This window comes from Rothia sp. BD8 (assembly GCF_044878465.1).
GTDB classification, from domain to species: Bacteria; Actinomycetota; Actinomycetes; order Actinomycetales; family Micrococcaceae; genus Rothia; species Rothia kristinae.
On sequence record NZ_JANJES010000004.1, the window covers coordinates 172758 to 264879 of the forward strand.

73 protein-coding genes, 3 tRNA genes and 1 pseudogene (1 of these 77 running past the window's edge) are annotated in these 92122 nt (G+C 71.6%); 32 read left to right on the forward strand and 45 right to left on the reverse strand.

What is annotated here, in order from left to right; all coding sequences use genetic code 11:
- Positions 1 to 382 carry the 5' portion of an amino acid permease gene (locus NQ707_RS04970; RefSeq protein WP_404434988.1) on the reverse strand. Its footprint begins 1223 nt before the window's first position, so 382 of the gene's 1605 nt are visible here — the first part of the coding sequence; it begins with the start codon at positions 380 to 382; its stop codon lies off the left edge, out of view.
- Between the two features lie 147 nt (positions 383 to 529).
- Here NQ707_RS04970 and NQ707_RS04975 point away from each other — a divergent pair, with 147 nt between their 5' ends.
- From NQ707_RS04975 to NQ707_RS04990, 4 genes are all read left to right on the forward strand, one after another.
- Positions 530 to 1729 carry a cobalamin-independent methionine synthase II family protein gene (locus tag NQ707_RS04975; protein WP_404434989.1) on the forward strand — a complete coding sequence of 400 codons (1200 nt, stop codon included), beginning with the start codon at positions 530 to 532 and terminating at the stop codon, positions 1727 to 1729.
- Positions 1730 to 1967: 238 nt separating this feature from the next.
- Positions 1968 to 4064, forward strand: a complete 2097-nt coding sequence (locus NQ707_RS04980) for a glucose PTS transporter subunit IIA (RefSeq protein WP_058731010.1) — start codon at positions 1968 to 1970, stop codon at positions 4062 to 4064.
- Positions 4065 to 4193: 129 nt separating this feature from the next.
- A complete protein-coding gene (locus tag NQ707_RS04985) occupies positions 4194 to 5915 on the forward strand; it encodes a cation:proton antiporter (protein WP_404434990.1) in 1722 nt (573 codons plus the stop codon).
- A 191-nt stretch (positions 5916 to 6106) separates the two neighbouring features.
- Positions 6107 to 6919 carry a hypothetical protein gene (locus tag NQ707_RS04990; protein ID WP_404434991.1) on the forward strand — a complete coding sequence of 271 codons (813 nt, stop codon included), beginning with the start codon at positions 6107 to 6109 and terminating at the stop codon, positions 6917 to 6919.
- A 7-nt stretch (positions 6920 to 6926) separates the two neighbouring features.
- Here the strand turns inward: NQ707_RS04990 and NQ707_RS04995 are convergent, their stop codons facing one another.
- Complete coding sequence (locus NQ707_RS04995; RefSeq protein ID WP_404434992.1) at positions 6927 to 8114, reverse strand: acetyl-CoA C-acetyltransferase; 1188 nt, start codon at positions 8112 to 8114, stop codon at positions 6927 to 6929.
- Positions 8115 to 8286: 172 nt separating this feature from the next.
- Here NQ707_RS04995 and NQ707_RS05000 point away from each other — a divergent pair, with 172 nt between their 5' ends.
- Positions 8287 to 9411, forward strand: a complete 1125-nt coding sequence (locus NQ707_RS05000) for a glycerate kinase (protein WP_404434993.1) — start codon at positions 8287 to 8289, stop codon at positions 9409 to 9411.
- A gap of 93 nt (positions 9412 to 9504) precedes the next feature.
- On the opposite strand, the gene NQ707_RS05005 is transcribed toward NQ707_RS05000, so the two are convergent.
- Positions 9505 to 10533: an iron-siderophore ABC transporter substrate-binding protein gene (locus NQ707_RS05005; protein ID WP_100463784.1), complete on the reverse strand. Its 1029-nt coding sequence runs from the start codon at positions 10531 to 10533 to the stop codon at positions 9505 to 9507.
- Positions 10534 to 10558: 25 nt separating this feature from the next.
- Here NQ707_RS05005 and NQ707_RS05010 point away from each other — a divergent pair, with 25 nt between their 5' ends.
- Together NQ707_RS05010 and NQ707_RS05015 are read left to right on the forward strand one after the other, a co-directional pair.
- Positions 10559 to 11662: a FecCD family ABC transporter permease gene (locus NQ707_RS05010; protein ID WP_404434994.1), complete on the forward strand. Its 1104-nt coding sequence runs from the start codon at positions 10559 to 10561 to the stop codon at positions 11660 to 11662.
- Positions 11659 to 12678 (forward strand): iron chelate uptake ABC transporter family permease subunit, encoded by a 1020-nt coding sequence (locus tag NQ707_RS05015; protein WP_133566306.1) that lies wholly within the window; start codon positions 11659 to 11661, stop codon positions 12676 to 12678. Before NQ707_RS05010 ends, NQ707_RS05015 begins: the two co-directional genes overlap by 4 nt.
- Before the next feature lie 29 nt (positions 12679 to 12707).
- Here the strand turns inward: NQ707_RS05015 and NQ707_RS05020 are convergent, their stop codons facing one another.
- Positions 12708 to 13691, reverse strand: a complete 984-nt coding sequence (locus tag NQ707_RS05020) for a magnesium and cobalt transport protein CorA (protein ID WP_058731004.1) — start codon at positions 13689 to 13691, stop codon at positions 12708 to 12710.
- 8 nt (positions 13692 to 13699) lie between these two features.
- Positions 13700 to 14989 carry an adenylosuccinate synthase gene (locus tag NQ707_RS05025; RefSeq protein ID WP_133566304.1) on the reverse strand — a complete coding sequence of 430 codons (1290 nt, stop codon included), beginning with the start codon at positions 14987 to 14989 and terminating at the stop codon, positions 13700 to 13702.
- Between the two features lie 135 nt (positions 14990 to 15124).
- Between NQ707_RS05025 and NQ707_RS05030 the strand changes: the two genes are divergently transcribed.
- Complete coding sequence (locus tag NQ707_RS05030) at positions 15125 to 16228, forward strand: polysaccharide pyruvyl transferase family protein (protein ID WP_404434995.1); 1104 nt, start codon at positions 15125 to 15127, stop codon at positions 16226 to 16228.
- A gap of 162 nt (positions 16229 to 16390) precedes the next feature.
- On the opposite strand, the gene NQ707_RS05035 is transcribed toward NQ707_RS05030, so the two are convergent.
- The gene (locus NQ707_RS05035) at positions 16391 to 20257 is read right to left on the reverse strand and encodes a S8 family serine peptidase (protein WP_404434996.1); all 3867 of its coding nucleotides are present in this window, start codon (positions 20255 to 20257) and stop codon (positions 16391 to 16393) included.
- A gap of 220 nt (positions 20258 to 20477) precedes the next feature.
- Between NQ707_RS05035 and NQ707_RS05040 the strand changes: the two genes are divergently transcribed.
- Complete coding sequence (locus tag NQ707_RS05040) at positions 20478 to 20894, forward strand: DUF4870 domain-containing protein (RefSeq protein ID WP_061225582.1); 417 nt, start codon at positions 20478 to 20480, stop codon at positions 20892 to 20894.
- Between the two features lie 62 nt (positions 20895 to 20956).
- Here the strand turns inward: NQ707_RS05040 and ald are convergent, their stop codons facing one another.
- From ald to NQ707_RS05080, 8 genes are all read right to left on the reverse strand, one after another.
- Positions 20957 to 22048: an alanine dehydrogenase gene (gene ald / locus NQ707_RS05045; protein ID WP_404434997.1), complete on the reverse strand. Its 1092-nt coding sequence runs from the start codon at positions 22046 to 22048 to the stop codon at positions 20957 to 20959.
- Positions 22049 to 22198: 150 nt separating this feature from the next.
- Positions 22199 to 22618 carry a DUF3151 domain-containing protein gene (locus tag NQ707_RS05050; protein ID WP_058730998.1) on the reverse strand — a complete coding sequence of 140 codons (420 nt, stop codon included), beginning with the start codon at positions 22616 to 22618 and terminating at the stop codon, positions 22199 to 22201.
- A 126-nt stretch (positions 22619 to 22744) separates the two neighbouring features.
- Complete coding sequence (fbaA, locus tag NQ707_RS05055; RefSeq protein WP_058730997.1) at positions 22745 to 23770, reverse strand: class II fructose-bisphosphate aldolase; 1026 nt, start codon at positions 23768 to 23770, stop codon at positions 22745 to 22747.
- Positions 23771 to 24043: 273 nt separating this feature from the next.
- On the reverse strand, positions 24044 to 24742 hold the full coding sequence (locus NQ707_RS05060; RefSeq protein WP_061225580.1) for a hypothetical protein: 699 nt from the start codon (positions 24740 to 24742) through the stop codon (positions 24044 to 24046).
- Positions 24743 to 24769: 27 nt separating this feature from the next.
- Positions 24770 to 25036 carry a hypothetical protein gene (locus tag NQ707_RS05065; RefSeq protein ID WP_404434998.1) on the reverse strand — a complete coding sequence of 89 codons (267 nt, stop codon included), beginning with the start codon at positions 25034 to 25036 and terminating at the stop codon, positions 24770 to 24772.
- A gap of 314 nt (positions 25037 to 25350) precedes the next feature.
- Entirely contained in the window at positions 25351 to 25992 is a 642-nt protein-coding gene (locus tag NQ707_RS05070; RefSeq protein ID WP_224799814.1) for a TrmH family RNA methyltransferase, read from the reverse strand.
- 115 nt (positions 25993 to 26107) lie between these two features.
- On the reverse strand, positions 26108 to 26704 hold the full coding sequence (pyrE, locus tag NQ707_RS05075; protein ID WP_375542987.1) for an orotate phosphoribosyltransferase: 597 nt from the start codon (positions 26702 to 26704) through the stop codon (positions 26108 to 26110).
- A gap of 1 nt (position 26705) precedes the next feature.
- Complete coding sequence (locus NQ707_RS05080; RefSeq protein ID WP_260009698.1) at positions 26706 to 27971, reverse strand: chloride channel protein; 1266 nt, start codon at positions 27969 to 27971, stop codon at positions 26706 to 26708.
- Positions 27972 to 28170: 199 nt separating this feature from the next.
- Between NQ707_RS05080 and NQ707_RS05085 the strand changes: the two genes are divergently transcribed.
- Entirely contained in the window at positions 28171 to 29190 is a 1020-nt protein-coding gene (locus NQ707_RS05085; protein WP_404434999.1) for a hypothetical protein, read from the forward strand.
- A 63-nt stretch (positions 29191 to 29253) separates the two neighbouring features.
- Here the strand turns inward: NQ707_RS05085 and NQ707_RS05090 are convergent, their stop codons facing one another.
- On the reverse strand, positions 29254 to 30921 hold the full coding sequence (locus tag NQ707_RS05090; protein WP_100463771.1) for a DASS family sodium-coupled anion symporter: 1668 nt from the start codon (positions 30919 to 30921) through the stop codon (positions 29254 to 29256).
- Between the two features lie 148 nt (positions 30922 to 31069).
- Positions 31070 to 32476 (reverse strand): anthranilate synthase component I family protein, encoded by a 1407-nt coding sequence (locus NQ707_RS05095; RefSeq protein ID WP_260008665.1) that lies wholly within the window; start codon positions 32474 to 32476, stop codon positions 31070 to 31072.
- A gap of 221 nt (positions 32477 to 32697) precedes the next feature.
- On the opposite strand from NQ707_RS05095, the gene NQ707_RS05100 reads away from it, so the two are divergent.
- Positions 32698 to 34254, forward strand: a complete 1557-nt coding sequence (locus tag NQ707_RS05100; RefSeq protein WP_058730612.1) for an FMN-binding glutamate synthase family protein — start codon at positions 32698 to 32700, stop codon at positions 34252 to 34254.
- 42 nt (positions 34255 to 34296) lie between these two features.
- Here the strand turns inward: NQ707_RS05100 and NQ707_RS05105 are convergent, their stop codons facing one another.
- Positions 34297 to 35493, reverse strand: coding sequence for an acyl-CoA dehydrogenase family protein (locus tag NQ707_RS05105; protein ID WP_058730613.1), 1197 nt, complete (start codon positions 35491 to 35493; stop codon positions 34297 to 34299).
- A 322-nt stretch (positions 35494 to 35815) separates the two neighbouring features.
- Here NQ707_RS05105 and nadE point away from each other — a divergent pair, with 322 nt between their 5' ends.
- Genes nadE through NQ707_RS05125 form a run of 4 tightly spaced genes read left to right on the forward strand, consistent with a single transcriptional unit; the run spans position 35816 to position 40179 of the window.
- On the forward strand, positions 35816 to 36646 hold the full coding sequence (nadE, locus tag NQ707_RS05110) for an ammonia-dependent NAD(+) synthetase (protein WP_058730614.1): 831 nt from the start codon (positions 35816 to 35818) through the stop codon (positions 36644 to 36646).
- Between the two features lie 43 nt (positions 36647 to 36689).
- Positions 36690 to 37319, forward strand: coding sequence for an HdeD family acid-resistance protein (locus tag NQ707_RS05115; protein WP_058730615.1), 630 nt, complete (start codon positions 36690 to 36692; stop codon positions 37317 to 37319).
- Positions 37316 to 39103, forward strand: a complete 1788-nt coding sequence (locus tag NQ707_RS05120; RefSeq protein WP_100463768.1) for an AMP-binding protein — start codon at positions 37316 to 37318, stop codon at positions 39101 to 39103. The genes NQ707_RS05115 and NQ707_RS05120 overlap by 4 nt, the downstream gene beginning before the upstream one ends.
- Positions 39100 to 40179, forward strand: coding sequence for a Gfo/Idh/MocA family protein (locus tag NQ707_RS05125; protein WP_100463767.1), 1080 nt, complete (start codon positions 39100 to 39102; stop codon positions 40177 to 40179). Before NQ707_RS05120 ends, NQ707_RS05125 begins: the two co-directional genes overlap by 4 nt.
- Positions 40180 to 40206: 27 nt before the next feature.
- Here NQ707_RS05125 and NQ707_RS05130 read toward each other — a convergent pair whose 3' ends face one another.
- The 9 genes from NQ707_RS05130 to NQ707_RS05170 all read right to left on the reverse strand — a co-directional run bounded on the left by NQ707_RS05130 (position 40207) and on the right by NQ707_RS05170 (position 50979).
- Positions 40207 to 41955: an FAD-dependent oxidoreductase gene (locus NQ707_RS05130; RefSeq protein WP_100463765.1), complete on the reverse strand. Its 1749-nt coding sequence runs from the start codon at positions 41953 to 41955 to the stop codon at positions 40207 to 40209.
- 231 nt (positions 41956 to 42186) lie between these two features.
- Positions 42187 to 42582 carry an SIP domain-containing protein gene (locus NQ707_RS05135; protein ID WP_404435000.1) on the reverse strand — a complete coding sequence of 132 codons (396 nt, stop codon included), beginning with the start codon at positions 42580 to 42582 and terminating at the stop codon, positions 42187 to 42189.
- Between the two features lie 390 nt (positions 42583 to 42972).
- A complete protein-coding gene (locus NQ707_RS05140) occupies positions 42973 to 43209 on the reverse strand; it encodes a hypothetical protein (protein WP_058731071.1) in 237 nt (78 codons plus the stop codon).
- Between the two features lie 338 nt (positions 43210 to 43547).
- Positions 43548 to 44360 (reverse strand): enoyl-CoA hydratase, encoded by an 813-nt coding sequence (locus NQ707_RS05145; RefSeq protein ID WP_404435001.1) that lies wholly within the window; start codon positions 44358 to 44360, stop codon positions 43548 to 43550.
- A gap of 81 nt (positions 44361 to 44441) precedes the next feature.
- The gene (locus NQ707_RS05150; RefSeq protein ID WP_404435002.1) at positions 44442 to 45566 is read right to left on the reverse strand and encodes a 3-hydroxyisobutyryl-CoA hydrolase; all 1125 of its coding nucleotides are present in this window, start codon (positions 45564 to 45566) and stop codon (positions 44442 to 44444) included.
- Between the two features lie 60 nt (positions 45567 to 45626).
- On the reverse strand, positions 45627 to 46586 hold the full coding sequence (locus NQ707_RS05155) for an SDR family oxidoreductase (RefSeq protein WP_061225569.1): 960 nt from the start codon (positions 46584 to 46586) through the stop codon (positions 45627 to 45629).
- 88 nt (positions 46587 to 46674) lie between these two features.
- Positions 46675 to 47772: a putative glycoside hydrolase gene (locus NQ707_RS05160; protein ID WP_061225592.1), complete on the reverse strand. Its 1098-nt coding sequence runs from the start codon at positions 47770 to 47772 to the stop codon at positions 46675 to 46677.
- Between the two features lie 92 nt (positions 47773 to 47864).
- A complete protein-coding gene (gene pelF / locus NQ707_RS05165; protein WP_224799766.1) occupies positions 47865 to 49526 on the reverse strand; it encodes a GT4 family glycosyltransferase PelF in 1662 nt (553 codons plus the stop codon).
- A 178-nt stretch (positions 49527 to 49704) separates the two neighbouring features.
- Positions 49705 to 50979, reverse strand: a complete 1275-nt coding sequence (locus NQ707_RS05170) for a hypothetical protein (protein WP_404435003.1) — start codon at positions 50977 to 50979, stop codon at positions 49705 to 49707.
- 278 nt (positions 50980 to 51257) lie between these two features.
- Here NQ707_RS05170 and NQ707_RS05175 point away from each other — a divergent pair, with 278 nt between their 5' ends.
- Positions 51258 to 52067 (forward strand): exodeoxyribonuclease III, encoded by an 810-nt coding sequence (locus tag NQ707_RS05175; protein WP_404435004.1) that lies wholly within the window; start codon positions 51258 to 51260, stop codon positions 52065 to 52067.
- A 152-nt stretch (positions 52068 to 52219) separates the two neighbouring features.
- Here NQ707_RS05175 and NQ707_RS05180 read toward each other — a convergent pair whose 3' ends face one another.
- From NQ707_RS05180 to NQ707_RS05205, 6 genes are all read right to left on the reverse strand, one after another.
- A complete protein-coding gene (locus tag NQ707_RS05180; RefSeq protein WP_404435005.1) occupies positions 52220 to 53062 on the reverse strand; it encodes a gamma-glutamyl-gamma-aminobutyrate hydrolase family protein in 843 nt (280 codons plus the stop codon).
- A gap of 75 nt (positions 53063 to 53137) precedes the next feature.
- Positions 53138 to 53210 (reverse strand) — tRNA-Phe (locus tag NQ707_RS05185).
- A gap of 75 nt (positions 53211 to 53285) precedes the next feature.
- Positions 53286 to 53359, reverse strand: a tRNA-Asp gene (locus NQ707_RS05190).
- A 77-nt stretch (positions 53360 to 53436) separates the two neighbouring features.
- A tRNA-Glu gene (locus NQ707_RS05195) sits at positions 53437 to 53509 on the reverse strand.
- Positions 53510 to 53606: 97 nt separating this feature from the next.
- Positions 53607 to 54635, reverse strand: coding sequence for a universal stress protein (locus tag NQ707_RS05200; protein ID WP_081275400.1), 1029 nt, complete (start codon positions 54633 to 54635; stop codon positions 53607 to 53609).
- Between the two features lie 98 nt (positions 54636 to 54733).
- Positions 54734 to 56155, reverse strand: a complete 1422-nt coding sequence (locus NQ707_RS05205) for an FAD-dependent oxidoreductase (RefSeq protein WP_064725009.1) — start codon at positions 56153 to 56155, stop codon at positions 54734 to 54736.
- Positions 56156 to 56386: 231 nt separating this feature from the next.
- Between NQ707_RS05205 and NQ707_RS05210 the strand changes: the two genes are divergently transcribed.
- Positions 56387 to 58372 (forward strand): M13 family metallopeptidase, encoded by a 1986-nt coding sequence (locus NQ707_RS05210; RefSeq protein WP_404435006.1) that lies wholly within the window; start codon positions 56387 to 56389, stop codon positions 58370 to 58372.
- Entirely contained in the window at positions 58369 to 59166 is a 798-nt protein-coding gene (locus NQ707_RS05215; RefSeq protein ID WP_100463757.1) for a 5-oxoprolinase subunit PxpA, read from the forward strand. Before NQ707_RS05210 ends, NQ707_RS05215 begins: the two co-directional genes overlap by 4 nt.
- Positions 59167 to 59244: 78 nt before the next feature.
- Here the strand turns inward: NQ707_RS05215 and NQ707_RS05220 are convergent, their stop codons facing one another.
- From NQ707_RS05220 to NQ707_RS05235, 4 genes are all read right to left on the reverse strand, one after another.
- Entirely contained in the window at positions 59245 to 60186 is a 942-nt protein-coding gene (locus NQ707_RS05220) for a hypothetical protein (RefSeq protein ID WP_404435007.1), read from the reverse strand.
- Between the two features lie 153 nt (positions 60187 to 60339).
- Positions 60340 to 61674: a glycosyltransferase 87 family protein gene (locus NQ707_RS05225; RefSeq protein ID WP_100463756.1), complete on the reverse strand. Its 1335-nt coding sequence runs from the start codon at positions 61672 to 61674 to the stop codon at positions 60340 to 60342.
- Positions 61671 to 62990: a glycosyltransferase 87 family protein gene (locus tag NQ707_RS05230; protein ID WP_404435008.1), complete on the reverse strand. Its 1320-nt coding sequence runs from the start codon at positions 62988 to 62990 to the stop codon at positions 61671 to 61673. The genes NQ707_RS05225 and NQ707_RS05230 overlap by 4 nt, the downstream gene beginning before the upstream one ends.
- 17 nt (positions 62991 to 63007) lie before the next feature.
- Entirely contained in the window at positions 63008 to 63550 is a 543-nt protein-coding gene (locus NQ707_RS05235; protein WP_058730446.1) for a hypothetical protein, read from the reverse strand.
- A 116-nt stretch (positions 63551 to 63666) separates the two neighbouring features.
- Here NQ707_RS05235 and NQ707_RS05240 point away from each other — a divergent pair, with 116 nt between their 5' ends.
- Positions 63667 to 66585, forward strand: coding sequence for a multicopper oxidase domain-containing protein (locus tag NQ707_RS05240; RefSeq protein WP_404435009.1), 2919 nt, complete (start codon positions 63667 to 63669; stop codon positions 66583 to 66585).
- A gap of 148 nt (positions 66586 to 66733) precedes the next feature.
- On the opposite strand, the gene NQ707_RS05245 is transcribed toward NQ707_RS05240, so the two are convergent.
- Positions 66734 to 67753, reverse strand: a complete 1020-nt coding sequence (locus NQ707_RS05245) for a sulfurtransferase (protein ID WP_404435010.1) — start codon at positions 67751 to 67753, stop codon at positions 66734 to 66736.
- 90 nt (positions 67754 to 67843) lie between these two features.
- Here NQ707_RS05245 and NQ707_RS05250 point away from each other — a divergent pair, with 90 nt between their 5' ends.
- Positions 67844 to 68473, forward strand: coding sequence for a hypothetical protein (locus NQ707_RS05250; RefSeq protein ID WP_404435011.1), 630 nt, complete (start codon positions 67844 to 67846; stop codon positions 68471 to 68473).
- A complete protein-coding gene (locus tag NQ707_RS05255; protein ID WP_404435012.1) occupies positions 68368 to 69039 on the forward strand; it encodes a cytochrome P450 in 672 nt (223 codons plus the stop codon). The genes NQ707_RS05250 and NQ707_RS05255 overlap by 106 nt, the downstream gene beginning before the upstream one ends.
- A 45-nt stretch (positions 69040 to 69084) precedes the next feature.
- On the opposite strand, the gene NQ707_RS05260 is transcribed toward NQ707_RS05255, so the two are convergent.
- A complete protein-coding gene (locus NQ707_RS05260) occupies positions 69085 to 69693 on the reverse strand; it encodes a lytic transglycosylase domain-containing protein (protein WP_081046026.1) in 609 nt (202 codons plus the stop codon).
- 227 nt (positions 69694 to 69920) lie between these two features.
- Between NQ707_RS05260 and NQ707_RS05265 the strand changes: the two genes are divergently transcribed.
- The gene (locus tag NQ707_RS05265; protein WP_058730450.1) at positions 69921 to 71174 is read left to right on the forward strand and encodes a threonine/serine exporter family protein; all 1254 of its coding nucleotides are present in this window, start codon (positions 69921 to 69923) and stop codon (positions 71172 to 71174) included.
- A gap of 128 nt (positions 71175 to 71302) precedes the next feature.
- Here NQ707_RS05265 and NQ707_RS05270 read toward each other — a convergent pair whose 3' ends face one another.
- The 3 genes from NQ707_RS05270 to NQ707_RS05280 form a co-directional block, all read right to left on the reverse strand.
- Positions 71303 to 72604 (reverse strand): PLP-dependent aminotransferase family protein, encoded by a 1302-nt coding sequence (locus NQ707_RS05270; protein WP_224799757.1) that lies wholly within the window; start codon positions 72602 to 72604, stop codon positions 71303 to 71305.
- A gap of 1 nt (position 72605) precedes the next feature.
- Positions 72606 to 73808: an agmatinase gene (gene speB, locus NQ707_RS05275; protein ID WP_081046027.1), complete on the reverse strand. Its 1203-nt coding sequence runs from the start codon at positions 73806 to 73808 to the stop codon at positions 72606 to 72608.
- A gap of 342 nt (positions 73809 to 74150) precedes the next feature.
- Positions 74151 to 74903: a fructosamine kinase family protein gene (locus NQ707_RS05280; RefSeq protein WP_129357976.1), complete on the reverse strand. Its 753-nt coding sequence runs from the start codon at positions 74901 to 74903 to the stop codon at positions 74151 to 74153.
- A gap of 99 nt (positions 74904 to 75002) precedes the next feature.
- On the opposite strand from NQ707_RS05280, the gene NQ707_RS05285 reads away from it, so the two are divergent.
- The gene (locus NQ707_RS05285) at positions 75003 to 75779 is read left to right on the forward strand and encodes a glycerophosphodiester phosphodiesterase family protein (RefSeq protein WP_058730452.1); all 777 of its coding nucleotides are present in this window, start codon (positions 75003 to 75005) and stop codon (positions 75777 to 75779) included.
- Positions 75780 to 75898: 119 nt separating this feature from the next.
- On the opposite strand, the gene NQ707_RS05290 is transcribed toward NQ707_RS05285, so the two are convergent.
- The gene (locus tag NQ707_RS05290) at positions 75899 to 76879 is read right to left on the reverse strand and encodes a hypothetical protein (RefSeq protein ID WP_260008698.1); all 981 of its coding nucleotides are present in this window, start codon (positions 76877 to 76879) and stop codon (positions 75899 to 75901) included.
- A 221-nt stretch (positions 76880 to 77100) separates the two neighbouring features.
- Here NQ707_RS05290 and NQ707_RS05295 point away from each other — a divergent pair, with 221 nt between their 5' ends.
- Both NQ707_RS05295 and NQ707_RS05300 read left to right on the forward strand, forming a co-directional pair.
- Positions 77101 to 77667, forward strand: coding sequence for an XRE family transcriptional regulator (locus NQ707_RS05295; protein WP_058730454.1), 567 nt, complete (start codon positions 77101 to 77103; stop codon positions 77665 to 77667).
- A gap of 195 nt (positions 77668 to 77862) precedes the next feature.
- Positions 77863 to 79299 (forward strand): sodium:solute symporter, encoded by a 1437-nt coding sequence (locus NQ707_RS05300; protein ID WP_224799812.1) that lies wholly within the window; start codon positions 77863 to 77865, stop codon positions 79297 to 79299.
- A 142-nt stretch (positions 79300 to 79441) separates the two neighbouring features.
- On the opposite strand, the gene NQ707_RS05305 is transcribed toward NQ707_RS05300, so the two are convergent.
- On the reverse strand, positions 79442 to 81103 hold the full coding sequence (locus NQ707_RS05305) for an NAD-dependent malic enzyme (protein ID WP_064725015.1): 1662 nt from the start codon (positions 81101 to 81103) through the stop codon (positions 79442 to 79444).
- A 318-nt stretch (positions 81104 to 81421) separates the two neighbouring features.
- On the opposite strand from NQ707_RS05305, the gene NQ707_RS05310 reads away from it, so the two are divergent.
- On the forward strand, positions 81422 to 83038 hold the full coding sequence (locus NQ707_RS05310; protein ID WP_404435018.1) for a thiamine pyrophosphate-binding protein: 1617 nt from the start codon (positions 81422 to 81424) through the stop codon (positions 83036 to 83038).
- Positions 83039 to 83309: 271 nt separating this feature from the next.
- Here NQ707_RS05310 and NQ707_RS05315 read toward each other — a convergent pair whose 3' ends face one another.
- Positions 83310 to 84701: an IS1380 family transposase gene (locus NQ707_RS05315; RefSeq protein WP_109562242.1), complete on the reverse strand. Its 1392-nt coding sequence runs from the start codon at positions 84699 to 84701 to the stop codon at positions 83310 to 83312.
- Between the two features lie 150 nt (positions 84702 to 84851).
- On the opposite strand from NQ707_RS05315, the gene NQ707_RS05320 reads away from it, so the two are divergent.
- The 6 genes from NQ707_RS05320 to NQ707_RS05345 all read left to right on the forward strand — a co-directional run bounded on the left by NQ707_RS05320 (position 84852) and on the right by NQ707_RS05345 (position 91756).
- Positions 84852 to 85490: a DUF6803 family protein gene (locus NQ707_RS05320; protein WP_404435013.1), complete on the forward strand. Its 639-nt coding sequence runs from the start codon at positions 84852 to 84854 to the stop codon at positions 85488 to 85490.
- A gap of 31 nt (positions 85491 to 85521) precedes the next feature.
- On the forward strand, positions 85522 to 86217 hold the full coding sequence (locus NQ707_RS05325) for a response regulator transcription factor (protein ID WP_058730458.1): 696 nt from the start codon (positions 85522 to 85524) through the stop codon (positions 86215 to 86217).
- A 50-nt stretch (positions 86218 to 86267) separates the two neighbouring features.
- Positions 86268 to 87356 carry a sensor histidine kinase gene (locus NQ707_RS05330; protein WP_404435014.1) on the forward strand — a complete coding sequence of 363 codons (1089 nt, stop codon included), beginning with the start codon at positions 86268 to 86270 and terminating at the stop codon, positions 87354 to 87356.
- Between the two features lie 35 nt (positions 87357 to 87391).
- Complete coding sequence (locus tag NQ707_RS05335) at positions 87392 to 88870, forward strand: multicopper oxidase family protein (protein ID WP_028703847.1); 1479 nt, start codon at positions 87392 to 87394, stop codon at positions 88868 to 88870.
- Between the two features lie 175 nt (positions 88871 to 89045).
- The gene (locus NQ707_RS05340; protein ID WP_404435015.1) at positions 89046 to 89351 is read left to right on the forward strand and encodes a hypothetical protein; all 306 of its coding nucleotides are present in this window, start codon (positions 89046 to 89048) and stop codon (positions 89349 to 89351) included.
- A gap of 131 nt (positions 89352 to 89482) precedes the next feature.
- Positions 89483 to 91756 (forward strand): copper-translocating P-type ATPase, encoded by a 2274-nt coding sequence (locus NQ707_RS05345; RefSeq protein WP_369126204.1) that lies wholly within the window; start codon positions 89483 to 89485, stop codon positions 91754 to 91756.
- 112 nt (positions 91757 to 91868) lie between these two features.
- Here NQ707_RS05345 and NQ707_RS05350 read toward each other — a convergent pair.
- Positions 91869 to 91994 (reverse strand): annotated as a pseudogene (locus NQ707_RS05350) (transposase); the annotation flags it as partial.
- Positions 91995 to 92122: the final 128 nt, after the last annotated feature.

A 92122-nucleotide genomic window follows, 5' to 3' on the forward strand; every position in this document is an offset into this window, starting at 1 on the left:
AGGAGACGAAGGAGCCGGAGGAGGGCCGGTGCACCACGAGCTCGCCGATGGCCCGCAGGATCAGATAGGCGATGAAGCCGCAGACGAGGTAGTCCAGGGCCAACCCGGGGCCGGCGGAGGCCAGGCGCCCGCCGGCGCCGAGGAACAGGCCGGTGCCGATGGCCCCGCCGATCGCGATCATCTGCAGCTGGCGCGGTCCGAGGTGCTGCTGGAAGCCGGCCTGCTCGTGGCCGAAGGCGTCCTCGGGATCCGCGGTGGACGGGACGGCGGGGCCGGAGCCGGCCGATGAGACCGGAGGCTGGTGGGTCACGGGGACCTCCTGGAAGAAGAGGACGGGCCCCGCCTGCCGCCGACGGCGGACCGAGTCCCGCCACAGGAACATATCGCCTCAGCATAGATCTCCCCGGTGTTGGGCGTGTAACACAGGCGCGCGCACGTCACATCGGGTCCACCGGCGTCGAAATCTGGTGGCCGGTGAGCCGACCCGGCACGCTGGAGGGGACCGCCGCACCCGTCGAAAGGACCCGCCATGCTGCGCAGCACGGACCGCATCCGCACCACCCACGTCGGCTCCCTCCCCCGCAACGAGGAGCTGCACCGCGCCAACGCCGAGCGCCGCGCCGGCTCCCTGAGCGAGGAGGACTTCGCCCCGATCCTCACCCGGGCGGTGGATGAGGTGGTGGCCCGGCAGCGGGAGGTCGGCATCGACACCGTCAACGACGGCGAGTACGGCCACGCCAGCAACGGCGCGGTGGACTACGGCTCCTGGTGGCACTACTCCTTCGCCCGCACCGCGGGGCTGTCCGTGGATGTGCAGGACCCCGAGCAGGTCCCGCAGCGCTCCGAACCCGGGAACCTGCGGTACACGACCTTCGAGGACCGCCGGGACTGGACCCGCTTCCGGGACTTCTACGCCACCGAGATCGACACCGGCAACGACCCGGACACCCAGTTCCCGGTGGCCGTGGACGAGCTGCGCTACATCGGCCAGGACGCGGTGGCCGCCGACATCGCCAACGTCCAGTCCGCAGCCCAGCGCCACGGGGCCGACGAGGCGTACATCGCGGCGCTGTCCCCCGGCTCCGCGGCGCGGGTGGGCAACGTCTTCTACTCCACGGACGAGGGCCACATCCGCGCGTGGGCCGAGGTGCTGCACGAGGAGTACAAGGCCATCACCGACGCCGGGCTGATCGTGCAGATCGACGACCCCGGGCTGGCCGAGGGGTGGGACCAGATCAACCCGGAGCCCTCCGTGCAGGACTACCTGACGTTCCAGCAGATCCGGGTGGACGCGCTGAACAGCGCCCTGGAGGGCATCCCCGCCGAGCAGGTCCGCTTCCACCTGTGCTGGGGCTCCTGGCACGGCCCGCACACCACGGACCTGGAGTTCAAGGACATCGTCGGGCTGATGCTGGAGATCCAGGCCGGGGCGTACACCTTCGAGGCCGCCAACGCCCGCCACGCCCACGAGTGGACGGTGTGGGAGGACGTGGAGCTGCCGACGGGCAAGCTGATCATCCCGGGCTGCGTCTCCCACTCCACCAACGTGGTGGAGCACCCGGAGCTGGTGGCGCAGCGGATCGAGCGCTTCGCCGGACTCGTCGGGAAGGAGAACGTCATCGCCTCCACCGACTGCGGGCTGGGCGGGCGGATCCACCCGGACATCGCCTGGGCCAAGCTGGCCGCCCTGACCGAGGGCGCCCGGATCGCCTCGCAGCGCCTGTACTGAGCGCCGCGGCGCCGCACCGACGTCGAGCCGTCATCCGCGTGAGCTCTGAGGGCCGCAGAGCCCACGCGGATGACGGCTCGGCCTCATCGTGCCCGTTCGCGCCCGCGCTGTCCGGACAAGTCAGACATGAGACGGGTCGAATGCTCCGGGGGATGACGCCCCGCTACACTGGGCGCACGCAGTGCGGCGCGGAAATCCCGCGCCGCAATCCCTCCCCTCAACGAAGAGGACCATCGTCATGGCATCTGAGACAGACTCGCCGCGCGAGGAGCTGCTGGCTCCCGTCGGCGGCACGATCATCGGCATCGCGGACGTCCCCGACCCCGTCTTCTCCGGGAAGATGGTCGGCGACGGCTTCGGCGTGTCCGAACCGTCCACGGGTGATGTGCTCGCCCCGGTCAGCGGCACGGTGACCATGGCCGCGGACACCGGGCACGCCCTGGGCTTCAAGACCGACTCCGGCTTGGAGGTGCTCGTGCACCTCGGGGTGGACACCGTGGAGCTGGAGGGCCGGCCCTTCGCCATGGAGGTCTCCAAAGGCGATGCCGTCCAGGCCGGTCAGCGGATCGGCCGCATGGACGTGGAGGCCATCACCGAGGCCGGCAAGGACCCGACGGCGATCGTCGTCATGCCCAACACCGCCAAGAAGGTCGAGTCCGTGCAGGTGCGCGCAGGCCACACCGAGGCTGGTCAGCCCGCCGCCGACGTCGCGCTGAAGGAGCCGGGGACCGAGACGGGCGCGGTGCCCGCCGGTGACCCCGAGCCGGGGCACGCCCGCCAGCCGCAGGTTGAGAACACCGCGGCGCCGGCCGACGCGACCGAGGCCGAATCCGAGGAGCGCCCCGGGGATCTGACCGGCTACGACGCGCTGGCCTGGGACATCCTCGACAACATCGGCGGCAAGGCCAACGTCCGCTCCGTGACCCACTGCATCACCCGCGTCCGGTTCTACCTGAAGGACCAGGGCAAGGCCGACGACGAGGTGGTCGCGGACCTGGACGGCGTGATCGACGTCGTGCGGGCCGGCGGGCAGTACCAGGTGGTCATCGGCCCGGCCGTGGAGGACGTCTACGACGCCGTCGTCAAGCAGCTGGGCACGGACAAGGCCGCCGCCAGCGAGCAGGACGCCGCGGAGGAGGCCGAGCGCCCGGACACCGCGTGGGGCTGGGTCAAGTACGGCTTCAGCTCCCTGATCGGGGTGATCACCGGGTCCATGATCCCGGTGATCGGGCTGCTGGCGGCGGCCGGCATCCTCAAGGGGATCCTCTCCCTGCTCACCCAGTTCGATGTGGTGGATGAGTCCTCCCAGACCTTCACCATCATCTCCGCGATGGGAGACGCGGTCTTCTACTTCCTGCCGATCTTCGTGGGCTTCACCGCCGCGCGACGGCTGGGCTCGGACCCGATCATCGTCTCCATCGTCGGCGGGGTGCTGGCGTATCCGACCCTGGTGGAGATGGCCGCGGGTGAAGGGCAGCGCTCGCTGCTGGGGATGTCGCTGAACGCCGAGTTCTTCGGCCTGCCCTTCCACATGGCCTCCTACAGCTACTCGATCTTCCCGATGATCGTGGCCGCCTGGTTCGCCTCGATCGTGGAACCGTGGCTGAAGAAGATCATCCCCACCGTGCTGCGCATGATCTTCGTGCCGCTGTTCGAGGTGGTGATCGTGTCCCTGGCCGTCATGGTGGTCCTTGGCCCCGCCGTCATGTTCGTCTCGGAGGGCATCGCCAGCGCCCTGATGTGGGTCTACGACATGTCCCCGACCATCTCCGGTCTGATCATCGGCGGGTTCTACCAGTGCTTGGTGATCTTCGGCCTGCACTGGGCGGTCATCCCGATCGTCACGGACCAGGTGTCGGGACCGGATGGCCAGTCCCCGATCAACGCGATCATCTCCGCGACCATGGTGGCTCAGGGCGGTGCCGTGCTGGCGGTGTTCGTCAAGTCCAAGCTGCCCAAGATCAAGGAGCTGGCCGGCCCGGCCGCGATCTCCGCGTTCTGCGGCATCACGGAGCCGGCCATGTACGGCGTGAACCTGAAGTACACCCGGGTGTTCGTCATGGCCTCGATCGGCGGTGCAGCGGGTGGTCTGCTGACCGGCATGTTCGGGGTGACCATGTACGCCTTCACCGGCTCCCTGGTCGGCTTCCCGTCCTTCATCACCCCCGGGGTCGGAGCGGACGGCAACTTGGTGGGCTACCTCATCGCGTCGGCGACGGCTCTGGTCGTCGCGTTCATCCTGACCTACTTCTTCGGGTTCCGGGATGCGGACGCGGACAAGGCGCGCGAGGTCAAGAAGGTCCGCCTGGGACGGCGGGACCCCGTCCAGAAGTGACCGACCGGGTCCCGTGCCCGGACCGATAGCCGACCCGGCAGCCGGGCCCGGTGCGCGGACCCGTTCCCGACGGCGGCACGCCGGTGCTTAGCATGCTCCCTGAGCCACTTTCCCTCCCGAAGGAGTCCCATGGAGCTGCTGCTGATCACCGGCGTGCTGCTGTTCGTCATCATCGCGGCCGCGGACGTGCTGGGCCCGCGGCTGGGGCTGGCGGCCCCGCTGCTGCTGGTGCTGGTCGGCGTCGGGCTGAGCCTGATCCCGGCGACCCACGGGGTGGAGGTGGACCCGGAGATCATCCTGCAGGGCATCCTGCCGCTACTGCTGTACGCCGCGGCGGTGTCCATGCCCACCATGAGCTTCCGCCGGGACTTCGGGGCGATCTCCGGGCTGTCCGTGGTCCTGGTGATCATCACCTCCCTGCTGCTGGGGCTGCTGTTCCAGTGGCTGATCCCGGACCTCGGGTTCGCGTGGGGCGTGGCCCTGGGCGCGATCGTGAGCCCCACCGACGCCGTGGCGACCTCGATCATCAAGGGCGGCCCGGTGCCCCGCCGCGTCGTCGTGCTGCTGGAGGGCGAGGGTCTGCTCAACGACGCCACGGCCCTGGTGATGCTGCGCACCGCGATCGTCGCCAGCGCCGCCGGGTTCTCCTTCTGGGGTGTGGTCGGCTCCCTCGCGTACTCGGTGACTCTGGCCGCGGTGGTCGGCTCCGTGGTGGGGGTGGCCAACCTTGCGGTGCGACGCCGGGTGGAGGATCCCACGGTCAACACGATCCTGTCCTTCACGGTGCCGTTCCTCGCCTCGATCCCCACGGAGGCGGCGGGTGCCTCCGGGCTGGTGGCCGCCGTCGTCGCCGGCCTGGTCACGGGGGTGCGCGCCCCGCGCCAGCTCAGCCCGCGCCACCGGCTCTCGGACCGGCAGAACTGGGAGAGCATCAACCTGATCGGGGAGGGTGCGGTGTTCCTGGCCATGGGCTTCCAGCTGGGCCCGATCCTGGAGGAGGTCTCCGAGGAGTCCGTGGGTCTGGGGGTGCTGGTGGGGATCGCCGCGGCCGCCCTGGCCGCTACCCTGCTGATCCGCGCGGCCTTCGTGGCGCCGCTGCTGTGGCAGCTGCGGCGCAAGGCCCTGCGTCGGGAGGCCATGCGCCCGCGGGCCGAGGCGATCCAGGGGCGGCTGGCGGATCCGCAGGCTCGGGAGGAGGCGGTGCGCCGCTTCCGAGAGCAGCAGGCCCAGGGAGGGGTGGCCCGGGCGCGGGCTCGGCACTACCGGAAGCGGTGGCTGGGCACCCGGCGAGGGGCACCGGATCTGGAGCGGTTCTCCGCCCGGCTGCGCCGGTTCATCGCGGACACGGACTACCTGACCAAGCGCCCCCTGAGTGCGGCCGACGGCGGGATCGTCGTGTGGGCGGGGATGCGCGGGGCCGTGACGGTCGCGGCCGCCCAGACCCTGCCGGAGGACACCCCGATGCGCTCGGTGCTGCTCTTCATCGCCTTCGCCGTGGCCGCCCTGTCCCTGGCGGTCCAGGGCGGCACCATCAAACCGCTGGCGGATCGCCTGTCCCGTCGCGGAGCGGACCCGGAGTCCGCGCAGGAGGACCGGGAGGAGCAGCGCCAGGAGCACCGGGCGGTGATGGCCCTGCTGCACGAGGCCGCCCGTGCCCCGGAGGGCGAGGCCGAGCCTTCCTCCCCGGCGGAGGCCAAGCGGGTGCGGCTGGCCTCGATCCGCCGGCAGCGCGCCGCTCTGCTGGACGCCCGCGACGAGGGCACCTATGACGCCGATGTGCTCGATGGTGCCCTGCAGGTCCTGGACGCGGATGAGATCTCGCTCCAGCTGCGCGGGGGCGCGGCCTTCTGACGGCCCCACCCCGATGACGGTGCGGCGAGCGCCGGGGGACGGTCACGGGATCGGCGGCGTGCCCGGCTTCGGCGGCGGAGGCGGGACCCCGGCCCGGGCGTTCTCAGCCGGGGCTCAGACCCGGCCGGTAGGGTCGGGGGGCCGCCCCCGTCGCCCGTTCAGGGCGCGATCCCCTCAGGAGGTTGACCCGCATGGCCCGCGTTCCCAGCAGCCGGTGGAGCGAGCTCGCCCGCGCCCTGCCGGAGGGGCCGCTGACCTACCATCCGCCGCGCGAGCACCACGGGCACTGGTCCGTCACGGATGCCGCCGGTCGGGAGGTGCTGTGCCCGCACACCCCGCCGACCCCGGAGGTGGTGGCCCTGCTGACCCGGGGCCTGGAGCTGATCCGCGAGGAGGCGGGAAGCACCCCGGAGCCTGCGGCACCCACTCCCCTGGATCTGGCCGGGAGCGGGCGCCCCGCGCTGGCGGCAGCGGAAGCCGGGGAGCGGGCCGGGAACCCGGTGTGGAATCTGCGCCCGCTGCGCAAGGTCACCAAGTTCCTGCGGCGTCAGGGCATGGCCTTCGGTGAGATCGTGGCGATCGTCGCGGACCCGGAGGGCACCGAGCCTGGCCGGGATGGTGCCACGATCTATGTGGCGCGCGGTCTGCGCGTGGTGGTGGGCTCGGACGGGGAGACGGTGCTGGCCGTGTACCCGGTGGGTGAGCCGGAGCGCACCGAGCCGCCGGTGAGCACGGGCCCGCCGATGCCGCGGGTGCCCGGGACCAAGGCGGACCGGCGGGTTCCGGTGCCCACGGATCGCACGGATTTCGTGGCGCTGCTGCGCTCCCGGGGCTTCGACGTCGTGGACGGCGGCAAGCACCAGCGGATCACGCACGAGGACCACCCGGGACTGGCGGTGACCCTCCCCTCCACGCCCTCGGATCACCGGTGGGCGCAGAACACGATCGCGGAGGTCAGGGCCGTGTTCGGCATCGACCTGCGCCAGCCGGCGCCCGGCCGCTAGAGACCGCTCACCGCTGCAGCAGCAGGGCCTCCCCCTGCCCACCCCCACCGCACAGGGAGACGGCGGTCTTCCCGGTGCCGCGCCGGGCCAGCTCCAGCGCCGCCGTGAGCACCAGGCGCGCCCCCGAGGCGCCGATGGGGTGGCCCAGGGCGATCGCCCCGCCGTGGATGTTCACCCGCTCCAGCTCCACCCCGAGGTCCCGCGCGGACTGCAGGGCGACGGAGGCGAAGGCCTCGTTGACCTCCCAGAAATCCAGGTCCGCCGCGTCCCATCCGGCGCGGGCCAGGGCGGCCGCCGTCGCCTGGGAGGGCTGGGAGTGCAGGGAGGCGTCCGGCCCCGCGGTCTGCCCCGCCGCCCCCACCATGCACAGCCACTCCAGCCCGTGCTCCTCGGCCCAGGCCCGAGAGGCCAGCACGACGGCGCCCGCCCCGTCGGACAGCGGCGAGGCGTTGCCCGCGGTGATCGTGCCGCCCTCCGCGAAAGCCGGGCGCAGCCGCCCCAGGGTCTGCGGGGTGGAATCCGGGCGGATGCCCTCATCCTCGGTCACCGTCACCGGCTCCCCGCGCCGCTGCGGCACCGGGATCGGCGCGATCTCCTCACCGAGGATCCCGTCCGCCTGCGCCCGCCCGGCCCGCTGGTGGGAGGCCGCGGCCACCTCGTCCTGCTCCTCACGCCCGATGCCGCGCTGGGCGTTGCCCTCCTCGGTGGACTCGCCCATGGGTCGCCCGTCCTCGGCGTCGGTGAGCCCGTCCCGGGCGACGGCGTCCTGCAGGCGCAGGTCCCCGTAGGTCCTCCCGGCGCGCACCCCGGCGGCCAGGTGCGGGGCGCCGGTCATGGACTCCTGCCCGCCGGCCACCACCACGTCGGCCTCGCCCAGTCGGATCAGCCGGGCGGCGTCCACGACGGCGGCCAGCCCGGACAGGCACACCTTGTTCAGGGTCATGGCGGGCACGGACCGGGAGATGCCCGCGGCCATCGCGGCCTGCTTGGCGGGGTTCTGCCCGGCCCCGGCCTGGATCACCTGCCCCATGAGCACCTGGTCCACCTGTGCAGGCTCGACGCCGGCCCGCTCCAGGGCGGCGCGGATCGCGTGCGCCCCCAGCCGCACCGCGCTCAGCGGGGCCAGCTGCCCCATGATCCGGCCCTGCGGGGTGCGGGCGCCGTGGAGGATGACGACGTCGGTTGGTGCGCTCACGGAGGGGACTCCTTCGTCTCGATGCTGCGGGGCGGTGGGTCGGGGGCGCGCACGGCGCATCCGGTCCGGACTCCGCTCCCCTGGAATTGCTCTGCGTCACACCCTACCGTCGGTACGCTCGGACAGTGAGGGGCGCGCACCGCCCGAGACCCGCCGACGACAAGGACTCCTCATGACCCGCATCCTGCTCGCCGTGGACAAGTTCAAGGGCACCGCGACCGCCGCCGAGGTGGCCGGGGCGCTGGCCCGCGGGCTGGCGGAACACCCGGGGGTGCAGACCGTCCAGGTCCCGGTGGCTGACGGCGGGGACGGCACCCTCGAGGTGTGCGAGGCCCTGGGCTGGCGCCTGCGCAGCGCGCGGGTCACCGGTCCGGACGGTGCCGCACTGCGGGCCCGTTTCGCGTGGGACGAGCCGCGGCGTCGGGCCGTGATCGAGGTGGCCGAGGCCTGCGGGATGCGGCTGCTGACCCGCGATGGCGAGCTGCCGGAGGACGCGGATGCGGAGGACGCGACGAGCCGGGGCGCGGGGCAGCTGGTGCTGGCGGCCCTGGATGCCGGGGCCGAGGAGGTGGTGCTGGGTCTGGGCGGCAGCGCCACCACGGACGCCGGGTTCGGGATGGCCCAGGCCCTGGGGGTCCGCTTCCTGGATGGGACCGGAGAACCGGTGGCGGATCCGCGGCGCCTGGCCGAGGTGGCCCGGGCGGATCTGAGCGGGCTGGATGCGCGGGTGCGGTCGGTGCGGTTCGTCGCGGCCTCGGACGTCACGAATCCGCTACTGGGACCCGACGGCGCGGCGGCCGTGTTCGGCCCGCAGAAGGGACTGGCCGCGGAGCGGATCGAGCCGCGGGACGCGGCCCTGGGGCGCGTCGCGGCCGCCGTGGAGGAAGCCGCGGGGACGGCCGACGTCGCGGACCGGCCCGGAGCCGGGGCCGCCGGGGGTCTGGGCTTCATGACCCTGGCGCTGCTGGGCGCCCGCTACGCCTCCGGGATGCAGACGTTCCTGGACCTGGCCGGCGTCGACGACCTGCTGGAGGGCACCGACCTGGTGGTCACCGGGGAGGGGAAGCTGGATGAGCAGACCCTGCGCGGCAAAGCTCCGGCGGGGGTGGCCGAGCGCGCCGCGGAGCGCGGCATCCCGGTGGTCGCGGTGTGCGGGCAGAACACCTTGCCCCCGAGCACCCGGCACCCGTTCCAGCGGATCCTCGCGATGACCGACGTCGAGCCGGACGTGCGGTCCTGCCTGCGGAATCCCCTGCCGGTGCTGGAGCGCCTGGCCCGCGAGCGTCTGCTGGCCTGATCCGCCGCGCAGACGGCGCGATCCCCGGGCGGCGCGGTGAGCGTGCCCGGGGATCGCGAGGCGGCGGTGTGCGGCCCTGAGGGGCTCGGTCGCCTACTTGGCGTGCTCCTCGACCTCGTCCAGCACCCCGTTGGCCGCGGTGATGCCGGCGTTGAGGTAGAACTCGTCGTCATCGACCTGGAAGGCGTGGTCGCTCTTCACCGCTTCCAGACCGGACCACAGCGTCTCCTTCGTCAGGTCCGAGGCGTCCCCTCCCTGCACCCCGTAGAAGAGGTAGTCTCCGTCGGCCTGGTCCAGCTGCTCGGCGCTGATCTCCTGGCTGGTCTTGTCGAAGCGCTGGGTCTCCGGGCGGCTCAGGCCGGCGTCCTCGGCGATGGAGCCGACGAAGCTGGACACGCCCCAGATGCGGATGCGGTCCGGCTGGTAGCGCAGGAAGGAGATGGTCTTGTCCGAGCCCACCTGCTCGCCGACCTTCTTGGCCCGCTCGGCGTACTCCGCCAGCTTCTGCTCCCCCTCCTGCTGCTTGCCCAGGGCGGAGGCCACCAGCAGGTAGTCCTGCTTCCAGTTCACCCCGGTGCCCTCGGTGACGACGGTGGGCGCGATCCCGGACAGGGACTCGTATGCGGAGTCATCCTTGAGGGTGTTGTTCACCAGGATGAGATCCGGCTTGAGGTTGGCGATCTTCTCGATGTTCGAGGAGGTGCGCGAGCCCACGGATTCGATCTTCCCCAGCGCTTCGGCATCATCGGCGTAGGCCTCGGTCAGGTACTCGGGCACGGCATCGGCGTTCTTGGCGGAGGTGGTGCCCACGGGCACGACGCCGAGGTCCAGCACGTCATCCATCTGGCCGGTGGAGATGACCACCACCTTCTTCGGCGCGGCGTCGATGGTCACGTCACCGCGGAAACCCTTGACGGTGCGCGGGAACTCGCCGTCCTTCGCGGTGCTGCCCATCCCGCTGGGCAGGGCGCTGGGGGCGGGGGCGACCGAGGCGGAGGCGCTCGAGGACTCGGAGGCCGAGGAGTCGGCGGAGGATCCGTCGCCGGAGCAGCCGGCCAGTGCCAGGGCGCCGGCGGCCAGGAGGGCCAGGGGTGCGAGCAGGGGGCGTTTCTGAGACGTCATGCCCCTGAGGTTACCCTTAGTCACGATGAAGTCACCCCATCTCACCTCGGCGGACACTGCGATCCGCGCCACGAGAGGGGCACCGGACCCCTCCTCCGGGCGCCGTCGGGGCGGGTCCGGGCGCCTGCTCCTGGTGGTCCTGGCGTCGGCGGCGGCCCTGTTCGCGCTGTTCGTCCTGAGCCTCGCCCTCGGCTCCCGCACCATCCCCTTCTCCCACACGCTCGCCGCCCTCCTCCACCCGGATGGCGGCGCGGAAGCGCTGGTGATCTGGCACCTGCGGATGCCCCGGGCCCTGGCCGCCGTCGTGGTCGGGGTGGGGCTGAGCGCGGCGGGGCTGGTGATGCAGGCCCTGACGCGCAACCCCCTGGCCGAACCGGGGATCCTGGGGGTCAACGCCGGGGCATCGGCGGCCATGGTCCTCGGGGTCGTGCTGGCCGGCGCGCACGACGCCGCGGGGTACGCCTGGTGGGCGCTGGCCGGTGCCGCCGCGGCCGCCGCGGTGGTGTTCCTGCTGGGCCGCGGCGGGACCGGCCCGGCCTCTTCATCCGGGACCGCCACCGGGGGCTCCTCGCGCCTGCGCATCGTCCTGGCCGGCACGGCCCTGGGCGCCTCGCTCGGCTCCGTCACCGGCATCATCACGATGGTCGATTCCGCGGCCTTCGACGCCCACCGCTTCTGGGTGGTCGGGTCTCTGGCCGGACGGGATATGGCGACGGTCGAGGCCACCGCACCCTTCGTCCTGGTGGGAGCGGTGATGACGCTGATCCTGTGCGGTCCGCTGAACGTGCTGCTGCTCGGCGAGGACTCCGCCGCCGCGCTCGGGGTTCGGGTGGGTCCGGTGCGCGTGCTGGCTCTGGCGGCCATCACCCTGCTGGCCGGGGGCTCCACCGCCCTGGCCGGTCCGGTGGCCTTCGTCGGACTGGTCGTCCCGCATGTGCTGCGCCTCCTCCTGGGACCGGATCTGCGTCGCCTGATGCCTCTGGCCCTGGTGGCCGGCCCCTGCCTGGTGCTCGCCTCGGACATCATCGGGCGGGTCGTGGCCGCGCCCGCAGAGATCGCCGTCGGGGTGGTCACCGCGTTCCTGGGGGCGCCGACCCTCCTGTGGCTCGTCGTGAGGGGACGCTCATGAGCCGCGGCATGTGGCAGCGTGCGGCCACCGCGGTCGCCGTGATCGGCATCCTGCTCACGGCCGCCGCCACGCTGGTGTTCGGCACCTACGACATCACCCTCGATCGGGTCTGGCAGACCCTGACCGGCGGCGGCTCCCCCATGGACCGCCAGATCATCCTGGAGCAGCGCCTGCCCCGCCTGTTGGCCGCCCTCGTGGTCGGCGCCGGATTGGGGGCCGCGGGAGCGGTGTTCCAGACCCTCTCCAGGAATCCCCTGGGCAGCCCGGACATCCTGGGGTTCACCACCGGTTCGGCGACGGGCGCCCTCATCGTGTCCCTGGTGCTCCCGGGGATGCGCTCCGGGGAGGCAGGCGCCGAGGCCGGCGGTCTCGGCATCGGCGTCGGCGCCGTGCTCGGCGGATTCCTCACCGCCGCCGTCGTCCTGCTGCTGGCCCGCCGCGAAGCCTCCGTGGGCTCCCGGCTGATCCTGGCCGGTATCGCCATCGCCGCTCTGCTGTCCTCCGTCAACGACTACCTGCTGACCAGCGCGGATCTGGAGGAGGCGGAGAGCGCCAAGACCTGGCTGTACGGCTCCCTGAACGCGCTGCGCTGGCCGGACCTGACCGGGTCGGGACCGGCGATCCTGCTCCTGCTATTCGCGCTGCTGCTGGGACGGCGGCAGCTGCGGATGCTGGAGCTCGGGGAGGACATGGCCGGGGGTCTGGGCGTCCCGGTGCGCCGCACCTCCCGGGTGCTGATGATGCTGGCCGTGGGGATCACCGCGGCGGCCATCGCCGTGGCCGGTCCCATCGGCTTCCTGGCGCTGGCGGCGCCGCAGCTGGCGCACCGCTGGTGGCGCACCGCCGGCCTGACGGTGGGCACCTCCGCCCTGCTCGGCGCGGGGATCCTCGCGGTGGCGGACTTCCTCGCCGCCCGGCTGCTCTCCCCCTTCGAGATCCCCGTGGGGCTGGTGACCGGGGCCCTGGGCGGGGTGTACCTGCTCTGGCTGCTGCACCGCGAACGCGAGCGCCTCTGAGCCCCACGGGGCGGCAGGTCAGCCGGCTGCTACAGCCAGTCCTTCTTCTTGAACACGCCCCACAGCACGGTGCACACGGCCACCATGAGCCCGAGCGCCCCGTAGTAGCCCCAGCTCAGGTCCAGCTCCGGCATGTGCTGGAAGTTCATCCCGTAGATCCCGGCGATGATGGTCGGGGCGATGAGGATCGCGGCCCACGCGGACATCTTCTTCATCGCGTCGTTCTGGTCCTGCGCCACCAGGGTGGCCTCCACGGTCAGGGCGTTCTGCAGGGCGGCGCGCAGCCCGTCCAGGTGGTCGGTGGCGCGGATCGCGTGGTCCTTCACGTCCCGGAAACGGGGAAGGAGGGTCTCGGGGGTGCCGTACTTCTGCGCCCCGCGCATCAGCAGCTCCATCATGTAGTTCAGCGGTCGGGTGGCCCGCTGGAACTTGACCACCTCGTTGAACAGCTCGTAGATGCGCTGCGAGGACTTCTCGTCACCGGAGAACAGGTTCTCCTCGATCTCGTCGAGGTCCTCGTCCAGCTCCACCAGGATCGGCTCGTATTCGTCCACGACGGCGTCGAGCAGCTGGTAGAGGAAGCACTGCGGATTCGCGGCCTCCTCCCCGGAGCGGCGCAGGGCGCGGCGCACCTGGTGCACGGCCCGGTGCCGGTCCCGCTTGCCGCGGGTGATGGCCAGGAAGTGGTCCGAGCCCACGAACAGGTGGGTCTCGCTGACCTCCAGCTTCTCCGCCCGGTCCCGGTAGGCCACCGGGTGCAGCACGAGGAACAGGGTCTCCCCGTAGCGCTCCAGCTTGGGCCGCTGGTGGCCCTCCATCGTGTCCTCCACCGCGAGTTCGTGGAGGTTGAGCACGCGGGCGGCCTCGTAGATCTCCTGTTCGTCCGGGTGGTCCAGGACCATCGTCAGGCACCCGCCGTCCTGCTCACCCCAGACGCGGAAGGCCTCGTCGGAGTCCTCGACCTCCCGGACCCGGCCCTCCCGCCCGACGACGGCGGCGTACGCGAGCGTCATCGGCCGCCTCAGTCCTCGATCAGGTCGCGCACGACGATGGTGTTCTCCCGGTCCGGGCCCACCCCGATCGCGGAGATGCGGCAGCCGGACAGCTCCTCCAGGGCCTCCACGTAGCAACGGGCGTTGGCGGGCAGATCCTCCAGGGTCTTGGCCCCGGAGATGTCCTCGGTCCAGCCGTCGAAGTGCTCGTAGATGGGGGTGGCGTGGTGGAAGTCGGTCTGGGTCATCGGCATCTCGTCGTGGCGCACGCCGTCCACGTCGTAGGCCACGCACACGGGGATCTGCTCGATGCCGGTGAGCACGTCCAGCTTGGTCAGGAACAGGTCCGTGAACCCGTTGATGCGGGCGGCCTGCCGGGCCAGCACGGCGTCGTACCAGCCGCAGCGGCGGGGGCGCCCGGTGTTCACGCCGTACTCCCCGCCGGTCTTCTGCAGGTAGGTGCCCCACTGGTCGAACAGCTCGGTGGGGAAGGGTCCGGCGCCCACGCGGGTGGTGTAGGCCTTCTGGATGCCGATGACCCGGTCGATGCGGGTGGGCCCCACTCCGGAGCCCACGCAGGCGCCGCCGGCGGTGGGGTTGGAGGAGGTCACGAAGGGGTAGGTGCCGTGGTCCACGTCCAGGAAGGTGGCCTGCCCGCCCTCCATCAGCAGGGTCCTGCCCTCGTCCAGGGCCTGGTTGAGCAGGAGGGTGGAGTCCACGATCATCGGCTTGAGCCGCTCGGCGTAGGAGAGGAAGTGCTGCACGATCTCCTCGGCCTCCACGTGGCGGCGGTTGTAGACCTTCACCAGCAGCTGGTTCTTCTGCCGCAGGGAGCCCTCCACCTTCTGGCGCAGGATGGACTCGTCCATGATGTCCTGCACGCGGATGCCCAGCCGACCCACCTTGTCCATGTAGGCCGGGCCGATGCCGCGCCCGGTGGTGCCGATGGCGCGCTTGCCGAGGAAGCGCTCGGTGACCTTGTCCATGGTCTGGTGGAAGGGGGCGACCAGGTGGGCGTTGGCGGAGATCCGCAGCCGGGAGGTGTCCGCACCGCGGGCTTCCAGCCCGTCGATCTCCGCGAACAGGGCCTCCGGGTTGACCACGACGCCGTTGCCGATCACGGGGGTGGCGTTGGGGCTGAGGATCCCGGCCGGCAGCAGCTTCAGCTCGAACTTCTCGCCGCCGACCACCACGGTGTGTCCGGCGTTGTTGCCGCCGTTGGGCTTGACGACGTAGTCCACGCGCCCGCCGAGCAGGTCCGTGGCCTTGCCTTTGCCTTCGTCGCCCCACTGGGCGCCCACGATGATGATTGCTGGCATGTCGAGAGAAGCTCTTCCTGGTCGGGGTGAGGCGCCCGGGCCTGCGCGGGCGCCGTCGTCGGGACGACGGCGAGCGGGCGCCGCCTCCCAGGATACCCGGTGCGCCCAGCGTGGGCGCCGGTTAGCCTGGTGTGCATGAGCTTCCTCGATGCCGAGCCGCGGGCCGCCGAGTCCATCCACCTCGTCTCCTGGGCCGGGTGGCCCAACTTCGGGGACGAGCTGATCGCCGCCCGGTGGCTGCGCTTCCTGGCCGAACACCGCCCGGAGGCGGAGGTGTGGCTGGACGTGCGCCACCCCGGCACGGTCTCCTCCCTGCTGCGCGGCCTGCACCCGCGGCTGCACGTCACGGACACCCTGTTCCGCGCCCTGGACGTCGCCGAGCACACCGCGGACCGCACCGTCGCGGACCTGGTGACGCACCTGGGCTCCCCGCACTTCGACTCCGGCCTGCTGGACCTGCGCGAAGCCGGCACCCTGCATCTGCTGGGCGGCGGCTACGTCAACGGGTACTGGCCCCGCAACGACGGGCTCGTGGAGGGGATGCGCGCCGCCGCCGAGATCTCCGGAGCGAAGCTGGTGGCCACCGGCCAGGGCATGATGCCGCTCGGAGCGGAGCTGTTCGAGGGCTTCGACCACGTGGGGGTGCGCGACCGGCCCAGCGCCCGCGCCCTGGGCATCGAGCGGGGCTACGACGACGCCTACCTTCTCGAGGATCCCCCGGCCCCCGCGCTGGACGGGGCTGAGCCGCGGGAGCTGTGGGTGTGCGTGCAGAGCGACGCCCTGGATCCCGACGCCTTCGAGCGGCTCATCGCCTGGACCCGCGAGCAGATCCGGGCCCTGGGCTTCCCCCGGGAGCGGGTGCGCTACGTCGAGGCCATCCCCGGGGACGACTACGCCGGCTACGAGCGGCTGAAGGATCTCATCGCCGAGGACGGCTTCCTGCCGTTCACCGCCTTCTGGCGGGACGGCTTCGACTTCGGTCCGCACCAGGTGTGGCTGAGCACCCGCTTCCACCACCACCTGGTGGGGGCCCTGCACGGGGCGCGCGGGATCGCCCTGAACGGGCACGGCGGCTACTACGACGTCAAGCACGAGTCCCTCCGGGACCTGGGCACCCGCTGGCTGCTCAGCGACGGCGACCCGTCCCGCCTGCACCGCATGGAGGAGCTGCGCCGCCCGGCGGACTTCTCCGCGATCTGCGCGGCCAAGGTCCAGGAGGCCCGCTCGATCTACCGCTGAGCCTGCGCGCACCCGAACGCCCGAACGCCCGCGGCAGCGGCCCGGAGCCGGCGGCGGCTTCAGCCCTCTCGAGCCTTCCGGGAATGCGACGAGACCGGCCCGCCCGCCCGAACCCCCTGATCGGGGGCCGGACGGACGGGCCGGTCTCGCGCGGTGCGGGCCTCAGCGGTTGCCCAGCACCTCGTGGTCGTAGCGGTAGAGGAAGGCCGCCATCTGACCGCGCTCCACGGAGGCGGAGGGACGGAACGTGCCGTCGTTCCAGCCCTTGGCGATCTTCTGGTCATTCATCCACGCCACCTGCCGGTAGAACACGTAGTTGGTGCTCACGTCCTTGAACGGGGACTTGGCCGGCGGGGTGTAGGCCGGGGATCCGGCCATCCGGTACATGAACGCCGCCATCTGACCCCGCTCCACCGAGGCGGAGGGACGGAACGTGCCGTCGGGCCACCCCGTGGTGATGCCCTGCGAGGCCAGCCAGCCGATCTCCTTGTAGAAGACGTAGTTGGTGCTCACGTCCTTGAACGGGGACTTGCTCGGCGGGGTGTAGGCCGGGGACCCGGCCATCCGGTACAGGAAGGCCGCCATCTGTCCGCGCTCCACCGGGGCGGAGGGACGGTAGGTGCCGTCCGGCCATCCGGTGGTGATCTTCTTGGTCGCCAGCCAGGCGATCTCGTTGTAGAAGGGGTAGGAGGTCGGCACATCCTTGAAGCGCGGGTTCTCCACGACCTCGGTCTTCCCGCTCTTCACGGTCAGCACCTGGGCGCGTCCGCCATCCTCGCCCTGCTTGATCCCGGAGAGATCCCCGGTGCCGTTGTGCAGGTGCAGGAACAGGGCCTGGGCGTCCTCCGCGGAGCCGCGGGTGACGCTCAGGGTGCCCGGCTCATCGCTGAGCAGCACGGAGTTGATCCTCTTCGAGGAGTCGAAGGCGACCTTCGGCTGGTTGGGCTTGAAGGTGATCGCGTCCGTGGAGTCGATCGCGTCGCTCTGAGCGTAGGAGAAGGTGGACACGGCGTAGCTGATCGACAGATCCTTCTGCGCCGGGTCCAGCCCCATCTTCGTCAGGTCCACCGGCAGCACGATGGCGTTGGTGTCCATGGTGTTGGTGTCCGTGTCACCCCAGGAGCCGTTCAGCGGCTGCTGATCCGTGTACACGATGTTGCCCGCGCCGTCGCGCTGCAGGCTGTTGCCGACCACGCGGACCAGCCCGACCAGCGGGTAGTCCAGGCCGGTGGCCCGGGTGGTCACGACCACCCAGTCCGGGCGGCCGTTGCCGTCGGTGTCCAGCAGCACCTGGAACTCGCTGCTCGGCATCACCGAGACGAGGTTGCCCCAGGTGGAGATGCCGATGGCGAGCTTGCCGTCCTTCACCGCCGTGCCCACGTACTGCAGGTCCAGGGCCTGAGTGGACGGGGCCGGCAGGGAGGTGGACTGCAGCCGCGGGGAGCTCGCGCCGAGCTCGAAGGCGCCCAGGGCGGAGCGGTAGCCGCCCTGGTTCAGGGCCGTCCCGGCCAGGCTGACCTGGGTCTGGGCGGTCTTGGCGTCCTTGAACTCGATGGCGTTGGCGTCCACCTTCATGTCCGAGACCGGCTTCGGGGCGATCTGCAGCGGCAGCCGCAGGTCCTGGCCGTTCTCGGAGAGCACCAGCCGGCCGGAGAGGCTGCCGATGTACTGGCGGGCCTTGCCCAGCTGGATCTTGGCCTGGGCCGGGTCCTGGGTCTTGACCAGGGCCTTCGGGTCCACGGTGGCCGTCACGGTGATGGTGGCCTTCCCGCCGGAGCCCACCGAGACGGTGGGATCGTAGGAGAAGGAGACCCCGGGCATCTGTGTGGTCCCGGCGAAGGAGACCACGTAGGTGTGGGCCCGGTTGCCGATGTTGTCCACGGTGATCTTCCGGGTGAACCTCTGCACGTCGCCGTTGGTCTTGGCCTCGGTGACGCCGAAGCTCTGGCTGACGATGTCCGGGCGATCCGCGTTGTAGACGATGACGTCTTGGTTCACGGCCCGCACCGCATCCACCCGGCCGGACCCGACCCGCTCCACGGACTCCGTGGCGCCGTTGGCGTTCTTGACGTCGTGGGTCGCGGTGTTCATGATCGCGGCCTTGACGTTCTGCGGGGTGTAGTTCCGGTGCTTCTGCCAGACCAGAGCCGCCACCCCGGAGGTGTGCGGGGTGGCCATGGAGGTTCCGGTCATCACCTCGATGCCGTTGCCCGAGCCCACGCCCGCGGAGGCGATCGAGGTGCCGGGGGCGGCGACGTCGGGCTTGGTGTACCCGGCCGAGCCGTGCTCGCCGCGGGAGGTGGAGGCGTTGGAGTAGTCCTGGGAACCGCTGTCCACCCGGCCGGCGCCGATCATGCCCGGGCCGACCTTGATGCGCAGGGTCCCGGCCTTCGCCGCGGCGTCCACCTTGTCCGCGGAGGCCTTGTCCAGGCGGATGCCCGGGATCCCGGAGTTGCCGGCGATCCCGGCGTCCTCGACCGTGACGTCGCTGGTCAGCACCACGCCCTTGGCCCCGGCGTTCTGGGCGTTGTCGAAGCGGACCTTGGAGCCGCAGGGGTACTGCCCCGTGGCGTCATCGGCCCAGTCCAGGTACACCCACTTGCCGGCGAAGTCCTGCCCGGTGAAGGGCTGGCAGCCGTACTTGTTGGCCTCGGGCACGGTGGTCACGGTGCCCTCCAGCTGCTCCGGCTTGGCGGCCGTGTAGTCGAAGGACTGGCTGTAGGAGCCGGTCACATCGCCCTTCACATCCTCCGGGGCCAGGACCTCGGCCTGGTCCACGGCCACGGTGGAGCCGATGGAGTTGGCCACGGTCAGGGCGGAGGTGGCGCTGCCCGGGCTGCCGGCGACGTCGTAGGAGTCCCCGGCGTTGCCCGCGGCGATCACGGAGAGGACCCCGGCCCGGTTCAGGGCGTTGACGATGTCGTTCTCCGGGTCATCGGCGATGCCGAAGTCCGAGCCGATGGAGATGCTCGCGATCTGCGCGGCATCCGAGTAGTCCCCGTCCCCGTTGGGATCCAGGGTGCGGTCCAGGGCGGCGCCGACCAGATTGGTGGAGCCCTCGCAGCCGAAGACCCGCAGCGAGGTCAGCTTGGCCTCGGGGGCGGTGCCCGGTCCGATCTTCATGGCCTTGACCTCATCCGCGGTGAGCTTGGAGTAATCCCCCGTGAAGGTCTTGCCGTCCTTCGTCACCCCGTAGCCGCCGGCGGTGCCCGCGACGTGGGTGCCGTGCCCGGCGGCCTTGCAGTCCAGCGGGTTGGCATCCGGCTGCGGGACGGAGGTGGCCAGGCGGGCGTCGTAGGCGTCACCGGCCAGGTCGTAGCCGGAGATGACCTTGTTCGGGTCGATCAGCCCGGAATCCTTCGTGGGGAAGGTCTTCAGGTCCTTGGCCTTGGCGTAGGCCTCCTGGGTGCCCGGTCCGCCGAAGTCCGCGTGGGTGTAGTCCAGGCCGGTGTCGATGACGGCGATGGTCACGTCCTTGCCGGTGACGCCGGGGTTCTCCCAGGCGCTCGCGGCGCCGGTGTCCACATCCGCTCCGGCGTTGACCCGCTCCTTCGGGATGATCTTGGAGATGCGCTGGACGTCGTCGCGCTCGGTGAGCTTCTTGATCTGGTCCGCATCCCCCTGCATGGCCACCCCGCGCAGGGCGTTGTGGGTGGTGTAGAGGACCTGGGAGCCGGAATCCCCGGCCATCTGCTGGCCGGTGGCCTGGACCTGGCCGGCGATGGCCTGGACCTGGCTGGCGCGGTTCTGCAGCTCTCCGCCGACGCGACCGCCGGCCTGGGTGGCCTCGAAGGCGCTGACGCCCTTGAGCTGGACGTACACGGCGATGTTCCCGTGGGCCTCGGCGACGTCGTCGGCGAGGACCGGGGAGGAGGAGCCTGCGGACAGCGAGGTGTCATCCGGGGCGCTGCCCTGGATGGTCTCGGCGAAGGCTGGCAGGCCCGAGGACAGGGCCAGCGTGAGCCCGAGTGCTGCCGCCGCGCAGGCTTTCGCGCTGCGGCGGGACCCGGGGAGGAATCGTGGAGACATCGACGTTCCTTCGGTGCGAGGGATGGGGAGACCCCGCCCTGACGAGCGGAGATTTCTCTAACATGTCCTACGGATCACGTGAGGTCAAGCACTTCCCGTGAAGTTCCTGTAAATCTTCCTATGTGTCTCCCGGTCGCCGCCGGATCTGGGGCAGGATGGACGCTCCCCCGGCGACGCCGTCGACCAGAACATCCACCAGAACCGACCCGTGAGGATCTCCGTGACCCAGCAGCCGCAGCACCAGCCCTACGCCCAGCAGCCCGTCCCCGAGGCGCCGAACGTGCGCGTCCTGGCGGTGCTCTCCCACCTCTCCTCGCTGCTGGGCCTGGTGATCTCGGTGGGCACACTGAGCTTCCTGGGGCCGCTGATCTTCTGGTTCGTCTACCGGGACCGACCGGAGTACGCCTTCGTGCGGGCCTGCTCCGCAGGGGCGTTCAACTTCAACCTGATGCTGTGGCTGGTGAACATCGCCGCGGGCATCCTGGCCCTGGTGACCCTGGGCATCGGCCTGATCGCGGCCGTGCCGATCTGGGGCGTCACCTCCCTGGCCGCGATCATCTTCCACATCATCGGGGCCGTGCAGGCCCACCGCGGCGAGGTCTTCCGCTACCCCCTGCAGATCCGCGTGCTGCGCTGAGGCGGGAACGGGGCGCGGGCCGCGATGGGCCCGCGCCCCGCACCTTCGGCTGAGTTCGCGCCTCAGTCCGCGGCGGCCAGATCCGGGTAGGCCTCGGCCACCCCGGCGCAGGTGATCCGCCCGTCCCGGGTGTTCAGTCCCGCGGCCAGCCCGGCGTCCTGCGCCAGAGCCTCCTCCACGCCCTCGGCCAGGCGCAGCGCGTACGGCAGGCTGGCGTTGTTCAGGGAGGCCGTGGCCGTGCGCGGCACCGCGCCCGGCATGTTGGCCACGCAGTAGTGTCGGATGCCCTCCACCTCGAAGATCGGGTCCTGGTAGGTGGTGGGGTGGGAGGTCTCGAAGCAGCCGCCCTGGTCGATCGCGACGTCGATCAGCAGCGTCCCCGGCTTCATGATGCCCAGGTGCTCCCGGCGCACCAGCTTCGGGGCGGCCGCGCCCGGCACCAGCACGGAGCCGATGACGACGTCGGCCTCGCGCAGCTCCCGCTCGATGGTCGCCGGGTTCGAGGCGAGCACCCGCGCGGTGGCGCCGAACAGCTCGGTCAGCTGCCGCACCCGGGGCAGGTAGGCGTCCAGGATGGTCACCTCCGCCCGCAGCCCCACGGCCAGCTGCGCCGCCTGGGTGCCCACGACACCGCCGCCGAGCACCAGGACCCGCGCCGGACGCACTCCGGGGGTTCCGCCGAGCAGGATGCCGGGCCCGCCCTCGGTGCTCAGGGTGTGCTGGGCGGCGGCCTGGGCCGCCAGGCGCCCGGCGATCTCGGACATCGGCGCCAGCAGCGGCAGGGCCCGGCCCTCGCGCACGGTCTCGTAGGCGATCGCTGTGGTCCCCGCGCTCAGCAGGGCCTCGGTCAGCGGCCGATCCGCGGCCAGGTGCAGATAGGTGAACAGGGTCAGGTCCTCACGCAGGAACCCGAATTCGGAGGCAATGGGCTCCTTGACCTTGACCAGCAGCTCGGCCTCGCCCCAGGCCTCCTCCTGGGTGGTCAGCCGCGCCCCGGCCCGCTCGTACTGCTCGTCGGTGAAACCGGAGCCCTCTCCCGCGCCTCGCTGGATGAGGACCTCGTGTCCGCGGTCGGCCAGGGCGTGCACGCTGTCCGGCGTGAGCCCGACCCTCCGCTCGCTGGGCTTGATCTCGGTGGGAACACCGATGCGCATGGGAGCATCCTCCGGTTGGTCGTGGGTCTCGGATGGGGATGGCCCACCACGTCGTGGTCCGCACCACCATCATGACACGAGGTGCCGATCACACCGAACAGGAGCGCGCTCCGTGTCGGGCATCCGGAGCCGCCCACCCGGTCCCCGGCCTCAGCCGGCGAGGTGCTCCCTCGCGGTCGGGTCGGCGTCGTGCAGGAAGGCCTCGATGCGGTGGGCCTCATCCTCCTCGCCGATGGCGGCGGCGGCCTGCCCCAGCAGGTGCAGGCAGGTCAGGAAGCCGCGGTTGGGCTCGTGGGAGTACGGTACCGGCCCGTGGCCCTTCCAGCCGTGGGCCCGCAGGGCATCGAGACCGCGGTGGTAGCCCACCCGGGCGTAGGCGTAACCCTCCACGAGGTACCCCTGCTCCAGGGCGTCGCCGGCGATGACGGACCAGGCGAGGGAGGACTTCGGGAAGGCCTTCACCAGGTCCTCGCCTTCGTCGCCGGCCTCGATGCGGACCCGCACCTGCGGCTCCTCCTCCAGCAGGGTGGGCTCGGGGGCGTCCAGCAGATTCTTTCCGGCCAGGGACATGGCGGCTCCTCACGTGCTCGCTTGCGGGGTTGACGGCCAGCCTATCCCGCCCGACGCGACGACGCCGCCCCCGGGTCCCTTCCGCGGGGGAAGGGCCGGGGGCGGCGTGGACTGCGCGGGATCCGCTTACTTCATGCGGGTGCCGGCGGAGCCGAGGTTCTGGCAGGCCTCGACCACGCGGTCGGCCATGCCCTCCTCGGCCTTGGCGCCCCACACGCGCGGGTCGTACATCTTCTTGTTGCCGACCTCGCCGTCGATCTTCAGCACGCCGTCGTAGTTGGCCAGCATGTGCCCGGCCACCGGACGGGTGAACGCGTACTGGGTGTCGGTGTCCACGTTCATCTTGATGACGCCGTAGGAGACAGCGTCGGCGATCTCCTGGGCGGTGGAGCCGGAGCCGCCGTGGAAGACGAGGTCGAAGGGCTTGTCCTTGCCCAGCTTCTGCCCGACCTCGGACTGGATCTGCTGCAGCAGCTCGGGGCGCAGCTTCACGTTGCCCGGCTTGTACACGCCGTGGACGTTGCCGAAGGTCAGGGCGGTCATGTAGCGGCCCTTCTCCCCGTTCTCACCCAGCGCGTCGATGGTCTTCAGGGCGTCCTCGGTGGTGGTGTAGAGGGAGTCGTTGATCTCCCCGACCACGCCGTCCTCCTCGCCGCCGACGGCGCCGATCTCCACCTCGAGCACGATGTGGGCCTTGCCGGTGCGCTCGATCAGCTCGGAGCCGATCTTGAGGTTCTCATCCAGCGCGATCGCGGAGCCGTCCCACATGTGGGAGTTGAAGATCGGGTCCTCGCCGCGGGCCACGGCCTCCTCGGACTTCTTCAGCAGGGGCAGCACGAAGCCGTCCAGCTTGTCCTTGGGGCAGTGATCGGTGTGCAGGGCGATGTTGACGTCGTACTGCTGGGCGACCTCGCGGGCGAAGGCGGCGAAGGCCAGGGAGCCGACGACCATGTCCTTCTTGGAGGCGCCGGACCAGTAGGCCGCACCGCCGGTGGAGACCTGGATGATGCCGTCGGACTCCGCCTCGGCGAAGCCGCGGATCGCGGCGTTGAGGGTCTGGGAGGAGGTCACGTTGATCGCCGGGTAGGCGAAGCCCTTCTCCTTGGCGCGGTCGAGCATCTGCGAGTAGACGTCTGGGGTGGCAATGGGCATGGCAGGCTCCTTCTTCGACGACGTGCGCGCCAGCCGGTCTGGCGGTGCGCCTTCCGAGCGATCCGGTGCTCGTCCCCCGTCAGCGGTGGGTGCGCCGTCGCTCGCTCGGTCCCCAGTCTACCAACGGATTGCGTGTGATCCAGAGGGTTTGGCCCGGTGTTTCGGAACCGAACCCACAGAAACCCACATCCGCGGCGTCGCCCCCCCCGGACACGGGGGCGCCCGCCCCGGCCCGTGATGGGCCGGAGCGGGTACCCCTTCCGGGTTCCCGGATCAGTAGGGCAGCGAGTACAGCTGCTGATCCGCGGCCCGGGGATCGCGGTCATCGTCCCCCAGGAGCAGGAACATCCGGTGCTGCTCCCCAGCAGAGTCCCGATAGGACAGGGTGTACCGGCCAGAGGGCAGCTGCGGGAGCACCCCACCCTCCAGGACCGCCGCGGTGGGTCCATCCTGCTTCCAGGTGGTCCCGGCATCCACGGTCACCGCATTGCCGGTCACGGAGTCCCGATAGGTGATGTCCACCTGCGGGTTCTGCTCGACCACCTCGGCCGCGGTCCGCGGATCCACGGCCCCCACCGTCAGGGACTCGAGCCCGATCTGGCGGACGGGCACCCCGAGGACCCGGGTCTGGTGCGCGTTCTCCTCCGTCATGACCGGCTCCAGGTCCGCGCCGTTGGAGTAGACGGTGCCCATCTCCAGCTGCGGGGCGGAGCTGGGCTTACCGTCGGGGTCCAGGTAGATGGGCCCGCCCGCGGCGCCCTCGGCGAACTCAGGGGTCACCGGGCCGCGGATCTGCACCATCTGATGGCCCAGGTCCTGGGCGATCAGGGGGTGCTCGGAGAGGTCCAGGACCCCGTCCTTCACGGGGAAGACCTGGGTCTGGCCGCAGGTGCCGTCCCCGATCTTCACGTCGTACTGCCCATCCGGGGCGTTCACGAGGGTCGAGTCCCCGGCCCCGGCGGGCACCTTCACCTCGAACTTCGGGGAGGAGACGCCGTTCTACTCGAACGCGCCGAACTGACCGGCCGGGTGCGGCAGCGTGAAGGCCGCCGGGGCCGTGCCGTGGCCCTCCAGCCACTGACCCTCGTTGGGCTCAGCCCCCGGGGAGCCGGCGTCGGTGGGCGCCTGGCACAGCCCCGTGCCGCCGGCGGGGGCGGCCTGGGCCGGGACCGCGGAGGCCCCGAGGACGCCGATGCCGAGCATCGCGGCCGCCGCCGCGGAGGCGATGGTTCGTCGAGCGGACTTCTGGGTGTCACCGGTATCCATGGATCTCAGCTCCTTATGTTAGGGATTCGCTTTGATTCGCCCCATGGATCGAGGTTGCGATTTCACGCTATCGACCCCGCCGGGGTCGACAAGAGCTCGCCTCGAAATCCCCGGAATTTTTTCGCTGCACCTCGGAAACAGGCTCCTGACCTGCGGATATAGCGACGCTCAGCGAATCCATATGCTGAGATGCGCGCTTTCTTCCGGCGGGTTCGGAGAATGTTCGCCTTTTCGTGACCATCGCGCGCAGAGGTCACGGATCCATCACTTTTCCTTGCGCGATCACGCATCGCGGCGCGCCGTCACGGGCCATCTCAGGCGGAAGGGGCCGGACCTTCCGGATGCTGGCCGAAGGCGTGCCTGCGGATCCAAGCGTGCATGGCCACGGCCGCCGCGGCCGAGGCGTTGATGGAGCGGGTGGAGCCGAACTGCGCGATGGACAGCGTGGCCTGCGCGGCCTGCTTCATCGGCTCCGACAGGCCCGGACCCTCCTGCCCGAAGACCAGGACGCACTCGCGCGGCAGATCGAAGGTCTCCAGGGGTACGGAGTCCGGGAAGTTGTCGATGCCGATCACCGGCAGCCCGGCCTCCTCGGCCCAGGCCCGGAACTCCTCCACCGTGGCGTGGTGGCGCACGTGCTGGTACCGGTCGGTGACCATGGCCCCGCGCCGGTTCCACCGGCGTCGCCCCACGATGTGCACCTCACGGGCCAGGAAGGCGTTGGCGGTGCGCACCACGGAGCCGATGTTCAGGTCGTGCTGCCAGTTCTCGATCGCCACGTGGAAGCCGTGCCGACGGGTGTCCAGCTCCGCGACGATCGCCTCGGTGCGCCAGTACCGGTACTGATCCGCGACGTTGCGCCGATCCCCCTCGGTCAGCAGCTGCGGGTCCCACTGCGGGCCCTGCGGCCACGGCCCCTCCCACGGACCCACGCCGACGACGTGCCCGGGCGGGATGGTCGCGGAGTCCTCCGGGGCCGCGGGACCGGAGTCGGAGGCAGCGGTCTCGGGGGAAGCGGCGTCGGCCGATGCGGCGTCGTCGGGCGCGCTCGGATCCCGGTCGGTCACCGGGTCAGTCGTCCAGGCCGAGCTCGGACTTGGAGTAGGCGTACAGGCAGGGCACGCCCGCGGCCTCCTCGATCCGCTCCTTCGCTCCCGTGGCGCGATCCACGATCACGGCCACGGCCACCACGTTGGCTCCGGCCGCGCGCAGCGCCTCCACCGCGGTCAGCGCGGAGCCGCCGGTGGTGGAGGTGTCCTCCACGACCACGACGTCGCGGCCCTCCACCGAGGGGCCCTCCACCTGGCGCCCCATCCCGTAGGACTTCTGCGCCTTGCGCACCACGAAGGCGTCCACCGGGCGGTCCTGATCCCCGGCCGCGCGCATGATCGCGGTGCCCACCGGGTCCGCGCCCATCGTCAGCCCGCCGGCCGCGGCGAACTCGATGCCGTGGCGGTCCAGCAGGTCCAGCATGACCTGGCCCACCAGGCGGGAGGCCTCGTGGTGCAGGGTGATGCGGCGCAGGTCCACGTAGTAGTCGGCCTCCAGCCCGGAGGCCAGGGTGACCTTGCCGCGCACCACAGCGAGCTCCACGATGAGGTCGCGCAGCCGCTCACGGGCCGCGTCGATGGACGGGGTCTGGGACAGGGAGGAAGTCATGGCGCCCATTCTACGGGCGGGGGCCCGTCTCCGTCCCGGTCTCGGCCCGGGTCGTCACCAGGCGGGCGCAGGCGTAGGCGACCGCCACGGCCAGGACGATGGGCAGGAACGCGGAGGCCGGCTGATCGGTGAAGCCGATGGTCAGCAGGATCGCGGTCAGCGGGGCGTTCATGGACACCGCGAGGAAGGCGGCGGCCCCCAGCAGCGCCCACGGGGTCGGATCCGTTCCGGGCAGGGCCAGCGCCGCCAGATCCCCCAGCAGCGCACCGGCCACCGCGCCCAGAGAGAACCCGGGGGTCAGGGTGCCGCCCACCGCCCCCGCTCCCAGGGTGGCCAGGATCAGCAAGGCCTTGACCCCCAGCAGCACGGCTGCCGTACCGGGGGCGCCGCCGTCGTAGGCCCACTGGGCCGCGGCCAGGCCGTTGCCCAGGGCCTGCGGCAGGGCCAGGGAGACCGCCCCGGTGAGCAGAAAGGCCAGCGGCAGACCGAGCAGCTGGCGCCAGCCGGTCAGGCGGCGGGACTGCACGCGCGCGACGACGCGGCGGAAGCCCAGCGCGGGCAGGGCCAGCACCAGCCCCACCGCCACGGCCGCCAGCAGCACCGGCCAGCTCCCCTCCAGGGCCTCGACCCGGTAGAAGGGCAGCGGGGAGACGGTCAGTCGGGCGACGATCGTCGCCAGGGCGCAGGTGCCCAGGGCCAGCACCGCGCAGTCCAGGGCGAAGGAGGCCAGCAGGATCTCCAGGGCGAAGCCCGCCCCGGCCAGGGGCACGTGGTACACCGCGGCCAGGCCCGCCGCCGCCCCGCAGGCCACCATGGTCCGCCGCTGCGCCGGGTCCAGCCCGAGGGCGTCCCCGATCCGCCCGGCGAACAGCGCGCCGATCTCCCGGGGAGCCACCTCCCGGCCGATCGAGGCCCCGCCGCCCACGGCGATCACCTGCGCGAAGGAGTTGACGATCCCGCGCAGCATCGGGGGTCGACGCCGCACCGGGGTGTCCCCGGCGACCATGCCCTTCACGGACTGCACCGGCGGCTGCGGGCGGCGCAGCAGCCACCACAGCAGGGAGACCACGGCCCCGACGATCAGCAGAGCCAAGACGCGCCGAGGGCCGTCCACCTCGGAGTACGGGTCCGTGTAGGGGCTCGCGGCGGTGCCGAAGCACAGGTGCTGCACCGCGTGCAGGGTCCAGGACATCGCCGCCCCACCGAGGCCGGAGGCGACGCCGATCAGCACCATGGCGAGCAGGAGGCGGGGGCGGAACACGGGGGCGGCGGACACGAGCGTCATCCTATCCGCCCCGACCCGCCCCACTCCTTCGCCGCGCGCCGACCGGCGGACCGCACGCACCGACGTCGACCCCGGACCACCCCCATGGTCTTCTGTGGCCTTGCTCACTATGCTCGGAGTCATACCGCCTCCCGGTGAGGCGGGGCCCCCGGCGCCGGGCCGAGCGGCCGAGCGGACATCGGATGAGGAGATGACCACGATGACCCAGCGGCACCAGCCCACCACACACCGACTGCCCACCGGCCGCCGACGCGCCGTCGCGATGACCGCGCTCGGCGTCGCCGCCCTGACCCTGAGCGGGTGCGGCTCGAGCGGGACCGACGCCGATTCCTCCCCGGCTCCCACCACCGCCGCCGCCAACGCCGCGACCGGAGGGACGGCGTCGGGGACGACCTCCCCCGCGCCGAGCGGCGAGCCCACCGGGGCCACCGCGACGAGCAGCGCCCCGGCGGATGCGGCCCTGTCCTTCGACGGCACCGCACCCCTGCCGGTGACCGCGGACCAGCTCGGCGCCGCCGGCAGCCGCGGCTCCATGTCCCCCAACGGGCTGGGCAGCCCGGAGCAGACCCTGCGCACCGCCGACGGCGGCACCGCCCCGGACGGGACCTACCAGGTCTCCGCCGGGGATGGGCGCGAGGGCGCGACCGCCGAGGTGCAGGTCCGCGGCGGGGTGTTCTCCCTGGAGCAGGACGCCTTCTCCACCCTGCTCGCGGACAAGATGAACTACATGGTGCAGGTCCAGGGTCCGCTGGACGCGCAGGGCGGGGTCCCCGCCGAGCCGGAGATCCTCCTCGGCGCGGTGCAGTACCAGATGGGCAGCGACCTGCCCGGTCCCACCGGCAACGCCCGGAACATCACCGGGGTCCCGACGGTCCAGCAGGGCTTCTCCGAGCTGCCGATGGGGCAGGTCGAGGGCGGTGCCGCGACCGGCCAGATGGACACCTCCGGGCTGAGCGTGCCGCGGGCCGGGTACGTGGACGCGGCCACCGGCCGGTGGATCTCCGGCACCATCCGGGGGCTGCGCTGGTCCACCACCGCCGACGGCGCCCCGGCCCTGACCGGGGAGGGGCTGAAGCAGCTGCGCTCCGGGCGGTACACGTTCACCTACAGCGACGCCCCAGGGGCCCAGCACCACTTCTTCCTCTTCGTCACGGGGCAGGAGGCCGGGTCCCTGCAGAGCCCGCTGTACTCCCTTCCCTACGCCGGGTAGGGGTAGCCGAGGCCGGGTCGGCGGCCCGGGCGCCGCGGGACCAGGCTTCAGAGGAACCAGGGTTCAGAGGGAGAAGACCCAGACCGCCAGGGTCATGGTGGTCGCGGTGACCAGCACCAGGAAGATCAGGTTCAGCCAGAATCCGCCCTTGACCATCTGCCCGATGGTCACGTAGCCGGAGCCGTAGGCGATGGCGTTCGGCGGGGTGGCCACCGGGAGCATGAAGGCGCAGGTCGCGGCCAGGGCCACGGGGATCGCCAGCAGCATCGGCTCCAGGCCCATGCCCATCGCCACCCCGCCGGCAACGGGCAGGAAGGTGGCCGCCGTCGCGGTGTTGGAGGTCAGCTCGGTGAGGAACAGGACCAGGCAGGCCACCAGCGCCACGATCAGCACCACGGGGATCCCCTCCAGCCCGGCCGCCTTCTGCCCGATCCACTCGGTCAGCCCGGAGGAGGTGAACTGCCCAGACAGGGCCAGACCGCCGCCGAACAGCAGCAACACGCCCCACGGCAGCTTGACCGCGGTGTCCCAGTCCAACAGGCGCACGCCCTTCTTCGCCCCGGCGGGCATCAGGAACAGCAGCACCCCCACCGCGATGGCGATGCCGGCGTCGGAGATCGGCGCCTCCTTGCCCCAGATCAGCGGCACCCCGATCCACGCGGCGGCCGCGAGCACGAAGATCACCAGGACCCGCATCTCGCCGCGGCTCATGCGCCCCAGCTTCTGCATCTCGTGGCGGATCAGCTCCCGGCCCCCGGGGATCTCCTTGATCTCCGGACGGAACAGCACCTGGGTGAGCATGAACCAGCAGATCACCAGCCCGACGACGGCCAGCGGGACCCCGACCAGCATCCAGTGCCCGAAGCCGATCTCGATGCCGTGGGTGTCGGCCATGTAGCCGCGCAGCAGCGTGTTGGGCGGGGTGCCGATCAGGGTGGCCAGGGAGCCGATGGAGGCGGCGTAGGCGATGCCCAGCATCAGGGCGGTGCCGAAGTTGGACTTGATGATCTCCCGCTGCGCCTCGTCCTGGGGTTCGCCCGGCTCCCCGCCGAAGCCGGGCTCCTCCGCGGCCTGCCCCGAGTCCGCCTGCCCCTCGGCGTCGGCCGTCGAGGCCGAGGCCGTCTGCTCCTTGCCGATGTTCAGCACCAGGGTCAGCACGGAGACGCCGATGGGCAGCATCATCACGGCGGTGGCGGTGTTGGAGACCCACATGGACAGGAATCCGGTGGCGATCATGAAGCCGGCGACCATCGCGGAGGGCCTGGTGCCCATGACCTTCAGGGTCAGCAGCGCGATGCGCCGGTGCAGGTTCCACCGCTGCATGGCCAGGGCGAGGAGGAATCCGCCCATGAACAGGAAGATCACGTTGTTGCCGTAGGAGGCGCCGACGTCGTCGAACTTCACCCCGTCCTCGAAGATGGGGAACACGATGAGCGGGATCAGGGCGGTGGCGGGGATCGGCAGGGCCTCGGTCATCCACCACACGCCCATCAGCACGGCGACGGCGCCGGTCAGCCGCGCGGAGTCCGGCATCTGATCGGCGGGCAGCAGGAACCAGACCAGCACGGCAAGCACGGGCCCGCCGATCAGGCCGAGCAGGCGCTTGGTCCGCTCGCCGCGCTCCACGGCGGGGCTGCGCTGACCCTGGGAGAGCTGCACCTGGCCGATGGCCTGGGTGGGGTTCGGTTCGTAGCTGCGCAGGTGATCCCCGGTGACGTGCGGATGCTCCATGGCGGCGGACCTGGCCTTCCTCTCGGCGCTGAGTGATCGGTGCCACCGACCCTAGCCGTCCGGTCCCTGTGTGACCCACTCGTGACGACGCCGCGCCGCGCCTCACCCGGCCGCGAGCGCTGCGCGGCGGAAGGTGCGGGGATGGGGGTCAGCCGATCCGCCAGCCCGGGGGCAGGGGCGCACGCAGCTTGGCGAGCATCTCCTCGTACTCGTCCGCCGGGTCCGAGTCCGCGACGATCGCTCCGCCGGCGCCGAGGCGCGCCGTCGTCGTGCCCGGCTCCTCGCCGCGGGTCAGCACGAGGGTGCGGATCACGACGGCGAGGTCCGCCGTCCCGTCCGCGCCGATCCACCCGAGGGTCCCGGAGTAGATCCCGCGGGCCCGGCCCTCCAGCCGGTCGATGATCTCCAGGGTCCGCGGTTTGGGCGCCCCGGTCATGGACCCGGGCGGGAAGCACGCGGCCAGCAGGTCCGCCGCGGTGCGCCCGGGGCGCAGCCTCCCGCGCACGGTGGAGACCAGCTGGTGGACGCTGGCGTAGGTCTCCACCCCGAACAGCACCGGCACCCGGATGCTGCCCGGGCGGCAGACCCGGGAGAGGTCGTTGCGCATCAGGTCCGCGATCATGAGGTTCTCGGCCCGGGTTTTGGGGTCGGCGGCCAGGGCGCGGGCGCAATCCGCGTCGACCTGCGAGTCCGCGCTGCGGGCCGCGGTGCCCTTGATGGGCTTCGCCTCGCACCACCCGTCGGCCGCGACCCGCAGGAACCGCTCGGGTGAGGAGCACAGCACCGCGAAATCCCCGCCCCACAGGAAGGCCGCGTGCGGGGCCGGATTCGCCCGGCGCTGGGCGAGGTAGAGGCCCAGGGCCGTCGGCAGGCTCAGCGGTCCCGCCAGCGGTGCGTGCGTCTCGGCGGTGCGGCAGACCTCGTAGGAGTTCCCCTCGCGGATCTCGGCCAGCGCGGCGCGCACGGCGGTCTCGTACCCGGTGCGGTCCGGGGCGGGCAGGACGACGTCGGCCCAGCGGCCCAGGGCCGACGGTAAGGCCGCCTGCGGCTCTGCTCCATCGACGGCGTCGCGCACCGCATCGGCGATCCTCCGGACCCAGGCGGGGTCTCCGACGGCCCAAGCGCGCCCCGTGCGGTGGTCGACCAGGACGTGGCGGCGCACCCGCACCCACCAGGAGTCCGGGGTGGGCGCCGCGCGCGGGGGCCGGGAGTCTGCGCGGAAGTCCTCCAGATCCGCCGCGGCCTCGTACCCGAGGAAGCCGACCGCTCCGCCGTGCAGGGCCGGAGCGTCCTCCGGCAGCCCCGGAACGGGAGCGGGAGGCTCCTGCGGGGCGGGTACGGCGAAGCCCGCTCCGGTGCGCAGATCCTCGGATGCCGCAGCACCCAGGGCGCTCCACCCCGATCCCGTGGCGGAGGTGTCCAGCCACCAGGCCACCCGCTCGACGTCGGCCGGGGAACCGGCGGATGAGGGCCCACGGTCCAGGAGGATGATGGGCGCCAGCTCCTGCGCGCTCAGGCCCGTGGGCAGCTCATGCGCCCGGACGGCGTCGCTCACCGCCCGCAACCCGCCGCGATGGCGCGACCCTGCGGGGTCGGTTCCCCGCGGAGGACTGCGAAGACCTCCGGCGGGAAGGGGCGCGGTGCCATGGTTCCTCGCTTCCTGGGGGGGCGGGTCGGGAGTCCCTGCGATCCTACCGACGGCTCGGCCGGGCCCGCGGGCATAGGCTGAAGCGCAGCACACATACTGCCGCTATCCACCACTTCAGGAGGAGCCCCATGGCCTCGCTCTCCCGTCGCATCGTCCGCTCCGCAGCCGCCGCCGGCGCGGCCGGACTCGCAGGCCTGGCCGTGCGGGACGCCCTGCAGCCGCGCCACTCGATCCTGCGCACCTTCCCCCTCCTGGGCCATGCCCGCTTCGCGATGGAGCGGATCCGCCCGGAGATCCAGCAGTACTTCATCGAGAGCAGCTACGACGGTCGACCCTTCGACCGCGACACCCGCTCGATGATCTACCAGTACGCCAAGGGCCTGGGCGGGGAGCAGGCCTTCGGCACGGAGCGGAAGGTCCTCCAGCCGGGACAGGACTACCTGCGCCACACCATGTCCCCCGTGCCCGTGATGGAGGAGGAGCCGCGCCAGCGCCTGGGCGGACCGGACTGCACCCGACCGTACGAGATCTCCCTGTTCAACATCTCCTCGATGAGCTTCGGCGCCCTGTCCGCCAACGCCGTGCTGGCCATGAACAAGGGCGCCGCCCTGGGCGGGTTCTCCCAGGAGACCGGGGAGGGCGGGCTCAGCGAGTACCACCTGGAGCACGGGGCGGACATCATCTGGGAGTTCGGCTCCGGGTACTTCGGGTGCCGCACCGAGGAGGGACGCTTCGACGACGAGGTCTTCGCCCGCAAGGCCGCCCTGCCGCAGGTCAAGGGCGTGCTCATCAAGATCAGCCAGGGCGCCAAGCCCGGGATCGGCGGAGTGCTGCCGGCGTCGAAGGTGACGCGGAAGATCGCGGAGACCCGCGAGGTCCCGATGGGCCAGGACGTGATCTCCCCCGCCGCGCACCCCGAGTTCTCCACGCCGCGCGAGCTGCTGGAGTTCGTGGACCGGGTGCGACGCGGGGCCGACGGCAAGCCGGTGGGCATCAAATTCTGTGTGGGCTCGCGCATCGAGGTGCTCTCCCTGTGCAAGGCCATGCTGGACACCGGGATCACCCCGGACTGGATCACCGTGGACGGCTCCGAGGGCGGCACCGGCGCGGCACCGGTGGAGTACGAGGACTCCGTGGGGGTGCCGCTGACGGACGGGATCATCATCGTGCACAACGCCCTGGTGGGTGCCGGGCTGCGGGACCGAGTCGCGATCGGGGCGGCCGGGAAGGTGGTCGGCGGGGCCGACGTCGTGCGCCGGATCGCGCTGGGCGCGGACTTCACCAACTCCGCGCGCGGGATGATGATGGCCACCGGGTGCATCCAGGCGCAGCGGTGCAACACCAACCGCTGCCCCTCCGGGGTGGCCACGCAGGATCCGTGGCTCTCCCGCGGGGTGGACGTGGAGGACAAGGCCCAGCGGGTGCGGGCCTATCACGCGGGCGTGATGCGCTCGGCCCGGCGCATCCTCGCCTCGATGGGGCTGTCCGATTTCAAGGATCTGGGCCCGGAGCACGTGATGCACCGGATCGACTCCACCCACACGCAGTCCTACGAGGAGCTCTACGACTGGCTCGAGCCCCGTTCCCTGGTGGAGGGCACGGCCCCCGAGTTCTGGATGCGCCGCTGGGAGCGGGCGGATGCGGACAGCTTCGCGGTGCCCCGCCGCCACCACTCCCGCAGCTGAGCCCCCGGGATCCGGGCCTGCGGGGCGCCGTCGTGCCCAGGCTCAGGCGAAGGCCGACTGGCCGGTGATGTCCCGCCCGACGATCAGCCGCTGGATGGACTCGGTGCCCTCGTAGGTGTGGATGCCCTCGATGTCCGCGACATGGCGCATCACGTGGTTCTCCAGCAGGATCCCGTTGCCGCCGAGCATGTCCCGGGCGGTGGCCGCGACCCGGCGGGCCCGGACCGTGTTGTGCACCTTGAACAGGCTGGCCTGCTGGTCCCGCAGGATCCCCTCGGTCTGCAGGCGGGCGATCTGCGCGCTCATCAGCTGCATGTCCGTGATGTCGGAGAGCATCTCCACCAGCCGCTCCTGGACCATCTGGAACTTCGCCAGCGGCTTGCCGAACTGCACGCGCTGGCGCGAATAGGCCAGGGCCGCCTCGAACACGGCGACGGCGTGGCCCAGCGCGGACCACCCCACCCCGACGCGGGTCTCCACGAGCACCGCGGAGACCTCCTTGAAGCGGGCGACCCCGGGCAGCAGGTTCGACGCCGGCACGCGCACCCCGTTCAGGGAGATGCGGGCCTGGTCGATCGCGCGCAGCGCGCCCTTGCCGGTGATCACCTCGGCCTCGTAGCCGGGAGTGTCCTGCGGGACGATGAAGCCGCGCACGTTCCCGTCCTCGTCTCGGGCCCAGACCACGGTGATGCCGCCCGCCGCGCCGTTGCCGATCCACTTCTTCTCCCCGGTGATGACGTACTCGTCGCCGTCGCGCACAGCACTGGTCTCCAGGGAGACGGAATCCGAGCCGTGCTCCGGCTCGGTCAGGGCGAAGGCGCCGCAGACCCGCCCGGTGACCAGGTCCTCCACGTAGCGCTGCTTCTGCTCCTCGGAGCCGAACAGGGCGATGGAGCGCAGGGCCAGCCCGCCCTGCACGGCCAGGGCGGTGGCCATGGAGCCGTCCCAGCGGGAGATCTCCATGTTCACGAGTCCGGCGCCCAGCGGGGAGAGCTTCCGGTGCCCGGGGATGTCCAGGCCGTCGGTGAGCAGGTCCGCCTCGCCCATCTTGGCGACCAGATCGAGGGGGTATTCGGCCTTCTGCCAGGCCTCATTCATCCGCGGCAGGATCTCCCGGCCGTAGGTGCGGGCAGCGCCCCAGGCCTCCCGGTCGGCGTCGGTGGCTCCGGCGAAGGCGCCGAGGTAGTCCAGGTCCTCGGGGGTCTCCAGGTCGTAGCGGGGTTCGGGGTTCACGGGCACGGGGCTCTCCTTCGAGGTGCTCGGCGGTGCAGGGTAGGCCGCATCACAGTCTAGTACCCGGTACCGACCGTTCCGTGTACCGGTCCGGCACGGAAGAGGTCCGCGACCGGCCCGCCCGCTGGTGAATATTCAGCGCGGGAGCGGCACCGTCGTCGTGCGTCGGAACTGAATATTCAGCGGGGTGGGTGGCACCGTCGTCGTGCGCCGCAGCTGAATATTCAGGCAGCGCCACGGGAGCTGAATATTCAGCGACTGCAGATTCCGTCCTCTACCCCAGGGGTTGACTATTCAAGTGGCGACACCCCGGACGTAGCATGGCCCCATGCGCGAACTCCAGCAGCAGATCATCGACGAGATGGGCGTGCGCCCGCAGATCGACCCCGCCGAGGAGATCGACCGGCGCGTCGGCTTCCTGTGCGAGTACCTGAGGCTCACCGGGGCCAAGGGCTTCGTCCTCGGCATCAGCGGCGGCATCGACTCCTCGCTGGCCGGCAGGCTCGCCCAGCTCGCCGTCGAGCGACTGGCCGCCGAGGGCACCGAGGCCGAGTTCGTCGCGGTGCGCCTGCCCTACCGCACCCAGGCCGACGAGGCCGACGCCCAGCGCGCCCTGGAGTTCATCCGCCCGCAGACCTCCCTGGTCTTCGACGTCGAACCGGCCACCACCGGCATCGAGCGGGTCTACCGCGCGGCTACCGGTGCGGACCTCACGGACTTCACCAAGGGCAACGTCAAGGCCCGCCAGCGCATGATCGCCCAGTACGCCATCGCCGGGGACCGGAGCCTGCTGGTGATCGGCACGGACCACGCCGCGGAGTCCGTCACCGGATTCTTCACCAAGTACGGCGACGGCGGGGCGGACATCCTCCCGCTGTTCGGGCTGGACAAGCGCCAGAACCAGGCCCTGCTGCGCGAGCTCGGCGCCCCCGAGGCCGTGTGGACCAAGAAGCCCACCGCGGATCTGCTGGATGCGACCCCCGGCCGGGAGGACGAGGATGAGCTGGGCATCACCTACGACGTCATCGACGACTACCTGGAGGGCCGCGAGGTGACCGCGGAGCAGGCCGAGGCCATCGAGCGCCGCTACCTCATCACCCGACACAAGCGCACCACCCCGGTCTCCCTGGTGGACCCGTGGTGGAAGAATGACCGGTAGGGAGCGGACCCGCTCCCCCTGACCCGAGTCGAGGAGCATCACCGTGATCCCCCGTTCGTCCACCACCATCCTGGTCACCGGAGTCCTGGCCGTGATCTTCGGCCTGGTCGCCCTGTTCTGGCCCGTGCACACCGCCATGGCCGTGGTCATGATCGTCGGGGCCTTCCTCGTGGTCGCCGGCATCGCCGAGGCCGTGTTCGCGGCCCGCTCCGGCCGGGGCGTGCGCGCCTGGGGCCTGTGGTCCGGGATCCTCACCGCGCTCGTCGGCATCGTCGCCCTGTTCGCCCCGGCCGCCGGGGTCACCGCCGTCGTGTGGATCGTGGGCGTGTGGCTCATCGTGCGCGGTGTGCTCAGCCTGATGGCGGCCACCTCCACCCCGGGGCCCGGACGCGGCCTGGGCGTGCTCGTCGGGATCCTGTGGATCCTGCTCGCCCTGATCCTGCTGTTCAACCCCGTCGCCGGCGCCGGGGCCCTGAGCATCCTGCTCGGGGTGCTGGCCCTGTTCTCCGGGTTCGCGATGATCGCCGCCGGCCTCGTCTTCCGCCGCGTGGGCAACGGCCTGCGCCGGGCCGAGGCGCAGTTCCGCCAGCAGTACGGCACCGTAGACGGCACCACCCGGCGCACCCGCTCCCCGCTGGACACCGGCGACGTCATCGAGGGCGAGACCAAGTGAGCACCGCTCCCGCTCATCCCGGCGCCGTCGAGTTCCGCGCCGCCCGGGACCTCCTGCTCGAGCTGCGCGAGGATCTCGACGCCGCCCGGGAGGCCTTCCGCTGGCCGCGCCCGACGCACTTCAACTTCGCCCTGGACTGGTTCGACGCCGTCGCCGCGACCCCGGAGCGGGCCGAGCAGGAGGCCCTGGTGATCGTGGAGGAGGACGGGACCTCCCAGCGGATCACCTACCGGCAGATGTCCGAGCGCTCCTCCCGGGTGGCCGTGTGGCTGCGGCAGCTGGGTGTCGCCCGCGGGGACCGCATCCTGGTGATGCTGGACAACCAGGTGGAGCTGTGGGAGACGATGCTCGCCGGGACCAAGCTCGGGGCGGTCCTGCTGCCCACCACCACGATGCTCGGCCCCCGGGACCTGCAGGACCGGGTGGAGCGCGGGCAGGTGTCCTGGGTCGTGGTCGGCCCGGGCAGCGTCGGCAAGTTCGCCGAGGTCGACGGCGAGTTCACCGTCATCGAGACCGGCCCGGAGGCCGCCTCCCGCGTCACCTCCCCCGCCGGGGCCCACCCGCACGCCGCCTACGAGGACTCCCGGGTAGAGTCGGCGTGCCTGGAGATCCTGGAGCCGACGCGGGCCGAGGACCCGCTGCTGCTGTACTTCACCTCGGGGACCACCAGCAGGGCCAAGCTCGTGGAGCACTCCCACGCCTCGTACCCCATCGGGCACCTGTCCACGATGTACTGGATCGGGCTGCGCCCCGGGGACGTGCACCTGAACGTGGCCTCCCCCGGGTGGGGCAAGCACGCCTGGTCCAACTTCTTCGCCCCGTGGATCGCGGAGGCCACGGTGCTGGTGCACCACTACTCCCGCTTCGACGCCGCCGCGCTGATGGCCGTGATGGAGCGGGAGTCCGTGACGAGCTTCTGCGCCCCGCCGACGGTGTGGCGGATGCTGATCCGCGCGGACCTGACCCGGCTGCGCACCCCGCCCCGGGAGGCCGTCTCCGCCGGGGAGCCGCTGGATGCCCGGGTGATCACCCGGGTGCAGGAGGCCTGGGGCGTGGAGATCCGGGACGGCTTCGGGCAGACCGAGACCACCGTGCAGATCGCCAGCACCCCGGGGATGCCGCTGAAGGCCGGGGCGCTGGGCCGTCCCGCTCCGGGCTTCGACGTCGAGCTGCTGGACGCGTCCACCGGTCAGCTGATCACCGGGCCCGGGCAGGGGGAGGCCTGCCTGCGCACGGACCCGCGCCCGGTGGGCCTGATGACTGGCTACGTCGGGGACCCGGAGCGCACCGAGCGGACCCTGCGGGACGGGCTGTACCGCACCGGGGACGTGATGCGCCGGGACGAGGACGGGCTGTACACGTACGTGGGCCGGGACGATGACGTGTTCAAGGCCAGCGACTACAAGCTCTCCCCCTTCGAGCTGGAGGCCGTGGTGCTGGAGCACCCCGAGGTCGCGGAGGCCGCCGTCGCGCCCTCCCCGGACCCGGTGCGTCTGGCCGTGCCCAAGGTGTACGTGCTGCCGGGGAATGACGCCGAGGCGGGAGCGCGGCTGGCCGAATCCGTGCTGGCGCACTGCCGCGAGCGCCTGGCCCCCTACGCCCGGATCCGCCGGCTGGAGTTCGCCGAGACCCTGCCGCGCACCGTGTCCGGGAAGATCCGGCGCGTGGAGCTGCGCGAACGCGAGCAGCGCCTGCACGGGCCCGACGGCGAGCGCACCCCGGCCCCGGGGGAGGCCACCGAGTACGCGGAGACCGACTTCCCCGGACTGAGGAGACGCCGATGAGCACCGAGACCGCACGAGCCGCCGCCGAGCGGGGCGCACCCGATCCGCGCACCATCGACCCCCGCGCCGCGACCGGGCGCACCCTCGGGTGGGGCATCGTCTCCACGGGGGCGATCGCCCGGAAGGTGACCCCGGACATCGCCCTGCTGGCCGACGCCCGCCTGGTGGGGGTCTCCTCCCGCACCGAGGAGTCCGCGCGCGCCTTCGCCGAGGAGTTCGGGGTGGGCCGGGCCTACGGCGGGCCGGACGGGATGGCGCGGATGCTGGCGGACCCGGAGGTGGAGATCGTCTACATCGCGACCCCGCACGGGCAGCACCACGAGCACATCACGGCGGCCCTCGAGGCCGGCAAGCACGTGGTGTGCGAGAAGGCCCTGACCATCACCGCGGCGCAGGCCCGCGACGTCGTCGAGCTGGCGGATCAACGGGGGCTGTTCCTCATGGAGGGGCTGTGGACCCGGTTCCTGCCGATCCGCGCGCGCATCGCCGAGGTGCTGGCCGGCGGGGAGATCGGCGCGCCGCGGTGGGCGCAGGCGGACCTGGGCTTCCGCGGTCCGGAGGACACCGGGCACCGGCTGTTGCGGGAGGACGCCGGCGGCGGGGCCCTGCTGGACATGGGCTGCTACGGGCTGCACTGGCCGTGGCTGGCCTTCGGGGAGCCCACCGGATTCACCGCGAGCGCGATCAGGCGTGGGTCCGTGGACGCGCTGACCAGCATCACCGCGGCCTTCGACGACGCCCCGGGCGGGGCCGCCACCGCGCAGATCACCCTGTCCCTGGCCTCCCAGGGGCCGCGCCGGGCCGTGATCTCCGGGCAGGAGGGGGTGCTGGAGGTGGGCTCGCCGATGAACCGGCCGGTCTCCTTCACCGTCACGGACGCCTCCGGTGCCGTGCGCGAGGAGCGCGTGGAGACGGTGGGCCGCGGGTACGTCTACGAGATGCGCGAGGCCACCCGCTGCATCCAGCAGGGGCTCACCGAGTCCCCGGTGATGCCGTGGGCGGATTCGGTGCGGCAGATGGCCTGGCTGGATGCGATCCGCGAGCAGATCGGGGTGCGCTACCCCGGGCTGGAGTAGCGCACCCGCACGCGACGTCGGGCCCGGCTACTCCACGAGCTTGCCCTCCTGGGAGACCTCCCCGCCCATCAGCGCCCGGATCTCCTCCGGGACCGGCGGGATCTGCTCGCGGGTCACGGTCCCGTCCGCGGACCAGATCATGTTGACCCGCAGGGCCGGGTCCTGCTGCGGGTAGTCCGATCGGTTGTGGCAGCCGCGGGTCTCCCGCCGCTCCAGGGCGCACTGCAGGGTCGCCCGGGCGGCGAGGATCGAGGACTTCAGGTCGAAGGCGTGGGACAGCTCGGAGTACCCGGCCAGGTCCGGGTGCACCCCGATGTCCGCGGCCCGGCACTCGACGTCGTCCAGCTCGGCCAGGCCCTGCCTGAGGCCCTGCTCGTCCCGGACCACCCCGCAGTGCTCGGTCATGATGTTGCGGATGTCCCGCTGCAGGGCGCGCACGTTCTGCTCGCCGTCGGCGGCCAGCAGCTCCCGCACCTCCCGGCGGGCCGCCTCGACGGCCTCGGGGCTGCGCCGCTGGACCCGCAGCCGCTCGGAGTAGCGGGCGGCGGCCTGCCCGGTGATCCTCCCGAAGACCAGCAGCTCGATCAGCGGGTTCCCGCCCAGCCGATTGGCCCCGTGCAGCCCGGAGGAGGCCTCCCCGATCGCGTACAGCCCCGGAACCCCGGTGCCGTGGTCCTCCGGGGCCACCCACACCCCGCCCATCGAGTAGTGCGCGGTGGGCGCGATCTCGATGGGCTCCTTGGTCACGTCCTTCATCTGCAGCTCCATGAGGGTCTGGTACACCCGCGGCAGCCGCTCCATGATGACCTCGCGCGGCAGGTGGGAGATGTCCAGCCACACCCCGCCGTTGGCGGTGCCGCGGCCCTCCTTGATCTCGGTGTACCCGGCCAGGGCCACCCGGTCCCGGGTGGACAGCTCCATCCGCTCGGCGTCGTAGCGGGCCATGTACCGCGCCCCCAGGCCGTTGCGCAGGATCCCACCCTCCCCGCGGGCCGCCTCGGAGACGAGGGTGCCGGCGTCGGCCTCCGGCTCCAGGATCCCGGAGGGTTGGAACTGCACCAGCTCGGCGTCGCGGATCTTCGCCCCGGCCTCCGCGGCCAGGCGGAAGGAGTCCCCGGTGTTCTCGTTGCGTCGGGAGGAGGTGCGCCGCCAGATGCGGTTGTGCCCGCCGGCGGCGAGGATCACGGCGTCGGCCTGGATGACGTAGCGCAGCCCGGTCTCCTGGTCGAAGCCGTAGGCGCCGAAGACCGCGCCGTCCTCGTTGACCAGCAGCCGGGTGATGTACACGGTGTCCAGGATGGGGATCTCCAGCTGCTCGGCCCGGTGGATCAGGGTCCGCTGGATCTCCAGGCCCGTGTAGTCCCCGGCGAAGGAGGTGCGCCGCCAGGTGTGCGCACCGAAGAACCGCTGGGAGATCCGGCCGTCCTCCTCCCGGGCGAAGTTCATGCCGTAGCGCTCCAGGTCCCGGATGCCCTGCTCCGCGCCCTGGGTGACGATCTGCACGATGTCCGGGTGGGCCAGCTCGTAGCTCTCCCGGATGGTGTCCGCGGCGTGCTGCTGCCAGGAGTCCTCCGGGTCCATCGTGGCCAGGGCCGCGTTGATGCCCCCGGCGGCCAGGGAGGTGTGGGCGTCGGCCTTGGGTCTCTTACCCACGGCCAGCACGTCCCGGCCCAGCTCGGACAGCTCGATGGCGGCGCGCAGCCCCGCGCCTCCCGTGCCGATGACGAGCACCTCGGTGCTGACGTGACGTTCCTGCGCAGCCTGGTCCAGGCTCATGGCGAACTCCTTCGTTCGGGGGTGGTGGGTTGGGGGTGGTTTCGGGCGTGGGCCGCAGCGTCGGCGGCGACGGCGCGCGGGCCCGGGGTGCCGTCGGGGCTGGTGGTGGGGATCTGGAGGCGGGGTGGGGGCGGGTTCCTGGTCCCGGGGCCCGGGTTCCGGGTCCTGGTTCCTGATTCCGGGGTCCGGGTTCCGGGTGGAAGGGGCCTGCGGATCACCTGGGGCTGCCGGTCAGAACACGTCGGCGTGGTGCAGGTGCAGCCGGGTGTGGCGGTGGATCAGGTCCTGGCACAGGCCGGTGACCTCGGGCCAGTCGCTGCCGCCCACCCAGATCAGCTCGGGGCCGGGGTCGTCGGATCCCTCGGCGGGGACCCATTCGGCGACCCAGGCGGTCACGGCGTCGATGAGTCTGGCGCCGGGCTGCGGCGTCGGGCTCCGGGCGCTTTCCCGCACGAGCCAGTGCACGGCGAGTCCGGCGGGGACCTCGAGCTCCTCGATGTGGGAGGGTTCCCGGACCTCCACGAGCACCTGCCTGTGCACCCACGGCGGCAGCTGGCGGATCAGCTCCGCCATGAGGTCGATGTCGGAGCGGTTGCCGGCCAGCAGGACCGGTGCCTCATGCTGCATGGGGTTCCTCATCGACGGGGACATCACACCGCAACGGTAGTGCGAACCTCATGCTTAGGCAAGCCTTGCCTAACTTACTGACGAAGTGTCGGAGCTGAGGGGAGGGTGCCGCGCCCCGTGCGACCCTTCCCCTGCCTCTGACACCTCCGGCCTCCCGCCTCCCGCGAGACGGCGCATCCGTTCCCGCCCCTTCCCGCGAGACGGCGCTCTCGTTCCCAAAAACATGGAATCCGGGAACGAATGCGCCGGGTCGGCGAGGGAGGTGCCGCGGGAGAGAACGTCCGCGCCGAGTCATCACTTTCGTCGAGGCAGGCTCCGCGAGTCATCACTTTCGACCGGAAATCCGCGGTTTTTCGGTCGAAAGTGATGACTCGACGCTCGGGGGCGGGATCAGCGGAGGATGAGCACCAGTACGACGACGACCGCGAGCACCAGCACCGCGATCGTGCCGAACAGCGCCCCGCGGCCTTCGGACTCCCGACGCTGCACGTTGGGCCCGGTCATGAACTCGCTGCCGCTGGACCCGTCCAGGAAGTCGTAGGCGTTGTGCCCGGCGTTCTCGCGCGGGGTCTCCTGCGGTGGCCGGTGGCCTTCGTCGCTGTGGTGACGGCGGGATTCTGCGGACATCTTGGCTGTCCTCGATTCATCGGGGGGCTAGGCTCCCACACTAGCAACCGGTGTGTTCCGGATGACGTTCACCTATGCGGCACCCCGCGCCACCCGTCGAAACCGCACGGTCACCCCGATGCCCCCCCGTACCGACGCCGCCGCCCTCCGCGACCCGGCGCATCCGTTCCCAGCCCCTTCCGCGAGGCGGCGCATCCGTTCCCGGAAACACGAAATCTGGGAACGGATGCGCCGAGTCAGCGAAGTGGTGGCCGCAAGAGGGAACGAATGCGCCGGGTCGGCGTCGGCGGACGGGCGGCCCGGACCGGCCCGTCCTATCCGGACCACCCCCGCCCCGGTCACCGGTCCTCGAAGCGGGGCTTGCGCTTCTCGGCGAAGGCGGCCATGCCCTCCTTCTGGTCCCGGGTGGAGAACAGCGCGTGGAAGGCCCGGCGCTCGAAGAGCAGACCCTGTTCCAGGGGCATCTCGAAGGCCGCGGCCACCGCCTCCTTGGCGATCATCGTCGCAGGGCGGGACTGGGCAGCGATCGAGCGAGCCACCTCCAGGGCGGTGTCCAGCACGGCATCGTCGGACACCAGGCGGGAGACCAGACCGGCCCGCTCCGCCTCCGCCGCGTCCATCATCCGGCCGGTCAGCACCATGTCCATGGCCTTGGCCTTGCCCACCGCGCGGGTCAGCCGCTGGGAGCCGCCCATCCCCGGGATCACGCCCAGGGTGATCTCCGGCTGCCCGAACCGCGCGCCTTCCCCGGCCACCAGGATGTCGCACATCATCGCCAGCTCGCACCCGCCGCCCAGGGCGTAGCCGTTCACCGCGGCCACCACCGGCAGACGCACCCCGGCGAAGCGCCGCCACCGGGAGAACCAGTCCGCGGCCAGCATCTCCGGGTAGCTCCTGCCCGCCATCTCCTTGATGTCCGCCCCGGCGGCGAAGGCCTTCTCCGACCCGGTCAGCACGATCACCCGCACCTGCGGGTCCGCCTCCCACGCCTCGGCGGCCTCCACCACCGCGTCCATCACCTCGGCGTTCAGCGCGTTCAGCGCCTTCGGCCGGTTCAGCCGCAGCAGCCCGACGCCGTCGCGCACCTCGGTCAGCACCACCGGCTCCGCCTGCTGTTCCCGTTCCCCGCTCATCTCCCGCTCCTCGCTCATCTCGGGTTCCTCCTCCGTCGCGGCGCCGCCGTGGCCCGGCGGCTCACCGGGCCCGCCTCACCGAGCCCGCCTCACCGACCCTCAGGCTCCCTCGGCCGGCTCCTCCGGGGCCTCCTCCAGCCCCAGATCCGCCTGGCCCGGCACCGGGGCGAAGAACCCCAGCACCGCCTCCCGGGTGACCTCCTCCAGGGTGGCCGGCTCCCACCGGGGGTTCCTGTCCTTGTCCACCACCTGGGCGCGGATGCCCTCGGCCATGTCGTGGCCCAGGATCGCGTGCCCGCTGGTGCGGAAATCCTGGTCCAGGGTCGCCGCGATGCTCATCTCCCGGGCCCGGCGCAGCGCCTCCAGGGCCGTCTTCATCCCGGTGGGGCTGTTGCGGCGGATCGCCGCGAGCGCCTGGGCCGCCAGCTCATCCTCCGGCACCTGCTCCACCCGGCGGATCAGCCCGTCCCGGATCTGCTCCACGGTCTCCCCGGCGAAGACCTCGTCCACCCACACCCGGGCCTCCTCCAGCCCGGAGACCGGCGGCTCGACGGCGAAGCCCTCGACGACGTCGGCCACCCGCTCCGGATCCGCCACCGACTCCAGCGCGCGGGCCAGCTCCGCCAGCCTCTCCTCCGGCACGTACGCATCGGCCAGCCCGAGGTACAGGGCGTCCGCGGCGTCCCCGTGCCGCCCGGTCAGGGCGAACAGCTCCCCCGTGCGCCCCGGCGCCTGGCCCAGATGCCAGCTGCCGGCCACGTCCGGGGAGAAGCCGATTCCGGTCTCCGGCATCCCGATCCGCGTGGTCTCGGTGACCACCCGCACCTGCGCGGGCGCGGACACCCCGACGCCGCCGCCGAGCACCAGCCCGCTCATGAACGCCACCACCGACTGCGGGTGCTCGGCGATGCGCAGGTCCAGGGCGTACTCGGCGCGGAAGAACGCGAAGCCCTGCTCCGGGTCCTCGGTGCACGCCCGGTGCAGGGCCCGGATGTCCCCGCCCGCGCACAATCCGCGCTCCCCCGCCCCGCGCAGCAGCACCGCGCGCACCGCATCATCCCGGGCGAAGGCGTCCAGGGCGGCGTCGGTGCGGCGCACCATCTCCGTGTCCATCGCGTTGACGGCGCGCGGCCGGTTCAGGGTGATGATCCCCAGATGCCCCCGGGTCTCGACGAGGACGGTGGGCTCGGTCTCCGGTGCGCTCTGCGGTGCGGTGGTGCTCATCGACTGCGGTTTCCCTTCCCGATGCTCTGTGCGGTGGTGGATGGTTCGAGGCGCGGCCGCTCAGCCCTCGCGCTGGCATCTGGACGCGGCGGCCGCGGCCTTGCCCTGCGCGGCGATCTCCGCCCAGTCGGCCTCGGACAGGGCCGTCAGCGGGGAGAAGGTGGAGGGCCCGGCGAGCATCTGCGCCCCGTCCATGACGATGTTCTGCCCCGTCAGGTACTCGCAGGCGTCGGACAGCAGGAAGATCACCAGATTCGCCAACTCCGCCACGGTGCCCGCGCGCCCGGCCGGCACGGCGTCCAGATCCGTCATGTCCCCGCGCACCCGCCGCCCCGAGCCCAGCACCACGGAGGTGTACTCGGTGGGGATGGCCCCCGGGGAGACGGCGTTCAGGCGGATCCCGTGCCGGGCCCACTCCACCGCCAGGGACCTGGTCATCGCGAGCACCGCGGACTTCGCCATCGCGCTGGGAACCACGAAGGCCGAGCCGGTGTGCACCCAGGAGACCAGGGTGGACAGGACGGTCCCGGGCAGCCCCTGCTCGATCCACCGGCGCCCGACGGCGTGGGTCACATGGTAGGAGCCCTTCATCACGGTGTCCGTGATCGCCGCGAAGCCGCGGGGGGAGAGCTTCTCCGTGGGGGAGATGAAGTTCCCGGCGGCGTTGTTGATCGCCCCGGTCAGCGGGCCGTGCTCCTCCCAGATCCGCTGCACCGCGGCCTCCACGGCCTCGGCATCCCGCACATCCACAGATCGGAAGGTCACGACGCCGGGGTGCGGCCGGTCCGCGATCCCCCGGGTGATCTGCTCCGCGGCGTCGGCCAGCACGGACTCCCGGCGGCCCCAGATCTGCACGTGCGCGCCGTGTGCGGCCAGCTGCTCGGCCACACCGCGGCCCAGGCCGGTGCCGCCGCCGGTGAGCAGGATGCGCTGCCCGGCCAGCAGGTCCGCCCGGTAGGGCGAGGGCGGGCCAAGCGCGTCAGCAGCGCGGGCTGAGGGTGCGGCGGCGGATTCGGTCACGGTGGGGCTCCTTCCAGCGGCTCGCCCCGACGGCGCTGCCGGGGCGGCAGGCGAGCCCGCCCACGGCGTGCCGCCCATCACAGCCACCCTACCGGGGACGGCGGAAGATCGCCCCCTCCTGCGGGTGCAGGGTCACGCGCCGCGGGGCCGGCTCCCCCGCGGCATCCACCAGCCCGGCGGGGACCCGGACCCTGGCCCGCCGGGCCCCCGCCCGGAAGTTCACGGCGGCCCAGCCCTGTTCGAAGCGGCGGGACCACACGGCATCGCGCCGATGCCCGCGCCCCACCGCGGCCCCCAGCTCCCAGTGCTGCTCCGGCAGGAACGGCGCACCGGAGTAGTCGTCATGGGCGGTCGCGGTCACGGCCGTGCGCCCGCCCCCGCCGAAGACCCACAGTGCGGCGACGGCGTAGCGCAGCCGCGCGGCATCCTCCCGCCCGGCGGCCGGCACCCGGGCGATGCACAGCCGGTCCCCGCGCAGCGGCGGGATCTGCGCCTGCACCGTGGGCGGGTCGAAGAAGTCCTCCGGGGACCACCCCAGCCACACCTCCTCGAAGCCCCCGCCGTAGGCGCTGTGCCGCTCCCACCGCCCCTCCTCCCGCCGCGACTCGGCGATGTTGGGCACCAGCAGCCGTCCGATCCCGTTGAGCGCGACCCCCGCCTCCTCCACCAGGGTCTGCACCCCGGCCCGGATCTGCGCCATCGTCTCCACATCGCGCAGGGGCAGGCCCAGACCGTAGTAGTCATCGAACACGTCGTTGTCCGCCATGACGCCGTGGAAGGGGGAGCCGCGCATCTCCTCGACCACGTTGCGCACCCACCGGCGGCGATAGGACGGGTCCCAGACCCGCATCTGCCAGTGCCCGCCGTAGCCGTTCCACTGGATGCGCGAGCCATCCCGCCGACGGGCGAACCACGCGCCCTCCCGCTCGGCTTCGGCCTCCCGGCGGGAGACCCCGGAGCTGAAGACCGGGCCCGGTTCGTAATCGCGAACCGAGGACAGGCATTTGTAGCTCAGCAGCAGGGTCCCCGGGCTGCGCTCCCGCAGGTACGCGGCGGCCCCCGTCTCCCAGGGCTGCAGGATCGCCACCGCGTAGCGTCCGACGGCGGCCTCCAGCTGCTCCCGGGGGATCGGGCCGCCGTAGCGGACCCACGCCGCTCGGGAGCCGGGCCCAGGCCCGGGATCCACCGCGTCGGGGCGGAACCGCCCCGGAGGGAAGGCCGGAGGGAACTGCCCCGGGTGGCCGGCGGGCGCGCCCCTCGCCTCCCCCCTCCCCGGGTTCACCGGATCTCCAGGGCCCGGCGGGCCCGCTGGCCGCTGAGCTCACCGGAGAGGACCCGCTGCTCCACGGACGGGAACCCGCCCAGCTCCCGATAGAGGTCGTTGTACCGGGCCATGACGTCCGACAGCTGGAAGAATCCCTCCACGCGTCCCCGGGCGCTGGCCGCGAGACGGGCGTACCGCGCCGGATCCGAGATCACCCCGGCCACCGCATCGGCCAGCATCGGCGCGTCCCCGGGCCGGGTGAGCACCCCGCACCCCTGCCAGGTGCGACCGTCCGGGTGGGTCAGCTCGTCGTCGATCAGCTGGGACATCCCGCCGACGTCGGAGCCGATCACGGGGATGCCCGCGCTCATCGCCTCCAGCGCCACCACAGGCTGGCCTTCGTTGTAGGAGGGCATCAGCAGCAGGTCGTAACGGCCCAGCTGCGCCCGCACGTCCACGGTGCCGCGGAAGCTCACCCACCGCTCCAGGTGCAGCTCCTCGATCTTCTGCCGGCACAGCTCGTAGTACTCCGGCACGTGATCCGTGGGCCCCAGCACATCCAGGGTGAAGTCCTCCACCCCGCGGGAGATCAGCAGGTGCAGGGCATCCAGCAGGTCCGCGAGCCCCTTGATGGGCACCACGCGGGCGATGAACACCAGCTTCCAGGTGCGTCGGGCGGCCCCCTCCGGGGTCAGGGCAGCGATCCGCTGCGTCTCCTCCAGGCGCAGGGCGTACTGCTCGTTGAACTCGGAGAGCACCGTCCCGTTGGGCAGGATGCTCACCCGCCCGGGGTCATCCACCGGAGCATCCAGTCCCCGCGCCTCCTCCAGCGCCTTGGGGTACAGGTAGGTGATGCGATCCGTGCTCGGATAGCAGAACCGGCCCATCTCGATCCACCAGGCCATCCACGCCCGCTGCACGGGCGTGACCGCCTCGAAGTCCCGGTAGTCCCCGGTGCGCACCGGCAGGGCCATGTTCCGGCCCAGGAGGGTGTTGACGGTGTCGCGCACGTAGAGGTTGTGCTCGGTGAGCAGGAACGCGGCGTCGTGGTCCCGGGCCGCGGCCGCCGCGACCAGCGACGCGTACCCGGTGGTGTGCGCGTGGTATACCCGAGCCCGCGGCATCGTCTCGGCCAGCAGCGCATAGAGGATGGACATGAAGTCCCGCACCAGCCAGAACGTCTCGGACAGGGACAGACCCAGCCCGGACAGCCGCTCGCGCACCGCCGTCATGAACTCCTGCGTGCCCAGCACCCGCCAGGCCTCCATGGTGCGGGTGCGCGGGTTGAATCCGGCGTCGTAGAGCCGCCACAGCGGCTCCGGGTCCCCCGTGCGCGCCAGCGTCCGGATCCCGTCGAAGAACCAGCCGGAGACCCGCCGACGCTGCCCCCGGTCCATCCCGACGGCGCGCGCTCCCGCGGCTTTGAAGTCCTGCGCATGCTCCTCCATGGACAGGTGGATCAGCCGCACCCACCGCACGTTCTCCGGCATCCCGTACAGGTCCTCGCTCGGGGCGGCGGAGTCCCAGGCGATGTGGATGATCCCGTAGGAGATGTCCGGATTCATGGTGACGATGTCATGCACCACCGCCGAGACCCCGCCCTTCAGGAAGGGGTAGGTCGATTCCATGATGATGGCGACGTCCACATCCTCGCAGTCCTCGCTCGACGTGTGCACGCGCGGCTGCCTCGGTGTTCCAGTCTGCATATCCGTCCCCCAGACGATGATTGATGTGCGGCCCCCAGCGGGCCGCCGGTGGCGCCGCGTCCCGGCGCCGTGGATCGCGCGTTCCTCGGAAACGCCGGCAGGTGACCCCCGCCGCGCTCCGGCTCCCCTCCCGGTGCGCGGGGCGGGCTCACCAGGCGAGGGCCTGGCGCCAGAACAGCGTGTACTCCGGCACGGACCATACCCGCCGGTAGCCGACGTAGGCGGCCACCGCCAGGACGGCGTCCACCCCGATCAGCACCGGATACGCCCTGGCCGGTCCCAGCAGCGCCAGGGCCAGGCAGCAGGCCGCCAGATGCACCGCGCAGAGCACCTGGGCGCCGACGCGCCGCCCGATGTAATCCAGCTGGTAGGTCAGCAGCGTCACGGTCATGAACAGCCAGGACGCCGCCAGCACGCTCAGTCCCCACGGGAAGGACCCGGGCAGCGCCGCCCCCAGCACGAGCGCCGTCGGGATGGCCCCCACCGCCCCGATCGCCAGGGTGCGGCGCACCGCGGACTCCACGGCTCCGGACAGCTGGGCGGAGCGACGGGTCATCGCGGCATACGGCTCCCCGTGGATGGCCGTGCGCAGGCGTCCGACGGCGCGGTCCACCCCCGGGGCGTAGAGCTGGAAGTAGCAGTTGTACGCGAGGATCGCCGGCAGCAGGGCGAGGAACACCGCGACCACGTCCATCCGGGGGCCGACCACCAGGAACAGGATCAGCTTGTCCGCCCACAGGACCGAGCCCAGCAGCGCGCCGCGGACCATATCCCGCAGCGCCGGAAGCGCCCCCGGGGAGCGCAGCGCCCGCACCTGCGGCAGGGCGGCGCGCAGGAAGACCAGCTGCGTCACGGTGCCCAGCACCGGGGGCAGCCACCACACGGTGGGCATCGCCAGCAGGGCCAGAGCGTAGGCCAGCCACGCCGCGGCCCACACGCCCTTGCGCTGCAGCACATTGCCCGGGACGAGGGACTGGACGAAGACCAGATGCAGGCAGATCAGCGCCGCGTAGGCCAGCAGCGCCGTCGGGCTCCACCGCAGCAGCAGCCCCGCCAGCGCGGTGAAGATCGCGACCACGGGCAGACTCAGCGCGAAGGTGCGCGCCCAGTGCTGGGCGAAGCGCCCGGTGACGGCCGCGCGGTCCTTCGCCTCGATGAGGTCACCCAGGCTCCGGTAGATCGGCAGGCAGCCGATCTGGCTCAGCCAGGGGACGGTGAGGCTGCTGGCCAGCACCACAGTGCTCAGCTGCTGCCCGCCCAGCTGCGCCGCGGCCAGACGCGGCGAGACGAGCGGGAAGATGGTGCTCAGCAGGATGACCGGCGAGAGGTAGAGCAGCAGCTGCAGCCCGGTGCGGGCCCGCGAGGCGGGCGCCGGCTCGGTGGACCGGGAGGGCGGATCTCCCTGCTGATGACGAGATGGCACAGTGATGCCCGATGACACAAGCTACCCCCATAGCTCTTCCGCGGTCTCACCCGCGGGTCGCGGCGCCGGAGAGCGGCGGACGCCGACTCCGACGATGAGAAGCGGCCCCCCGGCCGCTTGTCCGTCACCCTACACCGGGGGCGGGGACCCGGCACCGGTTCATGCCGGAGCTCACCTTCGAGCCGCGGGCCGCCCGACCGCCCGCGAGCGAGCTCCGCGGCGGCGCCGGGGCCGTCGTCGGGCGGCCGGGCGGAGCTGTTGTGGGTACGGTGGTGCGCATGAGAATCGCCACCTGGAATGTGAACTCGATCCGCGCCCGCACCGACCGCGTGGAGGCCTGGCTGGACCGCTCCGATGCGGATGTGCTGGCGATCCAGGAGACCAAGGCCAAGGACGAGTCCTTCCCCTTCGCGGTCTTCGAGCGGCTGGGCTACGACGTCGCGCACGTCGGGCTGAGCCAGTGGAACGGGGTGGCCATCGCCTCCCGGGTGGGTCTTGAGGACGTGCAGCGCACCTTTCCCGGGCAGCCGGCCTTCGGCAAGCCCGGGCAGGAGCCGGTGCAGGAGGCCCGTGCGATCGGCGCGACCTGCGGCGGCGTGCGGATCTGGAGCCTGTACGTGCCCAACGGGCGCGGTCTGGATGACCCGCACATGGCGTACAAGCTGGAGTGGCTGAAGGTGCTGCGCGAGGACGTGCGCGGGTGGCTGACGGAGGACCCGCGGCTGCCGCTGGCGCTGGTGGGGGACTGGAACGTGGCCCCGGAGGACGGGGATGTGTGGGACATCGACTTCTTCCGCCGCAACGGGATGACCCACGTCAGCGCCCCGGAGCGGGAGGCCTTCGCCGCGTTCCTGGACGAGGCCGGCCTGAGCGACGTCGCCCGCCCCTACACCCAGGGCGAGAAGGACTACACGTACTGGGACTACACCCAGCTGCGCTTCCCGAAGAACGAGGGCATGCGCATCGACTTCCAGCTGTGCTCCCCCGCCCTGGCCGAGCGCGTCACCGGCGCCTTCTACGACCGCGAGGAGCGCAAGGGCAAGGGCGCCAGCGACCACCTGCCCGTCGTCGTGGACTACCGGGACTGACGGCGCCGCCCCAGCCTCGCCTCCCTCTCCCTCCCTCCCCCCCCCGGAGGAACCGTTGGGGAGGGGTTTCGGTGTTCGGGAGCGTCCTCGGGGCTCCCGCACACCGAAACCCCTCCCAAACCCTCGGATCGGAGCCGGGAGGCGGGGCGGGGTCAGCTGGGGGTGGTGCGGCGGATGAAACGGGTGAACAGGGCCTGGGCCAGCGCGTCCTCGCGGGACATCATCTCCGGGTGCCACTCCACCGCGGTCAGATCCATCCGATCCCCGGGGCAGTCCAGCGCCTCGATCACCCCGTCCCGGGCGCGGGCGCACACCCGCAGACCCTCCCCGAGCCGGTCGATGACCTGGTGGTGGTACGAGTTGACCAGGGCCGACGCCGGGTGCTCGCCGTCGTCTCCAGCCTCACCGTCGGTGCCCGTCCCAGGCTGCCCCACGCGGCGCATTCCGGCGGCTCCCGGATCCTGGGTGCGCGCCTCGGCCAGGGCCTCGGCCAGGAACGTGTCCGGCTCGACGTCGATCGCGTGCACCCCCAGGGCGGGGTTGCCGGTGGAGCTGTGCTGCACGGTGGTGCCCGCGTAGCGCAGATCCTGGAAGAGGGTTCCGCCGAAGAACACGTTGGCCAGCTGCATGCCGCGGCAGATCGCGAACACCGGCAGCCCGGAGTCTCCCGCCAAGCGCAGGGCCTCCAGCTCGTAGGCGTCGCGCACCGGGTCCACCGGGCCGCAGCCGATCAGCGGGTCCTGGCCGTAGCGCTGCGGGTCGACGTCGACCCCTCCGGCCAGGATCAGCCCGTCCAGGGCCCCCAGCTGGGCGGGGAGCAGGGAGAGGTCCGGGGAGGGCGCCATGAGGAAGGGCACCCCGCCGGCCGCCGCGACGGAGCGGGGGTAGTCCTCGTTGATGGTGATCCGCGGGTAGCCCGGGAACTGGTAGTGGGCGACGGCCTCCAGGTTGGTGATGATCCCGATGACGGGCCGGCGCCCGGTCCCCTCGCTCACGCCGCGCCCCTCCTCGAGCTGCCCTCAGACAATGAGAAGACCGCCCCGCATAGAAGCCTACGGGGCGGTCTTCGGTGGCTCCGACCGGCGTCGATCCGGTGACCTTACGATTTTCAGTCGTACGCTCTACCAACTGAGCTACAGAGCCTCGGCACATCCTGTACCGGATATGCCGCGACGGCGCCTCACCCCCGGTGTGACCGGGAGGAATACGCCGCCTGAGCGACCCTGACGGGACTTGAACCCGCGACCTCCGCCGTGACAGGGCGGCGCGCTAACCAACTGCGCTACAGGGCCTCGTTGTTTTTTCCAACGAGAGAAGAGCCTACCGGAACCCCTCTCGCCGGGCAAATCCACTCTCGTGTGATCTGCAGTACCCCCAACGGGATTCGAACCCGTGCCGCCGCCGTGAAAGGGCGGTGTCCTAGGCCGCTAGACGATGGGGGCCCGGACCGGCGCGGTCCACCCGCGCCGAAGCACACACCAGCATACGGGGGCGGGGCGCACCGCGCCAATCACGCACCGCCCCCGCCGGGTGCTGAGCTCAGCCCCAGACCACGGAGGCCTCCGGGGCCTGCTCCAGCCGCGGGTCCTCCCGATCCGGGACGATCATCACGGGCCGATCCGAGCTGTGCAGCACCCCCTGGGACACCGAGCCGAGGATGATCCCGCGCAGCCCGCCGCGACCCCGGGTGCCCACCACGGTCAGATCCGCCTTCTGCCCGGCCTCCAGCAGCACCTCCACCGGAGAGCCGTCGATCAGCTCGGCATCCACCGTCAGATCCGGGTAGTACTCGTGGATCCACGCCTTGGCCTTCTCCTGCAGATCCGCGACCTCGCGGTAGATCGCCTCGAAGTCCACGGCCGCCGGCACCCAGCTCAGCGCCCCCGTGTACGGGGCCAGCGCGTTGACCAGGGTCAGCCCGACGCCATAGCGCTGAGCCTGCTCCGCGGCCTCGAGGATCGCGATGCGCGCCTGATCCGATCCGTCCGAGCCGACCACCACGCGCTGGCTCGGGGCCAGCACCTGCGGATCCTTGCCGGCCTGCTGAGCCCACGGCAGCGGCACGACGACGACGGGGCAGTGCGCCCGGGCCGGCAGGGAGGTGGACACCGTGCCCAGCAGCCGGCCCATGAAGCCGCGGGCCGTGCGGGAGCCGACCACCACCAGCTCGGCATGCTCGGAGAAGTCCACGAGGATCGTCGAGGCGTCCCCGGTCTCCACCGTGGCCCGCAACTCGACCTGCGCATCGGAGACCCGGGAGCGGGCCTCGTCGAGGATCTGGGCGACCCCGTCCTCCAGGGCCTTCTCATCCACCACGGAGTACCCGGCGTCGAACCCGGAGCCGGTGAACACCGGGAGGGAGTAGGCGGTGACCAGGCGCACCGCGGCCCCGCGCCGCTCGGCTTCCGCGACCGCCCAGGTCAGCGCGCCGAAGCTCTGCTCGGAGCCGTCGATGCCGACGACGATCTCCCCGCGCAGCTCCTCGGCCGAGGGGGAGCTGGCGCGCTGAGCCACCGCCTCCCGCCCGAAGCTGCCGCCATCCTGCCGAACGCCGTTGTTCTCGGTCATCTCCATCTCTCCTTGCGACTGCGAAGACGAGGGTTCTCGATGCCTCCAGTCTAAGCCGGCAGGGGCCCTGCCAGCCCGAGATGACGCGGCGGGAGGGCTCAGTCCCGGGCGTCCGCCGAGGCCCCGGAGCGGGAGATGTCCACCATCTGCTCCCGCTCCACGACTTTCACCCGCTGGCGCGGGTTCCCGGCGGCATCCTGAGCGGCCGCGCCCAGCGCCTTCTCGTGCGCGTCCAGGGCGTGCCAGCCCTCCCACGTGGTGAACTCGACGCCGCCCCGGTCCAGCAGGGCGGGCACGGCCTCCGGCTCCGGGTGCGCGGCGGTGAAGGCGCGGTCCTCGAGCAGGTGCGTGATGGTCTCCAGGGCATCGGACTTGGTGGAGCCGATCAGCCCCACGGGCCCGCGCTTGATCCAGCCCGTCGCGTACAGCCCCGGCACCGGCGTCTCGGTCTCGTCCACCACACGGCCCTCCACGTTGGTGATGACCCCGCGGGTGCGGTCGAAGCCGATCTCCGGCAGCTCGGAGCCGAAGTAGCCGATGGCCCGGTACACGGCCTGCACCGGGTACTCCAGGATCTCGCCGGTGGGCCGGATGCCGCCAGCGCCGTCCAGCTCGTTGCGCTCCATGCGGATCGCGGCGACCTTCCCGTCCGCATCCCCCACGATCTCCGCCGGGGACTGCAGGAAGTGCAGGTGCAGGCGCCGGGAGGCGTGCTCGGTGCGCTCGGCCTGCTCGGCCTTCCACTTGTCGATGGTCTTGATCAGGGCCTTGATCTGGTTGTTGGACTCGATCGCGGCGCGGGAGGCGTCGTCGTACTGCAGGTCCTCCTCGTGCAGCACGATGTCCACGTCCCGGGACTTGGCCAGCTCCCGCAGCTCCAGCGGGGTGAACTTCATCTGGGCCGGGCCGCGGCGGCCGAAGACGTGCACGTCGGTGACCGGGGAGGCCTTCAGCCCGGCGTAGACGTTCTCCGGGATCTCGGTGGTCAGCAGGTCCTCGGCGTGCTTGGACAGCACCCGCGCCACATCCAGGGCGACGTTGCCGTTGCCCAGCACCGCGATCTCCTTCGCCCGCAGCGGCCACTGACGCGGCACGTCCGGGTGCCCGTCGTACCAGGCGACGAAGTCCGCGGCCCCGTAGGAGCCGTCCAGCTCGATGCCGGGGATGTGCAGGGAGGCGTCGTAGAAGGCGCCGGTGGCGAAGATGACGGCGTCGTAGTGCTCGCGCAGCTGCGCCAGGCTCAGGTCCGCGCCGTACTCGACGTTGCCGAAGAACCGGATGTCCGGATTCTCCATGATCTTGTGCAGCGAGTTCACGATGCCCTTGATCCGCGGGTGATCCGGGGCGACGCCGTAGCGGATCAGGCCGAAGGGGGCGGGGTAGCGGTCGAAGATGTCGATGCTGACGCGCACCTGACCCTCGGCGACGGCCTCGGAGCGGGACAGCAGGTCCGCGGCGTAGATCCCGGCGGGGCCGGCCCCGATGACGGCCACGCGCAGGGGGCGCTGGTCTTGAGACAAAGCGTTGTTTCCTTTCGGTCGACCGCGAGGGGCGCGGACTCCCGGCTGGAGCGCGGCCCCGTGGGCATCGCCTCGCCAGTCTAGTCAGGCTCGCCTCACCCGAACAGACCCGCTCAACCCGGCGTCAGGCGGCGTCACATGCGCGATCGGGGCGACACCGTCGCCGGGGTGCGCCACGCGGTGGGTGAACCCGGGTGCGAGGGTGCGAGCGCACACATTACCTTGGTGCGTATGACGCAGAGCACCGACACCACAGCCCCCGAGCTGACCTTCGACCCCTCGATCCGCCCGGGCCATGACTTCTACCGCCACGTCAACGGCCCCTGGATCGCCGCCCATGAGATCCCCGCCGACCGCGGCATCGACGGCGCCTTCCACCACCTGCGCGACCTCGCCGAGGAGCAGGTCCGGGACATCATCACCGAGATCGGCCGGCGCGACCCGGATTCGCGCATCGGGCGGCTGTACAACTCCTTCATGGACGAGCAGAGCATCGAAGCCGCCGGCACAGACCCGCTGGAACCGGACCTGGCGCTGCTGGAACAGGCCGAGGACCGGGACGGGCTGGTGCTGGCCCTGGCCGCGCTGGAGGCCTCCGGCGTCGGCGGGCCCGTGGGCCTGTACGTGGCCAACGACGCCAAGGACGCCACCCGCTACGTCCCGAACCTCACCCAGTCCGGGATCGGCCTGCCGGACCGGGACTACTTCTTCGAGGACAAGCACGCCCAGATCCGGGAGGCCTACCGGGCGCACCTGGAGCGGATGTTCGCGCTGACCGGGACCGCCGAGCGCTTCGGCACCACCCCGGCCGACGCCGCCGCCCGGGTGTACGCCCTCGAGGAGAAGATCGCCTCCCACCACTGGGACCAGGTGACCCTGCGCGACGCCAACAAGCGCTACAACCCGCACTCCTTCGACCAGCTGGATCAGGCCTTCCCCGGCTTCCCCTGGACCCGGTGGATCGAGGGCATCGGGGGCACCCCCGAAGGCTTCGCGAAGGTCATCGTGGGCCAGCCCTCCGCCCTCGAGGGCCTGGCCCGGCTGTGGGTCTCGGAGGACCTGGAGGACTGGCGGCTGTGGGCCGTGTGGCGCCTGATCCACGCCCGCGCCCCCTTCCTCGGGACGCAGATCGTGCAGGAGAACTTCGAGTTCTACTCCAAGACCCTCACCGGCACCGAGCAGATCCGGGACCGCTGGAAGCGCGGCGTCGGCCTGGTGGAGGCCCTGCTGGGCGAGGAGGTGGGGCAGGAGTACGTGGCCCGGCACTTCCCGCCGGAGCACAAGCAGCGGATGCTCCAGCTGGTCCAGCACCTGATCGAGGCCTACCGCGAGTCCATCTCCTCGCTGGACTGGATGACCGAGGCCACCCGCGAGCGCGCCCTGGACAAGCTGGACAAGTTCACCCCCAAGATCGGCTACCCGGATTCCTGGCGGGACTACTCCGGGCTGAGCATGGATGATGATCTGCTGGAGAACGTGCGGCGCGGCTCGCGCTTCGAGCACGAGTACGAGCTGGGCAAGCTGGGTCAGCCGATCAACCGCGACGAGTGGGCGATGACCCCGCAGACGGTCAACGCCTACTACCACCCGCTGATGAACGAGATCGCGTTCCCCGCCGCGATCCTGCGTCCCCCGTTCTTCGACATGGACGCCGACGACGCCGTGAACTTCGGGGCGATCGGTGCGGTGATCGGCCACGAGATCGGGCACGGCTTCGACGATCAGGGCTCCAAGTACGACGGCGACGGCAACCTCAACGACTGGTGGACCGCGCAGGACCGGGCGGAGTTCGACAAGCGCACCGGCGAGCTGGTGCGCCAGTACAGCGGGTACGTCCCGGAGGGGCTGGACCCGGAGCGGGACGCCGTCAACGGGGAGCTGACCCTCGGGGAGAACATCGGCGACCTGGGCGGTCTGGGCATCGCACTGAAGGCCTACCGCCGGGCCCTGGCCGAGCAGGGGCTGGACTTCGACTCCGCGCCGGTGGTGGACGGGCAGACCGCGCTGCAGCGGCTGTTCGTCGCCTACGCGCGGGTGTGGCGCTCCAAGGCCCGCCCGCAGACCCTGCGGATGTACCTCTCGATGGACCCGCACTCCCCCGCGGAGTTCCGGTGCAACGGGATCGTGCGCAACATCGACGCCTTCTACGACGCCTTCGAGGTGGGGCCGGAGGATGAGCTGTGGCTGGATCCGCAGGAGCGGGTGAGCATCTGGTGACCGGCGTCGGACACCGGGGGACGGGGGCCGCGCCGCGGATCGATCTGAACTCGGATTCCGGGGAGTCCTTCGGCTCCTGGACCATGGGCGACGACGCGGCGATGGCCGGGCTGGCCTCCTCGCTGAACGTGGCCTGCGGCTTCCACGCCGGGGACCCGTCGGTGGCGCGGGCGACCTGCCGGGCCGCCGTCGAGCACGGAACCGCGATCGGGGCGCACGTGGCCTACCCGGATCTGCAGGGCTTCGGCCGACGCCGCCTGGAGATGGCCCATCACGAGCTGGTGGATGCGGTGATCTGGCAGATCGGGGCGCTGCAGGCGATCGCCCGGGCGGAGGGCGCGCAGGTCTCCTATGTGAAGCCGCACGGGGCGCTGTACAACGTCATCGCCCGGGAGCGGGGGCAGGCCGCCGCGGTGGCCGAGGGGGTGGCGACGGCCCTGCCGGGCGCGGCGATCCTGGTGCTGCCGGGATCGGTGATCGAGGAGGAGGCTCAAGCCGCGGGGCTGCGCCCGGTGCGCGAGGCCTTCGCGGATCGGGGCTACCTGCCGGACGGCTCCCTGGTGCCGCGCCGGGAGGCGGGCGCGGTGCTGCACGACCCGGAGCAGATCGCTGCCCGCGTGCTCCGGATGGTGTCCGAGGGCGTGGTCCAGGCCGTGGACGGCACCCCCGTGCGGCTGGGTGCGGAATCCGTGTGCGTGCACGGGGACACCCCCGACGCCGTCGGGATCGCCCGGGCGGTGCGGGGCACCCTCCGGGAGGCCGGGGTGGAGATCGCCCCCTTCACGGCTCAATAACCCGTTTGTGAAGTGGTTGGCGGGTTGTGGAGTGATGTAGCCGCTCCATAACCCGCCAACCACTTCGCAGATCACCGATCACCTGCTCGGAGCGGTCCACGGCGGCAGGCCGCGCTCCAGCTGGCGGACCAGGATAGCCTCCCCGAGGATCCGTCGGAACTGCGGCCAGCCGCTGTGCAGCTGAGGCCACCCGGCCCGCAGGATGAACCATCCGAGGTTCTGGATGGCCTTCTCCCTGGATCTCTCCTTCACGATGACCTCCGGAGCCGGGCCGTAGTCGGTGTACTTGAGGGAACCGTCGATCTCCAGGGCGAGCATCAGCTCCGGCCAGGCCATGTCCAGGAAGAACCTCCCGCTGGCGGTGTTCACCCTGACCTGCAGCTGCGGCAGCGGCATGCCCGCCTCCGCGATGCGGAACCGAGCGATGGTCTCCGCCACGGACCCGGCCAGCCCGTCGGCCCGTCCCAGGACAGCCAGTCCACGGCGGTTCCCATGCCTCCCCGGGGAGTGGGTGAGTTCCCGCTCGATGGCGGCCCTCTGCACCCCGCGGGCCAGGATCTGATCCAAGATCACCAGGGCGGGAAGCGCGTCCAGACTGCGCGCGCACTCCACGGCCGTGGTCTGCAGAGAGGTCACCGGCAGCCCCAGATCGGTGATCTGCCGATCCTCGGAGAGCCCGCGCAGCAGATGCCCCTTGACCAGCGGCGACGACGGGTTCGGGCGGGGATCGCCGCAGATGTGGATCTCCTCGGGCACAGGAGACAGGTGCAGCCCCCAGGCCAGGGCCGCTGAGGTCCTGGAGAAGGTGATCGGCCCGGTGCTCACGCTGGCGTAGGCGAGATGCCTGGCCAGGGCCCGGCGCTCCGGGGTGAGCCGTACCCAGTGCTCGCGGTCCAGATAGCAGCCGCGCCAGACCTTCACCCAGTCCCCGCGGCGCAGCGGGTGTTCGGATTCTCCCTCGCGGCGCATCCGGGAGACGAGGTGCAGGTCATCGGCGGTGATGAGGCGCTTCCTGCCCATGGGACCACTGTCCCCCCGGGAACAGGACGCGGGGAGCCGACGTCGGAAATCTGTGGATAACCCCCGGCCAACTCCCGTCTGTGGAGTGGTTGGCAACTTAGGGAGTGGCTACACCGCTCCACAACCCGCCAACCGCTCCACAGATCCCGGAGATCATTTCCCGGCGGGCAGGGGGTCGTGGCGGTGGCGCCAGATCTGGGTGATCCACAGCAGGACCAGCAGGTAGTGGGCGAGCATCGGCAGGCCCGCCGCGATCTGGGCAGGACGGGAGACGTAGTCCAGGTTCTCGGTGGTTCCGGCCACCGTGGCCGCCAGCCACAGCGGCGAGTAGTACAGGCCGACGAAGGCCGCCCACGCCAGCACCTGCGCGGCGGTGCGGCGCCAGTCCCGCTCGCGGAAGGCCCACGGCAGCGCGTCCACCAGGAAGGCCGCCACGATCAGCGGCAGCCACGTGTTGTGGTGGGACCAGGAGATCGGGGACATCTCCAGCATCAGGAACGCCGTCAGGCCGATCACCGACAGCCGCATCCCCCGCCGATCCAGCACCGGGATCACCGCGGCCGTGCCCACCAGCAGCACCGCGATCAGCAGCCAGTGCAGCCCCGACAGCAGCGCCGTCGGCATCTGCGCGTGGTACCCCTCCAGGGTCAGGTGCATCAGCCAGCCCTGCACCGAGATGTTGTCCGGGTAGTTGATGTTGCCCACCCGGGTGGGATCCGAGACCGCCGAGGTCCAGAACTGCACCGCCTGGTGCGGCAGCAGGAGGAAGCCCAGGGCGATCGTGCCCAGGAAGGACGCCCCGAGGGTCAGCACGCCCTTCACGTCCTTGCGCATCAGCGGAATGAGCCCGAAGACCAGCGGGGTGAGCTTGATGCCCCCGGCGATCCCGATGAAGAACCCGCGCGGCAGGCGGGTGGCCGGTCGCAGCAGATCCCCCAGCACCAGCAGCATGATCAGCGGATTGATCTGCACCAGCCCGATGCCGCGCCGCCACGGCCCCGAGAGCAGGATGACCGCGGTGAGCACGGCGATCGTCGTCGTGCGGCCCAGCTTGTCCTGGAAGGGGATCCGCCGGCCGCGGTGGTTGACGTAGTCGTACACGATGGCCGCGAACCACCACGCCACCGCCACCGAGAACGCCAGCATGATCGCCTGACCCAGCCACATCGGGATGAAGGCGAAGGGCAGCAGGATCAGCGCCGCGAACGGCGGATAGGTGAACGGCAGGAAGCCCCCACCCAGGGGCACCAGATCCCGGTCGTACAGGTCCGCGCGCACGCCGTCGCTGCCGAAGATCGTCGCAGCGCCCGTGCGGTACACGGAGAAGTCCAGCCCGCCCACCAGCATCGAGTACGTCAGCTGCGCACCCACCACCGCGACGACGACGACCCACGCCCCGATCTGCCAGGCGCGCGAGGGCCCGGGAACCGCGGCATCGCGGTCTCGGCGGGAAGGCTGGGGACTCGACGAGGCGGCGGGGGAACTCACCCTGCCAGGGTACCGTGCCGCTCGCCGCGCACCGCATGCACCGCGGTGACCACCACCAGCGCGTACAGGACCGCGGCGGGCAGGGTGCTCGCCGCTCCCCCGGTGCCCCAGCCGAACATCCCGGCGACCCACGGCCCCAGCAGCAGCGGACCGATGAAGAAGCCGACGCCGGCCACCCACGCGGCCGCGTCCAGCCAGATCCGCGCGCCCCGGGAGACCCCGCCCCACAGGCTGGGGCGCACCTCCCACGCCCACGCGAACACGGCCACCGGCAGCCACACGAAGTGGTGGATCCAGGAGATCGGGGAGATCTGCAGCATCAGGAACGCCGTCACGGAGACCTCGGAGAGCACCAGACCCCTCCGGTGCAGCAGCGGCAGCAGGGCCGACGTCGCCACCAGCAGCACCAGCACCAGCAGGACGCGCAGCAGGCTCAGCGCCGGCCCCGCGAGGTGCAGGTGCGTGAGCCACCCCTCCACGGAGATGTTGCGCAGATCGCCGAGCCCGCCGACCCGGGAGGAGTCCCACAGGGCCCCGGCCCAGAACTGCGCGGACTCCTCGGGCAGCAGCAGGAATCCCACGGCGACGGTCCCGGCGAAGCTCGCCGCGAGGGTCGCCAGGCCCCTGAGATCCCGACGCATCAGCAGGATCAGGCCGAAGGCCAGCGGGGTGAGCTTCAGCCCGCCGGCGATCCCCACGAGCACTCCCCGCGGCACCCGGGTGCCCGGACGCAGGAAGTCCGCGAGCACCAGCGCCAGCAGCAGCGGGTTGATCTGGCCGAAGCCGAAGTTGTCCTGCCACGGGGAGCTCGCGCAGATCAGGGCGAACACGAGCCCGACGATCGCGGCCGTCCCCAGGCTCGCCTGCCCGGGCAGGAGGACGCCGCGGCGGTTGACCGACGCCACCAGGACCCACGCCAGGCACGCCGCGACCGCGAAGGTCAGCAGCGCCACGAGCACGGAGCCCGAGAACCAGCTGATCCACGCCAGCGGCGCCATGACCAGGGCCGCGAACGGCGGGTAGGTGAAGGGGAGGGAGGAATCTCCGGTCGTGGAGATGGGCCCGCCGTACAGGGAGGGCGCGGCCCCCGGGTCCCCGACGACGATGCGCGCGGCCTCCCGGTAGACCTTCAGATCCCCGGACCCTCCGAACACCGCCGAGGAGAACTGGCTCCACAGCATCCACGCGACGAAGGCCCACACCGCGGCGCGCAGCAGGACGAGGGCTCCCCCGCGGGCGGGTGGGCGAGCCGGCCGGTCCCGGTGACCCGCGGAGTCCGCGTCGGCCGGGGTGGATCCCGGACGGGCCCGGTTCATCCCCGGGCGGTCATCGCTCACCGGGCGAGACGGGAGGACCGGCCGGCTCCTCCGGAAGCGGCGTCGTCCTCATCGGCGGGGGCGATGGCGTCGGCGTCGTCCTCGAGGTCCTCCCGGGGGCGGTCCTTGGGGCGGGCGACCAGGTTGGTCGGGCCCTGACCGGCGGGACGGCGACGGCGACGGGTGCGCCGCGGGGCGGCCTGCGGGTCACGGGCCTTCTTGGGCATCCCGAGGATGCGGAAGAACAGCTCCGCGACCAGCACCGCGAAGGCCGCGTAGTACAGGTAGGGGGACGGGTACAGGGAGTAGACCCGCATGATGTTCCCGACCGCGGTGAGCACCAGGGCGGCGAAGCCCAGCAGCATCAGCACCGCGTGCACGACGCCGAAGCGCGGGGCGTCCTTGGTCCGCCACGCCAAGTACACCGCCATCAGCCCGAACAGCAGCGGGAAGAAGACCTGCCCGGACAGGGCGATGGTGTCCCCGGTGTACTGGTACATGCCCATCGCCTGCAGGATGGCGGCGGCGACGAGGGTGACGACGGCGGGTAAGGATCTCACGGGCGCCCAGTCTAGCCGCTGGCCCCGGGTTCCCGGCCGGGGTTCCCTGCCCGGCGTCTGCGCTCCCGGCCTCCACCGCGCGGGCCGGTAAACTCGCATGGGAGAAGCATGATTCGATGACGGCCCCGGGAGGCGCGACGACGGTGACGGTCCGGACGCGAGGCGAGCAGCAGGCACGACGCCCGGGCGGCGGCAGGTCCAGCTGGCACCGCCGAGCCTCCCGCCCGGTCACGGTGTGGATGCTCGTGCTGCTGTTCGCCGTGTTCTTCCACCGGTGGCTGCCCGAGGCCCGATGGACCCTGGTGCACCTCGTGGCCCTGGGGCTGATCGCCAACTCCATCCTGATCTGGTCCCAGCACTTCGCCGAGGCCCTGCTCAAGCACCGTCTCCCGGACTCCGCCCGCCCCGCCCAGCTGCGGCGGATCCGGACGCTGAACCTCGGCGTCGTCGTCCTGATCGCGGGGATGATGCTCACCCCGTACCCCGCCGTGCACGTTCCGGCGGTGCTCGGCGGGGCGGTGCTGGTGGGCGGGGCCGTCGCCTGGCATGCCGCCTCCCTGGGGCGCCAGCTGCGCGCGGCCCTGCCGGCTCGCTTCGCGGTCACGGTCCGGTGGTACATCACCGCGGCGTGGCTGCTGCCGGTGGGCGCGGTGCTGGGGGCGGTGCTCGGCGTCGCCGATCTCAGCGCGGCCGGGCACGCCCGGGTCCAGCTGGCTCACGAGGCGGTGAACGTGCTGGGCTTCGTCGGGCTCACGGTCACCGGGACCCTGCTGACCCTGTGGCCCACGATCCTGCGCACCCGGATGCCGCAGAGCTCCCTGCCGCGCCTGCGTCTCGCGCTGGGGCTGCTGCTGGCCGGCGTCCTGGGCGCCGCGACCTCGGCCCCGGTCGGCTGGCGCTCGACGGCGGCCGCGGGCCTGGGCGCCTACGCCCTGGGTGTTGTGGTGCTGCTGGGGTGGCTGGTGAGCGTGGCCCGCACCCGTGCCCCGCGGGACTACGCCGGGCTGTCCGTGCTGGCCGGGATCTGCTGGCTGCTGGCGGGTGCCGTGTGGACCGGGATCCTCGTGCTGCGCGCCGACTGGGCGGGTCTGGATCTGACCCCGGTGACGCCGGTGTTCGTCGCGGGCTTCCTGGTGCAGGTGCTGCTGGGGGCGATGACCTACCTGCTGCCGGCCACCATGGGCGGAGGGCCCGCCGCGGTGCGCGCCGGGAACCGGGAGCTGACCCGGCTGTCCTGGCTGCGGGTGACCGTGGTGCAGCTGTGCCTGATCCTGTTCGTCCTGCCGCCCGCGCTCACCGGGTCCTGGGTGCGGGCCATCGCCTCGATCCTCGGAGTCCTCGCCCTGGCGGCCTTCCTGCCCCTGATGATCCGCGCCGTGCGCGCCCAGGTGGCCGCCCGCCGGGCGATGATCGCCGCCCGGGCGGCCACAGCCGATCGGGGGCGTCCGGGCGATTCCGAGCCTGGAGCGGAGCCCGGGTCCGCGGCGGGGTCGGCCCCGTGGGCGCGGCCGGGCTCCGGGCCTGCCGCCCGGACGGACCCGGCCTCCGAGGCGTCCGGCCACGCCGCGGGGTCCCCGCCGAGCCCCCGGCGGGATCACGGCGTCGCGCCCGCGCACCCGCGGCGGGAGATCCTCGCCGGGGCGGGCCTGACCGCGCTGGGCGTGGCCGCGGGCCTGGCCCTGGACCCCTCGGGTCTGCAGCGGGCGCTGCACGGGCTGGGTCGGGAGCCGGCCGGCACGGGGCACACCACCCGGGTGGCGGTGAAGGCCACCGCCGCGATGCGCTTCGAGCCGGCCGAGATCACCGTGCCCGCCGGGGACCGGCTCATCCTGGAGGTCACCAACGCGGATGAGACCACGGTGCACGACCTCGTCCTGGACGGCGGAGCCACCTCCGGGCGGCTGGACCCGGGGGCCTCCGCGTCGGTGGACGCCGGGGTGATCACCCAGGATGTGGACGGATGGTGCTCGATCGTGGGGCACCGGCAGATGGGCATGACCCTGCGCATCCGCGCCGACGGCGCCTCCTCCCCCGGCGAGGAGTCCTCGGGGCGCGGGGACTCGTCCGCTGACGGGCAGGGCGCGGGCACCGAACCGGCCCTGGACCTGCAGGCCGCCCCGGGGAAGGATCACCGCACCCGCTCCGCGGTGCTGGACCCGGCCGCCGTCGACGGGCTGGAGCCGAACGGGACGGGCGGGGTGATCCACCGGGTGACCCTGACCGTCACCGAGCAGACCCTGGAGGTGGCCCCCGGGGTGGCGCTGCGCGCGTGGACGTACAACGGGGATTTCATGGGACCGACCCTGCGCGGGCGGGTCGGGGACACCTTCGAGGTGACCCTGGTCAACCGCGCCTCGATGGGCCACTCGGTGGACTTCCATGCCGGGGACATCGCCCCGGATCAGCCGATGCGCACCATCGCCCCGGGGGACTCCCTGGAGTACCGCTTCACCGCGCACGGGGCCGGGATCTGGCTGTACCACTGCTCCACCGCGCCCATGTCCAGTCACATCGCCGCGGGCATGTTCGGGGCGGTCGTCGTCGACCCGCCCGAGCTGCCGACGGTGGATCGGGAGTTCCTGCTGGTGCACAGCGAGACCTACCTGAAGACCACCGGCCGGAAGGACGACGCCGGTCGGCAGCTCACCGAGGTGGACCCGGCCCGAGTGCCCACCGGGGTGCCGACCTTCGCGATGTTCAACGGCCACGCGACCCAGTACGCCGCCGAGCCCTTGGAGGCGCGCACCGGGCAGCGGGTGCGGATCTGGACCCTGCCGGCCGGGCCGAGCCTGGGGATGAGCTTCCACGTGGTCGGCGGGCAGTTCACCACCGTGTACAAGGAGGGGGCGTACCGACTGCTGGAGGAGCGCGACGCCTTCGGGCGCACCGGCGGTCGGGCCCAGGCCCTGGACCTGGCCAGCGCGCAGGGGGGCTTCGTGGAGCTGACCTTCACGGAACCCGGCACCTACACCTTCGTCAACCACTCCTTCGCGCAGATGGAGCGCGGCGCCCGCGGCCTGATCCGGGTGGAGTGAGGCTCCGGCGGCGCACCCCTCCACCGAGCCGGCGCATCCGTTCCCAGAAACGCGAAAACCGGGAACCGATGCGCCGCCTCGCGGAAGACCGAGCGGGACATGGGTACGGATGCGCCGGGTCGCGAGAGGCCGGGCTCGGGCGGAAGGGTCAGTCGGTGGCGGCGGGGCGGTCCGTGGCCGAATACTGGGACCAGGAGCCGGGGTACAGTCGCGCCCGCACCCCCGCGCTGGCCAGGGCCACGATCTCGTGGGTGGCGGTCACCCCGGAGCCGCAGTACACGATCGGCGTCTCCTGTGCTTCGGGGTCCACCCCGGCCTCGGTGAGCCGCGCGCGGATCTGCTCCGGGGTGCGGAACAGCCCGTGCTCGTCGATCAGGTCCCGGTGGAACAGGTTGCGCGCCCCCGGGATGTGCCCGGCGCGGGGATCCACGGGCTCCTCCTCCCCGCGGTAGCGCTGCGGGGCGCGGGCATCGAGCACGACGCCGCCCGAGGACGCCGTCTCCTGGGTCTCGTCGATGTCGGCCAGCCAGGAGTCCTCGAAGGGTGCGGCGGCGAAGGCCCCGGACTCCTCCGGCTCCGTCTCATCCGGCCCGACTTCCAGGGCGTCCTGACCGTGCGCGGCCACCCAGGCGGGCAGCCCGCCGTCGAGCACCGCGGCCTGGTGGCCGGTGGCCCGCAGCAGCCAGACCAGCCGGGAGGCGGAGGCGCCGGAGGCGTCGTCGTAGGCGATGACCAGGGTGTCCTCGGCGATGCCGCTGATCTCCATCGCGGCGGCGAAGCGCTCCTCCATCGGCAGCGGGTGCCGTCCCTCCTCGGGGGAGGCGGGGGCGGCGAGCATGAAGTCGAGGTCCACGAACACGGCCCCGGGGATGTGCCCGGCCTCGTAGGCCTCCTCACCGGAGCGCCCGTCCAGGTACCAGCGCACGTCCGCCACGCGTACGGGACGCCCCTCGATGGGCGCGGTGCGCAGGCGCTCGTCCTCGGCGGCCAGCTTGGCCTCCAGCTCCTGCAGCCGCTCGGCGGTCAGCTGCTCGGGGTTCTCCAGGGCGCGGGCCGCCTCGCGGGCGGCGGCCCGGTGCCGGGCGTTCTCGGCGGCGGCGTTCTCGGCCGCGCGCTGCAGGGAGGCGAGGTCGGCGACGGAGACGATCCAGGGCAGCTCGTGGGTCATGGGCCTCATCCTACGCGGGGGACCAGTGACGGCCGATAATGCGCATTGTTCGTACTAGATTGGAGGGGCAGCCGTGATCAGGGAGGATCCATGACAGTCCGCAGACCGGAAGACACCACCGTTCCCGCCGACTGGGACCCCCGTTCCCCCGAGGTGCAACAGGATCAGATCGCCGCCTACGACGCGCTGCGAGCCCACTGCCCTGTGGCCCACGACGACTACCTGGGGTACACCCTGCTCAGTCATGCCGACGTCGCCGCTGCGGCCCTGGACCCGCAGACCTTCAGCAACCGCGTCTCCGATCGGCACGTCGCGGTGCCCAACGGGTTGGACGGACCCGAGCACACGGCCTTCCGCCGCATCAACGACGCCTACTTCACTCCCGAGCGCATGGCCGCCGCCGAACCCGTGCTGCGCACCGTGATCCGCGAGCTCATCGCCGAGCTGCCCGCCGGACACCGCGTGGACGCGGCCGGGGAGTTCGCCCGCCAGTACGCCCTGCGCATCACCGCCGCCTTCATGGGGTGGGAGGAGGAGTATCGGGAGCCGCTGAGCGCGTGGGTTCAGCGCACCGGGAGGCCACGCTGCGCCGGGACCGCGCGGAGATCGGTCGGGTGGCCCTGGAGTTCGACGGCACGATCCGCCGGATGCTCGCCGACCGGACGGGCTCCGCCGGGCTCGATGCCGAGGGCCGCCCGCGCGACGTCACCGCCCAGCTGATGCGCGACGTCGTCGAGCTGCCGGACGGTGCCCGCCCGATGACCGAACCCGAGCTGATCAGCCTCATCCGCAACTGGACCGTGGGCGAGCTGTCCACCATCGCGGCCTGCGCCGGGGTGCTGGTGCAGTTCCTCGCCTCCCACCCCCGCGAGCAGGAGCGGCTGCGCAGCGATCCTACGCAGATCCCCGCGGCCGTGGAGGAGATCATGCGGCTGCGGGACCCGCTGGTGAGCAATCGGCGCGTGACCACCCGCCCCGTGGAGGTGGGTGGCCGGCGCCTGCCCGCCGGGGCACGGGTCACCCTGAACTGGACCTCCGCCAACAGGGACGAAGCCGCCTTCCCCGACGCCGCGCAGTACCGACCGGACCGCGATCAGTCCGCGAACCTGGTGTACGGAACCGGAATCCACGCCTGCCCCGGCGCACCCCTGGCCCGGCTGGAGCTGCGGCTGCTCGTGGAGGAGCTGCTCGCAGCCACGACCGCGATCGAAGAGGCCGGGCCCACCGCCAACGAGGTCTATCCCGTGGCCGGGTTCTCCTCGGTGCCCGTCATCGTCCGCCGCTGATCGCCGACCGCGCCGGGCGAGGGCGCGCCGCGCGTCGGCATCGCCTCAGCCGTCGCAGGTGCGAGCGTACTTCTCCTGCTGCAGCCGCATGATCTTGTCCACGTAGCTGCGGGTCTCCGGGTAGTTCGGCACGCCCTTCGCGTCCTTCACGGCGTTGGGTCCGGCGTTGTACCCGGCCAGGGCGTAGCGGATGAGGGCGTCCTCGTCGTCTCCGGCCAGGTCCGCCAGCTCGGTGCGCAGGTACTTCATGTACCGGCCCTGCGCGGCGATCGCGTCGTGCTCGTCCATCGGGTCCCCGTCCCCGCCCCAGATGTCCCAGGTGTCCTGGGTGAACTGGGCGATACCCATGGCCCCGGCGTGGGAGTGGGCGTCCGGATTCCAGCCGGACTCGGCGTCCAGCTGCGCGGCCAGCACTCGCACGGGGAAGCCGGATTCGCGGGAGGCGCCCTCCAGGTCCGTCACGAGGTCCTGCGGGATGGGGCGGGAGTCCGCGGCGGTGCAGGTCTCATCCGCGGGCACGTAGTCGGTGACGGCCAGACCCACCGCGCCGACGACGAGCAGCCCGAGAGCCGCGAGCACCTGCCAGTGCTGAACGGCGGCACGCAGGGCACCCCGTCCCCGCCCGCCGCGGGCCCTCTCCTGTGATTCGCTCATCGCGCCCCAGCATACGGGACGCCCCGTCGTCGTCCGGGTGGCGACGCCGGGGCCGCCGCTCCTGCGGGGGCGCACCCCACCCCGGGCGGCGACGCCGGGGGCGCCGTCGCCGCTGGGAGGCTCGGCCCGCGCGCGTCCCGCTTTGTCGGCCTCCGGTGCGAAGCGCAGGATGGAATCAGCGACCTCCGGCGCAGACCGGGACCCCGGCCGCGGAAGGAGGAGCGAGGATGAACGCGGATCCCGAACAGGAAAGCCGGGAGGAGCGTCTGGGGGTGGTCGGGCAGGCCGCGCAGCTGATGCTCACCCACGGCAGCACCACCTCGGGGACGGTGCAGGCCGTCGAGGATCTCTCCCGCCGCCTGGAGGTGCCGGTGCGCCTGCTGCCCGAATGGGACGGCTCCGTGCTCGCCTCCCCGGACGGCCGGCTCCACCGGCGCCTGATCGGCTCCCCGACCGGGGTGCACATGGGCGTGGTCGTGAACGCCATGGCGCAGCTGCGCGCGCAGCCGAAGCCCTCGGCCCGCGAGCTGTCCCGGCGCCTCGAGGACGCCGCGTCGACGCCTGCCTACCCGCTGCCGATCTTCGCGCTGGCCTGCATCACCGGCGCCTGCTCCCTCGCGGCGATCTTCGGTGCCCGGCTGCCCGTGTCCTATGTGCTGGTGGCGGTGGCCGCCGGGCTGGGCGCGGTGATCCGGCGGTGGCTGGGTGGGCGCGGCGTCGGGCCGATCGGCCAGGCCTTCGCCGCCGCGCTGCTCGCGGGACTGGCCGGGGCGCTGACCGTGCACCTGGGCACCGCCAGCGACGCCCGCCTGGTCGCGGTCTGCCCGGCGATGGTCCTGGTCCCCGGCCCGCACCTGCTCAACGGGATGCTGGATCTGGCGGCTCGGCGCATCACCCTGGGCTGGGCCCGGCTGGTCTTCGGCACCCTGATCGTGGTCGGCATCAGCATCGGGCTGCTGCTGGGCCTGGCCCTCGGCGGGGCCCAGCTGCCGGTCCACGCGGCCGGTCGCTCGGTCGCCTGGTGGATCGACGTGCCGGCGGCCGCGGCGGCCGCCGCGTCCTATCCGGTCTACTTCTCCCTCCAGGCCCGCTACATCCCGCACGCGGTGCTCGCCGGGGCCGCGGCCCACGCGGTGCGGTGGGTGCTGCTGGGGCCGGTGGGCGCCGGCGTCGTGGTGGGTGACTTCATCGCCTGCCTGGTGGCCGGGCTGGTGGTGGCCCCCGTGGTGCTGACCCGGCACGTGCCCTTCGCGGGGATCGGCTTCGCGGCGGTCGTGGCCCTCGTTCCCGGCGTGTTCGTGTTCCGCACCGTGGCGGGGCTGATGGACCTGGTGACCGGGCCGAGCCAGGATCTGCTGCTCAGCGTGACGACGGACGCGGCCACGGCCGCCCTGAGCCTGGCGGCCATGACCCTCGGTCTGCTCACCGCCCACGGCCTCGCGGTGCGGCTGCGCCCCCGGCGGCTGCGCGCACGGTCATAGACCGGTTCCGGGGACTCCCGGGGCCCGGACCGCGGGCCGGATGCCGCGAGGCGGCGCATCCGTTCCCGGAATGGAGTTTTCGGGAACGGATGCGCCGCCTCGGCGCTGAAGCATCGGCTCGCTCGGGCTCAGAGCACCTCGGCCAGGCGCCGCACCCCCTCGGTCAGGCGGTCCGGGGCCACCGAGGAGAAGGCCAGGCGCAGGTTCCGGGCGCCCGGGCGGGTGCCGGCGTCGTCCACCGCGCCCCCGGCCGGATCCGTCCCGGGCGTGCGACCCATCGTCGGGTCATCGTGGAAGGCCGTGCCGGGGACGAACACGACGCCGTTGTCGATCGCCGGGGCCAGGGCCTGCGCGGCGTCGTCGTACCGGCCGCCCTCCGGCAGGGTCAGCCAGGTGAAGAAACCGCCGGTCGGCGTCGTCCACCGGGTGCCGGCCGGCATGTGCTCGCGGCACGCGGTGAGCACGGCGTCGCAGCGCTCCCGGTACAGCGCGGCGGTGCGGCGGGTGTGCGACTCCCACAGCCCCTGCCCCATGAACCCCAGGACCAGGCGCTGGGAGAGCACCGACGGGCAGATCGTCACCGCCTCCCCCGCGATCTGCAGGAACTTGCGCACCCGCGGCGGCGCGACCATCCAGCCCACGCGCACCCCCGGGGAGAACACCTTGGAGAAGGACCCCAGGTAGATCACGGCCTCCGGGTCGTAGGAGTGCAGGGACGGCAGGCGCTCACCGGAGAAGGACAGCTGACCGTACGGGTTGTCCTCCACCACCAGCACGTCCTGCTCCCGGCAGACCCGCACCAGCTCGGCCCGGCGATCCTGCGCCAGCGTCACCCCGGTGGGGTTCTGGAAGTTCGGGATCGTGTAGAGCAGCTTGACGCGCTTGCCCTGCTCCTTCAGCTCCCGGATGCGGGTCTCGACGGCGGCCGGATCCAGGCCGTCCTCGTCCAGGGGCACCTGGCGCACATCCACCTGGTAGCCCTCGAACACCCCCAGCGCCCCCGTGTACGTGGGGCCCTCCGCGAGGATGACGTCGCCCGGATCGCAGAACAGCTTGGTCACCAGGTCCAGACCCATCTGGGAGCCCGCGGTCATCTGGATCTCCTCGACCCGCGGGTACGAGCCCTCCGAGCGCATGAACTCGGTGACCAGCTCGATCAGCGGCTCATACCCCGCCCCCGAGCCGTACTGCAGGACCTCCAGACCCTCCTCCGCGATGATCCGCGAAGCCATCTCCCCCAGCTCCTGCAGCGGCAGCAGCTCCAGGTCCGGGTTGCCCCCGGCCAGGGAGACGATGCCGGGGCGCATCGCGACCTCGAAGACGTCGCGCACCGCCGAGGGACGGAAGCCCCCGGCGCGCTCGGCGAAGCCGCGCATCAGCCGCGCGTCGGCGCCGGTGGCGCCCTCCATCAGCTCCTGGATGCTCGGCACCTCAGGCCTCCTTCCGGCCGGTGGTGTCGGGGGTTCCGGCGACGTCGGCCACGGGCACCACCCGAACCTCGTCGCGCCGGGCCCGTCCGGGGCGAGCGCCGTAGACGGCGTCGGCCTCCCCGTAAACCGGGGAGCCGGCGTCGGCCCCCGCGCCGAGCGAGAGCAGGGTGATGAACTCGTAGACGATGTGGGCGGCGGCGATGCCGGTGATCTCGGCGTGGTCGTAGGCCGGGGCGACCTCCACGACCTCCGCACCTACCAGGTTCAGCCCGCGCAGGCCCCGCAGGATCTCCAGGATCTCCCGGGAGGTGGCCCCGCCGGCCTCGGGGGTGCCGGTGCCCGGGGCGTGGGCGGGGTCCAGCACGTCGATGTCCAGCGAGACGTACAGCGGACGGTCCCCGATCCGCTCGCGCAGGATCTGCACGACCCGGTCCACCCCGAGCCGGTAGATGTCCGCCGAGGAGACGATGCCGAAGCCGAAGCGGGCGTCGTCATCCAGGTCCTCGGTGCCGTACAGCGGGCCGCGGGTGCCCACGTGGCACAGGGCGTCCGTGTCCAGCAGGTCCTCCTCGAAGGCCCGGCGGAACGGGGTGCCGTGGGTGTACTCGGCGCCGAAGTAGGTGTCCCAGGTGTCCAGGTGCGCGTCGAAGTGCAGCAGGGCGATCTTCCCGTGGCGCTCGGCCAGGTTGCGCAGGTTGGGCAGCGCGATGGTGTGGTCCCCGCCGATCGTGACCAGGCGGGTCCCACCCTCGGTCAGCTCCCGGGCCCCGGCCTGCATCGCGGCCAGCGCCTCCTCGATGTCGAAGGGGTTGCCGATGATGTCCCCGGCGTCGGCCACCTGCACCCCAGCGAAGGGCGAGTGGGACTGCGCCGGGTTGAAGGGCCGCAGCAGCCGCGAGGACTCCCGCACGTGGTTGGCGCCGAAGCGGGCGCCGGGCCGGTAGGAGACGCCGGTGTCCCACGGCATCCCGGCGACGACGACGTCGGCGTGCTCCACCTCGTCCAGGCGAGGCAGCCGGGCGAAGGTCCCGCTCCCGGCCCAGCGAGGCACCTGCGCGGCGTCCACCGGGCCGAGGATCTGCCGCCCGTCCGAGGCCGTGGTGGTGACCCGCCGGGGACGCGCGGAGAAGCTCGCGGCGGGGGTGGGGGTTCCGATGGATCCGGTGGTTTCGGTGGGGTCTTCAGCGGGGTGCTGGTCCGTCATGGGATGCTGCTGCCTTTCGACGACGAGGATGTGATCTGCGTCGTTTCCCATTGTGCAACAGAAGTTGCCCCAGCGCTTCCCCTTCTTCGAGGACCCGCACTCCCGACGCCCTCCTCCTGCATCGACCCGGCGCTCCCGTACCCACCCCTTCCGCTCGAGACACCCTCACCCCCATCGACCCGGCGCCCTCGTACCCACCCCCTCACCGACCCGGCGCTCTCGTTCCCGAAAACGCGAAAACCGGGAACGGATGCGCCATCTCGCCGGAAGAACCCGTACGAACGGGAACGGATGCGCCGGGTCGCGGGAGGGACGCGCCCGGACGGGAACGGGTGCCCCCGCTCAGGCGTAGCGGCGGGCGATCTCCAGGGCGCGGGTCACGTAGCCGCCGCCGAAGAGCACGGCGTGCAGGAGCATCAGGTGGATCTGGTGCAGGGCCACCCGGTCCTCCCAGCCCTCCTGCAGCGGATGGACCTGCTGGTACCCCGCGATGATCTCGCGCAGATGCGGCGCGCCGAACAGGGACAGCGCCGCGAGGTCGGATTCGCGGTGCCCGCCGAAGGCGGTCGGGTCGATGAGCACCACCTCGTCCTCGGTCCACAGCACGTTCCCGGACCACAGGTCCCCGTGGCAGCGGGCCGGGGCGTCGTCGTCATCGAAGTCCCCGGCACGCAGGCGATCGCACAGCTTCCCGAACAGCGCCCGCTCATCCGCCCCGAACCTCCCCGCGCGCACCAGCGGCGCCACCCGGGCGGCGGCGCAGAACTCGCCCCAGGACTCCCATGATCCCAGGCGCAGGTCCAGCTGCTGACCGGCGGGCCCCTGGTAGCCGTCACCCTCCCAGCCGTCGGGACCGGCGCCGAAGGCCGGGGCTCCGGCATCGTGGGTCACCGCGAGCGCCTGGCCGAAGGCCCCGGCCGCGGACTTCGACGGCGCGGCCTCCCGGATCCGCTCCAGCTCGAGCCCGCCGTCGGGCCGACCCAGGACCCGGCAGATGCGCACCCCGCCGTCCGGCTCGGCGCGGGCCAGCCAGTCCAGCCCCGCGGCCTCCCAGTCGGCGGCGCGTCCCGTGGTGTTCTTCACGAAAGTGTCCATCCCTCCGGTTTATCACGGCGGATGCGCATAGGGTGGGGGTTCCCGAGCGGTTCCCCCGCCGTTCACCCTGCCGTCGATGCGACCTGTTGGGATGGAGCCGTGAGCTTCCTGATCGCCCACCGCGGGCACAGTGCCAGAGCACCCGAGAACACGATGGCGGCCTTCCGCGCCGCCGCGGACGCCGGCTTCGGCTGGATCGAGACGGACGTCGACCTGCTGGGCGATGGCACCGCCGTGCTCATCCACGACGCGACGCTGGAGCGCACCACCGACGCCGTCGGGCCGGTGGCCGAGCTGATCCGCACGGATCTGGCCGGGATCGACGCCGGCTCCTGGTTCTCCTCCGCGCACGCGGGGCAGCGGGTGCCTCAGCTGGGCGAGCTGATCGAGCTGGCCGAGGTCCGCGGGCTGAATCTGAATCTGGAGCTGAAGCTGTCCGATCCGACGCCGCGGCGCACCACCCGGTTCCTGGAGACCGTGACCGAGCACCTGGATCGGCTGGCGCCGGAGCGGGAGGTGATCGTCTCCAGCTTCAACCATGAGCTGCTGGCCGCGTTCCACCGGGCAGCCCCCGGCTACGCCACGGCCTGCCTGTTCGAGCCGCTGCAGATGGCCCCGTGGAGCCGACGCTCCGAGTGGCGCGAGGCGGTGCGCAGCACCGGGGCGACGTGGGTGCACCCGCACCACCGGGACCTGAGCCGGGCCACCGTGCGGTTGCTGCACGCGGAGGGCCTGGGCGTGAACACCTGGACGGTGAACGATCGGGGCCGCTCCCGCAAGCTCGCCGCGTGGGGCGTGCGCGGGATGTGCACGGACGGCCCGGAGCGGGTCATCCGCCAGTTCGCCCGGATCCCCGCCGGGCGGCACAGCGCCTGAGCCGCGCCGTGCCCGGGGCCGCCGCCTGAGCCGCGGCCGACGCCGCCCCCGCACCCTGGGAGCACCACGCCTGCCCCGCGCCGCCCGAGACCGACGTCATCCCCCGGGCACCCGGCGGGTCACTGGTAGGTGACCACCCAGGGCTTGGGCTGCAGCTCGTAGGTCTGCTGCGGGGTGAACATCGGGGTGTCCTCGTCGTAGAAGTTCTTCCAGGACATCCAGATGCCCTTCGGCAGTCCCTCCTGCAGGGCGTTCCAGGTCTCCTTCTTCAGCTCCGGGGTGCCGTGCCCGTCCGCGTGCAGGGTCAGGGCCAGCTCCTGGTGGGAGGTGTCGATCTGCTCGCGGTTGGTGATCATTGTCCCGGCGAACTGGTGGATGACCACGGCTTTCTGCGGCAGCTCGTGCTCGCGGGTGATCGCGGCGATGTCGTCCAGGGTCCGGTTGATCTCGGAGGCGTCCACGGTGCCGATCTGCTGCAGCGGCAGCTCGTCCGGGGCCAGGCGCCACTCCGGGTCCAGGCCGACGCCGACGTTCGGCTCGGCCAGCAGCTCCTTGTACTGCTCCACCTGGCTGGGGAAGTCGGAGCGGCCCGGCTGGAAGTCCAGGACCACGTAGATCCCCTCCTTCTTGGCCACGTCCATGAGCGGCTTGAGCTGCTCCACGGGGATCTCATCCGAGTAGTCCCCGTCCGCACCGGGGGCGCTGGAGGCGGTGGTGGTGATGATCTCGAAGGCCGGGATTACCTTCTCCTTGCTGTACTGCTGGTAGTCCTCGGCCATCTTCTTGACCCGCTGCGCGGATTCCTCCGGGGACCGCTCGCCCAGCGCGCCCAGGGAGGGCCCGTTGGGGGAGCCGTACAGGGCGACCATGCGCCGGTCCGGGAACATGGTGCGTCCGCCGCCGACCAGCTGCGCGTCCTTGCCGCTGGTGGTGGGGCTGGCCGACGCCGACGCCGAGGCCTGGGCCCCTCCGGCGGACCCGGACGCGGAGGCGGCGTCGTCGGAGTCGGCGGAGGAGCCGCACCCGGACAGGGCGAGGGCCGCGGAGGCGAGCAGGGCGATGGCGGCCGCGGGGCGGCGAGCTGAGACGAGGTGGTTCATGTCGCTTTCGGGTGGGTCGGTGCGATGACGTTCTGCCCAGCCAGCGTAACGAGAACCGCCCTGACCTGCCCATCCGTGTCACTCGCCCCCCGGTGCTGCCGCGCCGAACCGTCATCGGCGTGGGTTCCGACGGGCCGATCAGCCACGCGGGTGACGGTTCGGCGCAGATGGCAGGATCGTTGGGGAGATCACGAAGCCGCCCACCCCACCAGGAGCGACCCATGAAGGCCCTGCCGGTCCAGCAGTCCGAGCGCGACCCCGAGCTCGGCGCCCGCCTGCGCAACCACCGGCTGCGCGCGCACATGACGATCGAGCAGCTGGCGGGGGCGGCCGGGCTGACCAAGGGCTTCCTCTCCCGGGTGGAGCGGGACCAGACCTCCCCGTCCGTGGCTTCCCTGGTGAAGATCTGCCGGGCGCTGCGAGTCCCGGTGGGTCAGCTGTTCGAGGAGCCGCCGACGACGGTGGTGCGCCTGGCGGAGGCCCCGCACGTGGATCTGGGCGGCACCGGGATCGCCGAGCGGCTGGTCTCGGCCCCGGAGCTGGAGGGCGCGCAGGTGATCCGCGCGAGCGTCGCCCCGGGCGGGGAGGGCGAGGAGGCCCTGTACACGGTGGAGTGCGAGACCGAGCTGCTGCACGTGATCTCCGGGCGCTTCCTGCTGCGCACCGCCGCCGGGGAACACGCCCTGGGCCCCGGGGACACGGTGACCTTCAGCGGGCGCGAGCCGCACTCCTGGCGCACCCTGGGCGAGGAGCCGGCCGAGGTCCTGTGGATCCTGCTGGCCCCCTGACCGGCCGGGCCTCAGGGTTCCGCCGAACCGTCACCCACGTGGCTCAACAGCGCCCCGGAAGCCACGCCGATGACGGTTCGGCGCAGGCAGCGCAACACGGTGGTGATCCGCACCCAGTATCGTGAGGCCACGCACTTCATCCAGACTCGGGAGACCCACGTGAACGTCGCCGTCACCATCCTGTATCTGCTGCTCATGCTGTTCCTCGGCTGGGTGGGCAAACGCCGGGCCCGCAGCACCGAGGACTACCGGGTGGCCGGGCGGCGCCTGGGCCCGGTCTTCTACACGGGCACCATGTCCGCAGTGGTGCTCGGCGGGGCGGCGACCATCGGCGGCGTCGGGCTGGGCTGGACCTACGGGCTGTCCGGGGTGTGGCTGGTGACGGCGATCGCCGTGGGAGTCATCGTGCTGTCCCTGCTGTTCGCGGGCCGGCTGCAGCGGCTGCGGGTGTACACCGTCTCCCAGATGCTGGGGCTGCGCTTCGGCGGGCGGGCGGTGCGGGCCTCCTCGATCGTGATACTCGGGTACACCCTGATGCTCGCGGTGACCTCCACCTCGGCCTACGCCAGCGTGTTCGGGGTGCTGTTCGGCATCGACCGCGCCTGGGGGATCGCCCTCGGGGCGGTCGTGGTCATCGGGTACTCGATCCTGGGCGGGATGTGGTCCATCACCCTGACGGACCTGCTGCAGTTCGCGATCATGACGGTCGGGATGTTCCTCCTGCTGCTGCCCTTCTCCCTGCACGCCGCGGGCGGCTGGTCCGGGCTGGAGCAGCGCCTGGACGCCGCGCACTTCGATCTCGGGGCGCGCGGGCCCGGGTACATCGTGACGATGTTCGTGGTCTACACCCTGGGCATCCTGGTGGGCCAGGACATCTGGCAGCGGGTGTTCACCGCCCGCTCCCCGCAGGTGGCCCGCTGGGGCGGGACCGCCTCGGGCGTGTACGTGCTGCTGTACGGGGTGGCCGGGGCCGTGATCGGGATGGCCGGGGCCGTGGTGCTGCCGGACCTGGCCTCCGGGGATGAGGCCTTCGCGGCCCTGGCCGAGGGCTACCTGCCGGTGGGCCTGGGCGGGCTGGTGCTGGCCGCCGGGGTGGCCGCGATGATGTCCACCGCCTCCGGGGCGCTGATCGCCTCGGCCACGGTGGCGCGGGTGGACGTGGTGCCGCTGCTGCGCTCCCTGGCCGGCGGCGGGTCCGCGGCGGAGGACGCGACGTCGCACCCGGACACCGAGCAGCTGTCCCTGGAGGTCACCGGGGAGTCCGAGGCCGCGATGGCCCTGGACCGGTGGTACGTGCTGGGGCTGGGCGTGGTCGTCACGATCATCGCGATGCTCGTGCCCAGCGTGGTCACGGCGCTGACCATCGCGTACGGGATCCTGGTGGGCGGGCTGCTCGTGCCGATCCTGGGGGCGCTGGTGTGGCAGCGGGCCACCGGGGCCGCCGCCGGGTGGTCCATGGTCGTGGGCACCGTGGGCGTGCTGGTGTCCATGGCGGTGTTCGGGGTGGAGGCCAACGCCCCGATCTACGTGGGTCTGGCGGCCTCCCTGGTGGTGTTCGTCGGGGTCTCCCTGGCCACCCCGCCGACGCCGCGGCGCGTGCTGGGCGCCTGGCGGGAGCGCCTGGCGCGCTAACCCCGCCCGGGCGCGCGCCCGCGCCCCGCCCCGGCGTCGGCCTCATGCGCCGAACCGTCGCCGGCGTGGGTTCTGAACGGGTCAGAGCCCACGCCGGCGACGGTTCGGCGGATGGTCGGGAGCGCGCGGGGTCAGCGCGGGGTCAGTGCGCCGTCGTCGGCAGCTCCTCCGGGTAGGCCGGCCACCACATGCGCTCCTGGACCGCGGCGATCACGTTCTCCGGGGCGTTCTCGGCGACGCCGGCGCGCACGGCCTCCTCGACCACGGCCACCGCGACCTTCGCGGAGGAGGCCCGCAGGTTCTCTACCGGCGGCAGGATCGGGGCGCCGGGCTGGGAGGCATCCACCTGGTCGGCCACCGCGGAGGCCGCGGCCAGCAGCATCCCGTCGGTCACGTGCTTCGCTCCGGCGACGATCGTGCCCAGGCCCAGGCCCGGGTAGAGCAGGGCGTTGTTGCCCTGGCCGAAGCGGTAGGTGGTGCCCTTGTAGTCCAGGTCATCCACGGGGATGCCGGCGGCCACCAGTGCGCGGCCGTCGGACCAGCGGATCACGTCCTGCGGCATGGCCTCGATGCGGGAGGTCGGGTTGGACAGCGGCAGGATGATCGGGCGATCGCACCCGTCGGCCATCGCGGAGACGACCTCCTCGGTGAAGGCCCCGTGGTCGGTGGAGGTGCCGATGAGGATGGTCGGCTTGACCTTGCGCACCACCTCGGCCAGCCCGATCTTCCCGTCCTGGCGCTTCCAGCTCTTCACCTCGTCGGCGGGGCGGGCGTAGGCCTGCTGGTAGTCCGGCAGGTCGTCCATGTCGTCGGTGACCAGGCCGTTGATGTCGATCAGCCAGATCCGGGCGGTGGCCTCCTTCTCGCTCAGCCCGTCCCGGATCATGCCGGCGCGCAGCTGGTCGGCCATCCCGGTGCCGGCGGTGCCGGCGCCGTAGACCACGACCTTCTGGTCGGAGAAGTCGGTGCCGCTCACCCGCATCCCGGACATCACGGCGGCGGTGACGATCGCGCCGGTGCCCTGCATGTCGTCGTTGAAGATGCGGTAGTCCTCAGCGTTGTCCTGCAGGATCCGCCGGGCGTTGGAGGGGCCGAAGTCCTCGAAGTGCAGCAGGGCGTGCGGGAACAGCTCGGAGGCGACCTTCAGGTACTCCGCGATGAGGCGGTCGTATTCCTTCCCGCGCACCCGGGCGTGGCGGTTGCCGAGGTACGTGGGGGAGTTCAGCAGGTCCTCGTTGTCGGTGCCGGCGTCCAGGTTCACGGCGATCACGCGGGAGGGGTCGATGCCGGCGGCGGCCGTGTAGATGGCGAGCTTGCCGATGGCGATGTCGGTGCCGTTCACGCCCCAGTCGCCGATGCCGAGGATCTGCTCGGCGTCGGAGCAGACGATGAGGTCGACGTCGTCCGGGCCCAGGCCGAGGGTCTGGAAGCTCTCCCGGATGTCCTCGATGCGGTCCACGGAGAGGTAGACGGCGCGGGACTGGCGGTAGTCCTGGGACCAGTTCTCGATGGCCTCGCCGATCGTGGGGTCGTAGACGATGGGCAGCAGCTCCTTGAGGTGGTCCACGAGGAGCTTGAAGTACACGGTCTCGTTCCGGTCGTGCAGCTGGTCCAGGTAGATGTACTTCTGCAGGTTCGTCTGGAACTGGCCGAGCTGGGCCCAGCAACGGGCGGCCTGGGCGTCCAGGGTCTCCACTCCGGAGGGCAGGCGTCCGGTCAGGCCGAGCTGCCTGCGCTGCTCGTGGGTGTACGCGGTGCCGCGGTTGATGATGGGGTCCGTCATCGCTTCGGGACGCAGGGCCATGGGAAATCACGCTCCTGAGGTGGTTCGGGCGGAACCCGGCGGCTCCGCCTCGGTGCTTCCATTCTCGATCGTAGGCCCGCGTTCCTGGGAGCATCCAGGGAATTCCTCGCGCGATATCCGGCGTCGTCTGCGTCACGCCGCGGGTTTCCTCCCGGTAGACTCCAGTTCATCCACAGGCAACAGCCGGCTCCCGCGTCGGCGCCCCCGAGCATCTCGATCCGCAGCACCCGCAGGAGGCCTGACGTGACCCAGCACCCCGAGACCGCGCCCGACGTCGCGACCCCCAGCGCCGTGGCCGCCCCGGACGACGGCGCCGAGGTGCGCACCGAGCCCCGCCGCAACGCCGGCTACGCGATCCTGAAGACCCTGCGCGGCTACGGCATCGACACGGTCTTCGGGATCCCGGGCACCCACAACCTGGAGTTCTACCGGCACCTGGAGGGCCTGGGGATCACCCCGATCACCACCCGGCACGAGCAGGGCGCGGCCTACGGCGCGGACGGCTGGTCCCTGACCCGGGGGCTGCCCGGCGTCGTGATCACCACCTCCGGGCCGGGCCTGCTGAACTCCCTGTCCGGGGCGGCCACCGCCTACGCCGAGTCCCGGCCGATGATCCTGCTCTCCCCCGGGCGCCCGCGCGGGCACGAGTTCCGGGACATCGGGGCGCTGCACGAGACCAAGAACCCCACCGGCGCGGTCGGGGCGATCGTGGGGGTGTCCCGCCGGGTCAATTCGGCCCTGGAGGCGGTGGAGATGATCCACAACGCCTTCGTGTCCTTCGCTCACTCCCGGCCGCGGCCGGTGCACATCGAGGTGCCGATGGATGTGCTCGCGGAGGAGGGCGGCTTCGAGGAGGCGGACCTGGCCCCGCGCCCGCTGGGGTCTCCACAGCCGGCCCCGGCCCACGACGTCGCGCGGGCGGCGAAGCTGCTGGCGGCCTCCGAGCGTCCGGTGATCGTGGCCGGCGGCGGCTCCCTGGCGGCGGGTCCGGCGCTGCTGGAGCTGGCGGAGCTGCTGGAGGCCCCGGTGGTGACGTCGGTGAACGGGAAGGGCGCGATCCCGGAGAAGCACCGGCTGTCCCTGGGGGCGGATCTGCGGCTGTCCGCGATGCACGAGTTCTGCCGGTCTGCGGACGCCCTGCTGATCGTGGGCTCGAAGATCGGGGAGGCCGAGCTGTGGGAGGGGGATATCCGCCCGGCGGGCCCGGTGATCCGCCAGGACATCGAGCGCTCCCAGATGCTCACCAACATCACCCCGGACCTGGAGCTGCCGGGCAACTCCGCGGCCGTCGTGCCGCAGCTGGTGGAGGCGCTGCGCGCCGAGCTGGCGGGGAGGCCGGCGCGGCCGGAGCGGGATCTGCGGGAGGTGTTCGACGCCCTGGATGAGGAGGGTCGGGCGATCGCCCCGGAGCTGGCACAGCTGAATGAGCTGATCATGGAGGTGCTGCCGGAGGACACGATCATCGCCGGGGACTCCTCCCAGGTGACGTACATGGGCACCACCACGTTCTACCGGGCGCAGAGGCCGAACTCGCTGCTGTTCATGGCCACCTACTCCACGCTGGGCTACGGCCTGCCGGCGGCGGTGGGGGCCAAGGTGGCCGCCCCGGAGCGTCCGGTGGTGTGCCTGCTGGGCGATGGCGCCCTGATGTTCGCGATCCAGGAGCTGATGACGGCGGTGGAGCAGGAGCTGGACCTGCCGATCATCTGCGTGGACAACGGCGGCTACGGGGAGATCCGCGCCAATGAGCGGGCCGCCGGGATCGCCCCGGTGGCGGTGGATCTGCGCCAGCCGGACTGGGTGAAGCTCGCGGAGGGCTTCGGCGCCGTGGGCGTGGAGGCCACCATGGACACCCTGGCCGACGCCGTGCGCACCGCCCTGCGCACGCGCGGCCCGTCCCTGATCCACCTGAGGATCGGCCGGACCCTGAAGTAGCCTCGGTGCGCGGCGGCCCGCCAGGACCTCGGTTCCCGGCGGGCCGCTTCCCTGCCGACCCAAGACGCAGGGACGGAGGCACCCCTGGATACGTACGCCCTAACCCGGATGTTTCATCGGGCAGCGGCGCCGGTGTGACGGGCGCCGCTGCCGTTGAGATCGGCTGATTCTTGCAGGTGGGTACGACAAGGGCCGGGATGTCGCTTCCGGTGGGCGTCGTCTTCCACGGAACGAGGACGGTGCTGGCTCGAAGGGACGGGGGTGGCGCTGGTCAGGGTGGGGCCATGGTCGCGAGTTTGTCCCATGCGGTGGTGAACAGGACTGCCCAGGACGCGGTGTCCTTGATGTGGAGAAGACGTTGACGGGCGGATCGCGCGAGTGTTGCGGCGATGGTGAACAGACGGTGCCGCAGTGTTTTGGGTTCCCACCGGCGGGCGGCGTGTCCGTTCAGGGCGAGCATTCTCATCCAGGCGAGCAGATCGTTCGCGAGTTGCACGATGAGCAGCCAGATCCGGTTCTGGGCGAAGCCCTGCAACGGGAGGTTGTGCAGGCCGGTGTCCTTGCCGATCCGGATGCGGTCCTCACACCTGGCCCGCCGACGGTGGCGTAACTCCAGCTCAGCGAGCTGTCCACGCTGCGTATTGGTGACGAACGCGGTCAACCGGTAACCGTCGATGTCCTCGAACCGCAGCTGAGCTCCGGGGTGGGGACGTTCGCGACGGACGATGACGCGCATGCCCGGCGGGTAGCCCTTCAGCGTGAGCAGGTCGGTGAGCTCAGCCACGTGCGCGCCCTCACGCACGGCCCCGTCGGCGTCGTACGCCGGCTGCCACACGCGCTCGGGCACGAGCCGGTACAGCTGCGGCATCGCGGCCGGCAGGGTCCATCCGATCGAATACGACACCCCGCGCCGGTGGCAAAACCACAACAGGTCACGGGTGCCACCAGCGCCATCGGTGCGGATCAGGACCTTCTTACCCGGCCTCCTCGGGTTGATCCCTGGTGTGGCGGCCAGCGCTTGCTTGATGACTGTCTCGTGGTCCGCGGCCGTGTTCGATCCGGCGTTGCCCGGGCACAGGAGCATCGCCAACGGTTCCCCGGTGCCGTCGCCGCCGTGGTCCACGAAGGCGCGCAGCGGGTGGAACCCGTAGCCGCGTTTGAACGTCGGCGCAGCCTGTTCCTTGTCCGAGTGCGCCGTCACCAGAGTCGCGTCAAGGTCAATGACCAGCGGATTCGCCGCTGACGCGTCGTGGCTCGGGGCGCGGTCACCGGCCAGACGCCACGCGTGTTCGCGCGCTGTGGCACGGGCTCCAGCGATGGCCTTCTCGGCCTTGTCGACCTCAGCGGCCAAGGCCGCGATAGTCCGGCTGATCGTGGCGTCCGAAGCGACCGGCCCGTACACGCCGGGTTCGGCCCGCAACAACGCCGCGTCTCGGCACGCGTCCCCACCCAACGCCAACGAAACCGCCAGATCCGTCACGACCTTCGCCGGATCGTGCCTGGCCAGCGGCTTCCGCCATGGTCGCAGCGCCTCCCTCAACGCCACATCCAAGCCCGAGACCCGCACCGTGCGCGTCAACAGCACCCCGCCCGCATGCGCCACCGCGGGAACGTCCGCAGCATCAACCCGGACATGCGGGTACAGCCCGCTACGCTTACTCACCTGAGAAGTGCCCCTCTGATCCTGCAAGTATCGACTTCAGCAATCGACATCCTTGCAGGTCAAGGGCACTTCTCGCGTTCAGGGGTCACCTACCCCCATGAAATCTCCGGGCTGGCTCGTGGGTCCCTCGCATTCCTGGGAATTGCCAGCGTGGCCGCGGTCGGGCTGGCCCTGGCCGACCTGACTGCTGGCTCGGGCATGGCTGGCATGGCGATGACCCACTACATGGAACTTCTCGCGCTGCGGCAACCGTGGAACCTGCTGTTGTTCATGGCCCTCCCGGTCATCCTGGCCGAGACCTTGGCGATCACGGAACTGGTCATGCTGCTGGGGCGCCGCAATGACCGGCCCGCAGCCCCGTGGGTGGCGAGGCTCAGTCGGGCTGCTGGCCTGCTCGCCGGTCCCGTGTGGGTCTTCATCGGGACGCACCTGATGGTCCACGCGGTGGTGCCCTTGACCATGAATGGGGGATGGCGCGGCCCGGCTGATGTCATCGCGGTCCTCAGCTACCTGGTCGGTGGCCTGCCCATGCTCGTGATCAGTCTCCTCGAGGCGGGGGTCCTGGGCCGCAGTAGTGAGAACCGTCTGCGGATGCACGTGGCGATGGTGGCGGCCTTCCTCGTTGTGACCCACGTGGCGATGATCTTCGGGATGGTCGATCCGGCAGTCCTGGGAGGTGACACGTCGTCGAGCGTCATGACCCATGACATGGGTGGCATGTCCGGCATGAACCACGACATGGGCAGCATGAACCACAACATGTCCCCGTCCTCGCAACCGACGAGGTGACGCCTGCTGGGTTTCGTGGTGAGATGGAGCCATGAGTGATGTGGCGCGCACTTCGGTGCTGGTGGTCGACGACGAACCGGTGCTGGCCGGCACGGTGAAGAACTACCTGGAACGGGCCGGCATGGCCGCAGACACGTGTGCAGACGGGAACGAGGCGGTGTCGCGGATCCGGGAGGAGCAGCCGGATGTCGTCATCCTCGACCTCGGCCTTCCGGGCCTCGACGGAGTGGAGGTCTGTCGCAAGGTGCGCACCTTCAGCGACTGCTACGTCCTGATGCTGACCGCGCGAGCTGACGAGGTGGACATGCTCATCGGGTTGTCCGTGGGCGCGGATGACTACCTCACCAAGCCCTTCAGCCCGCGCGAACTCGTCGCACGCGTCCAGGTGATGCTGCGTCGCCCGAGATCCACGGCTTCGGTATCCGTCGCCCGCAGGATCGGGGAACTGGTGGTGCATCCCGACTCGCGCGAGGCTTTCATGGATGGTGTGGCGGTGGACCTGACACGCACCGAGTTCGACCTGCTGAAGGCGCTGTCCGCGCATCCCGGACGTGTGTTGAGCCGGCGTCAGCTCACGGACATGGTCTGGGGCGAGGACTGGGTCGGCGACGACCATCTGGTCGATGTCCACGTGGCACACCTTCGCAAGAAGCTGGGTGAGGAGGCCGCCGATCCCCGCTACGTGCTGACTGTGCGGGGCGTGGGCTACCGGATGGGCCGAGGCTGATGGGAGGACGGCCATCAGAGCTGTGGCCCGGGTTGTCGTGGGGTCGACGGGTGGTGTGGACCCAGTTCGCCGTCCTGGTCACCATGAGCGTCACGCTGGTCCTGACCGCCCTGGAGATGGGCCCGCCGTTGTTCAAGAAGCACATGGCCGAGGCCGGGCACACCCAGACCATGGTGCTGGACCATGCCGAGCGTGCCTTCCATGACGCCGGTGCGGCCTCCCTGGGATTGGGGCTTGCCGCCGCGATGATGATCGCGGCGGTGACGTCATGGGTGCTGAACCGCAGCCTCATCCGAGGGCTGGATGCCCTGGCCGAGGGGGCTGAGAGGGTCGCGCACGGCAACTACGACGACCCCGTGCGCATGCCGCCACTGGGGCGCGAACTCGAATCCGTGGCCCATGAGTTCAACCGGATGGCGGCCCAGATCGCGGCCACGGAGGCCACCCGACGACGCATGTTGACCGATCTTGGCCATGAGCTGCGAACGCCCCTGTCCGTGACGCGGGTGACGCTCGAGAGCCTCCAGGACGGAGTCGCCGTGTATGGGCCGGAGGTCCTTGAGGTCCTCCAACGCCAGAACGAGCGCATCACGGCGCTGGCGGCCGACATCTCCGAGGTCTCCAGGGCAGAGGAGGGGCGGATCCCCTTGGAACTACGGCTGACCCGCATCGATGACCTGGTGGAATCGGCGGTCACCTCGTGTGCGAAAGCCTGTGCCGAGGCAGGTATCCAGCTGGTGACCCGTGGCAACTGCCCCGTGGAGGTGGATGTCGACCCTGCACGCATCGGCCAGGTCCTGGACAACCTGCTGCGCAACGCCGTCCAGCACACGCCACGCGGGGGTGAGGTATGTGTGACGAGCTGGTCTGACACGGACTCGGTGTCCATCCAGGTCAGCGACACCGGCGCAGGCATACCCGCCGGTGAGGTGCCCCACGTCTTCGAACGCTTCTTCCACCAAGGATCACGCAGGGTCCGTGACGTCGACGGCGGAACCGGAGTCGGCCTGACCATCGCCAGAGCCGTCGCCCGGGCACATGGGGGCGACGTGCTGGCGGCCAGTCCGGGGGTGGGCTGCGGTGCGTCGTTCACCCTGGTGCTGCCACGAAGTCTTGATCGAATCTCCACACTTCCCTGACCCGGTCACAATGCGGGGCGGGAAGAGTCGTGGGCATGAACACGATCACTCGCCGACAGGCCTTGCTCGCCGGCCTCGGCCTGGCATCCACCAGCGCCCTGGCTGCATGCGGCGCCAAGCAGCCCTCCCCGGCCAGCACCACCCCGGCCACATGGGCCATCCCGACCCAGACACCACTCGCCACCCCGGCCGGGGCGACGACCGTCACCCACACCCTGACCCCGCGCCCTGTCACCTTGGACCTGGGCGGTGTCCTGGCCAAGACCTGGGCCTACACCGACGAACTCGACGGGAACGTCCTGCGCGGCAAGGCGGGCGACCTGTTCCGGGTCACGGTCGACAACCAGCTCCCCACAGCCACCTCGGTGCACTGGCACGGCATTGCCCTGCGCAACGCCTCCGACGGTGTGCCTGGTGTCACTCAGGACCCCATCGCCGCCAAGAGTGCCTTCACCTACGAGTTCGTCGCACCCCATGCCGGAACCTACTTCTTCCATCCCCACAGCGGAGTCCAGATCGACCGGGGGCTGTACGCTCCCCTCGTGCTGGACGACCCACGCGATCCGGGCGACCACGACGCGGAATGGGTCCTGGTCCTGGATGACTGGACCGATGGGGTTGGCAAGTCACCGGATGCGATCTTCGCCGACTTCAAGGCCAACAGCGGCCCCCTGTCCCAAGGAATGAACCACGACATGGGAGGCATGGACCACGGCAGTTCCCCCTTGGGCGATGCCGGAGACGTGAGCTACCCGCACTACGTCGTCAACGGCCGGATCCCGGCCGCACCGCGCACCCTCACGGCACGCCCCGGGGACAAGGTCCGGCTACGGCTCATCAATGCCGGAGCCGACACGATCTTCAAGGTCGGCCTGTCCGGGCACCGACTCACCATCACCCACGCCGACGGTTTCGCCGTGCAGCCGGTCGAGGCGACGGCCATCTACCTCGCCATGGGAGAAAGGATCGACGCCACCGTCACCGTCGGCGACGGCGTCTTCGTGCTGCAGGCCGCCCCCGAGGGCAAGACCGGTACTCCCGCCCGCGCCATCGTCAAGACCGGCGCCGGCAGCATTCCGCCGGCCACCACCCGAATCCCCGAACTCGGAGGAAAGGCTGCCCTGGGCACCGCCCTGCGCGCCGCCGACGCAGCCAAGCTGCCCGACAAGGAACCGGAGCAGACCCTCGAGGTCCAGCTCAACGGCCAGATGAAGCCCTATGCCTGGGGCATCAACGGCAAGAAGTTCGGTGAGGACACACCCCTGTCGATCAGCCCGGGACAGCGGGTCCGGATGCGGATGACGAACATGACGATGATGGCCCACCCGATGCACATCCACGGCCACACTTGGTCCCTGCCGGGCAGCAACGGACTGCGCAAGGACACCGTGCTGCTGCTGCCCATGCAGACCATCGAGGCCGACCTGCAGGCCGACAACCCCGGAGCCTGGATGCTGCACTGCCACAACATCTACCACGCCGAGATCGGCATGATGACCAGCCTGCGCTACTGACCCCAGCCCACGCCGATGCGGTTCCCGCGTCACCCCGGGAACCGCACCGCCGCATGCCCGCACATGCCTCCGACGTCTTGGTCAAACCTTCATCATTTGCCCCGGTCCAGCTTCATGGACGCTCGACAGTCTGGATGGTGACGGCAGCCATCCACACACGACGAAGGAGACCACCATGTACACAAGCCCCACCCAGCTCAACCGCAGTGACAGCGACGCTCCCCGCCCCGCCGCCGACCCGGTACTCGAGCCCGTGCAGCACCGGCACGATCCGAAGATGACAGGCCACGGCAAGAGCCACCACTGGATGCACCTGCTGATGTGTGCCCCGATGCTGCTCATCGTGGCCGGATACCTGTGGACAGGTCGTGCCAGCCTCGCCGCAGGCGGCGTCATGGCCGCCGTCATCCCCGGCCTCGGCTGCGTAGTGATGATGTGGCTCATGATGCGGATGATGAACCACGGGGCCGATCACCACTGAGCCAAGAACCTCGCACCACGCGCCCACCAGCACCACAGAGCACCACCACTCAACGGATGAGGAAGACCATGACCAGCCCTACCCCACCCGACGAGCCCATCACGGCTGAAGGGGACTCCTTCACCTGCCCCATGCACCCCGAGGTCACCAGTGACCACCCTGGCCGCTGCCCTAAGTGCGGCATGTTCCTCCAACCGGACGGACAGCCCCCCGCGCCAGCAGCACACCAGCACACCCACCCCGGGCAGCCTGCTGCCCACCAAGAGCACGGCGGGCAAAGCGCCCCGCCACCACAGGCCGACACCGGCCCACGCGATGGCGAATGGACCTGCCCCATGCACCCCGAGATCCGGCAGGATGGGCCGGGCGAGTGCCCGATCTGTGGCATGGCGCTCGAACCGGTCTCGGTGGGCGTCCACGACGGACCCAACCCAGAGCTGGCAGACATGCGCCGCCGTCTCCGCGTGGCAGCCGTGCTCAGCCTGCCCCTGGTGGTGCTGGCGATGGTCCCGGCCCTGGCCGTCGGGGCGTGGGTGCCCTGGGTCGAACTCGCGCTGTCCACCCCCGTGGTGTGGTGGGCCGGGTGGCCATTCTTCGCACGTGGCGCCCGATCAGTGGCCAGCCGGCACCTCAACATGTTCACCCTCGTCAGCCTCGGTGTGGGTGCCGCGTGGTTCTACAGTGTGGTCGCCGTCCTGGCCCCGGGGATCTTCCCGGCCATCATGCGTGATGACGGTGGCCGGGTCGGAGTCTACTTCGAGGCCGCCGCCGTGATCATCACCCTGGTGCTGCTGGGGCAGGTACTCGAACTGCGGGCACGCGACCAGACCTCGGGTGCCATCCGCGCCCTGCTGGACCTGTCGCCAGCCACCGCGCACCGCATCAACCCCGACGGAGAAGAAGAGGAAGTGCCATCCGCGGACCTGCAGGTCGGCGACCATTGCCGGGTCCGCCCCGGTGAGAAGATCCCAGCAGACGGCATCGTGGTCGACGGCCACGCCTACGTCGACGAATCCATGATCACCGGCGAGCCGGTACCTGTTGACAAGAACCCCGGCGACCGTGTGATCGGCGGCACCATCACCAGCGACGGCAGCCTGGTCATCGAGGCCACCGGCCTGGGCGCCGACTCGACCCTGGCCCGCATCGTCGACCTCGTGTCCCAGGCGCAACGTTCCCAAGCCCCCATCCAAGGGCTCGTCGACAAGATCTCCGCTGTGTTCGTGCCGGTCGTGATCGGCATCGCACTGATCACCTTCGCCGTCTGGGCCACGGTCGGGCCACAGCCCCGGCTACCGTTCGCGATCGTTGCTACAGTGTCCGTGCTCATCATCGCCTGCCCTTGCGCGCTTGGCCTTGCCACACCCATGTCCATCATGGTCGGGGTTGGTCGCGGAGCCCGCGATGGCGTCCTGGTCAAGAACGCCGATGCACTCGAACGACTGCAGAAGATCGACACCTTGGTGGTCGACAAGACCGGGACCCTGACCCAGGGCCATCCCAGCCTCGTCGACCAGAAGGTCGTCGCCGGCCACCACGCCGAGATCGTGCTGGCCATGGCGGCCGCTGTCGAGTCCGGGTCCGAACATCCCTTGGCCCGCGCGATCGTCGACGCGGCGCGAGAACGCGACGTCACCGTACCGACCGCCACTGCATTCACCGCCCACCCGGGTGGCGGCGTCGAAGCATTGGTCGACGGTCACCAGGTCATGGTCGGCAGCCCTGCCTTCCTCACGACCCAGCATGCCGACACGACCCCCCTGACCGACGACATCGACGCCTTCCGTCGCCAAGGAGCCACTGCCGTCATCGTGACTGTCGATGGTCAGCCTGCAAGCATCCTGGCCATCGCCGACCCACTCAAGCCCACCACCGCCCAGGCCATCGACGACCTACGTCACCGTGGCATGCGGATCGTGATGCTGACCGGGGACAACGCCACCACCGCCCACGCCATCGCCGACGAGCTCCACATCGACGAGGTGATCGCGGACGTGCTTCCGGATCAGAAGCATGGGCACGTCCAGCGGTTCCAGGAGCAAGGTCACACGGTCGCGATGGCCGGTGACGGCGTCAACGACGCCCCTGCCCTGGCCGGGGCGGATGTTGGCGTCGCCATGGGCACCGGGACCGACGTCGCCATCGAGAGCGCAGACGTGACCCTCCTCGGCGGCGACCTCGCAGCCCTGGTCAAGGCCCGCGACCTGTCCGTCGACACTATGCGCAACATCAAGCAGAACCTGCTGTTCGCATTCATCTACAACGTCATCGGCATTCCGATCGCCGCGGGAGTGCTCTACCCCGCCTTCGGCTGGCTGTTGTCCCCGATGATCGCCGCAGCCGCCATGGCCCTCAGTTCGGTGAGCGTCATCACCAACTCCCTGCGCCTGCGCCGACACCACTGACATGAACTGCCCCCCATAAGCTGCCCGGAGTTCACTCTGGGTTGGCTTCTCGCACCCAACCGGGGCCCAGCCAGACCGACAACCCGGGGCCAAATGAAGTTGACATAGCCACCTTGAGCCCGTCACAGACCACGAAGAACACGTCCTTGACCCCGCGGTTCTTCAGTTCGGTCAGGCAGGCGAACCAGAACTTCACCGACTCCCCGTCCCCGTTGCCTGGCCAGATCCCCAAGATGTCCGGCTCTTCGTAATCGAGGAGGTAGGTGCGGCCGGCGCGTCGCTGCCTGGGTGAGGGTCGAGGCCTCCCGATGATGGAAGTTCCTACACTGCCCATCCGGAAGACCCCGACATGCCCCACGATACCTT

Excerpts from the sequence above, each read along its gene's own strand:
- NQ707_RS04975 (WP_404434989.1), top strand. The coding sequence starts at position 530 with ATGCTGCGCAGCACGGACCGCATCCGCACCACCCACGTCGGCTCCCTC.
- NQ707_RS04980 (WP_058731010.1), top strand. The coding sequence starts at position 1,968 with ATGGCATCTGAGACAGACTCGCCGCGCGAGGAGCTGCTGGCTCCCGTC.
- NQ707_RS04985 (WP_404434990.1), top strand. The coding sequence starts at position 4,194 with ATGGAGCTGCTGCTGATCACCGGCGTGCTGCTGTTCGTCATCATCGCG.
- NQ707_RS04990 (WP_404434991.1), top strand. The coding sequence starts at position 6,107 with ATGGCCCGCGTTCCCAGCAGCCGGTGGAGCGAGCTCGCCCGCGCCCTG.
- NQ707_RS05000 (WP_404434993.1), top strand. The coding sequence starts at position 8,287 with ATGACCCGCATCCTGCTCGCCGTGGACAAGTTCAAGGGCACCGCGACC.
- NQ707_RS05005 (WP_100463784.1), bottom strand. The coding sequence starts at position 10,533 with ATGACGTCTCAGAAACGCCCCCTGCTCGCACCCCTGGCCCTCCTGGCC.
- NQ707_RS05010 (WP_404434994.1), top strand. The coding sequence starts at position 10,559 with ATGAAGTCACCCCATCTCACCTCGGCGGACACTGCGATCCGCGCCACG.
- NQ707_RS05015 (WP_133566306.1), top strand. The coding sequence starts at position 11,659 with ATGAGCCGCGGCATGTGGCAGCGTGCGGCCACCGCGGTCGCCGTGATC.
- NQ707_RS05020 (WP_058731004.1), bottom strand. The coding sequence starts at position 13,691 with ATGACGCTCGCGTACGCCGCCGTCGTCGGGCGGGAGGGCCGGGTCCGG.
- NQ707_RS05025 (WP_133566304.1), bottom strand. The coding sequence starts at position 14,989 with ATGCCAGCAATCATCATCGTGGGCGCCCAGTGGGGCGACGAAGGCAAA.
- NQ707_RS05030 (WP_404434995.1), top strand. The coding sequence starts at position 15,125 with ATGAGCTTCCTCGATGCCGAGCCGCGGGCCGCCGAGTCCATCCACCTC.
- NQ707_RS05035 (WP_404434996.1), bottom strand. The coding sequence starts at position 20,257 with ATGTCTCCACGATTCCTCCCCGGGTCCCGCCGCAGCGCGAAAGCCTGC.
- ald (WP_404434997.1), bottom strand. The coding sequence starts at position 22,048 with ATGCGCATCGGTGTTCCCACCGAGATCAAGCCCAGCGAGCGGAGGGTC.
- NQ707_RS05050 (WP_058730998.1), bottom strand. The coding sequence starts at position 22,618 with ATGTCCCTGGCCGGAAAGAATCTGCTGGACGCCCCCGAGCCCACCCTG.
- fbaA (WP_058730997.1), bottom strand. The coding sequence starts at position 23,770 with ATGCCCATTGCCACCCCAGACGTCTACTCGCAGATGCTCGACCGCGCC.
- NQ707_RS05065 (WP_404434998.1), bottom strand. The coding sequence starts at position 25,036 with ATGGATACCGGTGACACCCAGAAGTCCGCTCGACGAACCATCGCCTCC.
- pyrE (WP_375542987.1), bottom strand. The coding sequence starts at position 26,704 with ATGGGCGCCATGACTTCCTCCCTGTCCCAGACCCCGTCCATCGACGCG.
- NQ707_RS05085 (WP_404434999.1), top strand. The coding sequence starts at position 28,171 with ATGACCACGATGACCCAGCGGCACCAGCCCACCACACACCGACTGCCC.
- NQ707_RS05090 (WP_100463771.1), bottom strand. The coding sequence starts at position 30,921 with ATGGAGCATCCGCACGTCACCGGGGATCACCTGCGCAGCTACGAACCG.
- NQ707_RS05100 (WP_058730612.1), top strand. The coding sequence starts at position 32,698 with ATGGCCTCGCTCTCCCGTCGCATCGTCCGCTCCGCAGCCGCCGCCGGC.
- nadE (WP_058730614.1), top strand. The coding sequence starts at position 35,816 with ATGCGCGAACTCCAGCAGCAGATCATCGACGAGATGGGCGTGCGCCCG.
- NQ707_RS05125 (WP_100463767.1), top strand. The coding sequence starts at position 39,100 with ATGAGCACCGAGACCGCACGAGCCGCCGCCGAGCGGGGCGCACCCGAT.
- NQ707_RS05130 (WP_100463765.1), bottom strand. The coding sequence starts at position 41,955 with ATGAGCCTGGACCAGGCTGCGCAGGAACGTCACGTCAGCACCGAGGTG.
- NQ707_RS05135 (WP_404435000.1), bottom strand. The coding sequence starts at position 42,582 with ATGCAGCATGAGGCACCGGTCCTGCTGGCCGGCAACCGCTCCGACATC.
- NQ707_RS05140 (WP_058731071.1), bottom strand. The coding sequence starts at position 43,209 with ATGTCCGCAGAATCCCGCCGTCACCACAGCGACGAAGGCCACCGGCCA.
- NQ707_RS05145 (WP_404435001.1), bottom strand. The coding sequence starts at position 44,360 with ATGAGCGAGGAGCGGGAGATGAGCGGGGAACGGGAACAGCAGGCGGAG.
- NQ707_RS05150 (WP_404435002.1), bottom strand. The coding sequence starts at position 45,566 with ATGAGCACCACCGCACCGCAGAGCGCACCGGAGACCGAGCCCACCGTC.
- NQ707_RS05175 (WP_404435004.1), top strand. The coding sequence starts at position 51,258 with ATGAGAATCGCCACCTGGAATGTGAACTCGATCCGCGCCCGCACCGAC.
- NQ707_RS05200 (WP_081275400.1), bottom strand. The coding sequence starts at position 54,635 with ATGACCGAGAACAACGGCGTTCGGCAGGATGGCGGCAGCTTCGGGCGG.
- NQ707_RS05210 (WP_404435006.1), top strand. The coding sequence starts at position 56,387 with ATGACGCAGAGCACCGACACCACAGCCCCCGAGCTGACCTTCGACCCC.
- NQ707_RS05220 (WP_404435007.1), bottom strand. The coding sequence starts at position 60,186 with ATGGGCAGGAAGCGCCTCATCACCGCCGATGACCTGCACCTCGTCTCC.
- NQ707_RS05230 (WP_404435008.1), bottom strand. The coding sequence starts at position 62,990 with ATGAACCGGGCCCGTCCGGGATCCACCCCGGCCGACGCGGACTCCGCG.
- NQ707_RS05240 (WP_404435009.1), top strand. The coding sequence starts at position 63,667 with ATGACGGCCCCGGGAGGCGCGACGACGGTGACGGTCCGGACGCGAGGC.
- NQ707_RS05245 (WP_404435010.1), bottom strand. The coding sequence starts at position 67,753 with ATGACCCACGAGCTGCCCTGGATCGTCTCCGTCGCCGACCTCGCCTCC.
- NQ707_RS05250 (WP_404435011.1), top strand. The coding sequence starts at position 67,844 with ATGACAGTCCGCAGACCGGAAGACACCACCGTTCCCGCCGACTGGGAC.
- NQ707_RS05260 (WP_081046026.1), bottom strand. The coding sequence starts at position 69,693 with ATGAGCGAATCACAGGAGAGGGCCCGCGGCGGGCGGGGACGGGGTGCC.
- NQ707_RS05265 (WP_058730450.1), top strand. The coding sequence starts at position 69,921 with ATGAACGCGGATCCCGAACAGGAAAGCCGGGAGGAGCGTCTGGGGGTG.
- speB (WP_081046027.1), bottom strand. The coding sequence starts at position 73,808 with ATGACGGACCAGCACCCCGCTGAAGACCCCACCGAAACCACCGGATCC.
- NQ707_RS05280 (WP_129357976.1), bottom strand. The coding sequence starts at position 74,903 with ATGGACACTTTCGTGAAGAACACCACGGGACGCGCCGCCGACTGGGAG.
- NQ707_RS05290 (WP_260008698.1), bottom strand. The coding sequence starts at position 76,879 with ATGAACCACCTCGTCTCAGCTCGCCGCCCCGCGGCCGCCATCGCCCTG.
- NQ707_RS05295 (WP_058730454.1), top strand. The coding sequence starts at position 77,101 with ATGAAGGCCCTGCCGGTCCAGCAGTCCGAGCGCGACCCCGAGCTCGGC.
- NQ707_RS05300 (WP_224799812.1), top strand. The coding sequence starts at position 77,863 with ATGCTGTTCCTCGGCTGGGTGGGCAAACGCCGGGCCCGCAGCACCGAG.
- NQ707_RS05305 (WP_064725015.1), bottom strand. The coding sequence starts at position 81,103 with ATGGCCCTGCGTCCCGAAGCGATGACGGACCCCATCATCAACCGCGGC.
- NQ707_RS05325 (WP_058730458.1), top strand. The coding sequence starts at position 85,522 with ATGAGTGATGTGGCGCGCACTTCGGTGCTGGTGGTCGACGACGAACCG.
- NQ707_RS05335 (WP_028703847.1), top strand. The coding sequence starts at position 87,392 with ATGAACACGATCACTCGCCGACAGGCCTTGCTCGCCGGCCTCGGCCTG.
- NQ707_RS05340 (WP_404435015.1), top strand. The coding sequence starts at position 89,046 with ATGTACACAAGCCCCACCCAGCTCAACCGCAGTGACAGCGACGCTCCC.
- NQ707_RS05345 (WP_369126204.1), top strand. The coding sequence starts at position 89,483 with ATGCACCCCGAGGTCACCAGTGACCACCCTGGCCGCTGCCCTAAGTGC.